Origin of the sequence: Delftia sp. RIT313 (assembly GCF_000632165.1) — a bacterium.
GTDB classification, from domain to species: Bacteria; Pseudomonadota; Gammaproteobacteria; order Burkholderiales; family Burkholderiaceae_C; genus Comamonas; species Comamonas acidovorans.
Map to the genome: position 1 here is coordinate 1 of NZ_JFYT01000037.1, position 90,401 is coordinate 90,401.

A 90,401-nucleotide genomic window follows, 5' to 3' on the forward strand; every position below is an offset into this window, starting at 1 on the left:
AGACTGGCTGGCAAGAATTGCGGCGCTGGATGCCACGCAGCCCTCTCCCACCCCGCCCCGTTTGCGCAACCCCCGCAAGGCAAAGCGCCGCAGGGCGGTCACCATCGTGGCAATGGCCGTGCTGCTGGCGCTGCTGGCCATCGCCCTGGCCGTGGCGGTGCAGTTGATGTGGGTCAAGTAGCTGTCACACGGCAGCAACGGAAAGAGCCTTCAAGCGTGAAGCCAACCGAGCCGGGGCTGCTGTATACCCTCACATCCTGGCGAAGTCCCCATATTGTTTGCATGCTCACTTACGCCTAGCATGTGTCCACACTCAACGCAGTGGAGGTGCCATGGCCGATCCCGAAGAACCACTGGAAGTACGCTCAGAACGCTGGCAGTCGCTGAAGGGGCTGGACATCGCCTCCGTGGATCTGGGCCCCATCTGCGTGGTGCTCATGCTGACGCTGATCTGCATGGCCGTGATGATGCTGCTGGCCAAATCCGGCGCCGAGCAAGCACGGCAGGCCCAGCCATCGTCCCAGGCCAAGGGCCCAGCACCCCGACCGAAGCCGGCGCAGCCCGTGACCGAACCCGCCCAGCAACAGACCTGGACGCCGGCCTTGCGCACCTAAGGGCGACCTGAGGCCGACCTGAGGGCGTCAAGGCCAGGCAGCAGCACCTTCAGAGTTTCACCGAACGTGTCGCAATGAAGGTCGGCACGAACTTCTCGATCACAAAACGGGCTTGGGGCTGCCAGTCTTCATGAAATCCCGTCAGCACCAACCCCGCATCCAGCTGGCCGCCGATCTGATCGGCCAGCGTATGGCCGAACACCAGCGCCTCATTGCGCTCCCGCTTGGCATCGATCGCTGCGGGCGGCAAATCCACCACATCGGAATACGGAAGGCGCCGCGCAGGCCGCATGAGCCCTTGCTCGCGCAACGCGGGATCGCGGTCCTCCACGAAGACCACCGGATTCCAGAAGCTGGACAGAAGGCGCCCACCCTTCGCGAGCACCCGCGCGCATTCACGCCATACGGGCCGCACATCAGGCACGTATAGGTTGGAGATGGGGTGAAAGATCACATCGAAGCCGGCATCTGCAAAAACGCCCAGATCGCGCATGTCGCCCTGCACGCAGGTCAGCGCAAGGCCTTCGCGCTGCGCCACATGACGGTCCTGTGCAAGCTGCCCGGCGGAGGCATCGAACACGGTGACCTGCGCACCCGCCGCCGCAAGAATGGGCCCCTGCTGGCCGCCGCCGCCGGCAAGGCAGAGGATGCGCAGGCCGCGCACATCATCCAGCCAGCCCGCTGGCAAGGGGCCGGGCGTGAGCCGCGCCTGCCAGCTTCCGGCACGGGCCCGGGCTATTTCAGCGCTGTCGACCGGGCGCGACCAGTCGCAGTCTTTCGCTGCCTGCAGGTTCCAGGCAGCGGTGTTGTGGGCAAGGATGTCGATGGGTTCTGTCATGGGCACTCTTTCATAAAGAGGCCGCACGGCGACGCGAGGTTGCGTTCAGAAAACGCGGAGCAGTCAACGGGCATGCAGGTGGTGACGCGGGCGTCCGCCGTGGGCCGGGAATGGGCTTCGGGGGATCGGTCGGACTAGGGTCCGAAGGCGTCACAGGTTCATGTCAGGCTCGCAGCGGTCGCAGGAATGGAAGAGGCAAATTCTAAGACTGCGCAAATTGCACTGTCAAACCACTGCGGCGCGTTCCCCACACGGTCATGCGGAAGTCACAACCGTGAGACGGCTTGGCTGTAAGTTGAACACGCACCCTCGATGGCGCTGGCTTCTGCTGCGCCATGGCGCGCCCGCTGACGACCGGCCTTTCCCAACCCGGCGCCCAATGGATACCGAGGAGCAACACTTTGAAGGAGAGCTATGCGTAGTCCCAAGAAAGGCCGAGAGCCGATCCGGCTCATGGACCTGGCCCCCGCCGTCTTCTGCATCCAGTGCGAACAGGAAAAACCCGCCACAGGAGCCCGCCAATTCCACGCGTGGCATGTGTGCAGCGACTGCTCGCAGAAGTTGGCCCAACTCCCCCCGGCGCAAGCACCCACGGCGCACCACGCGCACTGAGGCAAGCGATTTCCCAAAACGAAAGCCCGCCAGATGGCGGGCTTTCTCATGCCCTTGCGGACATGAGCGGGGGGCGGGAGCGGGACGTCGATGCGCGCCTACCAGGGCACAAACATGATCACCAGTGCCACAGCCACGATAGCGGCAACGATGTACATGGTTCGCTTGGTGGCGAACCGGTTGCGGGACGACGAGGTGGGCACTTGGCCCGGGGTGTTGGGAGTAGGTTTGTTCATGGCCTCAAGCATGGTCGCCGCCCGGGACCGGCTCTGTCGGACAAGCACAGCTAAGGCAATCAGCGCAGAGCAGGACAAGGGCGTCGGCCTTGGCGCAAGGTGACGCTTGTGAACTGCCGTGGGCCCACTGAGCGCAAGTGGCCAGAAAAGACAAAGCCCGCGAGTGCGGGCTGTTGGTCAGATTTCGAAGGCAGTGCGGTCCACTGCATCCTTGATCCACGCAGGAGGCTTGCCCCGGCCGGTCCACGTTGCGCCGGTGGACGGATCACGGTACTTGGGCACGCCTGCACCGACGGGCGACTTGCGCTTGCCCGTGCTGAACACATCTTCCTGGGTCAATTGGAATTGCTGGACGAGCTCGCGAACCTTGGCGATGGCCCCGCCTTTTTCGGCTTTCAGGACTTCGGCAATGCGTGCTTCGATCTCTGCCTTTTGCTGCAGGAGCGTCTTGTAATCAGGTGTCATGGACTTTTCTTGGGTTGTATGCTAGCGAGTCAGCATTCTATGCACAAAATGCCGCGCTGACATACCTTTGCATCGCAAACCGAAGGTTGCGGACGCAACACTCCCAACCTCCAGAGGTATAGAGTGGCGCAATGAACAAAGCACTGGAACTCTCAGGAATCGCGCTGGTGGCCCTGGTGGCACTGGCACTCAGCGCATGCGCCCAACAGAAGCTGGCACCCTCCGTGGGCATGGCCAATCCCGCATCGGTCTATTGCGGTGAAATCGGCGGACAAGTCCGGATGGAGAAGACGCCCCAGGGCCAGGAAGGCATCTGCGTGCTGCCGAACGGCACGGAAATGGAAGAGTGGACGCTGTACCGCAAGGACCATCCGGCCAAGTAGTGGGATAGTGCTCTGCACGAAACACAAGCAAGTCGTTAACGCCCCGCCGTCACTGCGCAAATGCACAGCTCACGGCCGCGCAGGCAGCGATACCCCCCAGCGAGCCTTTTTCTTGCGTGGGCTCCGATCACGAGGCAATGAACAGCCCAGCCTTGCCCTCGAAGATCTTGGCCAATGCATCCTTCACCTGCCGCAGTTCCACCTCGGGGACCATCAGGGTCACCACGTACTGGCGTGTTCCGTCCAAATCCCGCGCTACCTCAGGCGGTGAATCAGCGCGCAGCACTTGGCGATCCAGGGTGACTTCAAGATCTCGCACCCTTGTTACCAACTGGTCCAGCACTATCAACTCGATCTCATCCTGGTCGGGAAAACGGGTGAGCGAGAACACATAGTTCGCCGTGCGGTCCAAGCAATAAACAAGCGCCATCTCGTAATGCTCTTCATACGGTGAGGCCGATACCTCCGCGTTCAGCAGCCTGGGGCTCTGACCCAGATCAGCCGGCAAGATAGTTGGCACAGATTCGTCGGCCAATCCCGAGAGCCGTGATTCGGCCTTTTCCCCGCCCGAATGGCCGCTGTCCCAGAAGGAAGAGTCACGCCATCAAGGACGGCGGCGGGGAGAGCGCCGGCAAATCGGCATGCGGCATCCCTGACTTGCTCGCGCAGGCCGTCAAAGACAGCGCGCAGCTGGTCAAGATCACGGCGCAGCAGCGCTTCACCCTCGGCGGTGATGATCCCGGCCGCATCGCCGACCACTTACAGCACCCGATCATTAATCGCGGCCCACGTCCTGCACCAGGGATGCACGGTCATGTCGTCCAAAACTTGGCGCAGCTCGCCGCCGTCGGTCAAATACAGCCGGCTGAAATCGCGGGTGGAATACAGGCCCGTGGGCGTGCATGCCATCGCCAGCGAGCGGCCAACACGCACCTGCACCCCGCCCGACTCCGTCACATCGACGTTGTCGGCGCGCACGGACCACGACAGGCCGAGCTGCAGCGGATCGGTGACGTTGTTCAGGCCTCGGAAGGAGCGGATTGCTGGCATGCATCCGACTGTGCCGAGAAACTCTGAATGGGTCAAACCCTAGCCGGGGCATCGCTACACAGCAAAATCAACGACAAAAAAAAGCCTGTACTAGGCAGGCTGGTGGAGACCAGATTGCCCGCAATCCGCGGGCCTCCGTCAGAACTTGTGCGGCAAGGTAGCTTTACAGGTTAGAACCACTTCACCTTAATGTCGCTGAATTCCAGCGTCCATGGTGCGGAGGGATTGTCCGCGAAGACAAGGCCGAAGGTGAAGCCAGTCAACCTATTGTTGATGATCCAGCTTTCAGAATTCACAGTGTCTTCAATTGCGAAGCCACCACCGACCGTGGTTCCACTCTGCTTGATCGTGTACGAGAAATAATTGGTGCTGTTCACGTGGAGCAGAACGTCATACCAAGCGTTCTCATAGATCCAGCTTCCGCAATATGAGCCACCCCAAACATAATTGCTTGGCTCTCCGTTTGCGGGATTCACAAACCAAGTCTCGGGTTGACTACGCACTCCGCCTGCGCAGGGGTTGGCCGTTCCACCAAGTCCTCCGACGATGAGGCCGCGCCCACGGTTGTACCAAGAGGTGCTTTCGCCGCGACCCACTACTGCGAAATGCGCGCCAGGGTTTGCTGTGAACAGGCCAGAACTCCTGAAGCGGAACGTGATTTCTTGAGTCTGTGTGCCAGACGGCTGCGTCGTACCCATCGTGTGATGCAAGAAACCCCGAGTTGGTTGGGAAATCTTGTGGGACGGAAGCGTTTGCAGGCCCCATGAGTACTGCTCTTGCACTCTATCCACCGCGCTGCCACCCACGATAGATCTAGAGAACACGATTCTCGACGGATACTCTGGTGTAGCCTGCGCCGAAGCCGTGAAGCTAGCACCGATTGCGGACACGGACAAAGCAGCGACCGCGCACTTTTTAATTGCACTCACAACAACCCCTTCATAGTTGGCCAAATTGCCAAGACGAAGGCTATCACGCGCGCAAAGCAAGCAATCCAATCTTCAATAGCCCAGAATTCCAAACACTCGCAATAAGATAGCAGTGACTTATTGCTATCCACTCTGTGCGGATTGCTATTTGTGCCCTTGCTTCATGGCATCACACCATGCCCGGCATCATCTTCTGGCTGCTCGTGATCGCAGCCGTCCTTTTCTTCAAGCTGACCACGCCCGACGAGCGCCGCTCGATGATCGAGACCTACTGGCTGATCATCATCGGGCTCGGCGCCGTGGGCTTCATCTGGCAGTTCATCCGGCGCGGCGCCATCAGTCTGTGAGTTTGGCCACGCGCTGCGCGAAGGCGTTGCGCTGCTGCTCGATCTGGGTCAGCCGCTCGCGCTTGATCTCGCCGGTCATGAGCCGATCCCCCTCGATCTTCTTGGCGCGCTGGCCCAGTTCCGCCATCTGCTGCTTGGCGGCGTTGATGGCCATGCGGTTGCGCAGCTTCGGTCCCTCCTCCTCCTGAATACTGCGCGCCAGCTCGATGTCGCCCGACTTGATGGCGGCCTGATGGCTGGCCCAGGCCTGCTCCACGCCCTTGGCCTGCTCGTACATGGTGGTGACGTAGCGGCTAGAGCCCGTGGGCAGTTCCTCGATGAAGTTGCCGGCCAGGAAGGTATCGCGCAGGCGCATGGACGGGCGCTCGCCACGGTCGAGCATGGGCCTTGCAATGGTGTCCGTGGCCGTGGTGCTGACCGTGGCCAGCCAGCCGAAGTACCCGCGTAGGAGGAAGTCCACCTGTTTCGGGCTCAGGCCCGAGTACTCCCCCTTGGCCAGGCGCACCGGGTCGGGCAGGCCCCAGGAGCCCAGCAGGCGCGCCACTTCCGAGGTGCGCTCGTTGTAGCGGTCCTGCGGGCGCAGGCGCTCATCGGCCATGCCCTCGATGGCCCGGCCGCTGAAGCTGTCCTTGTTCGCGTAGACGTCCAGGAAGGGCTTGATGGCCTGGGGCGTCGGGTCCATGGCGAAGGTGTTGAACACCATGTCGCTGATGCGCTGGCCGAAGCGCTTGCCCGTCATCTCCTCGCTCATCATCAGCTCGGCCGTGCGCTCGGCCACCGTGCCGATGGCACCCACCTCGAACGGCTTTGGGATCCGGAAGGCCTTGTCGCCAATCTTGAACCACCAGAAGTTGTCCCGGTCGAAGTCCTCGCGCTTCTTCCAGTCGTCGTCATCGGCATAGGCGGCCAGCAGGCCCAGGCTGGCCATTGAGACAGCACCGGCCATGGCGGCGAAGCGGCGCGGGTCCTCGCCGGCAGCACGGCCCAGCTTGTACAGGCCCTGCAGGCGGGCGTTCAGGAAGGGCACGGTCTGGGCCAGGAAACGCACCGTCTCCCATTTGCCGGACATGCTGAAGTCCATCAGGTCCCGGGCCTGGAAGCTGGCCTCGGCATGGCTCAGACCCTTGGCGCGCAGGCGCTCATACAGCGCCGTGCGGTTCACGTTCTCGGTGCGGTCGCCGAATTCCTCGTACACCTCCCACAGGGAACGCATCTTGTCCTTGAGCTTGTCGAAGCCCTGCTTGTCCAGCATGGTGCCGCCCAGGCGCTCGATCTGCCCGCGCAGCTGGTTGGTGTTCTCCTGCGTGCCGAACTTGATGATGCCGCCGCTGGCCAGCATGGAGGCGTAGGTCTGGCTGTCCTTGGCCGTGGCCTTCCATCCCTTGGCGACGTTCTCCAGCGGGTTGTAGCTCAGGTCGCTCTGGGCGATGGCCGAGAGGCTGTCACGGATCAGGTTGCGAATCTTGAAGGTGGGGTTCACCGTGACACCGAAGGTCAGCAGGCGCTTGAACGGCGCCATGACCTTGACGATGCCGCCGGGCGTGTAGCTCATGGCTGAGATCGCATCGACCAGCAGCGGGTCCTCAATGGCCCAATGCTCGGCCAAGCCGTTGCGCATGACCTTCACCGAGCCCTTGGTGTCCGCCGGCACGCGCTCGGCAGCGCCAAGCTTCTCGGCCGCGTCCATGGTCTCCTGCGAGGCCCGGTTACGCGCGGCGGCGGCATACAGGTGGCTCCAGTTCATGAGCGTGTTCTGCAGCAGGTCGGCATTGAGCTGCTGTGTGCCGCCCTTGAGCTTCTTCCAGGCCTGCTGGTTCACCAGCCCGGAGCTGAAGCGCGGGCCGCGCATGCCGCCGTCCTCTTCCATGAGGCGGTAGAACGGCACATAGGGCTGGTCCTTCATCAGGTCGTAGGCGGCCTGGTCGATCAGGCCCGAGTCACGCGCCACCTTGAGGCTGGCCTCGTTGAAGGCGTTGAGCTCCCGCAGCGCGGCAGCGTACAGAGGCATGCGCGCCGTGCCGTCGGCCATGCGGCCGGCATCCAGCGAGCGCAAGGCCGTGATGTCGCGGTCGGTCAGCAGGTTCTCCTTGCCCTCGGCCTTCAGGCGCTGGGCACGCTGGGCGGCCACCCACTGGAAGAATCGGTCGTGCTCCCCCTTGAGGCTGGCCAGCACGTTGGCGAAGCCGCCGTCCTTGATGTCCACGTCGGCCACGCCGTCGCGCAGGTAGGGCTTGCCGTAGAGCAGCGCAGCTTCCACCGCACCGTCGCTGCCCTTGGACAGGCGCGCCAGGATGTAGGCCTTCTCGCTGATCTCCTTGATGGGGGCGAACTGGTCAACCAGGCCCTGGCGCAGCCGCGTGCCGAAGTTCTGGCGCATGGCCTGCGCGCGCTCGGCCCAGGTCTGCTTCACCTGGACGCCGAAGGCATGCTCTGCGGCACGGGCCTGCTCGGCGGTGTAGTCGCTGGCCGTGGGTGCGGCCGGCGCGGCCCGGCTGAACTGCAGCCCATCCCCCCCATTCTTGCCAGCTTCCGGCGGGGTCAATACAATCAACCCATTCCCGCCATCGCCTTGGGCGTTGGGATGCAGGGTGGAGACCACGGTCTCTACATTCGTCGTGGCGGGATACTTTCGGGCAGACACTGCCGCCAGTTCCCGCCTACCAGTCCGAGCCTCTTCGAGGTACAGAACGGACCCATCCTCCATCTTTTTCACATAGACAATCTGCTGCTTGCCGAGCCGATTGGTAGTGCCCAGCACCACACGGTCCGGGCTGCTCACGATTTCTGGCAGCCTCATGAGATCCTGATCGGTCAACGGCACCTGCCCGCGCGCGCGCTCGCCACCACCATCGAAGTGATTCTTGATCATGTGGCGCACAGCAGATCCATCCAGTACGTGCGAGAAGCCCGCCACATCGAGGCCTACTCGCACCACCTCGCGGGCGAGCCAATCCGACACCTGCCCCAGTACAGCCTTCTGGGGTGCATGACCAGGACCGCGCGCAGCCTCAATGACCGCCCGAATCTCGCCCTCCATCCCGGCGATGACCCCATCCAGCCCGCCAGCCAGCGCCGGGTTCTCCCGCTGCGCGATTCCGAACGCCAGGTTCACCAGGTCCTGGCTGTTGAAGTCGGCGCGGCTGCCGGCGATCTTGACCCACACTTGACGCAGAGCCTTGCGCACCTGGTCCAGCCAGCGCGCCACGGTGCCGGGCTTGGCCAGGGGACTGGGCCGCACACCCATCTCCAGGGCGACCTGCACGGCATAGGGGAACAGCTCCTGCGATGAATAGGCCTGCGTGTCGCCTGTAGCCGGCTGGGAATCACGCACGCGGGCGGCGGCCTCGTTGTAGACCTGCCGCTCCAGGCTGCCTTCTGGCGCACGGGCCCAACCGCCGATGGCACCATGCAGCTGGTTCCAGCCCTCCTCACCCAGCACCGCAGGCCCGTGCTTGTGCATCAGCTCGTGCGCCACCACGCCCAGCTCGTCGCCGGCCACGATGTGGTCAGAGATGACGAACACGGTCTTGGAGTTGGGGGCGTAGAAGCCCTGGGCCTTGCCGCCGCCCTCGGCTCCCATGGCCACCGGACCGATCAGCGGCTCCCAGTTGGCACGGATGTCGTCGGAGGTGGTGACCACGATGCGGCCCAGACTGTTGGGCAGCACGCCCATGCCGCCCACCAGCTGGTTCACGGCTTGGCGCACAGAGGAATTCGTGGCGGCAGCCGGCGGCGGGCGCAGGCGGCGGAGCGTCCGGGCCAGTTCCTCGGGCATGTTGCGGCTGAACTGCGCTGCGGCAGCCTGCTCTACACTGGCGGCATCCCCCGCAGAGCGGATGGAAGTCAGGTCAGGGCCAGCGGCCCGGGCAGATGCGTCCACCCATTGAGCTGCGGGGGATTCTTCGTTCAGGGCCCGTGCGGCCTGCTGCTGCCCAGCGCGCGCCGCGTCAGCTGCATCCACCTCAGCCAGGATCTGCGCCAGCCTCTTGCCCTTGGGATCTATTCCCAGACTCCGGGCCACGCGGCCGGCAGGAAGCGAGCTGGATCGCCAGTTGGCCGGGCGGGCTGCTGCTGCCTGCGCTTGTCCTTGCGAGCCTGGCGCCGGGCCGCCTTGCGCGCCATCGTTGAAAGTCGTGGTGCTGGCATTCGTCAGACCTTCCTGCGCTGCAGCAGCACCAGCAGCCGGCGCGCCTGGCGCTCCAGCTGCTTGCGGAGGTTGCGCGCCAGCTTGCTGGGCTTGATCGGCTTGCGGGGCAAAGGTGGCTCCTGTGGCTTGGGTCAGGGGGCCAGGCCCAGCGGCTTCCAGGGCGCCGGGTCCGGTTGGGGGAATGGCTGATGGGGCGGCCACGGCGGCAGCCTGTGCCTGGGCACCTTGGGCATTTGCGATCTCCTGGGCCTGCAGGGCGGCCTGCTGGGTGGCGTCGAAGCCGGCATCCACCGCCATGGCCGCGCCGCGCGACAGCGGACCGTCTGCGGGGTTGATGCCCATGCGCTCGGAGGGGCGCTGCAGCGGGCGCTGGGGAATCAGCGCCTCCATGGCGGCGTTGTCTGCGAAGGGGTCCACGGCTGGCGCGCGGTCGGCAGGCAGCGGCGCAGGCTCACCCACACCCCGGAATCCCATGTAGGCGTCCACCATGCGGCGCACGCGCTGCGTCTCGCTGGCGTCGAGCGGCTGCTCGTTGATCCGGGCCAGGCCCTCGTTCAGGCCGCCCAGCACCTGGGCACTGTTCTCGGCCCCGCCATCCAGCAGGTTCTGCAGCCCAGACAAGATCCGGCCCGTGCGCACGCGGGCGTCCACGGCCGCGATGCCGGCGTCCTCGCTGGCCTGCTGGAACTGGCCCTGCAGCTGCACGCCCATGGCATCAGCCGCCTGCAGCCCGGCACCAGGGGCTGGTGCACCAGCAGGATCAGCACCCACGTTCTGGGCCAGCCAGGCGTCTTCCATCGCATCGCGCACCGTGTCCACCGTCTGCTGGGTGGAGAACTGCGTGCCGCTGCGCACGGCGGCTTGGACTTCGGCCACGTAATCGGGGCTCTGCGCAGGCTGCTGGCCGTCGCCGTAGTTCTCCCACCAGCGGCGGGCCTGCTGCGCGTCAGGGTCGTTCACCTCGCGGATCGACTGGCCCATGATCTTGGCCCGTACCTCCTCCCGCTGGTCCTCGGGCAGGTTGGCGAGGTAGCTCTCCACCTCGCCCACGCGGCCGACGCTGCCGTCAGGGAAGGAAATCAGGCGCTCGGGTGTTTGGTTGCCCAGCAGCAGCGGCGCCTGCGTGGCAGCTACCTCGGCGGGGGCCTGCTGCTCATCCTGCTGTGGCTGCTGGCCGCGCGTGTGCCCAACCGTCAGCAGCGACGTGCCGGCACCCGTGACGCCGCCCAGGGCCGCGCCCATGCCGGCCGCAGCCGCCACACCCTTCGAGGGATCAATGCTCTGATCGAACGGCATGGCCGCCCGCTGGCCCTCGTACTGGGTGACACCTTCCTCGACAGCTTCCTGCGCTGCCTCGCTGGCACCCGTCTTCACGGCACGCGCAGCAGCACCACCAGCAAATCCCTTGCCGTCGGCCAGCAGCCGCTCAGCACCGAAGGCACCGCCAGCACCACCGACCACGGCCGGCAGCACGCTGGCTCCGCGCGCAGCAGACACAGCCTGGTCCTCTGTGGCGCCGCCCTGCTTCGCCAGGTCGTAGGCCGTGCCAGCAGCATCACCACCAGCCATCGCAGCACCAGCAGCAACGCCGCCCGCGCGGCCCGCCGTCTCCACTGCCTTGCCAGCCAGGCCGCCGGCACGCGCCGCCAGGCCTGCGCCCTTCACCGCCAGGCCGGGCCCAACGAACGAGCCCGCAGCCTGCGCCGCAGCTAGCAGCGGGTTCTGCGCCACGTACTTGCCCACGGCCGCCAGCTCGCCGCCGACACCATCAGCGTCCTGTACCTTCTGCCGGAACTGCTGCTTGGAGGCCTTGACCACATCGCTCTGCGCGGCCTCGCCGGCCTGGATGATGTTTTTGTCAATCCAACCCGAGACATCGTTGCCGGGCTTGACGAAGTTCGCAGCCGCCGAGACGCCGCCGGCCGCCGCGTTCGCCGCCTCGATGGCTGTGTCGTTCAGGACGGCCAGGGGATTGCGGGACTTGGGCTTGTAGGGCGTGGCCGAGCCAGGGTCGAAGTCCAGGGCGCCAGATCCCTGAGGCTTTGCGGTTGTGGGGTCGAATTCGAATGCCATGCCCCAGTCTCGCCATAGAGACCGAGGCAGGCGAACCCTACGCGGGGTACGCGCGGGCGAAGAAAACCCCGCTGGTGCGGGCTGCTGCGAAAAATAAGTGGGCCGTTTCGGTTTTATGCGCGCAAGAGGTTCCAGTATTGACTACGCCGGGAGGGCGGTAGGTCTTTCGGGTTTTGGAATTGCGTATGTCCTGCTCACCACGTCAAAGATAATCTCGAAGCGTTCCCCGGGCCTAATGCCCAATTCTTCCGCTGCAGCTGTGAGCCGACGTATTTGATTATTGGCCTTGACACTGATAGCCGGCAATGTGTGACTTTCATGTTCGAAGTCGCCCAAAATCTTTCCAGACAGATAGTTAGGCAAGTACACGACCCGCCGACTAGCTGACTTGGAAGAAGCTGACTGGGTAATCATGGTTCGTACAGGAATTGAGAGATCGATCTCCTTCGAAGCGAACTCTGAGGAGGGAAGGCTTGCCAACTGTTGGGCAATTTTTCGCTTACGAGCGTCGGCAAGAGCTTCCGCAGGCAGGCTTCGGCCACGAATCCCGTAGATGGCGTGATCCAGCTTGCAGAGTGCTGAGGACGTTGCCGTAACTTGACTGACAGCCACATTGCTGACACCAAGATTCCCGATCAGGTGCGCCGCCAACTCAGACCGGGTTGCCGCTCCTCCATGCATCTCAATTGCTTCGATAGCCCCAAGCTCGGTTTTCGAGAGAACTTCTGTTTTTTCAATCTTTATCTTGGCGGTGTACTTGTTGTGACCGTTGGCCGTTAGCCACTGCCAGCCCGCGAACAGCTCAGCCAAGACGTGCACGGGTGGCACAGCAAGAGCGCGAGCGCCTTCTCGATAGAGCCACCGATCATCCGTCATAAGCGCAGAAGCGACAGTGTCGATTTCAACACTTCCAGTTGCCACACTCATGAGTTTGCGCATTCGATTGGCTGCAGCACTGCTTTCACTATCAGCCAAGGTGAACCATCCAGAATCAGAATCCAACAGGCGAAAACCGGGAGCCTTCGAGAACACCGCCTGCAGGGTTTCCAAATCCTGCGCGACTCCTTGCTCCAACGCAAGGAGCCCAGCGATCCGAACGAAGTTCGTGCACCCCACGAATGTGCAATCACGCCGTGCATGAGCCAACGCAGCGCTTACCCATGTTGCAGGCGCAAGAGCAGTTTCCACAATAACGACTGGCTTATAGCCCTCGTGGGTGCGGGCCAATGCCGAGGTCTGTTGGACAGGGCTTGGTAGGCCCATAACCTCAGCGAACTGGAGCGCTGCCTGAAGTCCGCAGCCTTCGCCAAGAAAGCGGGCTAGTTGCGTATCCGCCTCTTCCAGCGGCAACGGCATAATCCGGGTCGCCACGCTCAAGAGCTGCTCCAGAGCTGGCATCTTCACGGGCTGGGCATGCAAAGATACGAGGATCGCATCGCAAATCTGGCGCACGCGCTCTCTTGTGATGCCGTAGCGATCTCCCACCGCTTGGAGCTCCAATCCACGCGGTCCACCATATCGAGCCAGGAAAATCCCGATCCAGCGCTGCCGGGCCTCCTCTGATCCCGGGCGCGGATCAGCTTGATCGATACCATAGATGACTAGATCAGCGAGCTCATCCGCCCAAGTCGCCTTGCCCGCATCCAAAAGCCGGACGCAAAGGTCATGAACTGCGGCAGACATCACGGGTCGTCTCAGCTGTTCAGCAATCCAGACCGATAGCTTTCGACCATCTGCGGCCGGGAAACGAAGGTCATTCGACTCAAGTGCCTCAATCCATGGCGATGAGAGGCAGACACTCATGCGATCGGAGAATTCAGCATCAACAGGAACATCGCCACTCGCGTAAACAGTGGTTGCTGTAGATTTGCGCCAGAGCGCGGGAACCCAGTAGAGCGCTTCCAGCTTGGCCAAAACACCTAACGTATCAGCAACTGGCATTCTCAAAGCGTCTTTGACAGCGCGCAGCGACAGACTCGGAAACGAATTGATGGCTTCTTCATTCCTGAGCAGAGGCACCATACGCAAGCGCTCTTCATCATTTAGAACGGTCCGCCATTGCTCTACAATTTTTACGTCGACTCTCGACTCCCATATGACGTCAAACGACGGACGCCGGCGCTTGACGAAGTGTGCCCGTAGATCGTTGGCCGTTCCATTGCTGGGCAAACAAGGTCGCTGCCAAGCGAGCAGCTCGCTGGCATCTACCATTCCTAAAGTGCAGTCGAGGGGCTTGGCGACGAAGCGCACAGCGAAGCTGGGCAATACTCGAGCATGTCTTGGGCTTTGCGCCGCGATGCTGCCTGAAGTCAATGCAGTTATCTCCGAAAGTTAATTTGGCGGCTTATTCATGGAGCTCAGCGGCAGCCTAACACAAGTACATTGGGCGATAATTCGGAAACCTCCATACATAGCTCCTCCCCCTATTCCTGCTCGTGCCGGGCTCAGTGCTGGCTATCGCCGGCACGCTAACATGGGCCGGTGGCCACCTCTGGGCGTGGAGTGGTACGCTTCGGGCACTGCTGTGTAGGCAGCTCAGAAAATGGAACTCAACAGAGCCCAGCGCCGCGCGGCATTCGCTGCCGCGTAGGCAGCTCAGAAACTCCTCCTTCGAGTGCTTAGCCCTGCACCAAAATTCACTGCCGTATAGGCAGCTCAGAAATGTGATCTGTCGGCAGAAGCAAAAGACAGGTGGTTCACTGCCGCAAAGGCAGCTCAGAAAGTCTACAGCGCCATGTGCGCGCTGAACAATGTGTTCACTGCCGCACAGGCAGCCAGGCCCGCCCAGCGGGCCTTTTTCTTGGACGCTGCTCACACGGGCCGCGTCCGCACCTCAGCTGTCCAGGCAGATTGCCCTCGGGGCAGCAACGAGCCCTGATCCGTTGCAGCGATGTGGAGATATTCGCCATCCCTCAAGGCCCGCGCCTGTTGTGACAGCTGCTCGCGCACGTCATTGGATTCAGCGCGGAGCTTGCTGATCACCATCTTGTTCACCTTCAGCTCGCGACAACAGCGGCAGGAAAAGTGCATCCACTTTCCATAGTCTTCGAGGAAGGCAGTGCACTGGAGGTTGCATAGGGGGCACGGGGCTTGGATTGAATCTGGCATGGCTGCACCCTGAAGAAATACTGAGCGAAAGAAACTCTGAACCTGTTGTACCGCACCTGTGCCGTCCAAAACGAGATGACGAGGTAGGGGTTGGCCTAAGCTGGGTGGGCATGCTGATTGCCGCCTGTACAGCCTCACAGCCTGGGAGAAGATACATATTGGTACAAGACCCGAAAAAACGGTAGCATGCGCTCACATTTAACCAATCGAGGTGTACTGACATGCGAGTATCAATAACTCCTGCCGTTGCCAATTCGGCAGAGGGTCCACATGGATGAGTGCAAGCCGGGCCAGGACAGCGACCAACAACCCCAGTGGTCGCCTACGGGAGCACTGGCCCTGCTTATTTTGGGAGCGCTTGCGATAGCTGCGGCGATTTGGCTCATCGCGAAGCAGCACCGCACCCTGCCTTGGCAACTGCGAGCCGCAGCCATTGCCGCACCGGCGACAGAAGCTTCGCCATCAGCCGCAGCTGCCGAAATGCTGTGCCCAAATCAGAACTGGACTGCAGGCGAACGCACGTGATGAGCTTCTAGCGCAGGGCTGGGTTCAGAAACGACGAAGCCCGCGCGGGGCGGGCTTGTGTGGACTCTCAAAACCAGTGCGCCCGCTACTCGGCCAGTTTTCCTTTCTTTTGACCACGCCACACGCGTGATCTAAGCCTCTCGATAAGACTTGAGGCTGTACTCTCAGAGCTATCAGTCAGATGAAATCCAGCAAGCCACTTTGCATAATTTTTATCTGGAGGAAGAAATCCAGCATTTAGAGGCCTCGAGAAATCTATGGTACTAACCCGAGGTATCGATGAGTGCGATTTTTTTCGTAGGATGTTTATTAAAGCATTCCGAACCTTATGCCCATGAGCAACTAGGTCAACACAAAGTATGTGCGAAAAAAATGCTAAATCCTGAGCAAAAGAATCTATAGATTCCACAAGTTTTGGATAGGTGACATCTGTGACTAAAACGTCCTCTTGCCTTAACCCAAGATAAACGTAGTGAGCTTTATCCTTTGGTATTTCTCCACTCACAAATCTCTGAATCATGAAATCACGCTCTTGCACGACTTTTCCCAAGCCCCTGAGCGCAGCATACATTTCACTTGCAGCCGCTATGGTCCTGCCACTATTTGATATCTTGGAATGCAATATTTCCTGGATTATTTCAATAGGAGCTTCTGGCGATGGGAATCTCTGAAAATCAAACTGAAGTTATATCTGATCACCGCCAATCAAATGCAAATTCTCGACATACTCAATATCATTTTGTTTCTGAACCAAATTTTCATGCAGCGACCTTGAAAACTGACTCCTGAAGCCGATAGCTGTATTACAGACCGATGCCCCCAACTGTATTAGTGCATTAACGCTTCTCAATTCTGACAATAGCTCTTTTCTAATGCTGGTCTTCTCAACAATGCGCTGGGCACCCCATGCACCGCCCGCAGCGCCGACCAGCCCACCAACAAATGCAATAGCCACATTGCTAGCAAGCAGAGTCAACTCGTCCATAGATTCCCTCGGCTCTTGAAAATAAGTCCAAACAAATAACCCGCTCAGGGCGGGCTAATATTAGACCAGAATAGCCAATTATTCCAGTCTCTGGTTCGCTGCAACTACTTGCCGTCGTCGTTCTATATCGACGCACAGAGAGTGTGCGTAACGGACCCTCTGAATCACGTCCTGCACATCTCGCATTTCTATCTTTTCATCTAGATGATAGTCAGCTTGATTTCGCTCATCCTTGAGCCGCACCATAGCCTTCGCGAGCCTCGCTGCACTTTCTCTGCCTGCATCAGATATCATGGAATAACTTCTAACTCGCCGAATAGTATGCGCGTGAGATGACTCCCCGCCGACTCGCGCGTCACCATTGATTTTTTCAAATAACTTATCAACAACATGAAATAACGAATAGTAGGCACGCGATATAGCGCAACGTCTTTGCGCTTCTCCGCATGGCTCACTATCTGCTAGCGCTTCAGCTAATGTAAGCAGATCCTCTGGCGTGCAGCTCATCTTTAGTTAGATATTTGAATTCAACATTAAGACTTAAAGGGTCCCATCCATCAATAGATGACAGTCTTACGGCTAGAGCGTCCTCAAGCTCCAACTCTTTTTCTATACCGCCGACAAAACGGACTCTGACCCGATAGGTACTATAGCCCTCGGGATCATCAATAGCTTTCGTCTCCAAGGCAACGATACGAACCATCTGCTCAGTTGCCAAATCCGAAACAATTCTAAGTTGATACTGAATTTTATTCTCGTCAGTTCCGCAACGAGAGATCTCATTCAGGCAATCCTTAACATCATCTTCAATTATTTTCAGTTTAGTGGAGCCGCCAGCAATTTTATTAATTAGTTCTAAGCATCTGGAATATCTACCATCAAAAATCAACCCATCACAAGCACTATGCACAACTGGCACATTCAATGGATCTAATTCAATCGCTCGCTCTGCATAGTCTGCAGACTGCTGTATCTTCCCGATTAGTCGACTCGTTACAGACGCATTTAGAAAAACGACAGATGATGGATCAAGTTTTATTGAGTTGTTAATCCAATAATCAACTTTATCGATATCCCATTGAAGAACGGCAAGCGCAGACCTGCATACACTGGCGGCAGCTGGATCTACTTTTGCCAGTGCATCTGCCTCGCGTTGAAGCAGCCTCATATCCCAGTCAGACACAGCCTCTTCTGTATTCAAGTGCTCTTGGATTTTTTCCATGAGCGACTGGGCAATTGTTTGAGGTTGTAACTTGACCATCGCGGCAGTATACAAGGAGAGGTTGTAGAGGTTCATGTGAGTGCGTTGTCAAAGATTCATGTAGCGGGCAGGTCACTGCGGTGGCATCGATAGATGTGAGGTTTCTGTAGAAAGGACTGCTACATTCCGCCCATGCGCCCCCTCCTAATCCTCCCCGCCCTCCTCCTCGCCGCCCCGGCCCTGGCCGCCAACATGGCCACCTGCCTGCTCGACAAGCTCCCCGGCACGCAGAACGATGTCGCAGCCCAGGCAGTGTTCCAGGTCTGCAGCGCTGAGCACCCTGGCGGGATTCAGGCCGTGCCCCAGGGAGATGGCCGGGGCATGCTGGGGTTCAAGTCCGGGCCAGAGTGCACAGCGAAGAAGGCGGGAGATACGCGCAGCACCAGGGCGGCGGAGTTGATTGGGATGGCTTGTCGGCGGCTGTATGACATCCCATTCGACCCATCGACTGCCCGCCCGGTGAACTGACCTATGCGGGCTCCCAGCCTGTACCGTTGAACTTGGCGCGACGGCCCTGCCCATCCACGTAGACCTGGCCAGCCTGGAACTGTTGACCCTGGGCCTGCTGCCCCGGCTGCAGCACAAACTGCCCGCTCTGGCGATTGAACACCGTGGATGGGGTGTTGTAGGCCCGGCCGCTGGTTGGGTCCACCTGCTGCCCGCCGGGCACCACCAGATACGGATCAGACTGCGGCGCCCCGCCCTCGATGTCCCGCATGTACTGCACGAGGCTGCGGCGCTTGGTCGGGTCCTGTTGCTGGGCCACCTGATTGCGCGCCGCCTCCACCAGCCGGTTCGTGCGGTTCGTGTAACCCTGCGTCTCGCGGTCCATGTCCAGGCGCTGCTGGGTCAGCCCGGCCTGCATGCCAGCGCGCTGGTTCTGCCCCTGCTGCTGGAGCAGCGCTTGGTAGATGGAGGTGGCGCGCTGCAGGGATGCGGGGTCGCGGCCCTCGGCACGGTCAAAGCCACGCTGCGCGCCCAGCTCGGAGGCCACGATGCTTGGGGCACGGCGGATACCGAGGGTGCCACCGGACAGGCTCATGGACGGGCCGGGGCCGGGCGTGGCAATCTGGCCCGAGGCCCGCAGACGGGCCATGGATTCGATGTTGCCCTGGGCGGCCAGGTTGTCGGCTGCGCCCATGTTCTGTGCGCTGGGGCCGCCACCAAGTGCACGCGCCACCATGGGGTTGTCCATGATGCTGAAGCCGGGCCGGTCGCTGCCCCAGGGCCTGATGCCAGCGGCCTGGACCAAGGGGCCGCCGAAGCCAGAGGGTGCTGCGCCGGCCGGAAGCGATGTGACGGAGCCACGCGGGGCGGAGCCGTTGATCGAGATGTCGCCGGCCACGTTGGTGCCGGAGTAGCTGTTGCCGATGCGGGAGACGTTGGAGGTGGTGCCGGGGGCGGCAGCGGGTGCTGGTGCTGCAGCAGGTGCGGGCGTGGGCGTCACCGGGTTGTCCCGTGCAGCCTGCACCAAAGGCGACACAGGCCGGGCCATGGGCGGCGGCGTGGTGCTCGGGGTGTCGGCATTCGCGGCGCCGGCCAGTGCGGCACCGCCGGCCACCACGGGCGCATAGGGTGCTGCTGCCTGTGCGGCTTGGCCCACGCCGGACATTGCCGGCTGTGCAGCACCGAAGGCCCGGGCGACCAGCCCAGTGCCACGCAGCGCCGCGCCAGGGATGTTGCCCACGCTGGGCAGCGCGGCCAGGTTGCGGCCCAGGTCGTTGTTCAGGATGTTGCCTTGCGAGCCGTCCGCTGCCGGGGCCTGCCGCTGGCCGCCGGTTGGGATCTGGCCCACCAGAGCATCACGTCGGCGGGCTTCTTCGAGGAAAGGATTGGTGGCCATGAGCGTTCCTTGGTTGCTTCATGGCAGTGTGGCTCACAACAGAAACTGTTGAAAACCGTACTGGGGGGCTTTCATGAATGCCCCAGCTGCGTAGCTTCCATCCAAATCCAAGCGTTAGGATAGAGCCACCAAAACAGATTGAAACTATTTAATGAATCGTCTTCTGACGCGTTTTATCAACGAGCGCAACTACTCCCACTGGATAAACACATGCGCGCTTCTCACTGTATATACATCGTCGCGCGTGCTGATGAATCTCTGGCCCGATGTATGTTGGCTTCCACGAATGGGAGGGGTCTTGGTTGGAGTCGCCGTGGTGATTCAAGGATACATGGCGGCAAGAACAGAACAGTTCAATGAGCCCTGGCGTTGGGGTATCCCCAAACGAGTGGTCTATACCCACTTCTCCAGTTGGGCAGCAGCGATGGGCACGATCTTCTGGACCTTCGGCGATTTTTTCCCAGATGTCCTGGGACTATCGAACGCTGCTTGCAAGCCGCCAGTTTGGGGATGATGAAGAGTCAGGCCAGCGGCCCCGGCACAGCCACCTCGCGCGACCGCACCCATTCCTCATTGCGCCCGCTGGCCTTGCGCCCGAACTCTTCCTCAAAGCGGCGCAGGCAGACGGCGGCCTTGGCATCGTTGTACAGCTCGGTGTCCTGAGTGCTGTAGGCCCGGTAGAGCATCCATTCGACAAGGGCCTTGTGCAGCTCCGGGCGGATCTCTGGCTTGTCGATGTCGCAGCGCAGCGTCTTGAGGGGCAGTCGCTGCACGGTCAGCCGGATCTCGCCGGCTGCTGCTGGCGTAGGCCACAGGTGCAGGCGGCCCGTGGTCAAGCCGGTGACCAGGCGCTGCGGCACGTCCTGGCGCTCTTGGAACTGCCAGCCCGGCATGGCGCAGTCCATCTCTTCCACGTTGAGCACTTCCACGGCCTGGCCGGCCACGAAGGCGCGCAGCACGCGCACCACCTGCGGGGCCAGGGCCACGGACTCGTCGCCCGCCCCGAACGCCACCTTGCACATGGGAGAGGTGGAATCGCGCAGCAGCTGGGCGCGGCGGCACGCCTCCTCCTGGGCCTCGTTGGCGTAGATCGTCAGGATCGGGTCCCGGCACAGCGGATCGGGCTCGGCATCGTCGGCCTGGGCTCGATACAGCTGGATCATCTCCTGGAGGTTCATGGCGGGCCTCGGTTCGATTACTGGGTTTCAGCCAGCACGCCCTTGAGCCACGCGCCGCCACGGGGGTTGCGGTCTTCGACGACGGTGAAGGGGTAGCGCAGGCCGTGGCGCTGACGCAGGTTGTTCATGGCCTCACCCAGACGGTCATCGAGCTTCTGATCGAAGTCGGTGCGCTTGGCGCGTGCCAGACGCTCCACGAACTTGCGCTTCACGGTCTGGGCCACGCCGCGGCGAAAGTATTGGGAAACGCCATTCACGCCCACCAGCACCATGTCCATGTCGTTCTCGTCGGTGGACTCGTAGACCATGACCGTGACGGGTTCGTTCATGAAGGCTTCGAGCTCCAGCGCACCAGAGGGCAGCGGCTTGTCGACGACCTCGACGTCGCCCTGGCCGATCTCACCGATCTGGACGGTGGACTCCTTGCCGAGGTATTGGTTGGTTGCATCCACTGCGGTGGTGTTGCGTGCCATGCGTTTCTCCTGAAATGAGGGGGTTGCGCCCGGCACTGGGCCGGGCTTTGGTTCAGACCTGGGCGACGTAGTACAGCGTCTGGGACGCGACCACGGCCGCCAACGTGGCGTTCTGGGAAACGCGGAAGCCGCGCGGGTCGGTCTTCACGCCCGCCGATGCGGACAGCGTGCGTGCGCCGTCAGCAGCAGCCTTGAAGGCAGAGTTCTCGGCCATGCCTGCATACCATTCGATGCAGACGCCACTGGAGCTTTGCAGCCGCACGTAGCGCGGCTTGAAGCCCACAGGGAAGAAGAGATCGTCACCGGCCACGATGGTGGTGGCGTCCAAGACGACCTTGCCCTGGGCAAAGCCAGGCGTGCCTTGGTCGTCCGAGCGGGTGCGGGTCTGACCCGCAACGTTGTCAGCCATGATGTGCTCCTTGTCGGTTCAATGGGTTGGAAGCGGGAGCGCTTTCGCGCCGCCGCGGCTTCAGGTCAGCGCAGAGACGCCGGCCTCGGCCACCGCCATCCAGCCCTCGTTGAGCAGCGTGCAGTTCATGTAGAACCGCGTGCCCACGTAGCCGCGCTGGCCCAGCGGGTCGCTCTTGTCCTTCTGGCCGGCCGGGATGTAGGTGGGGTCCAGCGCGTTGTCCCCGCGCAGAGCCACTTGGCCCCATGCGTCTTCGCCCACCACGATGAACGGGTAGACGTCCACATTGGTGCCGCCCATGAGGCCGGTGCTGCCGATGGCCGCGCCAGCGTTGGCGTAGGGAGCCAGCTCGGGAGAAGTGATGAAGCGGAAGTTCTCCACGCTGCCCAGCTCGTACTGGCTCACTACCTTGCGGCTGCCGTACTCGGCCACGGGCGTGAACTTGGGCAGATCACGCACATCGGAGTCGGCATCGGTGTGCACGAACACCAGATACGAGGCCTCGACAGGCGACGTGCTGATGTTGGCCGACGGAGCCAGAATGCCCGTCACTCGCTTGGAGTGGTTGGCCTGCAGGTTGCGGCTGATCTTGCGCAGCAGGTTCGAGGTGATCTTCCCGCTGACGGCATTGCGCGAGGAGCCGCCCGAATAGAAGGCGTTGGCGCAGCTCTTAATCACGCCGTAGCGGATCATCTCGCGCAGCAGGCCCACACGCTCGCCGCACTGCTTCTTCATTTCAGCAGGCACGTCGTCCTCGTAGGTATCGGCCACACGGTTGGTCAGCTGGTACAGGCAGCCGAACTCGCGCAGCTTCACCTCGATGTCCTGCGGCACCAGGGAGTCGGCCGAGGGCGTCACACCTTCTTGCAGCTCGTGGGCATTGACGCTCACCAGAGGGCGGTTGATGGTGTTGAAGTCCGCCGCCGTCGCGCCGTAGGGCAGGTAATGGCGATAGACGATGGTCTGGCCCACATTGCGCGGCATGGCGCTCTGCTTGCCCGTGATACCCAGGACTTCGACGCCGACGGCGTGACCCAGGATCTCACTCTTGAGTTTGCCGATTCGCTCGGCGGGATTTCCGGTCGTGAAAGTCACGATGTTCTCCTTTCGGCCTTATCGGCCAACCACCGACTTGAAGCCGGCAATGAATGCTTCCTGTTCGGTCGGCGCGGTCTGGGGACGCTGTGCGTTGCCTGTGGGCGTGACGGCAGCCTTGAGCCGTGCCTGCCCCTTCGCGGCCTTGTCGGCGGCGGTGGCGCGGGCGTTGGTCCATGCGTCGTACTTGCCCAGCAGAGAGCCCATGCCCTCGGCCGTGGCCACTTCGGCGAACTCCTGCTGCACCTGCTCCCCCTGGGAGGTCAGCCACAGGTTGAATTCCTGTGAGTCGATCTTTTCGCGCCAACCTGCGTTTGTGCGGTCCAGCACGGCCATCTCCACCACCATGGGGTCGAGCTCGGCCTGAGCTGCATGTGCGCCGCCCGTGGCCACGGGTTGCTGCACTTCAGCCGGCGGGGCTTCCTGGCGGGGTTGCTGGCCTGCGACCATGTGGCGAACCAACTGCACGACATCGGGGTAGTCCTGCTCCAGTTGCTTGAGCTCCGGAGGCAACTCGGGCGCCGGGGCTGGCGTCGGAGTTGGCGCGGGCGCCGGGGCTTGGATGCGGCTGTTGAGCTCGCCGATCTTCCCGTTGGCCTTGCGCAGCTGCTGCTCGAGCGTTTCCACCTTGGCAACACTTCCCAGCAGGCGCTTGAGCTCGCTTTGCTTGTAGCCCTCGAACACCACGGGGTCGTCATCGACTGCTGCCTGCACCGGCTGGGCTTGCTGCCCCTCGGGTGCGGGCGGCGCATCGGAGCCGTCCTGTGGTGCAACGCTGGCCTGGGGCGCTGCGGCTGCGGGCGCTGGTGCGGTGGCTTCTGCAGGTGCCGGCGCGGGTGCTGCACCAGCCTCGGCCGACACATCCGAAGATGCTGCGGCGGGGGCTGGCGGCGGCTCCGTTCCGGTCACGCTGGCAAAGGCCTGCTCGAAAGCTTCCCGCTCTTGCGCCTGTTCCTGCTGTTGTTGCGGATCCATGCGTCATGCACTCCTGTGTGTCATGCCAAGGTCAGTAGCTTTCGCCACCAGCGTCGGCGGGTTGTGCCTGGGCTGACGGGGCCAGCGCAAGCAGTTCTTTCCAGGCCGCGATGCGCCCACGCAGTTCGGCGGTGCGCAGCGCGTCCATGGTTGGGCTGTCGTTCTTCTTGCGCAGGGTGTCGATCTGCGCGTTGGCATGGCGCTCAATGGCGCGCCATGTCGGTGAGGTGAAGTCCAGGCCCTGATTCATGGAGGCCAGTGTTCCGGGAAGCAGCGCCTATGACGAACCCTGGCCGGGGGTCAGCCCCGCGCACCGTCAGCGGCCGGCGTCTCGATGCCCTGGCGCACGCCCAGCAGCGGGCTGTCGGTGCGCAGCGGCGTCAGCGGGTCGGTGTTGTTGGGCATGGCGCCGGGGTCTGGCTGTTGCTGAGGTGTGATCCAGCCCGAAGGCTGCGGAATGATCGGTGCCGCATCGTGATCGACGTATCCGCCGGAGCGCAGCAGTCCATCGGCAATGCCGGCGGTAGCAGGGTTCAACGCCAGCACCTGTGCTGCCTGCGTGCTGCTGTACTGGGACTCGACATTGACGCCGACGGTTTGCGCCCGAGCCCTGCCCGCCTCTGCCTCGGTCTTGCCTGCCTGAGCTTCCAGCAGCTTGGCCTTGGCCTCCAGCGTCGGGTCCTGGCCCTGCTGGGCGCGCTGGGCCTTCTGCTCGTCCGTGTACTGGAAGTTGGCGGGGTCCAGGCGCTGACCCTTGCACAGCTCGGCCGCCAGCTTCGCGGGGTCCAGCTCGTAGATGGGATTGGCCGACACCTGCAGCAGTGTCATCAGGAACTGCTGCTGGGCGTCGCGCTCCACCAGCGCAGAGGAGGCGCGCACGTCGATCTGGAAGTCGCCCTTGATGGACTCGTCGTCCGAGTAGGTCATCATCCAGTCGAAATACCGCTGGATGTGGGGCCGGGTCATGTAGTCGTCGAACCGTTTGGCCAGGCGCCGCAGCACGCTGGTGGCGTTGTTGTTCTGCATCTGCATGCCGCCCAGGGTGTTGGGTGCATCGCCGCGGATGCCCTGAAGCATGGCTGGCATGCCCGTCGTGTCCTCGGCCATCTTCAGCGCGAAGTTGATGATGTTCATCAGCGGTGCCTGCACGCTGGGCACCACGAAGGCATTGAAGGCGGCGCGCACGTCGGAGGCATCCGCGTCGGCTTCGGCGCGCCAGACCTTGCCGGGGCGCAGCGAGAAGCTGTTGTCCTGCGGGGTGATGCCGTTGCCGATGACGATCTGCGGCGAGGCCGACAGGCCGGCGTTGTCCATCATGGCGCGGGCCGATCCATTGAGCATTCGCTGTGCCGTGCGGATCTGCCGGCTGATGCCGACACCCCAGGGCATGCCGGGGCGACGCTGCCAGGCCAACACGTCATAGGGGAACTCGCCATCGTCCTGGGGGCTGAGCACGACCTTGACCAGGCGGTCGTTGATCATCACCGCCATGGTGGGCACGCGGTCTTCGTCGCCCTCCTCCATCTCCACGCCCAGGCGCGCCAGGTGCTCGCGGGCGCAGTGGCCGTAGAAGATCCACATCTCGAACTCGTCCTCGCCCGGCCGGTAAACGGCCTCGGTGCCCTCGCGGGTTCGGGACGGGCCTTCGCGCAGCGCGGCCAGCAGCTCGGCAGTCTCATAGCTGGGATCGGCCGCCATCTCCTTGATCTGGCGCCGGCCGATGTGCTCACGCTCCCAGGTGTAACTGCCGTTGTGGATGTTCTCGCCGCAAGCTGGATCCGGGAAGAAGTTCCAGACGTCGATGCGCTTGGAGCCGGGCTTGATCTCGTCCACCTTGATGAACTCGGTCAGGCCCGTGGCCGGGTCCTTCCGGGTCATGCGTGCCGTGCGGGTGATTGGGAACGGCCCCTTGAGCACGCCGGAGCCGATGCGCGCGGAGTCCTCGATGACCTGGCGCACCTCGCCGTGCCAATTGCTTTCCACCAGCGGGTCCTCGATGGCCTGCTGCATGCGCTCAGCGGCTTCCTTGGCCTCGGCCGCCTGGGCAGCCATCTGCGCGTGCACGGCAGCGGAGTCCGTGGCGCCCATGGCCTGGGCCAGCATGGTCAGCTGCGGCCCGCTCAGGCGCGGCAGAGGCGTCGGCTTGATCTCCCAGGCCCTGTCATCCGTGGGCAGCAGCATGTCCGCCACGCGCGCGCTGGCCGCATCGGTGTAGGGGCGCGTGATGTTGAGGAACACCACCGACCGGGCCGGGCCCTGCTGCTTGGGCTGGCCGCCGACCATGGCCGCCTTCCTGCTGCGGTACAGCTGGTTGGCGTTCTGGAAATTGCGGTTGGCGTCGTCAATGCCCTGGTAGTGCTCCTCGTCCTCGGTCCATTCCTCCTCGATGCCGGAGCCGGCACGCCCGGCAATGGCCTCGCGGCGCTTGGACAGGAGCGTCAGGACGAACTCGGCGCGCAGGTCGCGCTGGGGCTCGCCGCTGTCGTCGTGCTGCTGGGCCAGCAGGCCCCCATGGTTGGTGGTGGCTTGCATGTCAGTACCCTATCTCGTTGTCCAGTGGCTGCCAGCCGCCGCCCCGAGAAGCGACGGGCCGCTGCTGCTGTGAGCGCAGCATGTGCTCGGCCGATTGAGCGATGTAGCGGAAGTTGTCGGCACCATGGCTGTATTGGTCGTGCAGCGGCCCCATGGCCTCGCCGGTCTTGGTGCTGACGTGGCGCTGATACCGCTTCAGGCACTCCAGCAGGCGCGCCGTCTTCACCGCGTCGAAGTAGCAGCGCGGGAACAGCATGCGGGCGGCCTTGATGCCCTCTTCCACGTCCAGCGCGGCCAGGCACACCACCTGGCGGCGCCCCAGCTCGCGCAGCAGCATCTCGGCGTTCTTGCCGGTCTGCGGGTTCTTGGTCTTGCCGTCGTGCGGCAGGTAGTCGATGCCCCAGCGATACGGGCGCTTCTCCAGTTGGGTCACATACCAGTCATAGGTGTGGTGGCTGTCTTCCAGGTAGTCGATGACGCGCACGTCCTGCGGACCGACCTGCACCATGGTGATGGTCATGGCGTCATTCCAGCCCAAGTCCCAGACCGTGTGCACGGGCAGGCGCGGGTCGTAGGGGACGCGGCAGGCCCGGCCGTCGGCATACAGGTGCTCCACCTCGTGGCGGTAGATGGCGCCGGCCGCCACCTTGCGGGCCTTGCCCTCCCAGATATGCTCGTAGTCGTCCTTGAGCATGGAGCGCTTGGCCTTCTGGCGCTCGTCCTCCAGCACCACAGGAAACCAGGGGTTGTCGCGCCAGTTGATCTGGCAGACCCATGTGTCCGGGCTGGGCGTGGCGATGAACCGCTGGTAGGTCTCGTCCGTCTCCATGTCCGGGTTCAGGGTCAGCCAGATCTCGGAGCCCTCCTTGCGGATGGTCGGGATCAGCACGTCCCAGGACTTCTTGCTGAGGCCGTGGGCCTCTTCCACCCAGACGATGTCCACGCCCTCGAAGGACTTGATGGTGTCCACCGTGTGGGACTGCAGGCCCGAGAACAGGAACAGCGAGCCGTTGATGCCCCGGATCTCGGAGTCCAGCACCTCGAAGAACGCCTCCAGGCCCAGGCGCGAGATGGTGTCCTTCAGCAGGCGGTGCACCGAGTCCTTCATGGACCGCTGGATCTCGCGGGCGCACAGCACGCGCAGCGGCCGGTCGGCGGCCATGGCCAGGAGGACAGCAGCGACAGCCCAGGACTTGCCGCCGCCACGGCCACCGTGCATGACCTTGTAGCGCCTGGGCGAGAACAGGGGCTGCAGCTTCTCGGCCAGCTGCAGCTTGGTGAATGGGAGCTCGGCAGGCGCGTTCATGCGGCGTCGTCCTCCCGCGCAGCCGGCCGGACGAACTCCACAGCGATGCGAGCCACACCGCCCTCGCCTGGCCCGGCGCCCACGGGATCGACCTTGTCCATGCCGAAGGCGGTTCGCTCCATGTCCACAACGATGCGCAGGCTCTCGGCCAGCACCTTCAGGGTCTTGGAGCGTTCTGGCAGGCTGATCACGGCCTCCAGCAGTTCGCCGTAGCGGTCGCGGCCGGGCTTTTCGCCAGGCGTCACCACGGCCGCAGCCAGCTCCTGCAGCTTGGCCAGGGTGGCGGGATCGGTCTGCTGCTCCAGCTCGTCCATGAGCCTGTTGGTGAGCTCGCGAACACGGCGCGCATCTTTGCGGTGGCCCAGCCGCACGTCAGCCACAGCCTGGGCATTGCCGTCGATGACAGCCCGTTCCCGGACTTTGGTATCCGCGGATACCTGGCTGGATACCGCCGCCCTGGATACCAGAGCATCAGCCTTGGCCTGGATCTTCTGGGACAGGTCGCGCTCCCATCCATCCCGCTTGGCGCGCTTGTTGATAGCGCCATGGGTGATGCCGTTCTCGTCGGCGATCTGGCGAAGTGTCTTGATGCCGGCCCGGTAGTCCAGCTCTATGCGCTCCCAATCAGGGGAGCGGGGGCCGGGGGCTGCGCCCCCTGCACTGGGGGCTTGATCGGGAACTGCGGGGTTGGAAGGCATGCCCGGAGTCTCCCGGGCGCGTGTCTTTTAAGCGAACCCTAGCGGGGTGTGGAAGAGTGACCTCTCCAACTGGCGTCGAAGCTACCCAACTCCTCTCGTCCTAAATTGGTGATTGCTATGCGGGCCAGCGCACATTTTTGAGACCGCTGGAAGAGGTCGGCTGCACTTAGTTCCCCAACGTCTGGAAACTTCGGTGCTTCTTGTGCGAAAAATACCGCAACAGCCCGAGGCCTTCCCGCTCGGATGAACAAATCTGCCAACCCAAATGCCACATGAATTTCCTTGGTGGCATCCAAATAGGCGTCACGCAAAGACTCGTCGAATTTCACACGTGCCTTCTCCACATGCAGAAGATGCGCCGCTAGTGTGAGAGTCGCAAATTCATACTGCAAGCATGTCTTGATGACATCTAAGTACTGCGTCTCCCTGCGCACCCAATGCTGCTGCGCAAGCCAGCCTCGATCGTTCACCGAACGTTGAATTTCTGCAGTGGTTCGTGTCGTTTCTTCGAGCCGAAGCTTTATTTCTTTGAAATCTTCCTTGGTTGCCAAGTTCTTTCCTTTTTCAGAAAGATAGGCTTCCCCGCGCTTTATAAAAATCCAGAGCAGTAACAGAAAAAAAGGGATACCCCAAGCGGCCATCCCAAGTCCAGTTACCAGCCATTGAACCAACGTCTCCTGCATCAGCTCTACTCCCTGTAAATTTATTCCATCCTAAAGGATGGCTATCATTCGAACGCAAACACGACACGGTCACACACTGGAGGAAACACGCATGCTTTGGCTTTTGGACACGGGAAAGATGGCACACCGATTCGGCAAGTGGCGCGGACCCATAGCAGGCCTGTGCGGCCTCGCCGCGTGTTTGATCGCCGCGCTCATCTCCAACTTGGAAGATCTCGTGGGTTCATTGATGCCGATAGGAGTGCGCACGCATGGCCCGACCGTCCTGACGTGGATATGGCTCGCTGTACTTGCAGTCGGAGTGTTCACCATGTTCGCAGGAGCATGGCAGCTCTACAAAGACGAGATGCACGGCGCCCACATGACCGACGCGGACCACTATCGACGCGAAGGCTGGTGAGCCTCAGCCGATAAGCGACATCTGCCCAGCACCCCCATCCTGCACCCTCTTCTGCAACTGCAGAACCACCTTGCGCAGCTCCAGGATCTCGTCGGCCTGATGTCGATTGCGCACTGTGAACTCGGTCAGGATGGCGCCCATGTCGTGCTGGGTCTGCATGTTAGAGAACTGCATTGCGTAGCCCTGGAACATCCGGGCAATGCGCCGGGCAGTGGCCTCATTGACGCGCAATTGCTGGTCACCAGCCTCAATGATCACCAACCCCTCCGGCAATTCCGTCATCGACACAGCCTCGGGCTCAGGCCGGCCCATCATTGGCGCGAAGACACCATCCCGAATGCGGCGCAGGCGGCCGTCATCGATCAGGCGCGAGACGTGGTCATCGATGATGGTCATCTTCAGGCCTGTGATGGCCTGCAGTTCCGAGCGCGAGCAGACCTGGCCCTGAGTGTGCAGGTCCTGGATAGTGGCCCAGATGATGTCGGCGCTGGTGCGGTCGTCGATTTGCGGCGTGGTGGTGGTGGTCAATGGCTTCTCCCGGTAGACTATTGCTTGCTCAGGACAACAGTCCGGGATCGCCCGCCTCGCGCGGGCTTTCCTTTTTCAGGGCCAGCAATTCATCGCATCTCGTCCTCCCACGGTTTGAACACCACGCCGGCCTCGGTGCCGAAGGCATAGAGCCATTCGACGAGTCCCTTGGCCAGCTTGTTCGAGAACTTCTTCGTGGGCACGCCCAGCATCACGACCTCGCCGCGCAGGCCACGGCCCATCCGCATCTCGCCCAGGCGCACCCACTCGTCGCGGAACTGCACATCGTCCAGCGTGTCCACGCGGAAGGCGCTGATCAGGATGCGCTTGGCGTCCTCCACGTTGGCCAAGTCCCCGCCCAGCTGCTTGCTGATCTGGTTGATCTGGCTGTGAAAGTGCCGGCTGTGGCGCTCCTCCCGGCACTCGGGCCGGATCTCCAGCACCAAGCGCTTGCCGTCGCGCAGCCAGCCTTTGATCTGCCGCCAGGCGCTGGTGACGGCGATATGCCCCTGCTCGGGCGTCTTGAGCAGGACGGTCAGGTGCTCACTCATGCCAGCGCTCCCAGCAAATCGCCCTGCTCTACCGAGGGCTCCTGCTCGCCCACGGGCTTGATCGTCACTATCACACCGGGCGCGGCCGCGTAGCGCTTCGTCTTCACGACATCCACCACCTGCACGTCGTCCTTCCAGACCACGCCGTTGATGGCGTCGTAGACGGCCTTCTCGATGTTGTCGATGTCCGGCTTGGTCGTTGGACGGATGGCGCCGGCCAGGGCCTGCTGCTGCTTCTTGCGGGACCAGCTGGCCGGCACCTGGCAGTTGATGAGCAGGTGAACGTCCATGGCGCCTTCCAGCAGCGCGCGGCCGGCCATGGCGATGCTGGCGGCGTGGGCCACCAAGCCCTCGTAGTTCACGGTCTTGGCGGGCGTGAACATGCGGGCGTGCTGGCCCACCTTGCCGATGCGGGGGCGGCCCTTGCCGACGGGTTGGCCGGGAACGGTAAAGGTGATCATGGTGGTCTCTTTCACTCGAAGTCGGCCGAACGGCCAGGGGTGGTGCTCGGCTTGTCGCCGTTCCAGTTCTCGAAGCGGACCAGGTGGCCCACATACCTGAGGTTCAGATCGCCCGTGGCGCCGCCGCGCTGCTTGGCCACGCGCAGGCTGGCGTAGTACCGCCAGGCATCGCCCAGGCTGGGCTTGAGGTGGATGGGGCGGTGGGGGAAGAGGATGATGTCGGCGTCCTGCTCGATCTCGCCGCAGTCGCGCAGGTCGGACATCATGGGCATCTGGTCAACGCGCTTTTCGACCTCGCGGTTCAGCTGGACCAGCAACAGCACGGTGATGCCGAGCTCCTTGGCCAGCTTCTTCAGGTTGCGCGTGACCTCGCCCAGCTGCGCGGTGCGCGTGTCCTTGGGGTTGGTGCCCTCCATCAGGCCCAGGTAGTCCACGATCAGCAGGCGCAGGCCGTGCCGGCGCTTCAGGGCGCGGGCCTTGGTGCGCAGCGTGTTGATGTTCAGGCCGGTGCGGTCGTTCACGTAGAAGGGGCGCTGCCGGATGCACTCCCCTGCCCTGCACACGGCCGCATAGTCGCTGTCGGTCATGCGGCCCTTGGGCTGCCGGATGATGCTCATCGACACCTCGGACTCCATCGCGATGCGGCGCTCGTACAGCGCTGCGCACGACATCTCCAGCGAGAACATGGCGACGGTCTGGCCCAGCTTGGCGGCGTGCTCGCCGATGGCCAGGGCCAGGGCGGTCTTACCCATGGAGGGGCGCGCACCGATGACCACGAGGTCGCCGGGCCGCATGCCGCCGTCCAGCTTGTGATCCAGGTCGCGCAGGCCAGTGGGCAGGAAAGGTTCTTCAACGCCGACGCTGCGCTGGTCCAGGTCCTGCAGGAACGAAACCACACCAGCGTCTGCGCCGATCCACTCGTCGCCCGGGCCATCGGAGGCCAGGCCGGCCAGCTGCGCCGAGACCTGCTCGATGCGGTCGCCAATGGGCAGAGCATGGTCGCGCGCCAGCTCGCGGGCCTTGTCCACCACGCCCAGCAGCTGGCGGCTCAGCGCACGCTCCCGGACGATTTCGGCGTAGCGCCGGGCAGACGAGCCGTTGACGGTCCCAGCGTTGAAGAGGGCCGTGAGGTAGCCCAGATCGACCTGCCCGCCCAGCTGCTCGTGCACCGTGATCGGGTCCACAGCCTTGGCGGCCACGGCCAGCGCGGAGATGGCGCCGTAGATCGCGCCGTGTGTCTCGTCCGCGAAGTCCTTGGCCTGCAGCAGGTCGCCGACCACGTCGTAGAGCCGGCTGTCCATCAGCAGGGAGCCCAGCACAGCGTGCTCAGCCTCGAAGCTGGCCAGCGGCATCACGGCGGCGCCGTCGAAATCTTCGTCCAGAGGGGGCATGGAGCGGGCGTTCATGCTGTGGTCCTCGTTTTTTCGATGACGTGCTTCATGCCCTTTTCGCTGAGCAGGAAGTCGAGATCGCACTGCCAGCTGGCGTGCTCTCCGCTGCGGTAGCCGCGGCCCATCAGGAAGTCGTTGTCGCGGGCACGGCCGAAGTACTCGCGGAACCAGGCCGTGGCCTGCTCGGCGGTTTCAGCACGGGGCGTGCCGTCGGATTTCTTGCTCGTCAGGACGAAGCGCCACAGCTTGCCCACGGCCTTGCGGCGGCCATCGTTGAGCAGGCGAACCTTCGGCAGTTCGGGCAGGACTTCGTGGTACAGGTCGACCAGGTCCTGAACCGGGCAGTTCGGCAGTCCAGGCTTGCCAGGTGCGTTTTCGCCGGGCCGGTCGTCGGCGCTGCCGACAGAGCCGTAAGGCTCTTTCTTTTCCTGCTCCTGTTCTTGTTCTTGTTCCTGTTCTTGGCTTCGTAGGGTCTTGCAAGGGGGTTGCATAGCCCCTTCTTCTCCCCTTCGTCCATGCAGATGAAATGCTTCGGCGTAGCGGTCGAAGAACTCGCCCAGGAACGGGTTGTCCGGCAAGGCGTCGTAGTCCTTCTGGATGCCCTTGCAGCGCAGGTCAGACCCCTTCAGTTCAGAGGCGATCTGGTAGCTGGCCATCTCGTGCACCCACACGAATTCCGACTCATCGTCATAGGAGCAGTAACCCGCTTCGATGCACTGTTGAAGGCCCTTGCGAGCCCCTTCTTCACCCAGTCCGGTTTCGTAGGCCATGTACAGCACGGGCTGGGCATACAGGCCCAGCATGTTGGAGCTGGGCGAGGTCATCAGGTACAAGGCCACCACAAGCCCCTCCGGCTGCTTGCGCAGGGCCTTGAAGGTCTTGCCGTGCCACATCTTGGGAACGGCTTTGGCGTAGTCACGCATTGGGAGCACCTCCCAGCACGCGCTCCATCTCGGCCTGGCGCTCGGGCGTGCGCAGCGCGATCAGGGCATACATGGCGCGCTTTGCCCGATCGGCGCATTGGCGGTGCAGAACCTTGCCGGTGCGCTGGAAGTCCAGCATGTCGGCGTGCAGCAGCAGGCCCTGGGCCTGAATGCGCATCTCAAGGGCCTGCTGCTCCAGGGGCATGGATTCAGGGATCTCGGCGAAGTGCACCATCAGGACAGGCTCCGGCGCTGGCCGGCCTTCGATGCGCACCTTGCCGGCCTCGACAAAACGGATGGAGAGATTCATGCCGGCTCCTGGCCCTCGTAGGCGCGGGCGAAGGCCTGGCCAGCGGGTGTCGTGGCCGGCCATGGGCATGCCTGTTCGATGGGCTGGCCAGCGGCGCGCGCTGCGTGCGCCAGGGCCTTGATGCGGTCGAGGCTGACGACTTCAGACATTGCCGCCCTCCTCGCCCCTGGGAGCCGATGCCACAGCGAAAGGATTCACAGGCACACGCTCGATCGTGATACTGGACTCATGCCAACGCTTCAAAGCCCAGCTGGTCAGGATCTGGCGGATCACATCGCCCCGGCTTGCATCGCTATCTCCGCTGTACAGGACATCGATGTGCGCCTGGATCACGTCCAGGGTGAACTTGCGCACCGAGGCGCGAACTTCCATGAGCTCGACCTCGGGCTGGCCGGCGCGCGGGCGGTAGGAAACGATCTCGAAAGGGTTCTCCGGCATCAGGCGCAGGTCCATATCGGACTGGCGCCAACGGAGGTCGGCCCACGGGTCCAGGATTTCGTTGATCACCTGGTTCACGCTGCAGCGGGGCTCGCCTGCGCGCATGCGGATCTGGACCGACGAGTCGAGCATCTGGTAGGTGAACACCGGCAGGTTCATGCGCAGGTTCGTGTATTCCAGGTCTGGGTTGCGGCCCCGTGCGTGCTGGGGTGGAAGGTGGTCGTAGTTCATGTCTTTGTCCTGGCTGTGGTGGTCGTGGAGGACGAGGTCCTGGACGACGAATGGGACGTCAGCCGCAGGGAGCTGGATTCGTGGCTGTATGGGCTGGCGCGGCGGCGCGGGTGCTCAGGCACAGCTGTCGCCCGCCAGCAGGTAGGAGACCCAGCAGAGCAACGCGACGTCACCGATCAAGCTCAGCACGTAGTTGCCAGTGGTCTGGGGTGGGAAGCTGCGCACGGTCAGCCAAAAGGCCCGGCACAGCACGCCAACGGCAATGAGGACGGCTGCGGTCCATAGGAATGCACGCATCAGGCGCCTCCTTTCTGTTGGGGTTTGTCGTTGGCGCCGCGTCCAATTGCGAACAGGCGCGTGGCCTCTTCATGGGTCAGCCGCAGTTCAGCTGCGCCCACCGTGATAACGATGCGGTCGTCCAAATCGGTGATGGAGATGGCGCGCGGCGCGCTTGGGCCAGCGAGAGACAGGCTCGTCATGGACTGTTGTGCAGACACCAGTGCCTGTTGCGCCCGAATCTGTTCTTTGACGTTGTCGAACGCCTGGAGCGCCGCAGCGTGAGCCTGCGGGATCGCGGCCTGTTCGCGGCGCTCCTGCTCCTCAATGCGCGCTTCGACCTTGACGCCATCGGCCGTAACGAAGGACTCGCCAGGCCGCAGGGTGATCGTGCGGCTAAGCATGGCTCAGCCCCTGGATCAAGGCCTGACGCGACTTCAGGGTCTGCATGGCAGCGTGCAGGTTCAGGCTGGCCTGGTGCCAGGCCTCCATGCGGCGCTGTTCGCGGGCGCGGTGCAGGCGCTGCTGGTGCTGCGGCGGGCCGGAAGCGAAGGGGTGTCCGCCACCTCCCGGCGCAGAATGGGAGTTCCTACACAACCATTCCCGAGAGGGGCGGACATGAAACAAGAACTGATCGGGCCCACAGCAACTCTTGCCGGAGCAATGCTCTCGAAGATCGAGTTGGAGTACAGCGACTTCACGCGGGGCATCGTTGCCAAGACGTTCGAAGACGCTTACTACGCACTGCTGGAAGGTATTCAGCGCGTGGACACTGCAGAAGAAGCCCGGCGTGCGGCGCAGGCGCACCCCCCCTCCCAAGACGGAAGCTGACGGGCGCGGGCAACCTTCCCATACGTGCGTCCTTCTGCGCTGCAGGGTCACAAAGAAGGCCGACCCTCGGCCCCAACTCTTCCCCGAAAACCTTTTGCTCGTCGGCTGGGCACCGCCAAGGCGGTACGGCTTAGGCATGGCCGGGCTCCCCTTGGGTCTCGGCGGCTTGCAGCGACTGGGGGGGCGTCGGCTCATACTCGGGCCAGATGTCCTTCCACTCGTCCGGATACCAAACATGACGAGGCACCTGCCCCAAGGTCACCTGCTCGATTGCCACAGCAGTTTTTGGCTTGGGCCTTCGCACCCCGTCGCGCCAATGTCGGATCTGGGTATCCTGCTTCGCGCCGACCCGCGATCTCAGTTCCGTGATCGAAAGTGCTCCCTGGGCTTCCAGGTACCGCCGTAGTTCGTCGCATGGCTTGAATGTGGTCATGCGGCGATTCTATATCTTTTGATACTTTTCAAGTATCTTTTGATATGCTCACAAAACAATAGCGTTCGATACTGACGCAATAAGCTTCACCGGATGAACACCGACGCACTCAACAACTTTCGGCGTGAGAGGCTGGACGCCCTTGCTACCCACATGGGCGGACGTGCTGCCCTTGGGCGAGCTCTGGGATACAAGGACGGCGGCTATATCAATCACATGGTCAACGGCCTTCGACCGATTACAGAGAAGACCATTGCTATGTGCGAGGAGCTTCCAGGCGCGACCGGTTGGTTTAGTGACACCAAGTATCAGGAGCGGGCCCTATCCAGAGAGGTGGTCGCAGCCATCGCGAAGCTGGAGCCTGCGGAGGTGCGACGTATCGAAAACTTGCTAAGAGGAATGCTGGATATCCCACAACTGCGTAGCCCACAATAGTCTCGCGCTATTAATTTTTTCAAATTGACAAATCGGACACTCACGGGAATACTGTACATAACAACAGTACACATGAGGCCCGTGTGATCACCGCTCAAACCGCACCACCACCACTCAACGGCGACCAAACAAAAGCGTTCCATCATTTCGGAGGCGGGCTTCTGAGCATCTCCACCCTCCAAGAGCAGGAAGCTTTTGCAAGAGGGCGCATCGAAGCTGCGGCCGATCTCGTGGAGCTGTGTGCAAGCGCACTCGGGCCCGAGCAGTGCCGCTTTCAAGGGGTTTTGATGCTTGCCCATAGCATGTTGCACGAGGCAAACAACGCCTTTCCTTCCGGGCAAAACAGGTAGAGAGCAAACGCTGCTTGAGCATCCATTGATGCCTAGCAGCTTTTTTTTGCTCCAACAAAGTATCTTTTGATATTGCTTCAATCAATATCTTTTGATACATTACATCCCAACGACCCAGCCACCTGCTCCCAAGCAGGCCAAAGCTGCAAGTCGCCAGGGACACAGTCCCGGGGCGCCCGGATGCAAGCCAATCCTCCGGTGAGGGTGGAACCCAAGAGCAAGAAAAACCAGCGGCGTGGGTGCGTCGCGATTGGGCCCGCAAGGGTCCAAACCTCAGCGTCTTCCGAGAGGGTGCTGAGGTTTGATCAAGGAGCAAAAGATGAAGGAACCACTGTCCGTCCAGATCGCGCAACTGACCATGAAGCGCGAGCAAAACAAGGTGGAGCTGTTCGAGAAGGAGGCGCTGCGATTGCGCAATAAGGAGCTGTTCTTCGTGCACGGCGAATCCACACCAGCGCCGGAGCGCATTGCGCTGGACAGCGAGATCGCGCACCTCGAAGCCGATCGGCAGCGCACCAAGGTGGAGCTGCTGAAGCTGAAAAGACAGGCGCAGGAGATGCGCGAAACGAAGTTGGTGGCCCTGCTGATTGAAGCACTCAATGCCAACGGTCTCCAGGCGGAAATCGAAAAGGCGCGGGCCGCTGCAGATGACGCCCTGCGGCACGCCCATTTGTTTGAGGCCTACACCGCGCAGATCTGACCACCGCCCGCCCCGAGCGTCATCGGGGCAAACAAAAGAGGCTTCTCGATTCGGGAGGCCTTTTCTGTTTCCGCCACCACCACAGGAGAGACCACCGTGAACCACCCCCTGGACAAGATCGCCATTGCGTCTGGCACCGCGCCCAAAATCGGCCAGCAGGACAGCGTGCCGAAAGGTATGGGCGCCCTCGCAGACTTCACCCCCAAAGTTGCCCAGAGCGCCACAGCAACCGCCATGGCTGGCGCCAAGGAGCAGGCCGAGCAGGTGCAGGTCACGCTGCAGCGCCTGGGCAAACGCCTCGCGCCGGTGCTCGGCCCGGCTGCCGGGCAGACAGGCGGCGACTGCGGTCAGGGCAGCCAGAAGGCGAATGCCGCGCCGCTGGTCTCCCAGATCGACGCGCTCACCCATGTGCTGCGTCTGGTGCAGACCGAGCTGCAGGACCTGGAGCGGCGCCTGGCGCTGTGATGGGGATGAAGGCGCCATCAGAACGCAAGGTTGACCGGCACGGATCTGGGCGAGAGCACATCAAGTCGATGATCCGCTTCCCTCCGGAGATCTACGAGCCCCTATGGAACTCGGCTCAGAACGAGGGCCGCAGCTTCAACGCGGAAATCCTGCACCGTCTTGCCCAGACCCTGGGCGAGGACTTCGCCGCAGAGCAGCCAGCTGCGCAGCCGGTGCCGGCTGAGATGCTGTCGCAGATGCGCGTGCAGACCGACTACATGTGCGAGCTCTTGGAGTTGGCGCGCGACGCCGCCAATCCCGATTGAGCGGATTGACAGCGAGATCAAAACGTCCCGGCCAACTGCCGGGGCCATCACAGATAGGGAATGCGCGGGCGACGCGCGGGGAATGGGAACAACCGGAGCGACAGACTTCCTAGGCCGTACCCGCGAGGGCCAGGCGGCTGCCATGAAAAACAGCGCTCGCTTCTATGCCGGGATCGCATCCGGCCCTTATCTGTGATGGCCAATCGTGACGGGTAGTTGCCCACCCGCAAGCGGTGAGAGTCCGCCAAACCGTTGTAGAGGGAAAGCCGGGGCGAATACGGCAGGCCATCTTCATTTCCGACTGCGATACGATGCCCGCCATATCAATCACAACAAGAGAGGGGCATTCAATGCTGAGGCTCATTGTTTACGTGCTGATCGCGGTGGCGGCCTGGAAGGCATACACGTCATATCAGGCCAAGACTGGCGGCCTATCGCCCACCCTGCTGCTGACGGAGCCACGGCCTCGCAGCATCAACGTGGGCAGCAGCACCTCCAGCGCGCCCAAATACACCTGCGACGGGCGCACGCACTGCTCGCAGATGACCTCCTGCGAGGAGGCCAAATTCTTCTTGCGCAATTGCCCCAACACGAAGATGGATGGCGACAACGATGGCATCCCTTGCGAGCGTCAACTCTGCAACTGATGCCAACGATCTTTTACCTCCCGTACATGTTTTCCTGATCATGTCCGGGCCATACTGACTTCAACAGTTTCACGCCGAGCCTGGGTTCCTCCTCCCTCCCTCTCTAATTCCCAGGCACGCCTTCAAGGCATCGGCACTTTGCACCAAGGCCCGCAGCTTCAACGCTCGCGGGCCTTTTCTTTTGCGGCCCGGGATGCCACCCGCACCGCAAAAACAAAAACCCGCCGAGGCGGGTTCTTGGTTTCAGCAATTGCCCTTCTTGGCTTGGCCAGGCGGGCATCCGTGGGGATGGCTCTTGTACCCGCCGCGGTAGCCATCGTCATACACAGCACAGCCGCCGAGAACAAAGGCCGCAACGGCCATGGCGAAAGCGATTTTCATGCGGGCGCCTTTCATAGAGTTGTGGCCGGCAGTCTATGTCGAGCACCGACAGGCCTCTGTAAACCATTGTTCCGCAGCCCGTAGAGGGCTGTTTTCTTTTGGAGAACCGTCATGCTGATGACCGCCAACCCCTGCGCGGATGCGGAGCGCTGGGAGAACGAGATGGACCGCCGCGCCGCTGCGGCTGATGAAGACAGGGCCCGCGCAATGCAGAAGCTGCAGCGCGCGGCGGCGTTCATGACGCCGGTCGACTGGTTCCACGAGCGCATGCCCGGCCCGTTCGGACTGCCTATGTCGTTCGACGAGATGCTGGCTGAGGCCATCGCCGATGGTGACCACGACAGCATCACGGCGCTCGGCGCGCTGATGGTCAGCCAGCCGGCCCTGCAGCTGCGCACCGCCGTCATGGTCCACATCGCCAACCGCTATCCGGAGGGCATCAATGCTGCCTGATACCCGCCCTCCGATACAGCTCCAGCAGCTGCCTCGCCGCAAGAAGCCCGCCATCAAGCGGGCTTCGCTGCTTCTGGGCCTTGTCCTGGGGCTGATTGGCCTTGTGCTGACCATGTCCGGCTGCAGCGCTGCGGACGCAGCACAGGACAGCGCTAGCCCCGCCGACCTGAAGCGCGCTGCCGCTGGAGCTTGGCTCTGCCCGGGTATGCATGCGCAGTGGCTCAGCGACACCCAAGTTCAATGTTTGAAGGAGCGGCCATGAGCCAAACCCTGACCTACCAACAGTTGCAGGAGCAGCGCGACGAGCTGGCCCAAATGGTGCGCGAAGCCTGCCAAAAGCTGGACCGCTGCCTGCCAGCCGGCGGCCAGTTCTGGCTGAAGCGCGTGAACGAGATGCTGCCGCAGGAGAACGCTGAAGCATGAACGCCCTCCTCCACCTCTTCCTCTGGCTCGGCCTGAGCGCAATCAGCGCCGGCCTGGCCGCCCTCACTTCCGGCGCCTTCTGAGCGCCGTTTTCATTTCCACCATAGAGGTATTCATGAACAGCCTTGTCACCCAGGCCAGCGGCGGCCAGCTGCGCGCCGCCACCCAATTCGACCTGAGCCCACAGAACTTCGAGCAGGCCCTCACCTTCTCCAACTACCTCGCCGAGAGCGACATGGTGCCCAAGGATTTCAAGGGCAAGCCAGGCAACTGCCTGATCGCCATGCAATGGGGCGCGGAGCTGGGGCTGAAGCCGCTGCAGTCTCTGCAGAACCTCGCCGTGATCAACGGCCGGCCTGCGCTCTGGGGCGATGCCGTCATTGCACTGGTGCTGGCCAGCCCGGTCTGCGAGTACGTCAACGAGGACGACGACGGCAAGACTGCCTACTGCCGCGTGAAGCGCAAGGGTGGCGTCGAGCAGGTCCGCAGCTTCAGCATGGACGACGCCATCAAGGCCGGCTTGGCCGGAAAGCAGGGCCCGTGGTCGCAGTACCCCAAGCGCATGCGCCAGATGCGCGCCCGGGCTTTCGCGCTGCGCGACGTGTTCCCGGACGTGCTGCGCGGCATGCCCGTGGCTGAAGAACTGCAGGACATGGCCAACTCTGCGCCGCCGCCCGGCGAGCGCCACATGGGCGATGCGGAAGTCGTGCAGCCCGAATGGCCCGCCGACCGCTGGGCCACCGGCCTGCCCAAATGGGTAGACGGCATTGTGAAGGGCAAGCCCATCGCCGACGTGCTGGCCTGGCTGAGCAGCAAGGGCAAGGTCACGCCAGAGCAGGAGAAGCAGCTGCGCGACGAGGTCCAGAAGCGCCAGACCGCCAGCGCGACGCCTGCAGGTGCTGCAGCAGAGGCTGCCGCCCCGGTCGCTGACGCTGACGGCGCGATGGTGGTGGACGCGGCCAAGCTGGAGCAGGACCTGAAGGATGCGGCCGACCTGGACGCGCTCTACAAGCACGGTTCCCTGCTGGACGCCGTGGAAGACCTGGCCGAACGCCAGCGCCTCACCGAAATCTTCGAGGCCCGCGTGGCCGAACTGGAGGGATGACATGCAGATCGTGAACCTCACGCAGGGCTCGCCCGCCTGGCACCAGCACCGGGCCCAGCACTGGAATGCCAGCGATGCGCCGGCCATGATGGGCTGCAGCAGCTACAAGACGCGCAGCGAGTTGGTGCGCGAGCTGGCCACGGGCATCTCGCCAGAGGCAGACGCCGCCACCGAGCGCCGCTTCTCCGACGGCCACCGCTTCGAGGCCCTGGCCCGGCCGCTGGCCGAAGAGATCATCGGCGAAGAGCTTTCACCGTGCGTGGGCACCGAGGGCAAGCTCTCGGCCAGCTTCGACGGCCTCACGTTCATGAACGACACCGCGTTCGAACACAAGAGCCTGAACGACCGCCTGCGCGCGGCCATGGTCGAAGGCTGCACGGGCGCCGACCTGCCGCTGCAGTACCAGGTGCAAATGGAACAGCAGGCCGCCGTGGCCGGCTGCGAGCGCATCCTGTTCATGGCCACAAAGTGGGCGCCCGATGGCACCCTGCTGGAGCAGCTGCACTGCTGGTACACGCCGAACCCTGAGCTGCGCGCCCAGATCCTTGCTGGCTGGGAGCAACTGGCTCTGGAGGTGGCCGCCTATGTGCCGACCGACACTGGCGCCGCGCCCGTGGTGGCCGAGCCCGTGGAAAGCCTGCCAGCCGTGGCCGTCCAGCTGCAGGGCAGCCTGGCCGTGGTGTCCAACCTGGACAAGGTGGCCGTGGCCGTGCGCGCCTTCATCGACGGCATGGTGGCCAAGCCCGCCACCGACCAGGAATTCGCTGACGCCGAGGCCGAGTGCAAGGCGCTCAAGAAGGGTGAGGAAGCGATGAAGGCCGCTGTGGCCAACGCGCTGGCCCAGGTCAGCGACGTGGAAGCCTTCACGCGCACCGCCAACGACCTGGCCGACCTGATGCGCACCACGCGGCTGGCACGCGAGAAGCTGGTGGCAGCCGAGAAGGAATCGCGCAAGGCCCAGATCGTGGCCAGCGCACAGGCCAACCTGGACCAGCACATCGCGGCCCTGAACCAGCAGCGCCTTGGCGCCAACTGGATTCCGCGCGTTGCCGGCGGCTTCGCCGAGGCCATCCGGGGCAAGAAGTCGCTGGACAACATGCGCGACGCCATCGCAGTGGTGCTGACCAACGCCAAGGCCGACGCCAACGCGCTGGCCGGCCGACTGGAAGCCAACCGCCAGCACCTGCGCCAGGAAGACGGTGACTGGATCGCGCTGTTCGCTGACTTCGCGGCGGTGGGCGGCAAGGCGCCCGAGGACTTCCAGGCCCTGGCCGCGCTGCGCATCGGGCAGCACCGCCAGGCCGAAGCCAAGCGCCTGGAAGCCGAGCGCGAGCGGATCCGGCAGGAGGAAGAAGCCCGGGCCCAGCGTGCTGCAGCTGCAGAAGCAGCGCGCGTGGCGGCCGAGCAGGCACGCCAGCTCGAAGCCGAGCGTGCACGCATCCGCCAAGAGGAACAGCAGCGCGCAGACGCCGAGGCCCGCGAGAAGCTGGCCCAGGCCAACGCCCAGGCGCAGGCCGGCATCGCCGAAGGCCGCGAGGCCGGCGCGCTGCCCGCGCCGCTGCTGGATGACCTCAGCGCCACGGCCTCCCACGTGCACGACAGCGGCGTGGCAGCGCTGGACACGCAGCAAGCCATCAGCACAGCCCAGGCAAGCAGCGCTGCAGCAGTTCCTGCAGCTGAAGAGCCCGGCGCCACGATAACCCTGGGCCAGCTCAATGCGCAGCTGGAACAGGAAGGCCTGGCCGTCAAGGTCTCGGCCGCCACTCTGGAGCTGCTGGGCCTGCCCTACCGAAAGGAGCGCGGCGCCGTCCTGGTGCTGGTCTCTGACGCCAAGCGCATGGCCCTGAAGTTGGCCCTGGGCTTCGAGAAGTTCGCCCACGCGCTCACCGCGCCTGCTTAATCCCGGGCCCTGCCCACCGCCCCTGTGCCCGCCTTCGCGCGGGCATTGTCTTTACCACATCAGCCGCCTGGCCGAGAAAGCCTGAACATGAACCCCGCCCTCTTCTTCGACACGGAAACCACCGGCCTGCCGCTCTTCAAGGAGCCCAGCGAGCACCCAGAGCAGCCCCACCTGGTGCAGCTGGCCGCCAGCCTTGTGGACCTCGACACCCGCGCGGTGCTCTCCAGCATCGACGTCATCGTCAAGCCCGACGGCTGGACCATCCCTGACGAAGTGGCCGCCATCCACGGCATCACCACCGAGAAAGCGCTGGACCTGGGCGTGCCCGAGGATGTGGCGGTGAGCATGCTGCTGTCGATGTGGGGCGGTCGCATGCGCATGGCCCACAACGAGAGCTTCGACGCCCGCATCCTGCGCATCGCCATCAAGCGTCACATCGATGCGCGCGAGCCGGCCGCTGCCCTGCCCCCATCCGACATCTGGAAGGCCGGCCCCAGCGCATGCACAGCGCTGCTGACCACCCCGATCCGCAAGCTGCCGCCCACCGAGAAGATGCGCGCCGCCGGCATAGGCAAGTTCAAGACACCGAAACTGGCCGAGGCCTACCACCACTTCTTCGGCCGCGACTTCGAGGGCGCACACACCGCTGGTGCTGACGTCGCCGCCTGCATCGCTGTCTATTTCGCTGTCCAGGACCTGAAGACGGCCAAGGCAGCCTGAACCCTGTTTCCACCACCACCGAGGACCACCATGGCCTTTGAACTTGCCGAATCCACGGCCGTCACCATCACCAACGCCAACCCGCGGCGCGAGCTGCACGGCGAAGAGAAGGTGCGCGCAATCGACATCTCGTTCACGCTCACAGGCGAGAACACCCTGCTGGACCTGCTGGAGCCCGGCCTGCGCGAGCACCACTACTGCAACAAGGCGGCCACGGCGGGCCAGGAGGCGCTGCCCGGCGTGCTGATCCCGCTGCCAAACCTGCGGCACCCGCAGCTGCCCCTGCTCTACCACTACGGCAAGGGCCAGAAGTGGCGCGGCTACCGCTTCATCTGGGACTGGGGCATCGAAGACGCGCACGTGGACTTCATGGACGCCGTGCTGACCGGACTGCACTACGAGCTGAGCGAAGGCGGCAGCGTGACGATCAAGGGCACCATCCAATACAACGGCGACGAGCTGCAGGACAACGATGTCTTCGGCGAGCTGTCCGGCCTGGCCGCCGAGGGCGAGATCTACATCAAGCTGCTGGCCCCGGCTGAGCTGCTGCAGGCCAAGAAGGGCTACCGCGCAGGCAAGCCGGACACGCCCGCCAGCCAGCCGGACAACGAGGGCCAGCAGGAGCTGCGCGAGGAAGGCGAGGACGAGCCGCCGACCGACCCGAACCACCCTGTGAACCAGACGCCCGAGGACGCCTTCGCGGCGGCCGTTACCGGCGAACCGGCCTGAACCATCCACTGAACCACCCACGGCGCCCGCGCGGCGCCACGAAAGGAAACCCATGACCGACTACCAGACCCTGCTGGCCCAGAAAGCCACCCTCGACGCCCAGATCGAAGCTGCTCAGGCAGAGGCCAAGGCAGATGCTGTAGCCACCGCTCGCGCCTGGATTGCGCAGCATGGCCTCACCCCATCGGATCTGTTCCCGCCCGCCAAGGGCAAGACCAAGGGCAGCGTGGGCGCCCCGAAGTACCGCGACCCCGCCACCGGCGCGACGTGGACCGGCCGGGGCAAGCCGCCGAACTGGATCAACGGTAAGGACCGCACGCCGTTTCTTATTTAGTTAGATATATAGATCAAAACGAGGTGGACCTTAATGTCTCGCCTCGTTTGCGCTCATATAATCAATAATGTCCAGCTTCAATCCAGCGACTGCGGTCAAAAGCCTATTTTGCTCACACTCATAATCTAACTGCTCAAAAAATCTGGCATCCTCATGATGCGCACTTATGGCATCAGCATAGATTGCAATATTTTTCTGCACGGAAAATAATGTCACCATAAGTTTACTGGGCATCTCCTTATTAAGAAGTGAAATTATCGAAGACTGGAGGTTTTGCAATCTATTTACCGAGGTAGCGCGACTCACATGATATAGAAACTTGCTGGGATTGATAGTGGATACTTTTTTTGATGCATCCCACTCCTCCCTTCCGGCGCGAGCAATTGACTCTACTGCTTGACAAATTCCCAAGCAAATCTCTGCATAATGCAAATCACGCGATGCATCATGTTTCTTTTTTTCGTTCACTTCTTTTTTAAATTGGCTATTGGCGATACTTGAAGCCCCGATTATTGCGCCAATAGAACCAATTGCCTGAACCCAACTTGCAATATTCGAAGAGCTCTTGCCAATAATTTCTGACAGCCCTGCTAGAACAATAATAATTGCGCATGTAGCCAAAATACATACCCAAGCTGCTATCGCTCTATCGAGAGCACTCCATTTCATAACTTCTCCTCAAAATTGGTTGCCGGGAGTCTAGCCGGAACCCGCATGCAACCATCCCGAAGCCGCCCGGCCCTGCCGCGAGCGGCTTTTTTTGGCCCAAATTTCAAGGAATCCTATGCAAACACCCCAATTCATCTTGGGCCTTGAAGACGAGCTTGTCGTAGACGAGTTCGCCTGCGGCGGCGGCATGTCCGAAGGCATCGAGCAGGCAATTGGCCGCCATGTGGATATCGCCGTCAACCACGACAGCGATGCGTGCAGCATGCACGAGGCGAACCACCCCCAGACCGAGCACTACCGCAAGGACGTGTTTGAGGTCTGCCCGCGCAAGGCTACGCGCGGCCGGCCCGTGGGCCTGCTGCACATGTCGCCAGACTGCACCCATCACAGCCAGGCGCGCGGCGGCCAGCCTCGTTCCAAGAAGCTGCGCGGCTTGGCCTGGATCGGCGTGCGCTGGGCAGGCATGAAGCGCCCGCGCATCATCACGCTGGAGAATGTCAAGCAGATCCTGCTGTGGGGACCGCTCATTGCGAAGCGCTGCCCCAAGACGCGCCGCGTCGTGAAGCTGGACGCCTCCGTGGCCGCGCCCGGCGAACGCGTGCCTGTGCACGAGCAGCATCTGGTGCCCGATCCCAAGCATGTCGGCCGCACCTGGCGAGCGTTCGTGCGGGCGCTGGAGCGCCTGGGCTATGTCGTGGAATGGCGCGTGCTCTGCGCAGCTGACTACGGCGCCCCGACGACGCGCAGCCGTCTGTTCATGGTGGCACGCTGCGACGGCGCGTCCATCCAGTGGCCCGAGCCCACGCACTTCAAGGAGCCCAAGAAGGGCCAGAAGCGCTGGCGGTCGGCCGCCGAGTGCATCGACTGGAGCATCCAGGGCCGCAGCATCTTCGAGCGCGAGAAGCCGCTGGCCGATGCCACGATGCGACGGATTGCCCACGGCATGAAGCGTTACGTGCTGGACAGTGCAGACCCGTTCATCGTGCAGATTGCGAACTGGTCTCGGCATGGGCTGTCCAGCGCAAAAGACCCGCTGTCCACTGTCACGGCTTGGCCACGTGGTGGATCGCATGCGGTTGCTGCCCCTGTGATGGTGCAAGCCGGCCACGGCCAGGGCACCCCGGACGCGCCACGCTGGAGCTACGGCTCCAAGGACGTACACCAGCCTGTGGGCACAGTGACGGCCAGCGGCGGCGGCCAGGCGCTGGCCGTGGGCACCATGGTGCAGATGGGCTACGGCGAGCGCGAGGGCCAGGCTCCGCGCGCGCTGGACCTGGAGCAGCCCATGGGCACCGTGGTGGGCGCTGGCAAGTTCGCGGCTGTGGCCGCATTTGTCGAACAGGCGAATGGCGGATTCAATGCCACGCCGGCCCACGATGCGCGCTCGCCGATGACCACGAGCACGGCCAGCGGATCGCAGCAGCGCGTCGTCACTGCTCACCTGACCACGCTGCGCAAGAACTGCATCGGCAAGGAAATGCGAGAGCCAGTGCCTGCCGTGACTGCCGGCGCCGAGCACCACGCGCTGGTCGAGTACCACCTATCGCCCGAGGCAGAGGCCGGCGCGCTGCGCGTGGCTGCATTCCTGATCCGCTACTACGGCCAGGGCGGCCAGCTCGGCGAGCTGCGCGAGCCCATGGCCACCAGCACCACCAAAGACCGGCTGGCACTGGTCACGGTCTGGCTGCGCGGCACGCCCTACGTGGTCGTGGACATCCAGCTGCGCATGCTCACGCCGCGCGAACTCTACAACGCCAACGACTTCCCCCGCACTTATGTCATCGACCGGGGGCACGACGGCCGCGTCTTCTCGAAAACCACCCAGGTGCGCATGTGCGGCAACGCTGTGCCGCCATCGCTTGGCCGGGCCGTCATCGCAGCCAACTGGAACAGCCGAGCAGTGCTGCGGAAGGCTGCATGAGCGTCACCCCGCCCCCGACCTGCCCGTTGCTGCTGCAGCGCGTCCACGGCATCAAGGAGACCTGACCATGGCCAGCAAGAAGCACAAGGATTGGCGCGACGAGCGCGCGCCGCTCCCCCACAACGACGAACCACCCACCTGGCCCGCACCCGCGGGCCTTTTCGCGCCTGGCACCAACCGCAGGCACGCGAGGAACACGCCATGACCAAGAAAGAAAAAATCGAAGCTGCCAGCGGGGGTGATGCGCTGGCCATCGTGACGATGCGCCCCATCTCGATCAGCCTTCAGGAGGCAGCGCGGGCGGTGGATCTGTCCGAGTCGCAGATACAAAAGCTGGTGCAGACCGGCGATTTCCCCAGACCTCGGCAGCTCAGTGCGCGCCGCGTGGGCTTCATCGTTGCAGAGGTGGAGGCCTGGGTGATGTCGCGGCCACCATCCGAGTGCCTGCCGGCGCCAGACAGCGGCTACGGCCGCGCCGGAAAACCTGGCAAGTCCGCCTCACCGCCTGGCTAAGCAGGCAGACCCTCAAGCTTGCGCACGGTGTGGTACAGCCTCTTCACCCAGACCTGCTTTTGGGTATCGAAGGTGTGTAGGTTGTAGCTGGCCACCATGACCCCGGGTTTGTGGCCGATGATGGCCTCGCCCACATCCTCCGGGCAATCAATTGCGCTGAGCAGCGTGCGCGCAGTGCGCCGCAAGGCATGGGGCGACCAATCCACCACAGGACAGATCAGGCCATCGCCGGCACGCCGCTTGGCCTTGGCGGACTCCGGCATCAACGAATAGACGTAGCTGGAGAACGTGTTGCGGTGGTACGGCCGGAACTTCCCACCCCGGCCCGTGAAGAACAACCATCCCTCCCATGCTCCGGCTACGCGGCGCTGCACGATCTCCAGCGCTTCACCGAACAGCGGAACACGGTGGTCCACAGTGTCTGCATCCCGTTCCATCTTGAGCAGGTGGGCGGGGAACGTGATCCACCAGCCATCCTCCTCCTGCGCCACGTACTCAGTGCGCAATGCAAAAATCTCGACACCCCGCATGCCGGTGTAGAGGTACAGCAGCAGCCCATCCAGCGCGCTCTGCGACATATTGGCCCGGGCCCAGGGCAGGAGCTTGCGCAGCTCCGCCTGAGACAGCACCCGGCGCCGAAACCCCACATGCTCCCCCCCGACGATTTTCCCCTTTGAACGCAGTTGGCCCTTGAGAAGGCTACGCCACCAGTTCGGCGCCGCGCCATCGATCTTCCCTGCATCGAGCCCCCAATCCCACGCCTGCCCCAGCAGTGCCCGTAGCTTCTTGGCTGCCGCAGGAAGGTCTCGCCGCTTGTCGAGCACGTCGTAGGCTTGGGCGCGGGTCACGTCACGCGGCGCTGTCCTCGCAAGCTCCGGCTCCTCATCCAGCGTTCGCTCCAAAGCGCTCCAAGCCCGGGCCGCGCCCTCGGCTTGACGCAGCCCCGCCAGGTGATCGCGGAAGCCTTCCAGCAGCGCACGCACGGTTGTCGCCACTGCTGGGCCGTTCTTGGCCATGGTTGCTTGGCGACGCGCTGCAACTGGATCAACTCCAGCACTGCGGCCATCGCGCTTTTCTCCCCAAGCCGAAACGGCTTCAGCCAGCGACATCTCCGGCCAATGGCCGAGCCTGACCTGCTTCATGAGGCCAGCAGAATCCTTGTAGCGATAGGTCCAGGTTTTGCGCGATTGGGACGCGACCAATCGCAATCCATCACACCCCTGGACTAGCAGATGCGAGCCTGGCTGAAGCTGCTTTGCGGACCGTGAATCGAATAGCACTAGAATCCCCCCAGAGTCATGGCGTAGGTTTGATTGCCAAAGGCGTAGGGAGCAAAAACCTACGCCAAAACCTACGCCAAAGTCCTAAGTGTAGATAGATTTCGTTGGATGCTAAGTTGAAGTTTTGCGGCAAGAACGGCGCGAGATTTCGAAGAAAAACAAGCACTTAGCAAAGAAATCCGTGCTTTGACAATGACTTAGCCAAAGCGGGCGTCGTTCAATGGCAGGACCTGAGCTTCCCAAGCTCATGATGAGGGTTCGATTCCCTTCGCCCGCTCCAGATTTCCTGGAGCAAAGTCCATCAGTCCCGGATACACATCCGCCACTGATATCCCACGGACCGCCTTCCGCGCGGGCCCGATCTCTCCCGCCTCCGACCTCTCTCCCGCTTTTCTCCGCGACATTTTTTCGCTCCTCCGCGACGGATCCGTGCTGCCCGCGCGTTGAACGCAATAAGGCCGCCTGATGTGGCCGATGCAGGAGTCTTTCATGTCCTCATTGCGTTTGACTGTTCGCCGCGCCGTCCGTCCGCTTGCGCTGGCGCTTGCCGCCGGCAGCCTGGCCGCGCTGGCCGGCTGCGTGGTAGCGCCCGTGGCGCCCGGGCCCTATGTGGTGCCGCCGGGCGTCGCCTATGTGGCGCCTGCCTATCCGATGCCCAGCGTCGGCTTCGTGTGGCAATACCACCCACGCTATGGCTGGGGCTGGCACCATCCGGTCTACGGCTGGCATCGCGGCTGGCGTTGAGCCGCGCGACACTGGCTGACCCCGCCACTACACCGATGCCCTTTGGCTGAAATCGATGACCCGGATGCCGACCTGCTGGCGAGACTGGCCCGCGGTGAGCCGCAGGCCGCCCGCGAACTGGTGGAGCGCAAGCTGCCACGCATGCTGGGTCTGGCCCAGCGCCTGCTGGGCAGCCGGGCAGAGGCTGAAGAGGTGGCGCAGGAAGGCCTGGTGCGCGCCTGGCAGCAGGTGGGCCACTGGCGGCCGGGGCAGGCCCGCTTCGACACCTGGCTGCATGAGGTGGTGCTCAACCTGTGCCGCGACCGGCTCCGCCGGCGCGCGGTGCGGCGCGAAGAAGCGCTGGACGAGCACGCCGAAGCCGCCGCCTTCGCCGACCCCGGGCCCACACCGGAGCAGCAGCTGGACCACGCGCAGCACAGCGCCCGAGTCGCCGCTGCCCTGGATGCACTGCCGCCGCGCCAGCGCGAGGCGCTGGTGCTGCACTACTACCAGGCGCTGCCCCAGGCCGAGGCGGCAGCACTCATGGGCGTCTCCGTGGATGCCCTGGAAAGCCTGCTGGCCCGTGCGCGGCGCAGCTTGCGCGCCCGCCTGCAGGACGCAAGCACGAGCACAATCGCCGCACCCGCAGAACCTGGAGGATCACCACCATGACGCCAGATCGCTTTGAACAATTGGCCGACGCCTGGGGCGCCGACCTGCGGCGCTGGCCGGCACAGGAGCAGGCTGCGGCACGCGCGCTGATGGAACAGCCGACCTTTGCGCCTGCGGCCCGGGCCTTGCTCGCCCGTGCAAACGAACTCGACACGCTGCTGGGCAGCCATGCCGTCGCGCCCCCCAGCGCAGCGCTGGCAAGCGCGGTGCTGGCCGGCTTGAAAGCTCGCCCAGGCATGGCGACTGCGCCCGGCCAACCATCGCCGCATGCATGGCCGCAGCCCCGTGGTACTGCGCCCGCACGGCCGGTGCGTGCCAGCGGCCGCAAGCCCTGGCATGGCTGGTGGTCCGGCGCCAGCATCGCCGGTGCGGGCCTGGCCGGTGTGGCCGCAGGCGCTCTGGCCGTGGCCTTGCTGATAGGCACGGCCTTGCCCACGGCCCGGCCGGCACAGTCCGAAGGCGGCTGGTGGCCCGGCACCGCCTTCGACACGGGCGGCGCCTTGGTGGAAGGAAGCGAGGAATGACGATGAACGAATCCCCCGTCGGCGATGCCCCCCGCACGACGCACCTGCGCCGCTGGCTGTGGGCCTCTGCCCTGCTGAATCTGTTTCTGGTGGGCGGCATTGCCGGTGGCACCTGGCGCTGGTGGGCACACCAGGCCGAGGCCAGGTCGATGGCCACATCCACGCAGACAGGAACACCCACCGGAGCACCGGCAGGCAGCCCCCCGGCCACTGCGCGCGGACTGCGCTTTGCCGCAGACGGCCTACCGCCCGAGCGGCGCCAGGCTTTCCGCACAGGACTGCGTGAAGTGCGGCGCGAGGCTGCTGCGCTGACCCAAGGCAGCCGCGAAGGCCGCGCCGAGGTGGTTCGACTGCTGGCTGCGCCGCAGTTCGACCGCGCTGCCGTCGAGGCTGCATTGGCACGCACCCGGGCCGCCGACACGGCGGTGCGCGAGCGCGTGGAGGCGCACGTGGTCGACTTCGCGGCCCAGCTCACGCCGGCCGAGCGACAGACACTGGTGCAGGGGCTGGCAGCGCAGCAAGGCCCCTTCCATGTGCCCGCATCTCCGGCCAGGCGCTGAGTAGCGCAGGACACGCCCGCCGCGCCCGCCGCGCCCGCGATTTTTCGAGGTGAAGCCATGAATTCTGCCGCCATCGCCTTGAACCGCTTCGGCCTGGGCGCCCGCCCTGACGACGCACTGCCCGCCGACCCGCAGCGCTGGCTGCTGGACCAGTTCGCGCGCTACCAGCCACAGCCCCCTGCCTGGGCCGGTCACACGGACACGGACGCGCTGCTGTCCGACTACCAGTCCCGGCAGCGCGAGCTGCGCAGCCTGCCTGAAGACCAGCGCGCCGCCGCCCGCCAGCAGTTGCGCCGTGGCGCACGCAACGACTATCTGGACGCAGTGAACGCGCGCCTGGCCAGCGCCATCGACACACCCGCGCCGTTTGTGGAACGCCTGGTGCATTTCTGGTCGAACCACTTCGCGGTCTCGGTGGAAAAGCCCGTGGTGCTCGACCTGGCCGGCGCCTACGAGGCCGAGGCCATACGCCCGCACGTGCTGGGCCGATTCGAGGACCTGCTGCTTGCCGCCGTGCGCCACCCGGCCATGCTGGTCTATCTGGACCAGGCCCAGTCGGTGGGACCCGCCAGCCCCGCTGCACAGCGCGCCGCCCGGCGCAACCCGGACAAGACACGCGGCCTGAACGAAAACCTGGCGCGGGAAATCATGGAGCTGCACACCCTGGGCGTGCGCAGCGGCTACACCCAGCAGGACGTGACCGAGTTCGCCCGCGCGCTCACCGGCTGGAGCCTGGGCAATGACGCAGGCAGCCCGGCCGCCAGCACCGGCTTCCAGTACCGCCCGGCATTGCACGAGCCCGGACCGCGCCGCCTGCTGGGCCGCAGCTATGCCGCAGGCGGGCAGGAGCAGGCGCTGGCCATCCTGCGCGACCTGGCGGCCTCCCCCGCTACTGCGCTCCATGTCGCGACCAAGCTGGCACGGCACTTCGTCGCCGACGATCCGCCGCCCGCGCTGGTGCAGCGCCTTTCGGCCGCCTACCAGCGCAGCGGCGGGGACCTGCCAGCTGTCTACCGCACGCTGATCGATTCGCCAGAACCCTGGGCCGCGCCAGCCACGAAGTTCAAGACACCCTGGGAATGGACCGTCTCCTCAATGCGCGCACTGGGCCGGCGCGAGTTGAAGGGTGCTCAGGCCGCCGGCCTGCTCAACCAGCTCGGCCAGCCGGTGTGGCGCCCCGGCTCGCCGGCCGGCTACGACGACATCGCCGCCAGCTGGGCTGCGCCCGATGCGCTGGTGCGCCGTGTCGAGCTGGCGCAGCGGCTCGCAGCCCAGGCCGGCAACAGCGTCGATGCGCGCGCGCTGGCACCCCGATTGCTGCCCGGCGATGCACTGGGCGCGGGCACGGCCGAGGCCATTGCCCGATCCGAAAGCGGCAGCGGCGCACTCGCGCTGCTGCTGGTCTCGCCCGACTTCCTGCGCAGGTGAACACCATGACCACGATCCATACGACCGCCACGAACATCGCGGCCACCACGATGGCCAGGCGCAATCGCCGACATTTCCTGGGCCTGCTGGCCGCAGGAACCGGGCTGGCACTGGCCGCGCCCCACCTGGCGCTGGCGCGTGCTGCCACCGAGCGCCGCTTCGTGTTCATCATCCAGCGCGGCGCGGCCGACGGGCTGGAGACCCTGATTCCCTATGCCGACCCCGGCTACGCCCGGCTGCGCGGCGCCATCGCCGTGGACACGGCTGCGGCCACGCGGCTGGACGGCATGTTCGCGCTGCATCCCTCATTGGCCGAGACCGGCAGGCTCTACGCCCAGGGCCAAGCGCTGTTCGTGCACGCGGTCGCATCGCCCTACAGTGACCGCTCGCATTTCGACGGCCAGAACGTGCTGGAAACCGGAGGCAGCGCGCCCTACCAGGTCAAGGATGGCTGGCTCAACCGCCTGGTCGCCCAGTTGCCGCACCGGCAAGAGGCCATTGCCTTCGCGCCCACCGTGCCCATGGCGCTGCGCGGGCCGGCGGAAGTGACCTCCTACGCGCCTTCCTCCCTGCCCCAGGCCAGTGACGACCTGCTGCTGCGCGTGGCCAGGCTCTACGAGGGCGATGCGCAGCTGCATGCTCTCTGGACTTCCGCCATGGACACGCGCGGCGTGGCCATGGACAGTGGCAACAACCGGCCGCGCCTGGATGGCGCCAGCCTGGGCAAGCTGGCAGCCGGCTTTCTTGCCCGACAGGACGGGCCGCGCATCGCCATGATCGAAACCGGCGGCTGGGACACGCACAGTGCACAAAACAACCGGCTGGCAGCCCAGCTCAAGAACCTCGATGCACTGATTGCGGCGCTGCATGACGGCCTCGGCGATGCCTGGTCGCAGACCGTGGTGCTGGTGGCCACCGAGTTCGGCCGCACGGCTGCGGCCAACGGCACTGGTGGCACCGACCACGGAACAGGCGCCGTCGCCATGCTGATGGGCGGCGCGGTTCAGGGCGGCCGCGTGCTGGCCGACTGGCCTGGCCTGCAGCCCGGCCAGCTATTGGAGAACCGGGATCTGAAACCGACCACCAGCGTCGATGCGCTGATTGCCTCGGCAGCCGGCGAATGCTTTGGCATCGACCCGCAGCGGCTGGCGCGCAACCTGTTCCCCCAAGGCCATGCCCTGCCAGGCGGTGCCCCGGCGCGGTCGCTGCCGCCATTGCTGAGAGCCTGAACGCGGGCCGCACGCCAACATGAAAAAGGGCCGGCGCCTCAAGGCGGCCGGCCCTTGTGTCATGTGCGCAAGATCTGGCGAGATCTGACCGGCGGCCGCGCAGTGGCTGCTCAGTGGCCGATCTCACGGCTGACCTGGTTCTCCTGCTGGTTCAGCACATGCTGCTCGCTGCGCGTGATATGACCGCCGTTCTGGCTGGCCATGAGGCGTTCTTCCTGCCGGATCTTGTGGTCCTGATGGTGCAGCGCAGCCGCCTGGCCATGGCTGATCTCGCCCTTGCGCACCTCGTTGTGGATGCGGCGGTCCTGGTTGGCCAGGCGGCCGTTGACCTCGGCACGGCGCGGATGGGCCTGGTCCCAGGTGGCGGCGGATGCGGCGCTGCCGAGGCCGGCCAACGAAGCAGTGGCAATGACGAGCATGAAGGCTTTGCGCAGGGACATGGTGTTTCTCCTTGAAAGGATGTGGACGGACGTTGCTTGCAGAAAGCCGATGTCGGCTTGCCACATCACTTCAACGCATGGCCAAGGCCAATCCGTCGCGGATCAAGCAAGTCCATCGTCCATCCGGGGCCGCGCACGCTACATTGGCAAGCACCGTATCCGTCCCACCTCACCAGACAGCATGCTGCACACCCTCTCTTGCGAGAACACCACCGAAGACATCCAGCTGAGCGCCGTGCGTGTGCGGGGCATAAGCGTCTGCGATGGCATCGCACGGATGCACATGGATCTCGAAGCCCGGGGCTCGCCCGATGCACTGGACGTGATGCACCACTTCTTCAATTACTTCTGGCTCAGCGACCTGGACCTGCCCTATCTCGCCGCGCTTCTGGATCTGCGCAATCCTCAGGTGCGCGCCGTCAGCCTGCGTGAGGACGGCTGGGCGCAGATGGAGCCAGGCCAGCGCCAGGTGCGCATCTGCAGTACCTACGGCGATTCACCCTGTGCGCTGATCGCCTGGGAAGAGTTCAGCGCGGCCATGCAGCTCAAGCACCGATTTCTTGGCCTGATGCGGCGGTATGAGGGGCACGGCATCCCTCGCTACAGCGTGTCGGAAGGCTTCAGGGTCCGGCTTCACGCGCCCGGACTTGAGGGGGCCCGCGCACAGGGTCGGTGATCGATGCGGGCCATGCTCGCTCGCATTGCTCAGCTACGGCGCCTCATCCTCCGCGCCCTCGGGCCCTACCCACCAGGCCCAGCTTTCTTCCTCGTCGGGCACGGGCAGTTCGCGGGTCTGCACTGCGTCGATACGGCGCCCGGCGCCACCGGCTTGCCATGCGTTGAGCAAGGCATCGACGGCGGCGCGGTCCACTGCGGCGATGCCCAGGTTGCGATCGGTCTGCCAGGACGGTTCGCCCTCGCGTGGCGAAGCTTCTTCGGCATGCTGGTGGGGCGTGCCGTAGCTGCAGCGCATGCAGTAGTGGCGGATGCTGGCCGTCCAGTCCTCGGCATAGCCGATGCCCGGGGCTTGGGTACCCAGCAATTCCTGCAAGTCCTGCGCATTGGCGCAGGTGATGAAGACCACGAAGGTCTGGAATGCCGAGGGCTCCAGCCGCTGCAGCTCGTTGAAGACCGGCACTTCGCGCTGGCCGTTGAACCGTTGGCCGGTGGAGGCGCCGTCGTGCAGCACGATGTCGCCGAAACGATGGCCGCTTTCGGGCAGCGGCACGTTGAGCAACTGGGCGCGCACGGGGTCGATGCGGCGCATGAACACGGTCTCGCCGCCTTGCCAGGGGTGCAGGCGCACCACGGCCACGCCGTAGTCACCCTCGATGGTGCCCTGCTCGCCGGGCACCTGGATGCCGCAGGCCTTCCACAGCCTGCGCGCCGTGGTCCAGTCGGACAGCGCCGTGGCCGCGATGGCGCCATTCCAGAGGCTGGCTTCATCGTCTTCCCCGGCCAGTGCAATGGCGCGCAGGTTGTGCTCCAGCGATGGCTGCCAATCGCGCTGGTACTTGCGCGCCAGGCCCAGCATGTAGTGGTAGTGGCGGTTGTCCGGCATGTGGGCTGCCAGCGCCTCGAAGGCCTGGGCGGCCTCGGCCAGCGCGCCGCATTCCATGTCGGCATAGGCCTGGTCGTGCAGGGCTTCGAATTCGTCGGATGTGGAGGAAGTCACGGTGCTGCGATGGGGCAAGGCTGGACAGCGCCAGGCGGCTATCGCACGCCGGGCGACGAGCTGCCCATGTCGACTTTCAGGTCCGGGAAGGAACTGACCATCTGGACCTTGAAGTCGGGGAAGGAGGTGACGATCTTCCACTCCCCGCAACTGTCTGCAAAGGAGTCCACCACCTTGACCTTGAGGTCCGGGAAAGAGCTGGTGGCCTGGACCTTGATGTCGGGAAAGGAGTGCACGATCTGGACCTTGCCGTAGAGGCGGATGCCTTTGTAGGTGCAGTTTTTCTTGTCGAAGTCTGCGGCGTGAACGAAGGCCGGCAGTGCGAGACAGGCGAGGACAAGGCTGAAACGCGGCAGAAGTGGCATATGCGACAAGGGAGTGGGTCTTGAGAAACAAGCCAGGCCATAGCTTGCGGCCGCCCGCATACTAGCAGGCCGACCCACCCCTGCGAATGACGTCCCGCACATGCCGTCCATCCGTCCTCTGCGCCCCCTGCTGTTGCTGTTTCTGGCGATCTCGGTCGAGGCGCTGGCGCAAGCGCCAGCTCCCGAACCTGTCACCGCGGCTGCGTCTGCCACTGCATCCGCCGATGCTTCCGCCGATGCTTCCGTTTGCAGGCACCGGGCCGACACCGCCTGCCTGCAATCCTTCAACCTGCCCGGCGATGCGGGGCGCATGCGCTACTACGCATCGCAGGCGCCGGGGGCCAGCAACGGCGCCATGCCCCGGTCCGCGCTGGTGGTGATGCACGGGCATCCGCGCGATGCCAACCGCAGCTTCGAGGCCGGCCTACGGGCCGCCGAAGGCGCGCAGCGGCTGCAGGACACCCTGGTCATCGCCCCGCTGTACCAGGTGCCCGAGGACCAGGCTGCGCATTGCCACAGCCGTGGCGTGCCAGCAGCCGGGAGCGCAGACGCGGTATGGACCTGCGCGGGCTGGCTGGCCGGCGAGCCCTCGCTGGGGCCGCATCCGATAGGTTCTTTCGCCGCGCTGGATGCGCTGGTGGCCGAGCTCGTGCAGCGCTGGCCCGGCCTGCGCAGCGTGACCCTGGCGGGGTTTTCGGCAGGGGCTCAGATGCTGCAGCACAGCGTGGCCTTTGCAGCCGATGCGCCGGGCACAGTCACCTTGCGCTACGTGATCGCCGACCCGGGCACCTGGCTGTATTTCGATCCCGTGCGGCCACAGCCGAAGATGGCCGGGCAGAGCACCGACTGGGCAGCCTGCGGCACAGGCGCGGCGTTTCCGGGGGCGTGCAGCTATGTCTTCCATGCGCCGCCCGCCGCCAGCTCCTGCCCGGGCCATGACCGCTGGAAGTACGGCCTGCAGGACCTGCCCGGCCACCTGGGGCGCGATGCGGCTGCCGCGCGGGCCCGCTATGCGGCCGCGCAGATCGACTACCTGGAAGGCGCCCTGGACAGCAGCGCGGACAAGGGCGCGTTCTATCCCATCCTCGACAAGTCCTGCGCCGCCATGCTGCAAGGCCCGTTCCGGCTGCAGCGAGGCCACGCCTTCGCGGCCTACGAGCGCGAGCTGCTGGCGCCGCAGCGGCCACGCCGCTTCGTCGTGGTGCCGGACTGCGCCCATGATGTGGCTTGCGTGCTGCCGTCCCTGGCCGCGCGGCCCCTGCTGTTTCCACCAGCGCCCTGACCCCGCAACGGAGTGCCCCATGACCCCCACCACCGAACAAAAGCGCGCCACCTTCCACGCCCTGCACCGCCAGGGCTGCTTTGTGCTGCCCAATCCCTGGGATGCGGGCAGCGCCCGCATGCTGCAGGGCCTGGGCTTCAAGGCGCTGGCCAGCACCAGCTCGGGCCATGCCTGGTCGCTGGGCCAGCCCGATGGCGCCATCTCCCGCGAGATGACGCTGGAGCATCTGCGCAGCCTGGTCGCGGCCACCGATCTGCCCGTGAATGCGGACTTTGAAAGCGGCTTCGGCCTGGGCCCGCAGGAGGTTGCCGAAAGCGTGCGCATGGCCGTGGACACCGGCGTGGCGGGCCTGTCCATCGAAGACTCGTCGGGCGATGCAGCCAACCCCTTGCGCAGCATCGAGGAAGCCGTGGCCCGGCTGCGCGCCGCCCGTGCCGCCATCGACGAGGCCGGTGGCGGCACCTTGCTGGTCGGGCGTGCGGAGAATTTCTTCGTGGGCCGGCCCGATCTGGACGACACCATTGCCCGGCTCAGGGCCTATGCCGAGGCCGGCGCGGACTGCCTGTACGCACCCGGCATCCGCAGCGCCGAGCAGATCCGTGCCGTGGTGGCGGCCGTGGCACCCAAGCCGGTGAATCTGCTGATCGGAGGGGCCAGCGAATGGAGCCTGCAGGATGCCGAGGCCATGGGCGTGCGCCGCATCAGCGTGGGCGGCGCACTGGCGCGCGCAGCCTGGGGCGGCTTTCTGCATGCGGCGCGCTCCATTGCCGAGACGGGGCGCTTCGACGCGTTCGCCCAGGCCACGCCGGGCGCCGAACTCAATGGCTTTTTTCAGGGCAAGGACTGATCCGCACCGGCCTGCAGCCGCTGCGCGGTCATGACCCAGACCGCGATATCGAGCAGGGCAGCCGCGCGCTCCGCCGGCGGCAGCTGCGGGTCCAGCACGCCGTCCATCTGCCTTGCCAGGGCGCCCCAGCCCAGCAGCGCGCCCTCGTCGGCCCAGGCGCGGCCGGCGGCCAGCAGCGGCATGCCCGCCCCCGCAAGGCCTGCGGCCTGCATGTCGGCCAGCCAGGCCTGGCCTTGTGCCAGCCAATGGCGCAGCGGCGCGGTGGTGCTCTCGTTGCTTGCTTTGCTTGAATTGCTCATGGAGCCTTCTCCACACCGACTTCGGCAAGCGGCGGCGGCCAGGCCGTGCTGGGATGGTGCCAGTCCACGCTGTCCTGCCAGCGCACGGAAGCCACGGCCATCTGCAATCGTCCGGCCACGAATTCCACGCGGCCAAAGACTTCCCGCAGCACGCGGCCGCGCGCCAGTTCCCTGCGCAATGCCTCACCCGCCCTGCCCTGCATGCCGCGCAGATCGCCCACCAGGGACAGGGAAGGCCCGGGCACCGGCGACCGCAATGCAATCGTCCAGCGCTGCAGCAGCTCGTCCCGCTGCGCCAGGCCGCTGCCGGCCACCTGCAGCCGTGCCCAAAGGGGCGGCTGCTGACGCCAGGGGTCGGCATGCAGCTCCTGCAGATGGCGCTGCAGCAGGGCCTGGGGATCGTCGGCCACCGGCAGCGGGCTGGTCACCTGGATCGGCAGCGGGCCGGTCGCCTGGGCCGGTGCCAGCCGCGTGGCGTCGCGCGCCGACAGGCGGCCATCGTCGCTGGCCCAGCCGTCCAGCAGCACATGGGGGCCTTGCAGCAGCTGCCTTGCGGTGAGGCCGCCCAGGGTTTCCGAGTCCAGCGCCCCGGCCGGTTCCCACTCCGGGTCGAAGCCTTCGGCGCGCGATGCGGACCAGGTCAGATACCGACCGCTGGCCGCGTCCTGCAAATGCACGGAAAACCCGCGTTGCCCGCCGCGCGCATGCCATAGCTCGGCTGCCACGGCGTGCAGGCAAAGGCCTTGCACGCGCCGGTAGCTGCGCCTGTGCACGCCCGCCAGTTCGCTCAGGGGCCGTGGCATGGGCTGTTGCGCCAGGCCGCGCAGCAGCATCCACAGCGCGGCCAGCAAGGGCGCCACGCGTTCGGCCGCACCGGCACGCCCTGCGCGCTCGTCACGCAAGGCGCGTACCAGCAGGTTGAGCACGCTGGCAGGGCGCGGCAGGTCGGCCTGGCGCAGTTCGGTGGCCAGTGCCTCGCCCTGGTCGAGGAAGGCCGGGCTCATGCCTGCACGGCCCTGCAGCACCCAGCCGGTCAGCCATTGGCGCGCCTGGGCCAGCCGCTGCAGTGCGCCGGCTTCCAGCGCATGCGCCGGCAGCTCCGGCATGGGTGCGCCCGCCAGACGCCGGGCCTGCAATGCCACCAGGGCGCGGTGGGCGCAGGCCGCTGCCTTGCAACTGCAACTGGCCGCCGCAAGGCCACCGGCGCGCGGCAGGCGCACGGTGACTTCGTCGGGGTTGGACAATTCGCCGATCAGTGTGGCCGGGGCCTCTTCCAGCACCGCCTCGAAGCCCTGGGCCATCCAGCGCAGGGCCTTTCGCTGGGCGGCCATTCCAAAGGCCTGGGCCACGGCGCCGGCATCGCCGTCGAGCCACGGGGCAGCAGGCGCCTGGGCCATGCCATCGGCCGGGATCTCGTGGGCCAGCCGCGCCCGCAGGCCCAGCAGCAAGGCGCACAGATGGTGGCAGGGGCCAAAGGCGGGGCAGCTGCATTGCAGCGTGGCAAAGCCCGCGCCGGCCAGGGTCTGGACATGGCCTTCGATGCCGGCGCGGGCCTGGTTGGCCGCCAGTTCCCACTGCCCTGCATCCACCGCCGCCAGGGCCTTGGCCCCGCGCTTGAGCAGGCCCTTGTTGGCCCAGTCGGCAATGGCGTCGTCGTCCAGGGTGCGCAGCCATTCCTGCATCATGAGGGCCGCCCTCCCTGCATGGCCCGGGCCAGCCAATCCACCAGATGGTCGGGCGTCATGGCGGCGACCTGGGCGCCGCGCGCCACCAGTTGCGCGGCCAGGTCGCGGTCATAGTCGGGGTGGGCGCGGCGGTCCAGCGCAGCCAGCACCAGCACGCGGGCGCCACTGGCAACCAGCCGCTCGGTCTCGGCGATGACGCGGGCCTCGTCATGGCCTTCGTACAGGTCGGTGATCAGCACGATCACGCTGCGGCGCGGCGCGGCAAGCTGCCCGGCCACATGCGCCAGTGCCGCGCCGATGTTGGTGCCCCCGCCCAGTTGCGCGCCCAGCAGCAGCTCTTCGGGCGCATGCAGCTGGCCGGTGACATCGGCCACCGCATCGGAGAACAGCAGCACATGGGTGCGCAGGGCGCGCACGCGCGCAAAGATGCTGCCCATGACGGCGCTGTGGATGACGGATTCATGCATGGACCCGCTCTGGTCCACCACCAGCCACAGGTCCCAGGTCAGGCGCTGTGCTTCGTTCTCCCTGAAGAACAGGCGCTCCAGCACCAGCACCTGCTCCTCGCTCTGGTAGTGGCGCAGGTTGTGGCGCAGGGTGCGCGGCCAGTCCAGATCGCTCATCTGCCCCTGGCCCCGGCTACTGCGGCGCCTGCGCCGCCGCCCCAGGGCCGAGTGCACGCGCGAGGACAGCCGCGCCTGCAGATCGGCCACCACGCGCGCCACCAGCCGGCGGGCCTCGGCCAGCACCTCGGGGGGCAGGCTGGTGCGCACAGCCATCAAGGCGGCCACCAGTTCGATGCTGGGCGTGGCCTCGGCCAGGACCTGGGGATCACTGAGCAGGCCATGGAGCCCATAGCGCGACAGCGCATCGCGCTGCAGCGTTTCCACGGCGCTGCGCGGGAACAGGTCGCGCACCTCGCCCAGCCAGTGCACGGCCTGGGGCTCGGGCACGCCGCTGCCGCCCTGGCGCGCGGACAGCCCGCCTGTGCCCTGCCAGGCGTCGGTGCCTGCACCGTCGGGCTGCTCGCGCAGGCGGTGCTCGCGCTGGTAGAGATAGTCCAGTGCCGCGTCGCGGCGCGCATCGACGGCATCGAGTGGCTGCGCCGCAGCCAGGGGCTGGGCGGCCTCGGGCCCGAGGATGAGGCGCCAGCGTCGCAGGGTGGCGGCATCGATTGCCTGTTCCTGCATTGGCGGTTCGTGCATTGGCGGATCTTCCCGGCTCATGACAGTCCCCAGGGTTGCAGCAGCCGGCCCACCTGGGCCGCCAAGGCGCGGCTGTGCGCCAGGGCCTCGTCCGATGGCAGGTGCACCGGGCCCAGCGTGGTTGCGGCAGGCGGCGGGGCCGCGCCCGACAGACCCGCCAGCCGCACGGCCAGTTGCCGCAGTTCGGCACGGGTCAGCTGGGCAAAGGCCAGCCGCAAGGCGGGCAGGCCGGCCAGGAAGGCGTCTTCCGGCCAGTGCGCAATGCCGTCACTGAGCAGGCGCAGCAGCGGCGGATGGCTGAGCAGCCAGCCCTTGGCCACGCGCAAAAAGCCCTGCAGGTATTCGCCCATGGCGGCGCCATCGACCTGCGCCAGGCCCAGCATGGTGCGCAGGGCGGCATCGGTCTGCGCAATCTGCCAGCGGCCGGCCATGCTCAGAATGCCGGCCGTGGCGCCGCGCACGCGCGCAGGCGTGCTGTCGGCGCCTGCCTCATGCAAGGCGGCACAGGCATCGTGGAACAGGCCGGCGTCAGCCCAGGGCGCGTGGCGGCAGACCATGCCGTGCAGATCGGCCAGGGCATCCAGGGCCTGTGCCTGCTGGGATGCATCGCCCTCGCCCAGCCAGGGCAGGCGCAGGCAGGCCTGCGCAAAGCAGCGCCGCAGCAGCGGCAGCAGGCGCGCCAGGCCCACGCCGCCCAGCGCATGGCGGGCCTCGTAGGCCAGGGCCAGGCAGCCCGTGGCGCGGGCCAGGGCCAGCGCGTCGTGGCTGCGCTCCATCCAGGCCTGCACGGTATCCAGCACCTGCTGGGCGATGCCGTCCAGCCCCATGACCAGCACCTCCAGCACGCGCTGCGCGGGCTCCGTGTGGGCCGTCTGCGCCAGGCGCTCGCGTACCAGGTGCACCGCGGCTTCCTCCAGGCTGGAGCCGTGGCACATGGCCTCGGTCAGGGCCACCGTGGTCTCGACCTGCCAGCCCAGCGTCCAGACCTCGCGCACGCGCGCCAGGCCCGTGCCCGCCACGAAGTCCGGCCCGGCCAGGCGCTGCGCATAGGGCACGCCCAGGTAGCACAGGCGGTGCAGCCCCTGCGACAGCCGGCGGTGGCGCGCGCTGCGGTAGATGTCCAGCTCCTTGCGCACGGGTGCGGCGGGCCGCACGGGCAGGCGGTGGCGCAGGCAGAAGGCCTGCACATCGACCAGCAGCGGGGCGGCCGGCGCGTTGGGTGGCAGCTGGCCGTAGTCGTCGGCGTCCAGCAGCCATTGACCAATCTGCTGCCCGGTCTGCTGCACCATGGGCTGCGGTCGCAGGGCCTGGGCATGCTCCTTGAACACGGCGCTGTCCAGCGCCTCCAGCAGCTCGGCCCGGCCGCCGCGGCATGCGCGCAAGGCGGCCAGGCCATGGGCCAGGCGCACGGCCTCGGCCGCGTCAGGCAGGCTGGCGGGCATGCCCCGGGCGCGCAGGCTGTTCACGGTGCGTGCCGCCATCTCGGGCCAGGCCTGGGCATCGGGTTGCGAAGCGCCCTGCTCCAGCGCCTGCCAAACGCCCTGGTAGTAGCCGGGCATGGGCATGCCGGCCGCGTAGCCGCTGGCGCGCTCCAGCCGCTGCAGCGTGTAGGCAATGAGGTGCACGCCCACATCGATGGCGGGCCTGGCGTCCGCAGGCCGGGCGGGGGCCGAGAGGCCGGCAACGATGCCGGGCACATGGAAGCCGCCGCAGACCACCAGGCAGCGCCCGCCTTCGGCCAGGGCCGCGCTGACCTGGGCGGCCATGTGGGCCTCGCGAGCCACGTCCTCGGCATCCATGCCGCTGCCGCCCGCGCCCTGCTCGCGCTCGCGCAGCAGCTGGCTGAAGGCCAGCACGCCGGCAAAGTACGCCTGGGGCGAGGCGTCCTCGTTGCCAGATTCGTAATGCCGGTCCCACCATTCGTCGAAGTCGCGGCAGCCGCTGGCCTGGATGAGGCCGGCCAGCACATCGGGCGCGCGCCGCGCGGGCTCGTCGGCCAGCAGGGGTTCGGGCGCACAGGCGAAGTAGTCCAGCTGCGCGGCCTGCGCCAGCCTGTCGGCATAGGGCAGGTCGATGAAGCGCACGGCGCTGCGCAGCCGCGCCGCCTCGCGCAGGGCCACCCATTCGGGCGAGAAGGCGGCAAAGGGCACATAGCAACGGCAGCGCCAGTCTTGCTCGGCCGTGCCGGGCCCGGCCATGGCCGCATGCAGGTAGGCGGCCAGCGGGGGACGCGCCTGGGCGTGCTGCAGCGCGGGCAGCAGGGCATCGAGCTCGCCCGGGCCTTCGATCAGCACGTGGGTGGGCTTGAACTCGCGCATCAGCGCGCGCAGGTGGTGGGCGCAGCGCGGGCTGTGGTGGCGCACGGGCACCAGGCGCAGCTGCGGCAGCGGCGCCAGCCACGCGGCAGCGTCAGTGCTCACGGCCGCCTGCGACAAAGTCCTGCCACTGCGGCTGCCCTGCGCGCTGGCGTGCCACCACGCGCAGGTATTCGGCGAAACGGCGCCGGTCCTCGTCGTCGTCCTTGATCACCGTGCCCAGCAGGTGGCGCGCCAGGTGGGCCGGACCCACCTGCTCCTGCCCGAAGTACCAGCACTGGCAGGCGGCGTTGAAGGCCACGTCGATGGCCTCGGCCGTGGACAGCACGGTGCCCGGCCGCTCCACGGCCGTGCCCTCCACGCTGCCGCTGCGCAGCTCCTGGAAGGCCGTGGCCAGCAGGGCCAGCACATCGGGCGCGACGGTGGTGCCGATGCGCTGCTGCGCCAGTGCGCGGCCCACCTCCTGCCCTATCAATGCGGCCTGCGCGGCCACGCCTTCGAGCGGGCGCATGGTCTCGAAGTTGAAGCGGCGCTTGAGCGCGGCCGACATCTCGTTGACGCCGCGATCGCGCAGGTTGGCCGTGGCAATCACATTGAAGCCCGGCCGTGCCAGCAGCCAGGGCTGCTCGTGCTTGAGTTCGGGAATCTGCAGCAGCCGCTCGGAGAGCAAGGGCACCATGCAGTCCTGCACTTCGGTGGAGCAGCGCGTGATTTCCTCGAAACGCAGCAGCCGCCCTTCCCCCATGGCGCGGTGCAGCGGGCCGGGCACCAGGGCTTCGGGGCCAGGGCCGTCGCGCAGCAGCAGGGCGTAGTTCCAGCCATAGCGGATCTGCTCTTCCACCACGCCGGCACCGCCCTGCACGGTGAGCTTGCTGTCGCCGCTGATGGCGGCGGCCAGCAGCTCGGACAGCAGGGACTTGGCCGTGCCCGGCTCGCCCACCAGCATCAGGCCGCGCTGGCCGGCCAGGGTGACGATGGCGCGCTCGACCAGGGCATCGTTGCCGTGGATCTTGCGCGCGATGGCCGGCCCGCCGCCGTCAGGTTCCGCACCGCCCAGGATGAAGCGCCGCACGGAGCGCGGGCTCAGGCGCCAGCCGTCGGGGCGCGGGCCCTGGTCGGCGGCCTGCAGGGCCGCAAGTTCCTGGGCGTGGGCCATCTCGGCCGGCAGCCGCTGGGCGGCAGGCTCCGGGGTGGCCGCTGCAATGCGTTTGGTGGCCATCAGTCGCTCTCTTTGGTGCTGGCCGATTTGGCGGCGATGGCCGCGAACTGCGCCATCAGCGTGGCCTGCAGCGCGCGCGGCCACTGCTGCGGCTGCAGCCGGGGCCAGCGGCCATCTTCGCCGCGATGGCTGCTGTCGTAGACCACGGCATGGGTGATGTCCACGCGGTTGTCCAGGTCCATGAACGGCAGGTAGCGCCCGTGGTGGAGTTCGATGTACAGCTGCGGGCCTGCCAGGTCCAGCTTGTGCTCGTAGATGCCGGGGCCGTCCCCCACGGGGCCGGGGCGGTAGTTCCACTTGGCCAGCAGACCGGACAACGCGCCCTGGCGTATCTGCAGCGGGCCGGCGGGGTGCAGGGCATGGTTCTTCCACTGCCCGGCTTCGGGCAGTTGTGCGCCTGCGTTCAGCTGGTCGATCAGCGGCTGCAGCTCGTAGTCGGCCAGGCAGGTGCGCCAGGCCTCAACCTCGCCCGCTGCGGCATCGACCGGATGCCAGAGCAGCACCTGCGCATCGTCGGGCAGCTCCACGCCATCGTCGTTGGCGTCGAGCAGGGAAAAGTCCTCGGCAATGCGAAAGCTCGCGCCCTGCTCCAGCCGCCAGATCAGGCTGCGGCCCACGATGCGCAGCAGGGGATGCAGCAGGAACAATCTGCGCCAGCGCGGGACGGACCAGCGCTGTCCCGTCATGAAGGCGGTACCCAGGCGCGGCACCTGCTGCCTGGCGATGGCCTTGACGCCAGCGGCAACGGTCTTGAATTCGGCCTGGGCCGCATTCCACTGCAGACGCAGCGATTCGTCCTTGAGCGCAGGCAGGGTCTTGGAGGCCTTGCCCTTGTCGCCCACCACGCGCAGGCTCAGGTCGCCCTGCAGCTGCAGGCGGTAGCGCTGCGGGCCCACCTCCAGCACCAGGCCTTCGCCGCCCAGGCCGAAATAGGGCGTCAGCTCGTCATACAGCTCGATCAGGCTCAGGCCGCGCCGCTGGGCGGCCGCCTTGAGCGCGTCATGCGTGGCTTCAATCACCAGGTCCTTGAGCTTGCGCGAGGTGGACAGGGTCTGGACCTGGGACAGCGCGTACAGCGTGTCCAGCGCACCGAGCTGCTCCACGGCGATGATGGCGCGCAGCTTCTTGCTCCAGCCCCAGGCCTTCACGGCGGCCACCAGGGTCTGCACCAGGCGGTCGTCGACATGGCCGTTGGCCAGTCGCAGCGCCCAGCGCGCCTTGGGCTCACCCTCCAGGGCCACCCAGGCATTGACCAGGTGCAGGGACAGCTGGGCGCGGCTTTCGGCCGGCACATGGGCCAGCAACTGCTCCACCAGCGGCGGCAGCTCTTCCTCGGCCGTGGCCACCAGGTGCAGCACGGTGCGGGCCGCATGCTCGGACAGCGGCGCGAACAGCGCCAGGGTCTCGGGCTGGTCGTAGGCCTTGATGCTGCTGGAAAAGCGCTTGAAGCGCGCCACGCGGGCCTCCAGCGCATCGAGTAGGACCCGGCCCTCCTCACCCTGCGCCACGGTCAGAGCGCCCGGCACTGGGACGCCCAGGGCCAGCAGCCGGCCCTCGACCATGCTTTCGGAGCCCAGGTCCAGGCCCGTGCGCAGCAGCGCCTGCAACAGCGGCGCGACCCCGGGATCGGGATGGGCCAGCAGGATGTCGCGGCAGGCCAGCTGCATCGCCTTCTCGCGCCGCTGCAGCCAGGCGTTGGACTCGAAGACAGCGCCTACGGCCTGCGCATCCAGCCCTTGCATGAAGCGCGCCACCGCTTCGCGCAGCGCCCGCGAGCTGCTGGCCGCCAGCAGTTCGCCCAGCAGGGGCAGCCGGGCATGCAGCATGGCCGGGTCCAGCTGCGCCAGCAGCGGGGCCAGGCGCACGGTGGGAATCTCGCGCAGGTAGTCGGGCTGCTCGGCCAGCATCTGGTTGAGCAGGCCGATGAAGGGCTCAATGCGCGACACCTGCAATATGCAGCGCAGCAGATGGGGCAAAAGCTCCGGGTAGCGTGCCGTCCAGATCTGGCGGGCGACCACCGCATCGAAGTGGTACTTGGGCTGCCATCCTTCGATCCAGGCGACGAAGGGCGCGGCATCCTCCCGCACCAGGCGGTCGAAAATGGGGATGAAGTAATCAGCCGGCTCGCGGTCCGCCCTGCCCAGCAGCAGGTTGACCAGTTCCAGGCGCCGCTGGGCATCGGCGCCCAGGTCCCAGCGCAGCGCGATCAGGCCCGGGTCTTCGTTGATGGGCTTGTCGTCGAACCAGTCGGGATGGCGGCGGTAGAAGTCGTACCAGGGCGCGCAGCGCTGCGGGTGCGGAACGTCGCTGTGCCGCGTCATGTAGACATCGCGGATGTCGGCATAGAGCGCGCCGCCGCGCTCTGCCAGCTCCATCAGGTCCTGGTCGTCCAGGCTGCCCAGCAGCAGCTTCCAGTCGACTCTGTCATACCTGCCGCCGGACTGGACGTTCAGCTCTGCGGCCCAGTCCAGCAGCTGCATCACCCGTTCGCGGCTGATGCCCGGGTACCAGAGCCAGCCGAACATGTCCAGGATGCGGATTTCACGGTAGTCGTTGTCGCCGTCCGGCGCAGGTGGACGGGCCAGGCTGGCGCGCGCCATCTGCTCGAACTCGGCCGCAAGCTCGGGGCTGTGGCGTGGAATGTCGCCGTCCAGGCTGCCGTCAATCCTGCGCCCGAAGGGGATGGTCTGCCGCGCGAAGGCCAGCCACAGGTCATGGTCATGGGTCCAGGGCAGATCGAAGTTGCCCAGGGCGCGGATGGGGTTGGAATAGTCGTCGAAGGCCTTGCGCGTGAAGGCACCCACTTCGTCATGCCGGCCCGCGCGCATGCGGCTGGCCAGCACCTGGACCAGTTCGGCGGGTGGCAGCGAGGTGCTCAGTTCCTCCAACGTGGCCTGGTCGGTGTGTTCTAGGGTCGAAGAGGTCATGGATTCAGGGGTTCTGGAGGGAGTCAAACCTGGGCTGCAGCTGCTGCGGCTGCCGCGCCCGCAGCGCGCGAGGCCAGGGCCTGGAGCATGGCGCACAGCGATGCCTGCAGCGGCAGCGGCCATTCGGCCGGGGGCAGCAGGCGGTCGGCGGCCATGTCGCGCAGGGCAAAGCCTTCGATGTCGATCTCATGGCCGGGCTCGTAGTACGGCATGGCCGCGCTGTGCAGCAGTTCCACGCGCCAGCGCTGCACGGCAAAGTCCCGCAGGTGCAGGTAGATGCCGGGGCCATCGCACACGGGGCCGGCATGAAAGCGCCATGGCCCTGCCAGGCCGTCCAGCGCCTGCTGCGTCAGCCGTATCGGTGCCAGGGGCTGCAGCAGCTCCTGCTGCCACTGGCTGGCCAGCGGCAGGTCGGCGGGCGCATCGACCTGCTCGATCAAGGCCTTGAGGCCGTAGTCGGCCAGGCATTCACGCCACTGCGCACGCTCCTGTTCGGTGGCCTGCGCGGGGTGCCACAGGGCGATGCGGCCCTCGGCCGGCAGTTGCACCGCATCGCTCTCGGCATCGACCAGGGACAGGTCTTCGGCAATGCGCAGGCTGAACGGCTGGCCGGCCGCGGGCTCCACCCGCCAGACCAGGCCCTGTGCCACCACGCGCAGCAGCGGGTGCTCCAGGAAGAGGCGGCGCCAGGTGTCCAGCGGCCAGTGCCGGCCCAGCATCAGGCAGGACTGCAGGCGCGGCGCCTGCTGCTGCAGCACGGCCTTGATGCCCTTGGACAGCGTCTTGAGCCGCGCGGCGGCCGCCTCCCACTCCGTGCGCAGGCCCTCGTCGGCCAGGGCCGGCAGGCTGCGCACCAGCTTGCCGGACGGCGTGCGCAGGCGCAGCGACAGGTCGCCCTGCAGCAGCACGTCATAGGTCTGCGCGCCCACCTGCAATTGCACGCCCCGGCCCAGGTCGAAGTCCGGGGTCAGCTCATCACTGAGGTCGGCCAGCGCCATGCCGCGCCGCGTGGCGGCCTCGGCCAGCACGGCCTGTGCAGCGGCCAGCACGCTGGGCTTGAGCGTCTTGCCGGTGGCCAGGGCCTGCACGCAGGACAGGGCATAGACCGTGTCGAGCCGGCCCAGCTGCTGCAGCGCGACCACAGCGCGCTCCTTGCGCGTCTTGTGCCAGGCCAGGGCGGCCGAGGACAGCACATCGACGATGCGATCGTCCGCCGCGCCGGGCAGCAGCTTGAGCACCCAGCGCGATTCGGGCGCGCCATCGGCAGCCACCCAGTGCTGGACCAGGGCCAGGGCCAGCCGCGCGCGATTCTCGGCGCTGGCCTGGGCCAGCAGTTGGTGGGCCAGCGCCGGCAGCTCCTGCGGGCTGGTGGCCGCCAGGTGCAGCAGCGCACGCGCAGCCTGGGCCGACAGGGGCGCGAGCAGGTCCAGCAGCGCCGGCTGGTCCAGCGGGGCAATGGCGGGCGACAGGCGCTGCAGGCTGGCGGCCTGGGCCTCAAGCTCTGCCAGGGAGCCGGCACCATCGCTGCCTGCCGGCGCGGCCTCGCCGGCAGATGGCCTGGCTGCGTCCGCAACCGGGGCTGCGGCACCCAGATCCTTCAGGCGCGCCTGCACCGGGCCTTGCTCGGCCACCTCCAGCAATCCACCGGACAGCAGTGCCGACAGCAGGCTGCCAGACGCCGGATCAGGATGGGCCACCAGCACATCGCGGTAGGCCAGCACCAGATTCTTGTTGGGCTTGGCCAGCCAGCCGGCGGCCTGGGGCGCATCCACGGGCAGGGCAGACAGGGCCTGTGCCAGCGCCGCACGCAAGCCTTTGGAGGCACTGCCGGAGGCGGCCTTGCCCAGTTGCGGCAGCAGCCGCTGCAGCGTGTCCAAGCGCAGCGCGGGCAGCAGGTGCGTGAGCGGGCCGGCGGCCAGCCGGGCCAGGTCGCCAGGGCGATCGGCCAGCAAGGTCTCGGCCACCGGGGCGTAGCCGGCGCGGTCGGATTCGTGCTTGCAGCCGTCTGCGCAGGCCGGCAATAGCAGCGGCAGCAGGGCCGGCCACCGGGCGTCCCACAGCCGCTGCGCCACGACGGGATTGATCGCCAGGTGGCCCAGTTGCTTGAACCAGGCGACCAGGGGCGCAGCGTCGGTCTGCAGCATGCGCTCCACCAGGGCACGGTCATGCGGCCAGTCATCGTCCGAGGCAAAGCACAAGGCCTTGAACAGGTCCTGGGCCAGCAGGTCGCGGCGCGCGGCATCGGCCGTCTCCCAGCGCGATGCAATCAGCACGGGCTCGGGCAGGCGCAGCTGGTCAAGCACGGCGGGGAATTGCGCAAAAAAATCCCGCCACAGCGCCCAGCGCTGCGCTGCAGGCCGCGTGCGCTGCAGCGGCAGCTGGCGTTGGACGATGTCGCGGCTGAGCTGGCCGCCGCCGTCCTCGATGGCCATGGCCAGCAGTTCGGGCTCGGGCAGCCGGTGCAGCAGGTGCTGCCAGTGGCAGTAGTACTGCGCGCCGGGCGCAATGCCGGCTTTTGCGCTCAGTTCCCGCGCCCAGCGCAGCAGGCCGGTGATCTCGGCACTGGACATGCCTTCATGGCCCAGCACGCCAAACACCTGCCTGAGCACGAGGTCGTAGCCATCGCGCAATCTCCAGGGCTGGTGGGTGCGGCTGCCCCAGTCATCCAGCCAGGCGCGGGCCAGTGCCGTCAGCTCCGCGGTCAGCTCGGCACTGCGCCGGGGCACGCCCGAGTTGCCCCCATAGAACTGTCCCAGCGGAAGGCTGATGCGCGCCAGCGCCAGCCACAGCGCGTGGTCGCGCTGCCAGGGCGCATGCTCACCGGGCAGCTGGTGCAGCCGCTCCTGGCACAGGCTGCTGCTGTCGCGCAGGAAGTCCGCCACCTCGGCATCGCGCCCCTGGGCCAGGCGCTTTGCCAGTTCGGCGGCAAAGGCCGGCATGCCCTCGCGCCCGGCCGGCGCGGCCGTGTGCAGTTCGTACAAAGCCTGCAGGGGAAGCGCTGCTGTCTCGTTGTTGCTCATGGTCTGTGGAGTCTTGGATGATGGGCGGTCGGGCGGCCAACGTTTCAAGGGAGCAAAGGTTCACAAAGGCTCAGGCAGCCGCCTTGGCCGCCAGGGCCAGCCACTGGCCTTGCAGCGTGGCCAGCAGCGGCTTGGGCAGCCGGGCCGGGTCGGCGCTGGCCCCGTATTCCTTGCTCAGGTCGTGCACGCGCAGGCCTTCCACGGCCACGGGCAGGCCCAGGTCCAGGTAGGGCGGGAAATAGCCGTGCGACAGCTCCAGGCTCAGCTCCAGCGCGGGCAGGCGCCACACATGCTCATTGATGCTGGGGCCGTCGCCCACGGGGCCGGGCCGGTAGCCGAACTTCTTGAGCAGGCCACCAAGCTGCTCCTGCGCCAGCGTGATCGGCGCGGGCGGCAGCAGCATGCCGTTCTTGAACTGGCCGGGCGCGGGCTGCTCGGCGCAGGCGCCCAGCTGGTCAACCAGGGGCTCCAGCTCATAGTCGGCCATGTAGGTCTGCCAGGCTTCGCGCTCGCCGGGCTGGGCCGTGGCCGGGTGCCAGAGGCTGATGCTGCAGCCAGCGGGCAGGGCCACGGTTTCATCCTCCACATCGACCAGCGAGAAGTCCTCGGCCAGGCGGAAGCTGGTGCGCGCCAGGCCCGGCGCATCCTCTGCGCGCCAGATCAGGCTGCGCCCCACGATGCGCAGCAGCGGGTGGGCCACGAACAGCCGCTGCCAGCGATCCAGCGGCCAGCGCTTGCCGCTGACCAGGGCGGCCAGCATGCGCGGCGCCTGCTGCTTGACCACGGTCTTGAGGCTGGTGGCCAGGGTCTTGAGCTGCGCGGTGGCGGCCTCCCATTCGGGCTTGAGCGCCTCGTCCTTGACCGCAGGAATGGTCTTGCTGGCCTTGTTTTTGTCGTTGATGACGCGCAGGCTCAGATCGCCCTGCAGCTCCACGCGGTAGCTCTGCGGCCCGACCGTGACCGTCAGGCCCTGGCCCAGGCCGAAGTCCGGCGTCAGCTCGTCGAAGAGTTCGGGCACGCTCATCTTGCGGCGCGCGGCGGCAGCGCGCAGGGCGATGCGCGCCGTGCGTTGCACCTGGTCCTTGAGCGAGCGCGACTCGGAGATCTCCTGCACGCGCAGCAGAGCGTAGAGGCTGTCCACCTCGCCCAGATGCTCCACGGCGGCGGCCGCGCGCTGCAGGCGCGGGCGGTTCCAGGCCTGGACGGCGGACACCAGCGCATCGACCACGCGGTCATCGGCATGGCCGGGCAGCAGCCTGAGCGCCCAGCGCTGCTTGGGTTCGCCCTCGGAAGCAATCCATTGCTGCACCAGGGCCAGCGCCAGGCGGGCACGGTTGTCGGCCGGAATGCGCGCCAGCAGCTCGCCGGCCAGCGGCGGCAGGCCGCCTTCGGCAATGGCGGACACATGCAGCAGCACGCGGGCCGCGTGTTCGGACAGCGGCGCGCACAGCGCCAGCAGCTCGGGCGTATCGAAGGGCTTGATGGCCGCGCTCAGGCGCTTGATGGAGGCGAGCTGGGCTTCCAGATCCACGCCGCCAGCGGCAGACGCTGGCGATGCGGCATCTGCCTGGCTTTCTTCCGATGTCGAGGCGCCCTGCCCTGTCAGGCCCAACTGCTGCAGCCGCTGCTGCACGCTGCTGGCCGAGGCCGCATCCAGCTTGCCGCCGGCCAGCAACTGCGCCAGCAAGGGACCGACAGCAGGGTCGGGATGGGCCAGCAGCACGTCGCGGCAGGTCAGCAGCAGGTTCTTGGGCGGCTTGTTCAGCCAGCCGGCATCCACCAAGCTGGCCAGCGGAATATGGGCGGCCAGGCCGGCCATGGCGGCGCGCAGGCCCTTGGCGCTGCTGCCTGCGATGAGCGGGGTCAAGGTGGGCAGCGTGGCCTTCAGGCTGGCGGTGTCGAACGCGGGCAGCACATTGACCAGATCCTTGACAGGCACCTCGGCCAGATCGGCCGGGCGGCGGGTCACCAGTTCGCGGATCACGCTGCGGTAGCGGCGCAGCTCGTCCTCGCGGTCGCAGCGCTGGGCCATGGCGGGCAGCAGCAGGGGCAGCAAGGCGGCATCGTCGTGCTTCATGACATGCATGGCCAGCGCCAGGCTGATCTGGTAGCGGCCGTTCTCGCGCAGCTGCTTGGCAAAGGGCGCGGGATCCTCGGCCACCAGGCGGTCCAGCAATTGCAATGCGCTCGTCCGCTCGGCGCGCTGGGAGTAGGTCAATTGGCTGAGCAGCAGCGAGGCCAGTTCCTCTCGCCGGGGCGCGCCGGCACTGGCCCAGCGCTGCCCGATCAGGTCGGGATCATCTATGTAGGATTTGTCGAAGAGCTGGGGATGCTCGGCAAAGAAAGGCAGCCAGTCCTTCCAGCCCTGGCCCTTGGGCTGCCTGGGCTGGCGCTCGTTGCGGTAGTGGTCCAGCACATCGTCGAACAGCTTGCCGCCCACGGCGGCGTAGCGCAGCAGGTCGGCATCGTTCAACTGGGCGACCAGGGGCTTCCAGGCCGCGTGGTACTCATGGTTGCGGCGGAACCCGGCCGCCTCGCGCAGCGCCAGCGCCCAGTCCAGCGTGGACGTCACCTCGTCATAGGGCATGCCGGGATAGCTGAGCCAGGGCAGCAGGCTGCCGAGCACCAGGCCTATGCCCTTGTACACAGGCAGGTCGGCGCTGCGGGCGTGGGCCAGCCATTGCTCGGCCAGCACGCGCACTTCGGCAGCCACATGGGCATTGGTCAGCTCCTCGCTGCGGCCCGACAGCACATGGCCGCGCGGCACGGTGAGCCGCGCAAAGGCCAGCCAGCGTTCGCCGTCACGCGACCAGGGTGCGTCGCTGCCGCTCAGATGCCCCAGGATGTTGAGACAACGCTCCTCGCAGCCGCGCAGGAAGGTGCGTGCCTCGTCGGCGCGCCCGTCATGCAGGCGGGCGTCGAGTTCGGCGGCAAAGGCCTCGTCGCTGAGGCTTTCATGCAGCCGGTCATAGAGATCGCTCAGGGAAGCCGCGTGAAGATCGGTAGTGCTCATAAAGATGAGGAGATGAACAATGTGGGCAGCCGCAAACCAGGGCCTGCCGGGATGGAGACGGGGGTGGAGCCTGCACCGGACGGAAGCAAAAGTTCTTGATCCATCCGGACAGTCCCTCGGAAAACTCACAGATTCATGCCCTGCGTATGTCGTCAGCTTTGGAAAAATCTGTAGCGCCATCCGCAACGGCCACGCCATTGTTCCCCGGCACGCACGCGGTGCGGGCGCCGATATTGTCAGGTCGCGGGCACCGCCACTTGACAGGCTGTCAAGCAGGCGACTGCCACCGCTGCGGGCCATGGACTGTACTGGGGACTTTTCGCCCAGGCGTACTGCCCGGCCCTGCCATGCCGCCGATACCATGGACCGCGACATGACCCCAGAGACACCCCATGCCCCTGTCCCAGACGCACAAGCTCTTTGATGACGACGCCTACCTGGACCGCTGCGAAGCCACCGTGACGGCCGTCAGCCCCGAAGGCATCGAGCTCGATGCCACGGTCTGCTATGCCCGCAGCGGCGGCCAGGCCGGCGACACCGGCACGCTGACCCTGGCCGATGGCCGCAGCCTGGCGCTGATCGACACCGTCTATGCCGAGGACCGGCAGCGCATCCTGCATGTGCTGCAGACCGATGCCCCGCCCCAGGTGGGTGAACGTGTCAAGGTGGTGATCGACTGGGACAGGCGCCACCGGCTGATGCGCCTGCACACCTGCCTGCACCTGCTGGGCGTGCTGGTGCCTATGCCCGTGACGGGCTGCAGCATCTCGCCGGACTCGGCACGCCTGGATTTCGACCTGCCCGAGTCCACGCTGGACAAGACCGATCTGACGGAGCGCCTGAACGCCCTGATCGCCGCCAGCCATGCCGTGAACGTGGACCGCATCACGCCCGAGCAACTGGCTGCACAGCCCGACCTGGTGCGCACCGCAGGCGCCGCACCCCCGGGCGGCACGGCGACGATCCGCATCATCGACATCTCCGGCCTGGACCGCCAGCCCTGCGGTGGCACGCATGTGCGCAGCACAGCCGAGATCGGCACGGTGGCCGTCACCAAGATCGAGAAGAAAAGCCGCACCAACCGGCGCGTGGTGGTGCAGTTCGCCTGACACCCCCCAGACCTGTTGATGCCAGACCTGTCGATGCCAGGCCTCAGGACATCCAGGACCTGGGCGCCACAGGCCCGCTCGCCTCAGGGGGCCCATCGCCTCCCTGCGCCAGCCCCTCGCCCTGGCTACCGGACTTTCGCACCAGTTGCAGGATCTGGTCGAGCTGGTCATGCTCGACGGCGATCGAGTGCAATCTGAACAGCACATAGGGAATGAGGACGCTGGCGCAGGCCATGGCCGCCAGCGCCGCCTGTTGATGGGAGCTGTCGACGAAGAACGCCGTCAGCAGAAAGATGGCGCCGATGATCGAACCTATGAAAACAAGCAATCTCATACATTCCCTCTATTTTCCGCAATCGTACCCAAATGTGACTGACGTGAGTAGAGGCATGCGAGCTGTGGGGTTGCCCGTCGCCAAAAGACCACGGGCGGCAAAACCGTTTTCCTGCGGCAGCCCGAATGCATGCCCTGCATGCGCGACGCCATACCGCATGCTCCAAGCGCAAGTCTTCGAACTCTTTTGACTTGATTCAAATCAACCTGCCGCCCCCGATCCTGTCTATGCTTAAGGCAGCCATACAAAGCATCCATGGCGACAGACCGCCTGCCGGTCCATGGCCCTCGGATGCCAGCCACCTCACCCGCTTTTCAAGGAGAAAACAATGGCAAAGCAATGGAAGCCCGTCCTCTTGGCCCTCGCAATGACTGCCGTCGCCGCGCCTGTGCTGGCCGCCGACTGCGCCGTCGAGATCGAAGGCAATGACGCCATGCAATTCAACAAGCCCACCATCAGCGTGCCCGCCAGCTGCAAGCAGTTCACGGTCAAGCTCAAGCACGTGGGCAAGCTGCCCAAGACGGCCATGGGCCACAACTGGGTGCTGAGCAAGACGGCCGACCTGCAGCCCGTGGCCAATGACGGCATCGCCGCTGGTGCGGCCAAGGACTTCGTGAAGGAAAAGGATGCCCGCGTGATCGCCCACACCAAGGTGATCGGCGGCGGCGAGAGCGATTCCGTCACCTTCTCCACCGCCGCCCTAAAGGCCGGCGAGGCCTACAGCTACTTTTGCTCCTTCCCCGGCCACTCCGCGCTGATGAAGGGCACGCTGACGCTGGCCAAGTAAGCCGGCGACCTGCCTTGTGCGCGGGGCTCTCGTCCCGCGTTCAAACCGGCGGCACTTCGGTGCCGCTTTTCATTTGCGGGGCCAGGCAAACCGCGCTTGCCTGGCCTGCCGATCCCTGCCGCTCTGCGTGGCCTCTCAGTGCCTGCTGGTGGTCCTGCCATGCGAGCGGCCCTGCATTTCCACGCAACCCTTTTGCATCAGGCGCAGCAGCAGCTGGGTCCAGCTGGCGTCGGCCCATTTGGCGCTTTCCAGCACCAGGGAGCGCGCGGCCTGCAGGCCGTCGCCGGGCTGCAGCTCCACGCGGAAACTGCCGCGTTCGCGCTGGGCCGTGACAGCCACCACGCTGCCCAGCAGGGCGATGTCATGCGAAGGCCTGGGGCCCTGCGGGCCGTCCAGGTCCACGCGCAGCACGCAGCCGGGGCGCAGTTCGTAGGTCCAGCGATGGTCGGCATGGCCGGCCGCGCCCATGGCGTTCATTTCGGCAAGCCGCTGCTCCTGGGTCATGTCGTAGGGGCTGATGATGAGCGCCTGCTGCTGCGGATAGCCCTGCACGCCATCCAGGCAGGCGGCCATGAAGATCACGGCCGCCGCGCATGCCAGCAGTTTCCATGCGCCGCGCGGGCCCCGACGTTCAGCGCGCGGCATGGGCCGCACCGCCGTCTTCATCACCCGGTACCTGCAGCGACACGTCCACGCGCATGGCCAGCACCTTGTCGATGGCCTTGCCGTCCATGTCCACCACCTCGAAGCGCCAGCCTTCCCATTGCACGGTGTCGGTGACACACGGCAGCCGGCCCGTGAGCAGCATGACCATGCCGGCCAGCGTGTGGTAGCGGCCGCGCTCTTCCTCGGGCACGGTGGCCAGCTCCAGCCGGTCCTTGAGTTCGGGCACGGGGATGTGGCCGTCCAGCAGCCAGCTGCCGTCCTCGCGCTGCAGCGCCCAGGAGTTGCGCGGATCGCGTGGCTGGAATTCGCCCGTGATGGCTTCCACCAGGTCCTGCAGGGTGACGATTCCCTGGACCTCGCCGTACTCGTCGATCACGAAGGCCATGTGCACGTCGGACAGGCGAAAGCTCTCCAGCAGTTCCATGCCGGTGATGGTCTCGGGCACATAGAGTGCGGTCTGCATGGGCTGGTCGGTCAGGCCCTGCTCCTTGCCCTGCAGCGCGCGCGACAGCCACTGGCGCGCGTTGAGCACGCCGATGATGGAGTCCATGCCGCCGCGCACCACGGGAAAGCGCGCGTGGTCGGACTGCTCGATCACGCGCAGGTTGTCCTCGAACGGCGCATCGGCATCCAGGCAGACCACGTCGCTGCGCGGCACCATGAGCGAGCCGATCTGGCGGTCATCAAGGCGGAACACGTTGCGCACCATGGTGTGCTCGTGCGATTCGATGACGCCGGCCGTCGTGCCTTCGGCCAGCATGGCGTGGATCTCTTCCTCGGTGACGGCGCTGCCGCTGTTTTCCTTGACGCCCAGCAGGCGCAGCAGCGCATGGGTGGACACGGACAGCAGCACCACGAAGGGCTTGGTCAGATGAGCCAGCCAGTTGACTGGGCGTGCGATCAGGCGCGCAAAGGTCTCTGGGTAGGTCTGGCCGATGCGCTTGGGCACCAGCTCGCCGACGACGATGGAGAAATAGGTGATCAGCACCACCACCAGCGCCGTGGCCGTGTAGCCGCCATAGGGCGCGGGCACGCCCAGGCGCTGCAGCCACTCGGCCAGCGGGGCGGCCAGCGCGGCCTCGCCGACGATGCCGTTGAGCACGCCGATGGAGGTGATGCCGATCTGGATGGTGGACAGAAAGCGCGTGGGGTCGGCCCCCAGCTGCGCGGCGGCGGCGGCGCCGGCATCGCCCTCGTCAATGAGTTTTTGCAGGCGCGCTTTGCGCGCCGTCACCAGCGCGATCTCGGACATGGCGAAGACGCCATTGAGCAGGATCAGCGCAAAAAGTATGGCAATTTCCATGATGCGTGTTGTGGGAACCGGGAGCCGCAGCTGCGGCAGAAAGGGCCCATGCGGCGATGGGTCCGGGAAGAAGGAAAGCCAGGGGCCAGCCCGGCAGCCGGGCATTCAGGACAGGGTCCCGAAGCGGCAGAGGCACCGCAGGCGCAGGGCACTGCAGGTCAGAAAACGGCAATGGGGGATCAGGCTGCCCGCGGAGGCCGGTCGGGCGGTGCCAGGCTGCGCCAAGGGCCTTCGCGCAGGCTGGCGGTGATGTGGCGCCCGGCCTGCAGGCGGGGTGCCGGCATGCCGTCCACGGCGTGCACGACATCGGGGAGGTCCTGCTGATCGTCCATCAGCGCGTGGTCGAAGTCATCGAGCAGGGAGACCGTGTCCACCCGCGGCGCTGCCGCGCGCTCCGGGCCGGCGCAGGCGGCGCGCGGGTGGACACCGGGCGGCTCGCATGGCTCGTGCGGCAGGGCGCGCCATGGCGCAAGCCCCAGCGTGGACAAGGCCACGCTGACGACGAAGTGCAGGGAGAAAACCGCGATGAACCATCTGGACATGGTCCTCGGATTCTATCCATGCCCGTGACCCGCAGACAGGCAGGCCGCCTGTCCACCGCTGTTCGCCGCTTCCTACAAGCGGCGCGCCGGAGCCGTGGAAACATGCGCCACGGCCCACTCTCCGCCCTCTGCCATGAAAGCCATCCATACCCTTTTCACCGTGTTGCACGCTCTCATCGCGCTGCTGTTTTCGCTGGCCGCCGTGGCCCTGCTCTGGATCGCGGGCCTGAAGGGCTGGAACGCCATGGCGCATGGCGTGGATGGCGAATCGGGCCTGCGCATCGTCGAGGCGCTGGGCATCCTGGCCTCCGGCGTGGTTGCACTGCAGATCGCCCAGACCATCACCGAAGAGGAAGTCATCCGCGAGGCCCACATCAGCGGCCCCACGCGCGTGCGCCGCTTTCTCTCGCGCTTTCTGGTGGTGCTGGTCGTCGCGCTGGCCGTGGAGGCCCTGGTCGCCGCCTTCAAGACGCAGGAAGAACCCGCCCACCTGCTCTACCCCGCCGCCCTGGTCAGCGCCGTGGGTATCCTGCTGCTGGGCTGGGGCGCCTTCATCCACCTCAACCGCTCCGCCGAGGAACTGGAGCCCGAGGCCATGGAAGAAGCCAAGGGCGAGGACCACAAGGTCAACAAGTCGTGAGGGCCAGGCCCGCGCACGCAAGGGTTGACAGGCCGCATCGCCGGCCTCAGGATGCGCGGATGGTTTTTGCCACGCACCGCCTCACGACCACCACCACGACCGCCAACGGCGGACCGTGGACGGATACCTGAGCGCCGCAAGGCAGCCACCATCCCCCAAGGCCCCGCCCACGATGGACGGGGCCTTTGCGTTTCTCCGTGCATCCAGGGCATCACCGGAGAGACTTCATGCAGATTCCCCCTTCCGCCCCATCCGCCCCTTCCGTCGCGTCCGCCGCTTCCTCCCCATCCTCGACGGCCGCACCGGACGGCCCACGGCGTGCCCTGCTCGTCATCGACATGCAGCAAGGTCTTTTCAACGGCAGCGATGCGCCGTTCGACAAGGACCGCGTGCTGGCGAACACCCGACAACTGATCGCCCGCGCCCGTGAAGCCGGCGCGCCCATCTTCGCTGCGCGCCACACCGGCCCTGCAGGCTCGCCGATCGCCCCCGGCAGCCCGCTCACGCAACTGCTGCCGCAGCTGGGCATCGATGCGCAGCGGGACCGCGTCTTCGACAAGACACGGCCCAGCTGCTTCGAGGGCACCGGCCTGGCCACCTGGCTTGCCGAAGCCGGCATTGCCGAACTGGTCATCGCCGGCATGAAGACCGAGTTCTGCGTGGACACCACCTGCCGTGCCGCAGCCGGCCTGGGCTTTCGCCCGGTGCTGGTGGCGGATGCGCATACCACCACCGATTCGCCGCTGCTGCAGGCCGGGCTCATCATCGGCCACCACAACCGCACGCTGGGCGGCGCCTTTGCGCGACTGGTGCAGACTGCGGACTGCCGGTTCTGAACGGACTTCGCGCATGATGGCCATGGCAGCGTCGCGGGTCGTGCCGTGGCAGCCTTGCATCAAACCAATATGAATGATTTCCCGTTAACTGGTTCATGACGTGCGCAGGCCTGGCATGCTGGCCTGCAGCGCACCACAGGAGCGAGCAATGCCCGAACCTCTTGCACCGTCGGCCGGCCCGGCTTTCACCGATGCGCCGCCCTCCACGCCCCGGCAGGAAAAACTGTCCGACGTCAGCGAGACGCTGCGCATTCCGCTGACCGCCCGCGCCCTGGGCGACCGGCTGTTTCCGGGCATGGCCGTCAGCGATGCCCATGCCTTGGACACCCTGACCCAGCTGGGCGACGACGGCAGCCGCTGGCTTCAGGACAGGCAGAGCATCTACGGCGTGCTGGCGCGCACGCACTGCTTTCGCGCGCTGGCGCAGGACTTTCTCCGGCGCCAGCCGCAGGGCCATGTGGTGAACCTGGGCTGCGGCCTCAGCGACTATTTCCAATGGCTGGACAACGGGCAGATGCGCATGACGGATGCGGACCTGGGGCCGGTGGTCGCACTGCGCAGGCAGTTGCTGCCCTGGCAATCGGAGCGCCAGGAGATCCGCCAATTCGACCTGGCCGACGCCGACTGGTGGCAGCGGCTGGGACTGCCGGCCAACAGGTCAGGGCCTGCCGTCTTCATGATGGCCGAAGGCGTTTCCATGTACCTGCAAAAAGAGCAGATACAGGCGCTGTGGACCACGTTTGCGCAATGCAGCCCGCCGGGGTCGGAACTGGTGTTCGACGCCATGTGCTGGCTGGCCGCCGGGCGCGCAAGCCAGCACCCCTCGGTCCGGCTCACCCAGGCCCAGTTCCATTGGGGCCTGCGCCGCGAGGCCGATCTGGCGCAAGCCCATCCGCGCCTGCAGCTGGTGGCCGCGCACCAGGTGATGGAAGGCTACGGCCCGCCCTACTCGCTGGTGGGGCCGGCATTCCGCTGGACCTTTGGCGTGCACTTCTATGCCATCTACCAGCTGAAGTCGGCCGAGACGGCGGCTTAGGCCGATTGCGCAGCCGCAACGAAAGATGCCCGGTCAAGCCGGGCATCCTTGTTTCAGGGAACCAGGATCAGCCTTCGTCGGCCGCGCTGGAGGACAGGGCCAGGCCTTGCACCAGGCCTTGCCCGGGCTGCCATTCGCGCACAAAGCGGTTGCGCGGCGGCCGCAGGGCTTCGCGGCCGGCCGAGACGGGCGTGCCCACATACAGCAGGCCGACGAGCCGGTCATGGGGCTCGAATCCCAGGGCCTCGCGCACGCGCGCATCGTGGCTGTTGGCGCCGCTGGCCCAGAAGCCGCCAAAGCCCAGGATGTGCAGGGCGTTGAGCATGTTCATGGCGGCAGCGCCACCGGCCAGCAGCTGCTCGCTTTCAGGCACCTTGTGTTCGGGCTGCAGGTGCACGCCCAGCGCAATGATCAGCGGGGCCGACAGGGCCTTGGCGCGGAATCGCTCGGCGTCGGCCTGCGGGTCGCGCGCCTTGGCGGCCTGCACGAACACCTCGCCCAGCGCATGGCGCGCATCGCCCTGCACCAGCACGAAGCGCCAGGGGCGCAGCTGGCCGTGGTCGGGGGCGCGCAGTGCAGCATCGATGACGGTGTCGATCACGTCTGCGCCCGGCGCCGGGTCCTGCAGCGGCCAGCGCGACTGGCGCGACATCAGCAGGTCCAGGGCGGCGCGCTGCTCGGGGGTCAGGGATCTGTCGTTGGTGCTCATTCGTTGTCCTGCAGCGCAGGCTGCCTTGCCTGCTCGGGCTGTGCCGGTGATTCGGGTGGCAGCTGCGAGCACGCGCCGCAATGGCCGTACAGGGCCAGGCGGTGGTCGGCCAGGCGGTAGCCGTGGGCCTGGGCCACCTGGTGCTGCAGCGCCTCGATGTGGTCGTTGCTGAATTCATCCACGCGTCCGCACTGCAGGCAGATCAGGTGGTCATGGTGCGGCCCCTCATTGAGCTCGAACACCGCCTTGCCGCTTTCAAAGGTCTGGCGCAGCAGCAGGCCTGCGGCCTCCAGCTGCGACAGCACGCGGTAGACGGTGGCCAGGCCCACCTCGGCACGCCGCTCGGCCAGCAGGCGGAACACGTCCTCGGCATGCAGGTGGCGCGACGCGCTCTGCCTGAAGATTTCCAGCACCTGCATGCGCGGCAGCGTGGCCTTCAGGCCGACGCTGCGCAGTTCGGGTTCGCCGCCCGGGCTCAGGGGCATCTTGCTGCGTGTCATGCGGTGGTGTCTCCGTGTGTCAGTGTCATGGCGGGGTTGTCGCCGCCTTCGGCACCCCGGTGTATGCGGACGATGCGCAGCGCATCGGGCTGCTCGACCAGCACGCAGGTCTTGCCCGTGCGCTGGCAATGGTCCTGTACGCGCCAGTACTCGCCGTGGCTCAGGCAGCCGGTCTGGCAGATCACCAGATCGGCCTCGCGCAGGCTGGCCTCGAAGGCTTCGGCGTCCTGTTCGGGCTCCCGCGCAGGCATGGCGGGCTGTGCCACGGGCGCGGCCGACTGGCGCTGCCAGCGTGCGCGCTCGCGCAACAGGTCCTGCACGCGCACCAGCAGCGACTCCACGCGCCGTGCCAATGTGACGCGGCGCGAGAGGCCGGGAATGGCCTTCTCCAGCGCCTCGCGCTCCTCGCGCGCCCACAGCAGCTGGGTTTCCTTGGCCATCAAGGCCGCGCGCTGGCGGATCACCAGCCTTTGCAGCCTCTCTATTTCCTGGGCTTGAAGGCACAGCAGTTCGCTGCTGCGCAACTGGGCGTGGCCGTAGCCACGCAGCAGCACCTGGTGCTCATGCGCCAGTTGCTGAATGTCGTCCAAGGTCTGGGTCATGGTTTCCTCGGCAAACCTGAGCATTGCGCGGTGGTCGCGCGAAGGCCTTTGCGCATGGCCCTGTGCGGCACGGGCCTGGCTTGCCGGCAAGGCGGTGTGCTGCGATGCAAGCCGGATGCGCTGGCAAATCAGTGAGAATGATTCTTATTAAATCATGAAATGCCGGCCGTCAAACCGATGACCGTACGCCGTCTGGTGCAAAGGCCGCACCGGCGCAGATGCGCTTGCAGGGTGGCCGTCAGCGCCCTGCCATGCACGGCAACGCAGGCCTGCGCCCGGCCTGCCGTTGCCTGTCCGACCTGTTCAAAGACCCTTGAGCAGCCGGCCGTTGACCTCGGTGCCGTACAGCGAGAACGGGGTGTCGTGGAACTGCTTGCGCGTGTCGGCCACGTTGCCGGTGAAGCGCGGGTCCTGGGGGCGCTCCATGCTGTTGATGTAGGTGGCCACGTCCCAGGCCTCCTGGTCGTCCAGCGTGGGATTGCCGTAGGGCATGTTGCCCTTGATGAAGCTGGCAGCCTTGTCCACCTCATGCGTGCCCGCGCCCCAGTTGTAGGACTGCTTGCCCCACAGCGGCGGGAACACGGTCACGCCGCCGGTTTCCTGGCCCTGGCCCTGCGCGCCGTGGCACAGCGCGCACTTGGCCTCGTAGACCTTGGCGCCGCGCTCGAAGCTGGGCTCCTGCGCGGCCTTGCCCACCTTGGTGAAGCCCGCACCCCACAGCTTCTCGCCCGTGGGCGCCTTCTGTGCCATCCAGTAGGCGTAGGCCTCCAGCGCCACGAGGATGTCGTGGCCGTCGTCGGGGGCCTTGCCGTTCATGCTGTACATGAAGCAGCCGCGCACGCGCTCGGCGAAGGTGTCCACGTGGTTGGTCTTCTTGCGGTAGGCCGGGTACAGCGGGTAGGCACCCCACATGGGTGCGGCGCCCTTGAGCCGGCCTGCGTCCAGGTGGCAGTTCACGCAGTTGAGGGTGTTGCCCGAAAAACCCACGGCGTTGGCCGGCGTGCGCAGGAAGATGGCCTCGCCACGGCGAATCCACTCGCCCATGGGCGTGTCGGGGATGTCGCGGGCACCGGGGGGTGTGAAGGCTCCGCCGTCGGCAGCCACTTTCACGGCCTGGGAAGTGACCTGGGCATTCGCATTTGCATCGGCCCTGGCTGCGGTGGCAGCCGCAGCGGGGACCGCGCCCACGCGGGCCGGCGCAGGTGGCATGTCCGGCTGGCTGATGTACATGCCATAGGCGAGCGCGCCCGCCAGGCCGGCGAACAGGCAGGCGACGACGACGTACTCGGCGGTATTGGAGTTTTTGGAGGCGCGGGTGGGTTGTGTGTCGGACATGTTCGGCTCCCGGTCCATCAGGGTTTGGCTGGCGCGGAGGCCGTGGCTGCGGTGCTGGTGCTGGTGCTGGAGCTGGTGCTGGCGCCATGCAGGCGGGCGTAGTAGGCCGCCACGGCCTGGATGTCCGCGGGCGTGAGCTTTTGCGCGACCTTGCCCATGAGGCCCAGCGGGCCGGCCTCGCGCTGGCCCTTGTTCCAGGCGGCGACCTGGCTTTGCATGTAGTCGGCCGTCAGGTGGCCGATGGCCGGGAAATCGGCGCCCACGCCCACGCCGCCCGGGCCGTGGCATTGGGCACAGGCGGGAATGCCGTCCGCCCAGCGTCCGCGCTCGACCAGCCAGGCGCCGTCATCATCCTTGCCCTTGGGCAGGGGGCCGCGCACGGGCTGGATGGGCAGCGGCAGGCTGGCGTAATAGGCCGAGACGTCGGCACGGTCCTGGGCCGACAGGGCCTTGGCCATGGGCGCCATCACGGGGGCCTGGCGGCTGCCGTCGGCCAGGTGCTGGAGCTGGCGCGCCAGATAGCCGGCGTGCTGGCCGGCCAGGGCCGGAAAGCCCGCCATGCCCTCGCCCTTGGCGCCGTGGCAGGTGGCACATGCCGCCGCACCCTGGGGCGTGCCCGACTGGGCGATTTTCTGGCCGGCTGCTGCACTGCCTTGCACCGCAGCTGTGGGCGCTGCTGCGGGCGCTGCTGCCTTGGGCGCGGCGTCTTGCGCCCAGGCGCTGCCCATCAGCATGCAGATGCCGATGGCGATGCACGACCGGGACAGGGTCTGTTTGTTCATGCGGATCATCGTGGGAAGAGGCATTTGCCCTGCCATGCGTCCGCGCCACGCGCCCAGGAGCGCGCGGCTGCGGCGGACAGGATCGAATAGGGATACCGGCCGCCGCCCCGCAAGGCGCAATGCCCGCAGGGCTGGCCAGCCAGGCCCGCACGATACGGAACCGAGATTAAGCCGGCGTTAATGGGCCGGGGGCCGGGGCCTGCGGGCCCGGGCCGTCCGCCAGCGGCAGGTACAGGCACGCGACCAGGCCGCTGGCCTGGCCTTCCTCGGGCCGCCACAGGCTGCGCGGCTGCAGCAGCAGGCAGCCGCCTGCGCATTCGGCGATGCGCTGCACGATGGGCAGTCCCAGGCCGCTGCCATGCTCCTGGGGACGCTTGCGCCAGAAGCGGCGCGTGGCCTCTTCGCATTCCTCGGCGCTGAGCCCCGGGCCGTGGTCGGCCACGGTGAACTCCACATAGCCTGTGCCCGGCTGCTGTGTCTTGCCCGGCATGGCGCCAATGGAGCGCACGGCCAGTTCCACGGGATGCTGCGGCGCATGGCGCAGGGCGTTTTCCAGCAGATTGCGCAGGGCCGAGACCAGCAGGGGCTCGGAGATGGCCAGAGGCCAGTCCTGCACGGGCTGGCCGTTGTCCAGCCATGTGCGCAGCGCGGGCGCTGGGGCCTGGGCGCTCACGGCATTCACAGCCAGTTGCCAGGCCTTGTCCAGCGCCTGCAGCGCATCGGCAGGCGCATCGCCGCAGGCCAGCACGGAGGCAGCGCCAGGTTCATGCTGCTCCAGCCGCGCCAGCAGCAGCAATTGCTCCAGCGTGTGCTGCAGGTGCTCCACGCCCTCGCCCGCCTGGGCCAGCGAATCGCGGGCCATGGAGCCGGGCGGCGCGGCCAGAAGGCCGGCAGGCATGCCGGGCGCCGCCAGCGCCATCTGCGCCACCTGCACATGGGTCTTGATGGCGGTGAGCGGCGTGCGCAGCTCATGGGCGGCGTCGTCGCTCCAGCGGCGCTCGCGGTCGATGGCCGCGCGCACGCGGTGCAGCAGCTGGTTGAGCGTGCCCACCAGCGGCGCCAGCTCGCGCGTCTGCAGGCCCTGGGCCACGGGCGAATCGTCGCCGGGCGGGCGGCGCGCCAGTTCGCGCCGCAGGGCCTCCAGCGGCCTGAGGCCCTGGGTCACGGCCCACCACATCAGCCCCATGCTGGCCAGCAGCGCCAGCACGAAGGGCAGGACGATGGTGTAGGCAAAGCCGTGGATCAGACCCTCGCGCACATCGATGCGGTCGGCCGTGGCGATGCGCACGCCGTGGTCCTCCAGCACATAGGTGCGCCAGGGCTTGCCGCCCTTGATGATGGTCGAAAAGCCCAGCGGCATGCTCTGCGGGAACACGGGGCTGCCCTCGGTCTTGGCCAGCACCTGCGGCAGGGCCGATTCGGGCCGCACGGGCTGGACCTCGCCGCGCACCAGGCTGACCTCGCAGGCCACGCCGTCGCGCGCGATCACGTTGAGCATGGGGCTCCAGTCCTGCGGCAGCTCCCGGGCAGGCCGGAACTGGTGGACGATGCCTGCCACCATGCGCGCCGAGGCGATCAGCCGGTCATCCAGCACGGTGCGCAGTTCGTTGCGCATGTCCGAGAACATCCAGGCCGCCACCCCGCCCCACAGCGTGCACAGCGCCAGGCACAGACATGCCAGCAGGCGCACGCGCAGGCTGCGCATCATGGGTGCAGGCCCAGGCGATAGCCCTCGCCGCGCACCGTCTCCACCAGCTCATGGCCCAGCTTGCGGCGCAGGTGGTGCACATGCACGTTGACGGCATTGCTCTCCACGTCCTGGCTGTAGCCGTAGAGGCTGTCGCGCAGTTGCTCGGTGCTCAGAATGCGGCCCGGCGACTGCAGCAGCGCGCGCAGCAGCGACCACTCGCGGCGCGACAGCTCCACCGTGCGGCCCTGGCGCTGGATGTGGCCTGCAGCGGGGTTGATGCGCACCTCGCCCAGCTCGATCCAGTCCACGCTGCGGCCGGCCGCGCGGCGCAGCAGCGCATGCAGGCGCGCCGCCAGTTCGTGCAGGTCAAAGGGCTTGACCAGGTAATCGTCGGCGCCGGTCTGCAGGCCTTCGATGCGCTGTGACACGGCATCGCGCGCCGTCAGCACCAGCACGGGCACCTGCAGGCCCTGGCCGCGCCAGCGCGCCAGCAGCGAGAGGCCATCCTCGTCGGGCAGGCCCAGGTCCAGCACGCAGGCATCGAAATGCGAGGAACGGATGGCCGCATCCGCCTGCCCGGCCGAGGCCACGGTATCCACGCCGAAGCCCTGCAGCTGCAGGCCGGCTCTCACGCCGCTGGCCACCAGCGCGTTGTCTTCCACCAAGAGAACATGCATGTTGTTGTCCGCAGGGCCTGGCACCAGGCCCCGCCGTCTGTATCCAAGTCGGGAACGAAAAGCGACTGAGCATCGCAGATTTGTAGCGAGGTGTGCGCCAGCATGCCGAATCTCGCAGGCACGCGCACAAGAATGCGGCCAGGTGGCCCGCTCAGGGCCGGGCCAGCAGCCCGCCCAGCAGCAGGTCCAGCGCCGCCGCGCCGCGCTCCAGCCGCAGGTCGGCGTCCTCGCCCTCGGCAATCCAGAAAGCCGCTTCGGCCAGGCTGCCGTAGATCAGCGATGCCAGCGCCTGCGGATCGGCCCGGGCCACGATGCCCTGCGCCATGAGGTCCGCAATCAGTGCCTGCATGGACGCAATGCAGTGGCGCTGCGATTGCGGCAGCGCGCCGCCCAAAGCCGCGCGCGCATCGCGCAGCACGATGCGCTGGATTTCAGGCTCCAGCGCCATTTCCAGGTAGGCCTGGCAGCGACTGCGAAAGCCCTGCCAGGGATCCTGGGCATGGGCGGTGATGGCCTTCAGGCGTTCATCCACCTCGGCATCGATCTGCTCGACCACGGCCGCCAGCAGGCCCTGCTTGTCGCCGAAATGGTGGTACAGCGCGCCCCGCGTCAGGCCCACCTGCGCGGTGAGATCGTCCATGGAGGCATCGGCGTAGCCCTGCTCTCCAAAGGCCTTGCGGGCCGTGGCCAGCAGCGTGGCGCGGGTTTCTTCCATCTCGGCGCGGGTGCGGCGAACCATGGCCAATCTCCTTACATACGGCGTGCATGATTATTTACATACGCTACGTATGTATATAGGATTCTATTCATACGCAGCGTATGTATTTTCTCTGTCCCGCGACGGCGGTGCAACACCCCCCCACCTGTTTGAAGGGATCTGGACCATGAATTCGTCTTCCTCCACGCGACCCGAACCCGCCGCGCGCCGCCCGTGGCTGGCCGTGTCTGCCGTGGGCCTGGCCACCTTTTCCGTGGTGACCACGGAAATGCTGCCGGTCGGCCTGCTCACATCCATTGCCGGCAGCCTGGGCACCTCCATGGGCAGGGCCGGCCTGATGATCTCGCTGCCGGCGCTGCTGGCCGCGCTGTTCGCGCCGCTGGTGGTGATGGCGGCGGGCGGCATGGACCGGCGCCGCATCCTGTGCGGACTGCTGGCCCTGCTCGTGCTGGCCAACCTGGCCTCGGCGCTGGCGCCGTCGCTGATCTGGCTGCTGGCCGCGCGCGTCCTGGTGGGCTTTTGCATGGGCGGCATCTGGGCAATCGCGGGCGGGCTGGCGGCACGGCTGGTACCCCAGGCGTCGATGGGCCTGGCAACTTCCATCATCTTTGGCGGCGTGGCGGCGGCCTCGGTGCTGGGCGTGCCGCTGGGCGCGCTGATCGGCGATTTCGCGGGATGGCGCTGGGCCTTTGGTGGCATGGCAGGCTTCAGCGCACTGGTGCTGGCGCTGCACGTGGCCGTTCTCCCCGCCCTGCCTGCCACAGGCTCGGCCAGCCTGCGCCAGTTCAGCCATCAGCTGGCCAACCGCCGGCTGCAGGCCGGGCTGGCACTGACGCTGCTGCTGGTGGCCGGGCATTTCATGTCCTTCACCTTCGTGCGCCCGCTGCTGCTGACGGTGTCGGGGTTCGATGCGCAATGGATGAGCGCGCTGCTGCTGGCTTACGGCATCGCGGGCATTGCGGGCAACTTCCTGGCGGGCATCATCGCGGCGCGCCGCACGGTGCCGAGTCTGGCGGCGATCGCCATGGGCCTTCTGCTGGCGCCTGTGCTGTTCCTGTCCGTGGGCGAATCGCCAACCGGTGGTGGCGCCGTGCTGCTGGTCTGGGGCCTGGCCTACGGCGGCGTATCGGTGGGACTGATGACCTGGATGATGCAGGCTGCGCCACGCGCCGTGGAAATTGCCACGGCGCTGTACGTTGGCGTCTTCAACATCGGTATTGCGCTGGGCTCATGGGCAGGCGGCCAACTGGTCGATGGCTGGGGGCTGCACGCCACGCTCTGGCTGTCTGGCGGATTTGCCGCTGCGGCCTTGCTGCTGTCTGCGGCCATGGGATTGGTTGGGACTGGAAGCAAAGCGGATTGCGGCCATCAACAGGCAAAGAATCACCAAGTCTGAATTCCGCAGAAACTTCAGGACAAGTCCTATGCCACCTCGGAAATATCCTGAAATATTTCGGAATTCTCCTTGTCTTCCACAGCGGAAATTCGCGCAATTACCAATGCACAATCCAGGCCTTGCCCTCACGGATTCGCATCGCTCGCGACCCCGTATTCCGCTTGATGGAAGGATATGCAATGAACGAACTTCAGACACGGCTTATTGTCGTGTGCGTGCTGACCCTTGTCGTCGTCATGCTCGTTTCCAAATACGAGATAGTGAAGCCATCGACTTCATCAAAAAACAAGCTGGTTTTCAAGGCATCCCTCTTCATTGCCATTTCTTTCGGGGCATTTGCAGCACTCTGGAATAAGTTCTGACCCTTGTACGTGTCAAGGACATGGGTAACAACTCAGCTCACAGACATGGGTAACACCTCAAGCTCACATAGTCCTTCTGGG

97 protein-coding genes and 1 tRNA gene are annotated in these 90,401 nt (G+C 65.9%); 41 read left to right on the forward strand and 57 right to left on the reverse strand.

The annotated features are described in order from the left end of the window. A partial coding sequence (locus tag BW39_RS09280; RefSeq protein ID WP_043821291.1) for a hypothetical protein occupies nucleotides 1–181 on the forward strand: 181 nt, incomplete at its 5' end. A 151-nt stretch (nucleotides 182–332) separates the two neighbouring features. Next, complete coding sequence (locus BW39_RS09285; protein ID WP_012205894.1) at nucleotides 333–614, forward strand: hypothetical protein; 282 nt, start codon at nucleotides 333–335, stop codon at nucleotides 612–614. A gap of 49 nt (nucleotides 615–663) precedes the next feature. On the opposite strand, the gene BW39_RS09290 is transcribed toward BW39_RS09285, so the two are convergent. From BW39_RS09290 to BW39_RS09300, 3 genes are all read right to left on the reverse strand, one after another. Further along, a complete protein-coding gene (locus BW39_RS09290; protein ID WP_043821293.1) occupies nucleotides 664–1,452 on the reverse strand; it encodes a class I SAM-dependent methyltransferase in 789 nt (262 codons plus the stop codon). Nucleotides 1,453–2,162: 710 nt separating this feature from the next. Then, on the reverse strand, nucleotides 2,163–2,300 hold the full coding sequence (locus tag BW39_RS31655) for a hypothetical protein (protein ID WP_172642938.1): 138 nt from the start codon (nucleotides 2,298–2,300) through the stop codon (nucleotides 2,163–2,165). Nucleotides 2,301–2,477: 177 nt separating this feature from the next. Beyond that, entirely contained in the window at nucleotides 2,478–2,765 is a 288-nt protein-coding gene (locus BW39_RS09300; protein WP_012205896.1) for an H-NS histone family protein, read from the reverse strand. A 131-nt stretch (nucleotides 2,766–2,896) separates the two neighbouring features. Between BW39_RS09300 and BW39_RS09305 the strand changes: the two genes are divergently transcribed. Further along, a complete protein-coding gene (locus BW39_RS09305; RefSeq protein ID WP_013802146.1) occupies nucleotides 2,897–3,148 on the forward strand; it encodes a putative hemolysin in 252 nt (83 codons plus the stop codon). A 127-nt stretch (nucleotides 3,149–3,275) separates the two neighbouring features. Here BW39_RS09305 and BW39_RS09310 read toward each other — a convergent pair whose 3' ends face one another. The 3 genes from BW39_RS09310 to BW39_RS30950 all read right to left on the reverse strand — a co-directional run bounded on the left by BW39_RS09310 (nucleotide 3,276) and on the right by BW39_RS30950 (nucleotide 4,896). Then, complete coding sequence (locus BW39_RS09310) at nucleotides 3,276–3,683, reverse strand: hypothetical protein (protein ID WP_052155304.1); 408 nt, start codon at nucleotides 3,681–3,683, stop codon at nucleotides 3,276–3,278. A gap of 224 nt (nucleotides 3,684–3,907) precedes the next feature. Continuing rightward, nucleotides 3,908–4,198: a hypothetical protein gene (locus BW39_RS09315; protein ID WP_043821297.1), complete on the reverse strand. Its 291-nt coding sequence runs from the start codon at nucleotides 4,196–4,198 to the stop codon at nucleotides 3,908–3,910. Nucleotides 4,199–4,368: 170 nt separating this feature from the next. Beyond that, a complete protein-coding gene (locus BW39_RS30950; protein WP_152547212.1) occupies nucleotides 4,369–4,896 on the reverse strand; it encodes a hypothetical protein in 528 nt (175 codons plus the stop codon). A 407-nt stretch (nucleotides 4,897–5,303) separates the two neighbouring features. Between BW39_RS30950 and BW39_RS31660 the strand changes: the two genes are divergently transcribed. Beyond that, nucleotides 5,304–5,474 (forward strand): hypothetical protein, encoded by a 171-nt coding sequence (locus BW39_RS31660; RefSeq protein ID WP_200871507.1) that lies wholly within the window; start codon nucleotides 5,304–5,306, stop codon nucleotides 5,472–5,474. On the opposite strand, the gene BW39_RS31665 is transcribed toward BW39_RS31660, so the two are convergent. The 4 genes from BW39_RS31665 to BW39_RS30965 all read right to left on the reverse strand — a co-directional run bounded on the left by BW39_RS31665 (nucleotide 5,464) and on the right by BW39_RS30965 (nucleotide 17,609). Next, nucleotides 5,464–11,694, reverse strand: a complete 6,231-nt coding sequence (locus BW39_RS31665) for an LPD38 domain-containing protein (protein WP_200871508.1) — start codon at nucleotides 11,692–11,694, stop codon at nucleotides 5,464–5,466. The two genes, BW39_RS31660 and BW39_RS31665, sit on opposite strands and share 11 nt — an antisense overlap. 141 nt (nucleotides 11,695–11,835) lie before the next feature. Further along, nucleotides 11,836–14,007, reverse strand: a complete 2,172-nt coding sequence (locus BW39_RS30955; protein WP_152547213.1) for a hypothetical protein — start codon at nucleotides 14,005–14,007, stop codon at nucleotides 11,836–11,838. A 2,005-nt stretch (nucleotides 14,008–16,012) separates the two neighbouring features. Further along, nucleotides 16,013–16,312, reverse strand: a complete 300-nt coding sequence (locus BW39_RS30960; protein WP_152547214.1) for a hypothetical protein — start codon at nucleotides 16,310–16,312, stop codon at nucleotides 16,013–16,015. A 469-nt stretch (nucleotides 16,313–16,781) separates the two neighbouring features. After that, on the reverse strand, nucleotides 16,782–17,609 hold the full coding sequence (locus BW39_RS30965; RefSeq protein WP_152547215.1) for a hypothetical protein: 828 nt from the start codon (nucleotides 17,607–17,609) through the stop codon (nucleotides 16,782–16,784). Nucleotides 17,610–17,705: 96 nt separating this feature from the next. Between BW39_RS30965 and BW39_RS09335 the strand changes: the two genes are divergently transcribed. Next, complete coding sequence (locus BW39_RS09335; RefSeq protein ID WP_043821303.1) at nucleotides 17,706–18,041, forward strand: hypothetical protein; 336 nt, start codon at nucleotides 17,706–17,708, stop codon at nucleotides 18,039–18,041. Between the two features lies 1 nt (nucleotide 18,042). Here the strand turns inward: BW39_RS09335 and BW39_RS09340 are convergent, their stop codons facing one another. Next, nucleotides 18,043–19,416 (reverse strand): hypothetical protein, encoded by a 1,374-nt coding sequence (locus BW39_RS09340; RefSeq protein ID WP_052155305.1) that lies wholly within the window; start codon nucleotides 19,414–19,416, stop codon nucleotides 18,043–18,045. Between the two features lie 151 nt (nucleotides 19,417–19,567). Between BW39_RS09340 and BW39_RS30970 the strand changes: the two genes are divergently transcribed. Continuing rightward, nucleotides 19,568–19,930: a hypothetical protein gene (locus tag BW39_RS30970; RefSeq protein ID WP_152547216.1), complete on the forward strand. Its 363-nt coding sequence runs from the start codon at nucleotides 19,568–19,570 to the stop codon at nucleotides 19,928–19,930. A gap of 7 nt (nucleotides 19,931–19,937) precedes the next feature. Here BW39_RS30970 and BW39_RS09345 read toward each other — a convergent pair whose 3' ends face one another. The 10 genes from BW39_RS09345 to BW39_RS30975 are packed head-to-tail and all read right to left on the reverse strand — an operon-like array spanning nucleotide 19,938 to nucleotide 28,765. Next, complete coding sequence (locus tag BW39_RS09345; RefSeq protein ID WP_043821306.1) at nucleotides 19,938–20,594, reverse strand: phage adaptor protein; 657 nt, start codon at nucleotides 20,592–20,594, stop codon at nucleotides 19,938–19,940. Nucleotides 20,595–20,611: 17 nt separating this feature from the next. Next, nucleotides 20,612–21,067 carry a hypothetical protein gene (locus tag BW39_RS09350; protein WP_016449981.1) on the reverse strand — a complete coding sequence of 152 codons (456 nt, stop codon included), beginning with the start codon at nucleotides 21,065–21,067 and terminating at the stop codon, nucleotides 20,612–20,614. Nucleotides 21,068–21,119: 52 nt separating this feature from the next. Further along, nucleotides 21,120–21,476, reverse strand: coding sequence for a hypothetical protein (locus BW39_RS09355; RefSeq protein ID WP_016449980.1), 357 nt, complete (start codon nucleotides 21,474–21,476; stop codon nucleotides 21,120–21,122). Between the two features lie 60 nt (nucleotides 21,477–21,536). Continuing rightward, nucleotides 21,537–22,571, reverse strand: a complete 1,035-nt coding sequence (locus BW39_RS09360) for a N4-gp56 family major capsid protein (RefSeq protein ID WP_043821307.1) — start codon at nucleotides 22,569–22,571, stop codon at nucleotides 21,537–21,539. Nucleotides 22,572–22,589: 18 nt separating this feature from the next. Beyond that, nucleotides 22,590–23,546: a hypothetical protein gene (locus tag BW39_RS09365; protein ID WP_043821308.1), complete on the reverse strand. Its 957-nt coding sequence runs from the start codon at nucleotides 23,544–23,546 to the stop codon at nucleotides 22,590–22,592. A 31-nt stretch (nucleotides 23,547–23,577) separates the two neighbouring features. Then, complete coding sequence (locus BW39_RS09370; RefSeq protein WP_043821310.1) at nucleotides 23,578–23,796, reverse strand: hypothetical protein; 219 nt, start codon at nucleotides 23,794–23,796, stop codon at nucleotides 23,578–23,580. Between the two features lie 50 nt (nucleotides 23,797–23,846). After that, complete coding sequence (locus tag BW39_RS09375) at nucleotides 23,847–26,078, reverse strand: portal protein (protein WP_043821312.1); 2,232 nt, start codon at nucleotides 26,076–26,078, stop codon at nucleotides 23,847–23,849. Between the two features lies 1 nt (nucleotide 26,079). Next, on the reverse strand, nucleotides 26,080–27,384 hold the full coding sequence (locus BW39_RS09380; RefSeq protein ID WP_043821314.1) for a PBSX family phage terminase large subunit: 1,305 nt from the start codon (nucleotides 27,382–27,384) through the stop codon (nucleotides 26,080–26,082). Then, nucleotides 27,381–28,082 carry a hypothetical protein gene (locus BW39_RS09385; protein WP_043821316.1) on the reverse strand — a complete coding sequence of 234 codons (702 nt, stop codon included), beginning with the start codon at nucleotides 28,080–28,082 and terminating at the stop codon, nucleotides 27,381–27,383. The genes BW39_RS09380 and BW39_RS09385 overlap by 4 nt, the downstream gene beginning before the upstream one ends. A 38-nt stretch (nucleotides 28,083–28,120) precedes the next feature. Beyond that, nucleotides 28,121–28,765: a hypothetical protein gene (locus BW39_RS30975; RefSeq protein WP_152547217.1), complete on the reverse strand. Its 645-nt coding sequence runs from the start codon at nucleotides 28,763–28,765 to the stop codon at nucleotides 28,121–28,123. A gap of 91 nt (nucleotides 28,766–28,856) precedes the next feature. Between BW39_RS30975 and BW39_RS09390 the strand changes: the two genes are divergently transcribed. Beyond that, entirely contained in the window at nucleotides 28,857–29,165 is a 309-nt protein-coding gene (locus BW39_RS09390) for a hypothetical protein (protein ID WP_152547218.1), read from the forward strand. 3 nt (nucleotides 29,166–29,168) lie between these two features. Here BW39_RS09390 and BW39_RS09395 read toward each other — a convergent pair whose 3' ends face one another. The 10 genes from BW39_RS09395 to BW39_RS09435 form a co-directional block, all read right to left on the reverse strand. Further along, nucleotides 29,169–29,693, reverse strand: coding sequence for a hypothetical protein (locus tag BW39_RS09395; RefSeq protein ID WP_043821320.1), 525 nt, complete (start codon nucleotides 29,691–29,693; stop codon nucleotides 29,169–29,171). Nucleotides 29,694–29,782: 89 nt separating this feature from the next. After that, nucleotides 29,783–30,244, reverse strand: coding sequence for a recombination protein NinB (locus tag BW39_RS09400; protein WP_043821322.1), 462 nt, complete (start codon nucleotides 30,242–30,244; stop codon nucleotides 29,783–29,785). Then, complete coding sequence (locus tag BW39_RS09405) at nucleotides 30,241–30,705, reverse strand: RusA family crossover junction endodeoxyribonuclease (protein ID WP_043821403.1); 465 nt, start codon at nucleotides 30,703–30,705, stop codon at nucleotides 30,241–30,243. Before BW39_RS09405 ends, BW39_RS09400 begins: the two co-directional genes overlap by 4 nt. Before the next feature lie 11 nt (nucleotides 30,706–30,716). Next, nucleotides 30,717–32,111, reverse strand: a complete 1,395-nt coding sequence (locus BW39_RS09410; protein ID WP_043821324.1) for a replicative DNA helicase — start codon at nucleotides 32,109–32,111, stop codon at nucleotides 30,717–30,719. Further along, nucleotides 32,108–33,019: a hypothetical protein gene (locus BW39_RS09415; RefSeq protein WP_052155306.1), complete on the reverse strand. Its 912-nt coding sequence runs from the start codon at nucleotides 33,017–33,019 to the stop codon at nucleotides 32,108–32,110. The genes BW39_RS09410 and BW39_RS09415 overlap by 4 nt, the downstream gene beginning before the upstream one ends. Further along, a complete protein-coding gene (locus BW39_RS09420; RefSeq protein WP_043821326.1) occupies nucleotides 33,012–33,329 on the reverse strand; it encodes a hypothetical protein in 318 nt (105 codons plus the stop codon). Before BW39_RS09420 ends, BW39_RS09415 begins: the two co-directional genes overlap by 8 nt. Then, nucleotides 33,326–33,478, reverse strand: a complete 153-nt coding sequence (locus BW39_RS31670) for a hypothetical protein (protein WP_185750867.1) — start codon at nucleotides 33,476–33,478, stop codon at nucleotides 33,326–33,328. Before BW39_RS31670 ends, BW39_RS09420 begins: the two co-directional genes overlap by 4 nt. Then, nucleotides 33,471–33,998: a hypothetical protein gene (locus BW39_RS09425; RefSeq protein WP_043821328.1), complete on the reverse strand. Its 528-nt coding sequence runs from the start codon at nucleotides 33,996–33,998 to the stop codon at nucleotides 33,471–33,473. The genes BW39_RS31670 and BW39_RS09425 overlap by 8 nt, the downstream gene beginning before the upstream one ends. Before the next feature lie 114 nt (nucleotides 33,999–34,112). Beyond that, a complete protein-coding gene (locus tag BW39_RS09430; RefSeq protein WP_043821329.1) occupies nucleotides 34,113–34,295 on the reverse strand; it encodes a hypothetical protein in 183 nt (60 codons plus the stop codon). Then, nucleotides 34,295–34,678: a hypothetical protein gene (locus BW39_RS09435; RefSeq protein WP_043821331.1), complete on the reverse strand. Its 384-nt coding sequence runs from the start codon at nucleotides 34,676–34,678 to the stop codon at nucleotides 34,295–34,297. Before BW39_RS09435 ends, BW39_RS09430 begins: the two co-directional genes overlap by 1 nt. A 214-nt stretch (nucleotides 34,679–34,892) precedes the next feature. Here BW39_RS09435 and BW39_RS09440 point away from each other — a divergent pair, with 214 nt between their 5' ends. Then, complete coding sequence (locus BW39_RS09440) at nucleotides 34,893–35,105, forward strand: hypothetical protein (protein ID WP_043821338.1); 213 nt, start codon at nucleotides 34,893–34,895, stop codon at nucleotides 35,103–35,105. A 130-nt stretch (nucleotides 35,106–35,235) separates the two neighbouring features. On the opposite strand, the gene BW39_RS09445 is transcribed toward BW39_RS09440, so the two are convergent. Beyond that, the gene (locus BW39_RS09445; protein WP_043821340.1) at nucleotides 35,236–35,538 is read right to left on the reverse strand and encodes a hypothetical protein; all 303 of its coding nucleotides are present in this window, start codon (nucleotides 35,536–35,538) and stop codon (nucleotides 35,236–35,238) included. A gap of 93 nt (nucleotides 35,539–35,631) precedes the next feature. On the opposite strand from BW39_RS09445, the gene BW39_RS09450 reads away from it, so the two are divergent. The 13 genes from BW39_RS09450 to BW39_RS09505 all read left to right on the forward strand — a co-directional run bounded on the left by BW39_RS09450 (nucleotide 35,632) and on the right by BW39_RS09505 (nucleotide 44,485). Beyond that, complete coding sequence (locus tag BW39_RS09450; protein ID WP_043821342.1) at nucleotides 35,632–35,973, forward strand: hypothetical protein; 342 nt, start codon at nucleotides 35,632–35,634, stop codon at nucleotides 35,971–35,973. Between the two features lie 83 nt (nucleotides 35,974–36,056). Next, on the forward strand, nucleotides 36,057–36,323 hold the full coding sequence (locus BW39_RS30980; protein WP_152547219.1) for a hypothetical protein: 267 nt from the start codon (nucleotides 36,057–36,059) through the stop codon (nucleotides 36,321–36,323). 319 nt (nucleotides 36,324–36,642) lie between these two features. Further along, nucleotides 36,643–37,023: a hypothetical protein gene (locus BW39_RS09455; RefSeq protein ID WP_152547220.1), complete on the forward strand. Its 381-nt coding sequence runs from the start codon at nucleotides 36,643–36,645 to the stop codon at nucleotides 37,021–37,023. Between the two features lie 96 nt (nucleotides 37,024–37,119). After that, entirely contained in the window at nucleotides 37,120–37,488 is a 369-nt protein-coding gene (locus tag BW39_RS09460; RefSeq protein ID WP_043821347.1) for a hypothetical protein, read from the forward strand. Between the two features lie 68 nt (nucleotides 37,489–37,556). After that, entirely contained in the window at nucleotides 37,557–37,793 is a 237-nt protein-coding gene (locus BW39_RS09465) for an Arc family DNA-binding protein (protein WP_161786984.1), read from the forward strand. 350 nt (nucleotides 37,794–38,143) lie between these two features. After that, the gene (locus BW39_RS09470; RefSeq protein ID WP_043821350.1) at nucleotides 38,144–38,440 is read left to right on the forward strand and encodes an excalibur calcium-binding domain-containing protein; all 297 of its coding nucleotides are present in this window, start codon (nucleotides 38,144–38,146) and stop codon (nucleotides 38,438–38,440) included. Between the two features lie 492 nt (nucleotides 38,441–38,932). Then, nucleotides 38,933–39,274, forward strand: coding sequence for a hypothetical protein (locus BW39_RS09475; protein ID WP_043821352.1), 342 nt, complete (start codon nucleotides 38,933–38,935; stop codon nucleotides 39,272–39,274). Nucleotides 39,275–39,532: 258 nt separating this feature from the next. Continuing rightward, entirely contained in the window at nucleotides 39,533–39,697 is a 165-nt protein-coding gene (locus tag BW39_RS31675; protein WP_185750866.1) for a hypothetical protein, read from the forward strand. A 115-nt stretch (nucleotides 39,698–39,812) separates the two neighbouring features. After that, nucleotides 39,813–40,802, forward strand: a complete 990-nt coding sequence (locus BW39_RS09485; RefSeq protein ID WP_043821356.1) for a recombinase RecT — start codon at nucleotides 39,813–39,815, stop codon at nucleotides 40,800–40,802. A 1-nt stretch (nucleotide 40,803) separates the two neighbouring features. Continuing rightward, complete coding sequence (locus BW39_RS09490) at nucleotides 40,804–42,702, forward strand: YqaJ viral recombinase family protein (RefSeq protein WP_043821357.1); 1,899 nt, start codon at nucleotides 40,804–40,806, stop codon at nucleotides 42,700–42,702. An 87-nt stretch (nucleotides 42,703–42,789) separates the two neighbouring features. Then, nucleotides 42,790–43,422, forward strand: a complete 633-nt coding sequence (locus BW39_RS09495) for a 3'-5' exonuclease (RefSeq protein ID WP_043821358.1) — start codon at nucleotides 42,790–42,792, stop codon at nucleotides 43,420–43,422. Nucleotides 43,423–43,452: 30 nt separating this feature from the next. Continuing rightward, complete coding sequence (locus BW39_RS09500) at nucleotides 43,453–44,151, forward strand: hypothetical protein (protein ID WP_043821359.1); 699 nt, start codon at nucleotides 43,453–43,455, stop codon at nucleotides 44,149–44,151. 52 nt (nucleotides 44,152–44,203) lie between these two features. Continuing rightward, a complete protein-coding gene (locus tag BW39_RS09505; RefSeq protein ID WP_043821360.1) occupies nucleotides 44,204–44,485 on the forward strand; it encodes an H-NS histone family protein in 282 nt (93 codons plus the stop codon). A 30-nt stretch (nucleotides 44,486–44,515) separates the two neighbouring features. Here the strand turns inward: BW39_RS09505 and BW39_RS30985 are convergent, their stop codons facing one another. Further along, nucleotides 44,516–45,154 (reverse strand): hypothetical protein, encoded by a 639-nt coding sequence (locus tag BW39_RS30985; protein ID WP_152547221.1) that lies wholly within the window; start codon nucleotides 45,152–45,154, stop codon nucleotides 44,516–44,518. A gap of 115 nt (nucleotides 45,155–45,269) precedes the next feature. Between BW39_RS30985 and BW39_RS09510 the strand changes: the two genes are divergently transcribed. The 3 genes from BW39_RS09510 to BW39_RS09515 all read left to right on the forward strand — a co-directional run bounded on the left by BW39_RS09510 (nucleotide 45,270) and on the right by BW39_RS09515 (nucleotide 47,588). Next, the gene (locus BW39_RS09510; RefSeq protein WP_043821362.1) at nucleotides 45,270–47,075 is read left to right on the forward strand and encodes a DNA cytosine methyltransferase; all 1,806 of its coding nucleotides are present in this window, start codon (nucleotides 45,270–45,272) and stop codon (nucleotides 47,073–47,075) included. 67 nt (nucleotides 47,076–47,142) lie between these two features. Next, nucleotides 47,143–47,280, forward strand: a complete 138-nt coding sequence (locus BW39_RS31525) for a hypothetical protein (protein ID WP_161786985.1) — start codon at nucleotides 47,143–47,145, stop codon at nucleotides 47,278–47,280. Beyond that, entirely contained in the window at nucleotides 47,277–47,588 is a 312-nt protein-coding gene (locus BW39_RS09515; RefSeq protein WP_080736915.1) for a helix-turn-helix transcriptional regulator, read from the forward strand. Before BW39_RS31525 ends, BW39_RS09515 begins: the two co-directional genes overlap by 4 nt. On the opposite strand, the gene BW39_RS09520 is transcribed toward BW39_RS09515, so the two are convergent. Next, nucleotides 47,585–48,868 carry a tyrosine-type recombinase/integrase gene (locus BW39_RS09520; protein WP_043821364.1) on the reverse strand — a complete coding sequence of 428 codons (1,284 nt, stop codon included), beginning with the start codon at nucleotides 48,866–48,868 and terminating at the stop codon, nucleotides 47,585–47,587. The two genes, BW39_RS09515 and BW39_RS09520, sit on opposite strands and share 4 nt — an antisense overlap. A gap of 206 nt (nucleotides 48,869–49,074) precedes the next feature. Between BW39_RS09520 and BW39_RS09525 the strand changes: the two genes are divergently transcribed. From BW39_RS09525 to BW39_RS09555, 7 genes are all read left to right on the forward strand, one after another. Further along, a tRNA-Gly gene (locus BW39_RS09525) sits at nucleotides 49,075–49,148 on the forward strand. Between the two features lie 209 nt (nucleotides 49,149–49,357). Continuing rightward, complete coding sequence (locus BW39_RS09530; protein ID WP_043821406.1) at nucleotides 49,358–49,612, forward strand: hypothetical protein; 255 nt, start codon at nucleotides 49,358–49,360, stop codon at nucleotides 49,610–49,612. 42 nt (nucleotides 49,613–49,654) lie between these two features. After that, nucleotides 49,655–50,263, forward strand: coding sequence for an RNA polymerase sigma factor (locus BW39_RS09535; RefSeq protein WP_043821370.1), 609 nt, complete (start codon nucleotides 49,655–49,657; stop codon nucleotides 50,261–50,263). Further along, a complete protein-coding gene (locus BW39_RS09540) occupies nucleotides 50,260–50,787 on the forward strand; it encodes a hypothetical protein (RefSeq protein ID WP_013802067.1) in 528 nt (175 codons plus the stop codon). Before BW39_RS09535 ends, BW39_RS09540 begins: the two co-directional genes overlap by 4 nt. A gap of 2 nt (nucleotides 50,788–50,789) precedes the next feature. Then, nucleotides 50,790–51,347, forward strand: a complete 558-nt coding sequence (locus tag BW39_RS09545) for a periplasmic heavy metal sensor (protein ID WP_442854781.1) — start codon at nucleotides 50,790–50,792, stop codon at nucleotides 51,345–51,347. A gap of 57 nt (nucleotides 51,348–51,404) precedes the next feature. Next, nucleotides 51,405–52,775, forward strand: coding sequence for a DUF1800 domain-containing protein (locus BW39_RS09550; protein WP_043821372.1), 1,371 nt, complete (start codon nucleotides 51,405–51,407; stop codon nucleotides 52,773–52,775). A 5-nt stretch (nucleotides 52,776–52,780) separates the two neighbouring features. After that, entirely contained in the window at nucleotides 52,781–54,004 is a 1,224-nt protein-coding gene (locus BW39_RS09555) for a DUF1501 domain-containing protein (protein WP_043821413.1), read from the forward strand. A gap of 110 nt (nucleotides 54,005–54,114) precedes the next feature. Here BW39_RS09555 and BW39_RS09560 read toward each other — a convergent pair whose 3' ends face one another. Beyond that, nucleotides 54,115–54,444, reverse strand: a complete 330-nt coding sequence (locus BW39_RS09560; RefSeq protein ID WP_043821373.1) for a hypothetical protein — start codon at nucleotides 54,442–54,444, stop codon at nucleotides 54,115–54,117. Between the two features lie 181 nt (nucleotides 54,445–54,625). Between BW39_RS09560 and BW39_RS09565 the strand changes: the two genes are divergently transcribed. Further along, nucleotides 54,626–55,120 (forward strand): hypothetical protein, encoded by a 495-nt coding sequence (locus BW39_RS09565; RefSeq protein ID WP_043821374.1) that lies wholly within the window; start codon nucleotides 54,626–54,628, stop codon nucleotides 55,118–55,120. A 33-nt stretch (nucleotides 55,121–55,153) separates the two neighbouring features. Here the strand turns inward: BW39_RS09565 and BW39_RS09570 are convergent, their stop codons facing one another. Then, nucleotides 55,154–56,119: a hypothetical protein gene (locus BW39_RS09570; protein ID WP_043821375.1), complete on the reverse strand. Its 966-nt coding sequence runs from the start codon at nucleotides 56,117–56,119 to the stop codon at nucleotides 55,154–55,156. Nucleotides 56,120–56,157: 38 nt separating this feature from the next. Beyond that, entirely contained in the window at nucleotides 56,158–56,484 is a 327-nt protein-coding gene (locus BW39_RS09575) for a hypothetical protein (RefSeq protein ID WP_225971107.1), read from the reverse strand. A 100-nt stretch (nucleotides 56,485–56,584) separates the two neighbouring features. Between BW39_RS09575 and BW39_RS09580 the strand changes: the two genes are divergently transcribed. Together BW39_RS09580 and BW39_RS09585 are read left to right on the forward strand one after the other, a co-directional pair. After that, nucleotides 56,585–57,766, forward strand: a complete 1,182-nt coding sequence (locus BW39_RS09580; RefSeq protein WP_081816172.1) for a hypothetical protein — start codon at nucleotides 56,585–56,587, stop codon at nucleotides 57,764–57,766. 19 nt (nucleotides 57,767–57,785) lie between these two features. Further along, on the forward strand, nucleotides 57,786–58,613 hold the full coding sequence (locus BW39_RS09585; RefSeq protein WP_043821377.1) for an isocitrate lyase/PEP mutase family protein: 828 nt from the start codon (nucleotides 57,786–57,788) through the stop codon (nucleotides 58,611–58,613). Here the strand turns inward: BW39_RS09585 and BW39_RS09590 are convergent. From BW39_RS09590 to BW39_RS09625, 8 genes are all read right to left on the reverse strand, one after another. Further along, nucleotides 58,598–58,912, reverse strand: coding sequence for a hypothetical protein (locus BW39_RS09590; RefSeq protein WP_043821378.1), 315 nt, complete (start codon nucleotides 58,910–58,912; stop codon nucleotides 58,598–58,600). The genes BW39_RS09585 and BW39_RS09590 overlap by 16 nt on opposite strands. Then, a complete protein-coding gene (locus BW39_RS09595; RefSeq protein WP_043821379.1) occupies nucleotides 58,909–60,597 on the reverse strand; it encodes an SWIM zinc finger family protein in 1,689 nt (562 codons plus the stop codon). Before BW39_RS09595 ends, BW39_RS09590 begins: the two co-directional genes overlap by 4 nt. After that, complete coding sequence (locus BW39_RS09600; RefSeq protein ID WP_235264187.1) at nucleotides 60,594–61,802, reverse strand: VWA domain-containing protein; 1,209 nt, start codon at nucleotides 61,800–61,802, stop codon at nucleotides 60,594–60,596. Before BW39_RS09600 ends, BW39_RS09595 begins: the two co-directional genes overlap by 4 nt. Nucleotides 61,803–61,819: 17 nt before the next feature. Beyond that, nucleotides 61,820–64,222, reverse strand: a complete 2,403-nt coding sequence (locus BW39_RS09605) for a DUF5682 family protein (protein WP_043821417.1) — start codon at nucleotides 64,220–64,222, stop codon at nucleotides 61,820–61,822. After that, the gene (locus BW39_RS09610) at nucleotides 64,212–65,336 is read right to left on the reverse strand and encodes an ATP-binding protein (RefSeq protein WP_043821381.1); all 1,125 of its coding nucleotides are present in this window, start codon (nucleotides 65,334–65,336) and stop codon (nucleotides 64,212–64,214) included. Before BW39_RS09610 ends, BW39_RS09605 begins: the two co-directional genes overlap by 11 nt. Continuing rightward, nucleotides 65,336–68,263: a DUF4132 domain-containing protein gene (locus tag BW39_RS09615; RefSeq protein ID WP_043821382.1), complete on the reverse strand. Its 2,928-nt coding sequence runs from the start codon at nucleotides 68,261–68,263 to the stop codon at nucleotides 65,336–65,338. The genes BW39_RS09610 and BW39_RS09615 overlap by 1 nt, the downstream gene beginning before the upstream one ends. Before the next feature lie 23 nt (nucleotides 68,264–68,286). Then, the gene (locus tag BW39_RS09620) at nucleotides 68,287–71,283 is read right to left on the reverse strand and encodes a DUF4132 domain-containing protein (protein WP_043821383.1); all 2,997 of its coding nucleotides are present in this window, start codon (nucleotides 71,281–71,283) and stop codon (nucleotides 68,287–68,289) included. A 70-nt stretch (nucleotides 71,284–71,353) separates the two neighbouring features. Further along, nucleotides 71,354–74,296 (reverse strand): DUF4132 domain-containing protein, encoded by a 2,943-nt coding sequence (locus tag BW39_RS09625; RefSeq protein ID WP_043821384.1) that lies wholly within the window; start codon nucleotides 74,294–74,296, stop codon nucleotides 71,354–71,356. Between the two features lie 392 nt (nucleotides 74,297–74,688). Between BW39_RS09625 and BW39_RS09630 the strand changes: the two genes are divergently transcribed. Continuing rightward, nucleotides 74,689–75,405 (forward strand): alanyl-tRNA editing protein, encoded by a 717-nt coding sequence (locus tag BW39_RS09630; RefSeq protein WP_043821385.1) that lies wholly within the window; start codon nucleotides 74,689–74,691, stop codon nucleotides 75,403–75,405. Nucleotides 75,406–75,448: 43 nt separating this feature from the next. Here BW39_RS09630 and BW39_RS09635 read toward each other — a convergent pair whose 3' ends face one another. Then, nucleotides 75,449–75,739 carry a hypothetical protein gene (locus BW39_RS09635; protein WP_043821386.1) on the reverse strand — a complete coding sequence of 97 codons (291 nt, stop codon included), beginning with the start codon at nucleotides 75,737–75,739 and terminating at the stop codon, nucleotides 75,449–75,451. A gap of 328 nt (nucleotides 75,740–76,067) precedes the next feature. On the opposite strand from BW39_RS09635, the gene azu reads away from it, so the two are divergent. Beyond that, nucleotides 76,068–76,526: an azurin gene (gene azu, locus BW39_RS09640; protein WP_012206029.1), complete on the forward strand. Its 459-nt coding sequence runs from the start codon at nucleotides 76,068–76,070 to the stop codon at nucleotides 76,524–76,526. 135 nt (nucleotides 76,527–76,661) lie between these two features. Here the strand turns inward: azu and BW39_RS09645 are convergent, their stop codons facing one another. The 3 genes from BW39_RS09645 to BW39_RS09655 all read right to left on the reverse strand — a co-directional run bounded on the left by BW39_RS09645 (nucleotide 76,662) and on the right by BW39_RS09655 (nucleotide 79,037). Beyond that, complete coding sequence (locus BW39_RS09645; RefSeq protein ID WP_043821420.1) at nucleotides 76,662–77,171, reverse strand: hypothetical protein; 510 nt, start codon at nucleotides 77,169–77,171, stop codon at nucleotides 76,662–76,664. Further along, entirely contained in the window at nucleotides 77,158–78,495 is a 1,338-nt protein-coding gene (locus BW39_RS09650) for a hemolysin family protein (protein WP_043821387.1), read from the reverse strand. Before BW39_RS09650 ends, BW39_RS09645 begins: the two co-directional genes overlap by 14 nt. Before the next feature lie 179 nt (nucleotides 78,496–78,674). Continuing rightward, a complete protein-coding gene (locus tag BW39_RS09655) occupies nucleotides 78,675–79,037 on the reverse strand; it encodes a hypothetical protein (protein ID WP_012206032.1) in 363 nt (120 codons plus the stop codon). A gap of 133 nt (nucleotides 79,038–79,170) precedes the next feature. Between BW39_RS09655 and BW39_RS09660 the strand changes: the two genes are divergently transcribed. The 3 genes from BW39_RS09660 (at nucleotide 79,171) to BW39_RS09670 (ending at nucleotide 81,549) form a co-directional block, all read left to right on the forward strand. After that, the gene (locus BW39_RS09660) at nucleotides 79,171–79,677 is read left to right on the forward strand and encodes a hypothetical protein (RefSeq protein ID WP_043821388.1); all 507 of its coding nucleotides are present in this window, start codon (nucleotides 79,171–79,173) and stop codon (nucleotides 79,675–79,677) included. A 227-nt stretch (nucleotides 79,678–79,904) separates the two neighbouring features. Next, nucleotides 79,905–80,513: a cysteine hydrolase family protein gene (locus BW39_RS09665; protein ID WP_081816174.1), complete on the forward strand. Its 609-nt coding sequence runs from the start codon at nucleotides 79,905–79,907 to the stop codon at nucleotides 80,511–80,513. Between the two features lie 148 nt (nucleotides 80,514–80,661). After that, a complete protein-coding gene (locus BW39_RS09670; protein WP_043821389.1) occupies nucleotides 80,662–81,549 on the forward strand; it encodes a class I SAM-dependent methyltransferase in 888 nt (295 codons plus the stop codon). Between the two features lie 67 nt (nucleotides 81,550–81,616). On the opposite strand, the gene BW39_RS09675 is transcribed toward BW39_RS09670, so the two are convergent. The 8 genes from BW39_RS09675 to BW39_RS09710 form a co-directional block, all read right to left on the reverse strand. Continuing rightward, nucleotides 81,617–82,258, reverse strand: a complete 642-nt coding sequence (locus BW39_RS09675; RefSeq protein ID WP_043821390.1) for a nitroreductase family protein — start codon at nucleotides 82,256–82,258, stop codon at nucleotides 81,617–81,619. Further along, a complete protein-coding gene (gene fur / locus BW39_RS09680; RefSeq protein ID WP_043821391.1) occupies nucleotides 82,255–82,758 on the reverse strand; it encodes a ferric iron uptake transcriptional regulator in 504 nt (167 codons plus the stop codon). The genes BW39_RS09675 and fur overlap by 4 nt, the downstream gene beginning before the upstream one ends. Beyond that, a complete protein-coding gene (locus tag BW39_RS09685; RefSeq protein WP_043821424.1) occupies nucleotides 82,755–83,360 on the reverse strand; it encodes a DUF2325 domain-containing protein in 606 nt (201 codons plus the stop codon). The genes fur and BW39_RS09685 overlap by 4 nt, the downstream gene beginning before the upstream one ends. 303 nt (nucleotides 83,361–83,663) lie before the next feature. Further along, nucleotides 83,664–84,695 (reverse strand): c-type cytochrome, encoded by a 1,032-nt coding sequence (locus tag BW39_RS09690; protein WP_043821392.1) that lies wholly within the window; start codon nucleotides 84,693–84,695, stop codon nucleotides 83,664–83,666. A gap of 17 nt (nucleotides 84,696–84,712) precedes the next feature. Next, nucleotides 84,713–85,486 (reverse strand): c-type cytochrome, encoded by a 774-nt coding sequence (locus BW39_RS09695; RefSeq protein WP_043821396.1) that lies wholly within the window; start codon nucleotides 85,484–85,486, stop codon nucleotides 84,713–84,715. A gap of 157 nt (nucleotides 85,487–85,643) precedes the next feature. Continuing rightward, nucleotides 85,644–87,185 carry an ATP-binding protein gene (locus tag BW39_RS09700; protein ID WP_043821397.1) on the reverse strand — a complete coding sequence of 514 codons (1,542 nt, stop codon included), beginning with the start codon at nucleotides 87,183–87,185 and terminating at the stop codon, nucleotides 85,644–85,646. Next, a complete protein-coding gene (locus tag BW39_RS09705; RefSeq protein ID WP_012206042.1) occupies nucleotides 87,182–87,844 on the reverse strand; it encodes a response regulator in 663 nt (220 codons plus the stop codon). The genes BW39_RS09700 and BW39_RS09705 overlap by 4 nt, the downstream gene beginning before the upstream one ends. A 151-nt stretch (nucleotides 87,845–87,995) precedes the next feature. Next, nucleotides 87,996–88,583, reverse strand: a complete 588-nt coding sequence (locus BW39_RS09710) for a TetR/AcrR family transcriptional regulator (protein ID WP_013802038.1) — start codon at nucleotides 88,581–88,583, stop codon at nucleotides 87,996–87,998. Between the two features lie 145 nt (nucleotides 88,584–88,728). On the opposite strand from BW39_RS09710, the gene BW39_RS09715 reads away from it, so the two are divergent. After that, complete coding sequence (locus BW39_RS09715) at nucleotides 88,729–89,958, forward strand: MFS transporter (protein WP_052155309.1); 1,230 nt, start codon at nucleotides 88,729–88,731, stop codon at nucleotides 89,956–89,958. A 179-nt stretch (nucleotides 89,959–90,137) separates the two neighbouring features. After that, the gene (locus BW39_RS09720; RefSeq protein ID WP_043821398.1) at nucleotides 90,138–90,320 is read left to right on the forward strand and encodes a hypothetical protein; all 183 of its coding nucleotides are present in this window, start codon (nucleotides 90,138–90,140) and stop codon (nucleotides 90,318–90,320) included. Nucleotides 90,321–90,401 lie beyond the last annotated feature (81 nt).

Coding starts and splice junctions, on each gene's coding strand:
- BW39_RS09285 (WP_012205894.1), top strand. CDS start 333: ATGGCCGATCCCGAAGAACCACTGGAAGTACGCTCAGAACGCTGGCAG.
- BW39_RS09290 (WP_043821293.1), bottom strand. CDS start 1,452: ATGACAGAACCCATCGACATCCTTGCCCACAACACCGCTGCCTGGAAC.
- BW39_RS31655 (WP_172642938.1), bottom strand. CDS start 2,300: ATGAACAAACCTACTCCCAACACCCCGGGCCAAGTGCCCACCTCGTCG.
- BW39_RS09300 (WP_012205896.1), bottom strand. CDS start 2,765: ATGACACCTGATTACAAGACGCTCCTGCAGCAAAAGGCAGAGATCGAA.
- BW39_RS09305 (WP_013802146.1), top strand. CDS start 2,897: ATGAACAAAGCACTGGAACTCTCAGGAATCGCGCTGGTGGCCCTGGTG.
- BW39_RS09315 (WP_043821297.1), bottom strand. CDS start 4,198: ATGCCAGCAATCCGCTCCTTCCGAGGCCTGAACAACGTCACCGATCCG.
- BW39_RS30950 (WP_152547212.1), bottom strand. CDS start 4,896: ATGGGTACGACGCAGCCGTCTGGCACACAGACTCAAGAAATCACGTTC.
- BW39_RS31660 (WP_200871507.1), top strand. CDS start 5,304: ATGCCCGGCATCATCTTCTGGCTGCTCGTGATCGCAGCCGTCCTTTTC.
- BW39_RS31665 (WP_200871508.1), bottom strand. CDS start 11,694: ATGGCATTCGAATTCGACCCCACAACCGCAAAGCCTCAGGGATCTGGC.
- BW39_RS30960 (WP_152547214.1), bottom strand. CDS start 16,312: ATGGACGAGTTGACTCTGCTTGCTAGCAATGTGGCTATTGCATTTGTT.
- BW39_RS30965 (WP_152547215.1), bottom strand. CDS start 17,609: ATGAACCTCTACAACCTCTCCTTGTATACTGCCGCGATGGTCAAGTTA.
- BW39_RS09335 (WP_043821303.1), top strand. CDS start 17,706: ATGCGCCCCCTCCTAATCCTCCCCGCCCTCCTCCTCGCCGCCCCGGCC.
- BW39_RS09340 (WP_052155305.1), bottom strand. CDS start 19,416: ATGGCCACCAATCCTTTCCTCGAAGAAGCCCGCCGACGTGATGCTCTG.
- BW39_RS30970 (WP_152547216.1), top strand. CDS start 19,568: ATGAATCGTCTTCTGACGCGTTTTATCAACGAGCGCAACTACTCCCAC.
- BW39_RS09345 (WP_043821306.1), bottom strand. CDS start 20,594: ATGAACCTCCAGGAGATGATCCAGCTGTATCGAGCCCAGGCCGACGAT.
- BW39_RS09350 (WP_016449981.1), bottom strand. CDS start 21,067: ATGGCACGCAACACCACCGCAGTGGATGCAACCAACCAATACCTCGGC.
- BW39_RS09355 (WP_016449980.1), bottom strand. CDS start 21,476: ATGGCTGACAACGTTGCGGGTCAGACCCGCACCCGCTCGGACGACCAA.
- BW39_RS09365 (WP_043821308.1), bottom strand. CDS start 23,546: ATGGATCCGCAACAACAGCAGGAACAGGCGCAAGAGCGGGAAGCTTTC.
- BW39_RS09370 (WP_043821310.1), bottom strand. CDS start 23,796: ATGAATCAGGGCCTGGACTTCACCTCACCGACATGGCGCGCCATTGAG.
- BW39_RS09375 (WP_043821312.1), bottom strand. CDS start 26,078: ATGCAAGCCACCACCAACCATGGGGGCCTGCTGGCCCAGCAGCACGAC.
- BW39_RS09380 (WP_043821314.1), bottom strand. CDS start 27,384: ATGAACGCGCCTGCCGAGCTCCCATTCACCAAGCTGCAGCTGGCCGAG.
- BW39_RS09385 (WP_043821316.1), bottom strand. CDS start 28,082: ATGCCTTCCAACCCCGCAGTTCCCGATCAAGCCCCCAGTGCAGGGGGC.
- BW39_RS30975 (WP_152547217.1), bottom strand. CDS start 28,765: ATGCAGGAGACGTTGGTTCAATGGCTGGTAACTGGACTTGGGATGGCC.
- BW39_RS09390 (WP_152547218.1), top strand. CDS start 28,857: ATGCTTTGGCTTTTGGACACGGGAAAGATGGCACACCGATTCGGCAAG.
- BW39_RS09400 (WP_043821322.1), bottom strand. CDS start 30,244: ATGAGTGAGCACCTGACCGTCCTGCTCAAGACGCCCGAGCAGGGGCAT.
- BW39_RS09405 (WP_043821403.1), bottom strand. CDS start 30,705: ATGATCACCTTTACCGTTCCCGGCCAACCCGTCGGCAAGGGCCGCCCC.
- BW39_RS09410 (WP_043821324.1), bottom strand. CDS start 32,111: ATGAACGCCCGCTCCATGCCCCCTCTGGACGAAGATTTCGACGGCGCC.
- BW39_RS09415 (WP_052155306.1), bottom strand. CDS start 33,019: ATGCGTGACTACGCCAAAGCCGTTCCCAAGATGTGGCACGGCAAGACC.
- BW39_RS09420 (WP_043821326.1), bottom strand. CDS start 33,329: ATGAATCTCTCCATCCGTTTTGTCGAGGCCGGCAAGGTGCGCATCGAA.
- BW39_RS31670 (WP_185750867.1), bottom strand. CDS start 33,478: ATGTCTGAAGTCGTCAGCCTCGACCGCATCAAGGCCCTGGCGCACGCA.
- BW39_RS09425 (WP_043821328.1), bottom strand. CDS start 33,998: ATGAACTACGACCACCTTCCACCCCAGCACGCACGGGGCCGCAACCCA.
- BW39_RS09430 (WP_043821329.1), bottom strand. CDS start 34,295: ATGCGTGCATTCCTATGGACCGCAGCCGTCCTCATTGCCGTTGGCGTG.
- BW39_RS09435 (WP_043821331.1), bottom strand. CDS start 34,678: ATGCTTAGCCGCACGATCACCCTGCGGCCTGGCGAGTCCTTCGTTACG.
- BW39_RS09440 (WP_043821338.1), top strand. CDS start 34,893: ATGAAACAAGAACTGATCGGGCCCACAGCAACTCTTGCCGGAGCAATG.
- BW39_RS09445 (WP_043821340.1), bottom strand. CDS start 35,538: ATGACCACATTCAAGCCATGCGACGAACTACGGCGGTACCTGGAAGCC.
- BW39_RS09450 (WP_043821342.1), top strand. CDS start 35,632: ATGAACACCGACGCACTCAACAACTTTCGGCGTGAGAGGCTGGACGCC.
- BW39_RS09455 (WP_152547220.1), top strand. CDS start 36,643: ATGAAGGAACCACTGTCCGTCCAGATCGCGCAACTGACCATGAAGCGC.
- BW39_RS09465 (WP_161786984.1), top strand. CDS start 37,557: ATGATCCGCTTCCCTCCGGAGATCTACGAGCCCCTATGGAACTCGGCT.
- BW39_RS09470 (WP_043821350.1), top strand. CDS start 38,144: ATGCTGAGGCTCATTGTTTACGTGCTGATCGCGGTGGCGGCCTGGAAG.
- BW39_RS09475 (WP_043821352.1), top strand. CDS start 38,933: ATGCTGATGACCGCCAACCCCTGCGCGGATGCGGAGCGCTGGGAGAAC.
- BW39_RS31675 (WP_185750866.1), top strand. CDS start 39,533: ATGAGCCAAACCCTGACCTACCAACAGTTGCAGGAGCAGCGCGACGAG.
- BW39_RS09485 (WP_043821356.1), top strand. CDS start 39,813: ATGAACAGCCTTGTCACCCAGGCCAGCGGCGGCCAGCTGCGCGCCGCC.
- BW39_RS09490 (WP_043821357.1), top strand. CDS start 40,804: ATGCAGATCGTGAACCTCACGCAGGGCTCGCCCGCCTGGCACCAGCAC.
- BW39_RS09495 (WP_043821358.1), top strand. CDS start 42,790: ATGAACCCCGCCCTCTTCTTCGACACGGAAACCACCGGCCTGCCGCTC.
- BW39_RS09500 (WP_043821359.1), top strand. CDS start 43,453: ATGGCCTTTGAACTTGCCGAATCCACGGCCGTCACCATCACCAACGCC.
- BW39_RS09505 (WP_043821360.1), top strand. CDS start 44,204: ATGACCGACTACCAGACCCTGCTGGCCCAGAAAGCCACCCTCGACGCC.
- BW39_RS30985 (WP_152547221.1), bottom strand. CDS start 45,154: ATGAAATGGAGTGCTCTCGATAGAGCGATAGCAGCTTGGGTATGTATT.
- BW39_RS09510 (WP_043821362.1), top strand. CDS start 45,270: ATGCAAACACCCCAATTCATCTTGGGCCTTGAAGACGAGCTTGTCGTA.
- BW39_RS31525 (WP_161786985.1), top strand. CDS start 47,143: ATGGCCAGCAAGAAGCACAAGGATTGGCGCGACGAGCGCGCGCCGCTC.
- BW39_RS09515 (WP_080736915.1), top strand. CDS start 47,277: ATGACCAAGAAAGAAAAAATCGAAGCTGCCAGCGGGGGTGATGCGCTG.
- BW39_RS09530 (WP_043821406.1), top strand. CDS start 49,358: ATGTCCTCATTGCGTTTGACTGTTCGCCGCGCCGTCCGTCCGCTTGCG.
- BW39_RS09540 (WP_013802067.1), top strand. CDS start 50,260: ATGACGCCAGATCGCTTTGAACAATTGGCCGACGCCTGGGGCGCCGAC.
- BW39_RS09545 (WP_442854781.1), top strand. CDS start 50,790: ATGAACGAATCCCCCGTCGGCGATGCCCCCCGCACGACGCACCTGCGC.
- BW39_RS09550 (WP_043821372.1), top strand. CDS start 51,405: ATGAATTCTGCCGCCATCGCCTTGAACCGCTTCGGCCTGGGCGCCCGC.
- BW39_RS09555 (WP_043821413.1), top strand. CDS start 52,781: ATGACCACGATCCATACGACCGCCACGAACATCGCGGCCACCACGATG.
- BW39_RS09560 (WP_043821373.1), bottom strand. CDS start 54,444: ATGTCCCTGCGCAAAGCCTTCATGCTCGTCATTGCCACTGCTTCGTTG.
- BW39_RS09565 (WP_043821374.1), top strand. CDS start 54,626: ATGCTGCACACCCTCTCTTGCGAGAACACCACCGAAGACATCCAGCTG.
- BW39_RS09575 (WP_225971107.1), bottom strand. CDS start 56,484: ATGCCACTTCTGCCGCGTTTCAGCCTTGTCCTCGCCTGTCTCGCACTG.
- BW39_RS09580 (WP_081816172.1), top strand. CDS start 56,585: ATGCCGTCCATCCGTCCTCTGCGCCCCCTGCTGTTGCTGTTTCTGGCG.
- BW39_RS09585 (WP_043821377.1), top strand. CDS start 57,786: ATGACCCCCACCACCGAACAAAAGCGCGCCACCTTCCACGCCCTGCAC.
- BW39_RS09590 (WP_043821378.1), bottom strand. CDS start 58,912: ATGAGCAATTCAAGCAAAGCAAGCAACGAGAGCACCACCGCGCCGCTG.
- BW39_RS09595 (WP_043821379.1), bottom strand. CDS start 60,597: ATGATGCAGGAATGGCTGCGCACCCTGGACGACGACGCCATTGCCGAC.
- BW39_RS09600 (WP_235264187.1), bottom strand. CDS start 61,802: ATGCACGAACCGCCAATGCAGGAACAGGCAATCGATGCCGCCACCCTG.
- BW39_RS09610 (WP_043821381.1), bottom strand. CDS start 65,336: ATGGCCACCAAACGCATTGCAGCGGCCACCCCGGAGCCTGCCGCCCAG.
- BW39_RS09615 (WP_043821382.1), bottom strand. CDS start 68,263: ATGACCTCTTCGACCCTAGAACACACCGACCAGGCCACGTTGGAGGAA.
- BW39_RS09620 (WP_043821383.1), bottom strand. CDS start 71,283: ATGAGCAACAACGAGACAGCAGCGCTTCCCCTGCAGGCTTTGTACGAA.
- BW39_RS09625 (WP_043821384.1), bottom strand. CDS start 74,296: ATGAGCACTACCGATCTTCACGCGGCTTCCCTGAGCGATCTCTATGAC.
- BW39_RS09630 (WP_043821385.1), top strand. CDS start 74,689: ATGCCCCTGTCCCAGACGCACAAGCTCTTTGATGACGACGCCTACCTG.
- BW39_RS09635 (WP_043821386.1), bottom strand. CDS start 75,739: ATGAGATTGCTTGTTTTCATAGGTTCGATCATCGGCGCCATCTTTCTG.
- azu (WP_012206029.1), top strand. CDS start 76,068: ATGGCAAAGCAATGGAAGCCCGTCCTCTTGGCCCTCGCAATGACTGCC.
- BW39_RS09645 (WP_043821420.1), bottom strand. CDS start 77,171: ATGCCGCGCGCTGAACGTCGGGGCCCGCGCGGCGCATGGAAACTGCTG.
- BW39_RS09650 (WP_043821387.1), bottom strand. CDS start 78,495: ATGGAAATTGCCATACTTTTTGCGCTGATCCTGCTCAATGGCGTCTTC.
- BW39_RS09655 (WP_012206032.1), bottom strand. CDS start 79,037: ATGTCCAGATGGTTCATCGCGGTTTTCTCCCTGCACTTCGTCGTCAGC.
- BW39_RS09660 (WP_043821388.1), top strand. CDS start 79,171: ATGAAAGCCATCCATACCCTTTTCACCGTGTTGCACGCTCTCATCGCG.
- BW39_RS09665 (WP_081816174.1), top strand. CDS start 79,905: ATGCAGATTCCCCCTTCCGCCCCATCCGCCCCTTCCGTCGCGTCCGCC.
- BW39_RS09670 (WP_043821389.1), top strand. CDS start 80,662: ATGCCCGAACCTCTTGCACCGTCGGCCGGCCCGGCTTTCACCGATGCG.
- BW39_RS09675 (WP_043821390.1), bottom strand. CDS start 82,258: ATGAGCACCAACGACAGATCCCTGACCCCCGAGCAGCGCGCCGCCCTG.
- fur (WP_043821391.1), bottom strand. CDS start 82,758: ATGACACGCAGCAAGATGCCCCTGAGCCCGGGCGGCGAACCCGAACTG.
- BW39_RS09685 (WP_043821424.1), bottom strand. CDS start 83,360: ATGACCCAGACCTTGGACGACATTCAGCAACTGGCGCATGAGCACCAG.
- BW39_RS09690 (WP_043821392.1), bottom strand. CDS start 84,695: ATGTCCGACACACAACCCACCCGCGCCTCCAAAAACTCCAATACCGCC.
- BW39_RS09695 (WP_043821396.1), bottom strand. CDS start 85,486: ATGATCCGCATGAACAAACAGACCCTGTCCCGGTCGTGCATCGCCATC.
- BW39_RS09700 (WP_043821397.1), bottom strand. CDS start 87,185: ATGATGCGCAGCCTGCGCGTGCGCCTGCTGGCATGTCTGTGCCTGGCG.
- BW39_RS09705 (WP_012206042.1), bottom strand. CDS start 87,844: ATGCATGTTCTCTTGGTGGAAGACAACGCGCTGGTGGCCAGCGGCGTG.
- BW39_RS09710 (WP_013802038.1), bottom strand. CDS start 88,583: ATGGTTCGCCGCACCCGCGCCGAGATGGAAGAAACCCGCGCCACGCTG.
- BW39_RS09715 (WP_052155309.1), top strand. CDS start 88,729: ATGAATTCGTCTTCCTCCACGCGACCCGAACCCGCCGCGCGCCGCCCG.
- BW39_RS09720 (WP_043821398.1), top strand. CDS start 90,138: ATGAACGAACTTCAGACACGGCTTATTGTCGTGTGCGTGCTGACCCTT.